Raw genomic sequence first — 113,910 nt, forward strand, 5'->3', positions numbered from 1 at the left:
GGTACGTACGGTGGTGTGGGAGGTCGGCTACTCAACTAATGGGTAGCCTCCTACCCGATTACAGAACTTTAAGGCGTTAGGGGTACCCTTTCTAAGAAATTGTGGGCATGTTAAAAAAATGGAGAGAGACGTACTGAAACGCTTATTCATGGATCATGGGTTTGCTATTTTGAACAATATAAAGAGCGAGTTAGAGCAAAGCGTATAACAACAAGCAGCAAGTGCGCAGCTGGAAAGGTGTTTTTCATCGTTGCAGTGGGCGAGGGGAAAGGAAGTCGTGTCTCTAACGATGTTTTGAATGCTTACAGACGAGAAAAAAGCAGTCTTGTACGCGAGCGAGGCTCTGGAAAGATGTTTCTCATCGTTACAGAGATGTGGGGACGTTGCCATCGTGTCTCGAACGATATTTTTCATCTTTACAGAAGAGAAAATGGCGGATTGACAAAGAAAAGTTCATTCCCAAACGTACGGCTTTGAACAAGGATCTAGCCAATGATCGCATATCGGCGGTCAAACCACGCGATGGTTTTCTAGATCTAACATGAAACTATTTCGTCAAACCCATTTACAGACCGTCCGTCGGTATGCTATATTAATTTTATAAAACAAACCGTCGGTCGGTTTCTAACGTCAATGAGTTGAAACGGAGTGATATTACAATGAATTCAAGGAATCGCAAATGGATCATTTACACGCTCATTTACCTGTTTGTCGCTATACTTAGCGTTTATGTGGCGATGATGTACCTGTTCCAAGATTTGCAGCATGCACCTATGGTTAAAGCAAAGCTGAAAGAGGCAACATTTCCTTTCATGATGTGGAAAATATGTTTCTATCCGCATCTTACTCTCGGACTAGTAGCTTATATAACAGGCGCTGTCCAGCTGACCACAAGGTTAGGAGTTTGGCATATTGTGAAGCGGAACATTCCCATGCACCGTGCATGGATTCTCCGAAGCTACGCGATTACTTGGGTGTTCGTATCGTTTCGGCTTGTTGTCGCCATCATATCCATGATCTGGCATGCTCCCAACGGGGTTACGTTTCCTATAGCGGTATATCTCTCAATTGTGGGAAACCTGCTGCTTACGGAGCTTTACCTCCAGGTTAGTAGGAGAAAGGCTAGCCCAAGCAGCTTTCAAACAACGGTTCATTGACATTATGGAAGAAAATAACCCGGGAGGCAGGCACTTTTTCTAAAGTGTCCATCTTCCGGGTTACATTCGATTTTCGAATATCAATGATGATTAGACGCGGCGACCGGTGATGTAATGGCTTGTCCAGTAGGAGCTGTTGAAGTTTGAGATGACAACGCCTTGATGCGGCAGGTTGTTAATGAACTGGCCATTGCCCATGTAAATTCCGACGTGATTAATTTGCCCTGGAGTACCTACGCTGAACATAACTAAGTCACCAGGCTGCAGTTGGTCTCTAGGTACGAATGAGCCAACATTCGCTTGTGCCTTCGATCCCCAAGGAATATGCTTTCCGTTTAGCTGAAAAACATATTGGGTGAATGAAGAGCAGTCAAAGATCAAGTGGGCTTGATCGCGTTGTCCAAAGCGGTACGTAACCCGGCCTTGAAACGACTTTGCTGTATTAATGATATTATTGCTGCTTACACTTCCTTGTGCCTGTACAGGTGTAGGACTAGGATTACTACGGTTCGGGGCCGGAGTGTAATTTGAAACGACTTTTGCCGGTGCTCTGTATCCGTTGTTGTTCTCATCGCCCTGGCTTCCATTGTCGGAAGAGGCGAAAGCAGCACTAGACATTCCTGCAAAGAGCGCGAAAGCTAAACCCATAGATAATGTTGATTTTCCAAGGCGGTTCATTCTCAGTAATTTCATGATGACTTCCTCCTTATGAATCATGGTGTTTTAGGTTCTTAACCTGAGAACAGCGTAGCACAGATTAAAACACCTAGAACTTACCAAGGGCTGCTCAAAGCCTTGAGATCCCTCCCGAAATTACCCTTTCTTAGAATTTCATGAAAATTTAATGAGGAAATATCCTTGAACAAGGTAACCAGTATCTCTCGTCCAACACTTTATTTTCCATGACTACCTGTGAAATAATAGGCAGCAAGAGGTGAAGGGCATGAATCTGGATTACTTTATAAGTTTTATAGAAACGGCGCGGCTCAAAAGTATGGCCAAAGCGAGTGAGAAACTGAACATGACGCATCCAGCTTTGAGCAAACAAATGCGCAAACTCGAAGCGTATTACGATACAGAACTACTACGGAGGTCGTCTTCAGGCGTGGAGCTTACGGAGGCGGGATCCTTATTATACGAAGGCTTGCAGAAAGTGATAGCCGATTTAGATCAAATACAGGCCGATATTCAAATATTGAACGAATCCAAGACCTATGCAATCGGAACACTCCCCAGTATAGCCGCCCATTATTTGCCAGAGAAGGTGTATACCTTGAATCAGCAGGGCATACGCACGAACATTATCGTGCAGCATACTTCCGATCAACTTCTTGCTCTCTTGAAATCCGGTGAAATCGACGTTGCCGTCATGGAATATGAGCAGGACTCGAATTTGATGTGGAGTGCGCCGCTTTTTACGGAACCGTTCTACTTCATTGTTCGCAAAGACAGCGGCATGGCTCATTTGGAGCAAATTAGCATGAAAGAACTGGCGCTGCATCCGCTCATCATGTACCCGTCAAGCTGCAGCATACGAGCGTGCGTGACGGAAATATTTGAACAGGACGATTTAGCGCCCCAGATTGAGATGGAAGTGCCTTTCGGCGATTTTCTTGTTGGTTATGTGGCGGCCGGTGCCGGAACGACGATCGTACCCGAACTCATCGCAAAGCATATCAGCAACCCGGCGCTGCAGGCCATCCCGATAACGGAAAAAGCAGCGTCCAGATCGATTGCCATCGTCTCTGCGAACGCCGCTGCAGGTAAATTATTGAGTCGCGCTTTGAAGCCCGGTCTCGTTCAGACCGAACATGCGAAATGATACGTACGGATAATTGCCATAACGAATCGCGACTTCTCTTTCGAACAAGGTCATCCGCTCAATCGTTCGATTGTTGGCCAGGCGCCCGCCGTCTAGGACCCGGAACGGAATGCCTTTGAGCAGCTCCATCACGGCTTGCCTTGCGTTATCGTCGTCTCCTGTCACATAGACATCGCTTTTCAGTTCTTGATGCAGGGGACGATCGAATACCTGAAAAAATGTGTTCTTAAATGCCCCAACGACGAACGTTTCCGGCAAAACCTTCTGAAGCTCTTCAGCGGCCGATGAACCCCACTCCGTTGTAAAATCATTAAAATCCTCCGTAAACGGATTTGTAACATCGACAAGAATTTTCCCGCGCAGCTTTTCCCTATGTGACTGTGCCCATGGCATGACATCCCGAAACCACAAAGTATGAAAAAGGACATCGGACTCCAAAGCTTCCTCATAGCCAGCAGCTTGAACGGTGGGCGGCAACGAATAGCGCTTAATAAGCTCCTGAGCTTTGTCCGGTGTTCGGGAAGCCCATTGCAAAGTTGTAACTTGGTGGGCAAGCACACTAACCAGCCCTTTTCCCATTCTTCCTGTCCCTATAACGCTTATTTTCATTCTCCATTCAACCTCCTATTCGTGTTAACGCTATCGTAACAGGATAGGAATCAAGCGGGAATTTCAATTTTCTTTCAGCGATCTAACTTTTGGTTAGGGGATCGGTTAATCTATAAACGTTCGATTAAAACGACCGAGCAGCTCCACAAGCTTTTGACGATCTTCAGTCGACCAATCCTGCAAAAGCAAATTGATTCTGTTCAGTCGGATCGCTTTGGTATCTTGCAATTCTTTTGCTCCTAGTGCAGTCAGTCGGAAAAAGCTCGCCCGTCCATCCTCCGGATCGGGTAACCTTTCTACATACCCTTTAGCTTCTAATGCTGCAGCTTGCCGGCTGGCTGTAGAAATATCCAAATGAAAGGCATCTGCCAGCGCTTTCACACCCATCGCGCCATTCTCCGCAAGTTGGTAGAGCAGCAGATAATGGGAACGTTCGAGATTGCCCAATTTTTTATCGATTGCTGCCGAGGTCGCTCTCCTTATAAGCATGGCCATTTCATAATCAATTGCTTTCAAATCTTTATCCATCGTCATCCATCCTATTCATCCTTAAGGCATTTCTTACCTATTGTAGCGCAATTAATATCGATTTGGTGAAGAAATTATGATTAAACCGTACATAAAACAGCGGATTCCAAGAGATAGTAGATGGTGTGAGACTATTCTTTAAACAGAAAGAGAGGGAATCGGCATGAATCAACAAACACAACAGGCACAGGCGCAGACAACTACGGATCGCAATGTACTAACGGATAAAGAGCTTCATTATTTGAAAGATTTTTTATCGTGGGAACTGATGGCGATGAAAAAATGCAATGACACAGCTAATCGTTGCACCGATCCGCAAATTCAAGCGCTCATCAAGCAAACCGGACAAAAGCACCTGGATCACTATAACTCGCTGCTAACGCATCTTCACTAATTTAATCAATAGGAGGTAAACTCTATGACAGTTGAATTAGCCATGCCTCAATCGGGACAGCTGCCGCAGGTCAAAGGTCCGGAAATGAATGACCGCGATTTTATTAACGAAATTCTGACGCATGAGAAATATTTGTCTGCCAGCTATAACACTGGACTCCTGGAAATGCAAAATCCAAAGCTTCATACAACGGTTCAAAGCATACTTAGCGATACGCACAACAGCCAATTTCAAATCTTCGACCAGATGTTCCAGAAGGGCTGGTACAAAATGAAAGTGGCGGATCAACAAGAAATTCAGCAAGTAAAAACGCAATTCACTAACTATCAAACACAATTTCCAAAGTTTCAATAACGATTCAACAGCTAAAATAAGCGAGATCAATGAGCATTCTGTGCTCTTGGTTTCGCTTTTTTTATTGAATAAAACAAAGTATCTATATCCGGGAGTGAAGTTTGCACGGGAGGTGGCTGCATCTTGGCAATTCGCATGTAAAACCATATAATTACACTTAAATGCTGCACATTGGGGGCTTGGGAGTCCATGTCATTGATCGGTGAAGAGCGGAAAGACTTTATCCTAAATCTGTTGAACCTGGAAGGTAAGGTGAAGACAAATGAGCTGGTGGATAAGCTGGGCGTGTCATCCGAGTCCATCCGCAGATATTTGGAGGATTTAGAGGCGGAGAACAAGCTGAAGCGCGTCTATGGCGGCGCCGTTAAAATCAATCTTTCGCGAGAAGAACCTTCTCATTTGAAAAGGGAAGTACTGTACGCGGAAGAAAAGCGTAAAATCGGCAGAGCGGCAGCTACGCTGGTTGAGGATGGCGAGGTCATTTTCATCGATGACGGTACGACGACGCTTCATATGATCGATTACTTATTGAACAAAAAGAATATTACCGTGCTTACGATTTCCGTACCTGCGCTGTATCTATTGATTGATTATAAAAATAAAGATCTGTTTTCGGGCGATATTTTCTTTATCGGCGGCAAAGTAAGCTCCTTGCACTCCCGGGTCGCAGGCTCCCTGGCCGAAAAAATGGTGGAAAATTTTTATGCGGATAAAGCGTTCATATCCATAGACGGCATCATGATGGACAAGGGCATTACGGGCTTTGACGAGGAGCGCGGTCAACTTGCCAAAAAGATGATGGAGCAATCTAAGCACAGGATTGTCGTCACCGACCACTCGAAATTCGGCCTCGTGCAATTTTATAAAATTGCCGATCTGAAAGAAATCGATATTATCGTCAGCGATGTCCAGGCGCCTAAAGAATGGGATGAGTATTTAGTGAAGAAAGACGTGACCTGGGTCGCGGCGACTTGATGTTCGCAGCCTGGGTAAGGGCCCCCTTTGCCTTGGGCGTCCATACACTTGACGAAAGCCCCAACTTTGAATATTATTTATTTATCGATAAATAAAAAGAGGTGAAGGCTATGGTCGTCCGCGAAGATCGCAAAGAACAGATCATGGATAAAGCCGTCGGGATATTCGCGGAGTTGGGGTATTACAAGGCAACTACGGCACTTGTGGCCAAAGCAGCGGGAGTCACGCAGCCTTATGTGTTTCACTTTTTTAAAAACAAGGAAGAGCTCTTCAACGCAGTCATCGACCGGTCCGTCAGCCGGCTCTATGAAACCTTTTCCCAAGTCGAAGCTCCTGCCGATCAATTGATGGATACGATGGGGCACGCGTTCATGGAGATCATGCACGTTCATCGGGATGAGATTATGATGGTCATGCAATCTTACACGATATCAGAGCCAGTGATTCGGGACCACGTCAGAGAAAAATTCCGGATCATTCACAAAACCATCGTAGCCAAATTTGAAAAGGCGGGGATTCCGGATGCTGAAGCGGCTGCAAGCCAATTTTTTAGCATGGGTTTCTTGATTACCGTGTCAGAAGTATTGAATTTACCTGATTTACTTTGTTTTAAAGACTGAAGGCAGCGGATACTGCCTTTTTCATTCTCTTAATATTTATTTATTAATAAATAAAATTCCTTACAGGGAGAATAATTTGGAAGGGATGATCATATGACAAAGGAATCTAATAACCAGACAGCCGAGGCACCGAATATGAAGTTGTTTGCGGGAGAAAAACTGCTGGTTTATGTCGGTTTGGCGGGTTTTGTACTTGCAGGCGTCATCGCGATTTATATCGGTTTGAGCGGATCCGTCATTTTGCCGGAAGGCAGTGCAGAGCGGGCATTTTCGTTCAATGCAGCCATCGCGATGTTTATTTTGTCCATTGCTGCCATTTTACCGCTTTCGGGTCTAAGTCATCGCAAGCGAAGCGGGGTTCGCCGGTTTTTCATACCGGCCATCTTGTTTGCTTACGGGGTCGAAACCGTACAGCAATTTCGCGGCATTAACCCGCGATTTTCACGTATTGGCTCCGTAATCGATTCCGTCGTCGGCGCGTTGTTCGGGCTTGATTCGCTGCTCATCATCGTCGTGACCGTACTGCTCGCAATCCCGTTCTTTCGCCGGAGGAAGGCGAATGGGCGCCCGCTTGTTGTACTCGGAATCCGCTATGCGTTTCTTTCGACCATGGCTGCTTTCGCCGCAGGCCTTTGGATGATTGCGATCAGCAGCCGCTATACGGGAGCGGCCGGCAATTTGATCGTCCTTCATGGGCTGGGCTTTCATGCGCTGCAGGCACTTCCGCTTCTTGGGTGGCTGCTGGAGAAGGCTCGTAGCGGCGAGCTGATTGCCCGGCGTCTCATCCACACGGGAAGCACGGCTTGGTTGATTTCCGTTCTTCTGGTTGGCTTGCAAACCGCGTTCGGGCGTACAGTATTTGAATTAACGGCACTACCGCTTCTTGCCGGAATCATGTTGCTCGTGTGGCTGGGGACCTTCATCTTCGCCACAATAGATCTGTTGAAGGCTTCCCCTGCTCCTGAAATTCAGACTTCGCAACGCCATTAGATTGGAATTACCTAGAGAGGAGATATGGACGATGTATGAAAAGTTGTTTGCACTTGCTGGCGTAGCTACACCATTCTGGTTGCTGATGATGCTTCTGCCAACATGGCGGGTCACACGGTTTCTGGCGAAATCGGCCGTTTTTCCTATATTTCTTGCGGCCCTGTACGCGATAGGGATCATCGCGGCTATCGGGGGCTCGGGCTTTGGTTTTATGCAAGATTTCGGGTCGGCGGCGGGAGTCGTTCGGCTGTTGTCGGGCCCGGACTTCGCCTTGCTCGTTTGGCTCCACATCCTTTGCTTCGACCAAGCGGTCGGCCATTACGTCTATCGGGATAACATGGAACACCGGTATGTGCCGGTTCCTGTGCAGTCCGCACTCTTATTTCTCATTCTGATGTTCGGTCCATTCGGTTTTTTGTGTTATCTGACACTGAGAGCGATACGGAAACGGGCCAAAGCCTCATTATGAGATAAACCTCTATCGAGGTCTTTCGAAGATGAGCGACCGCTCTTCCACCCCCACAAAGTGAAGTAATGCTTTGAGGCACCTTCCGAATACTTTGCGGGGACCCCAATGAGGAGGTAGCTTTATTCGCCAATCAGAATGCTGTTCTACGCGCTTTAGCACTGTAAAGAACTTAAACATTCTGATGTGGTAAAAAACGACAAACAGGCTGCCTCGGCAGCCTGTTGCTTTTACCTTTTGTTTAGCGGTTATCGATTTTCTCCGGATACAAGTCATGGTTCAATAAGCGATGCTCCGCCATGGCTTCGAACTTCGTGCCTGGTTGACCGTAATTGCAGTATGGATCAATGGAAATGCCGCCACGTGGCGTAAATTTCCCCCAAACCTCGATGTAGCGCGGGTCCATCAGATCGATCAAATCGTTCATGATGATATTCATGCAATCCTCGTGAAAATCCCCATGATTCCGGAAGCTGAACAAGTACAGCTTGAGCGATTTGCTCTCGACCATCTTGATGTTCGGAATGTAGGAAATATAGAGCGTTGCAAAATCCGGCTGCCCGGTGATCGGGCAAAGGCTTGTGAACTCGGGGAAGTTGAATTTGACAAAATAATCGCGATTCGGGTGCTTGTTGTCAAATGCCTCCAGAAGTTTTGGGTCGTAGCTGAAAATGTACTGGGTTCCTTGGTTGCCAAGCAACGTAATGTCTTTCAAATCTTCACGGCTTCTGCCTGCTGACATGGGTAAATATCCCCTTTCTTTTCTGAACGAAAAGAAGACATCAAACTAAAAAACACGAAAAAAACGACACCTAGGGTACGTTTTTCTTAGTTTTTTATCGAGGGAGTTTGCGAACCTCTCCTAGCAAGCGATAACGCTTCTAGATTTGTCTTCTTTAGTTTTCTATAGCACTTTATCATACTCTTTCGAAAAATGCACGTGAATGCGTGCTGGAAGTCACTGGCTGCGACATTGGAGCCTCCTATTCGTGAGTTTGTTTGGCTGCTGTTAAACTCTTTGTATTCCGTCCCCTTAGTCTGCTGACTTCGCCAGATTCGATTGCACATCATGCAACCATTGGCCCTTTCAAAGAAATGAGGGGTAACCTTCGGGTCACTCGCTTGACAAAGAACAAAGGTCGTTAATAGTGAGTGAGTTTGACGCTAAATTTCTGAGAAATAGCCATTTCGGGGCTCGAAAGAACAAAAGTCCATAAACAACGAACAAACTTCGCTAATTATGGAATTTTATTCGTTCGAAGCCTGTTTGGAGCATTTCTTCAATAAAATTGCGTCCAACAGGTACTTTAATAGCGACCATATTCTCTGATATGACTGACTATACCTACTTTCAATCACCCGCATGATGATTTCTGATTTCGTTCCTCATAGTTAACTAAAGTTAATATTCTTACTAAATCCAACTTGCTAGAATGTAACTATCGAAGCGACTCTTAAATAAGAGTGGAATTGAACGATTTGTCTCAAGACCTGTCTGGGCCATTTGCTTAAAAAATGGGGATGAAATGAAACGTAAATTAATTAAAGTTTCAATTGAACAAACAAGGGGCTGCCGCAGCGAAATAGACCCCTTGTTTTTTAATTACAAAGCGAGGCTGTTCCGTATGGGATTGGAAGAAATAGAAGCTCTTCATTTAAAAGGATCGAAGATCAGTATGGCGGAAGTCATCAAACTTGCGAAGATTGAGGATAGCTTTCCTGCGCTCAAGGATAAACTCCGATTAGCACTGGTGGAACAATTTGCCGAAGAGGCGGGGCTTCATGTTAGCAAGGATGAATTGCAACTGGCGATCAATGATCGCCGAAAACGGCTAGGGTTATTTACGTCTGCAGAAACCACAGATTGGCTGAAAGATAGGCAACTGAAATTGAGCGATTTGGTCGCGGTGGTCCGTTCCAGGTACTTGGAATCCAAGGTGAAGGCATCGTTCTCGTGTGAACAGATTGAAGCTTACTTCGCTGAGCAACGGTTGAATTTTGACCGTGCCCATCTTTCCCAAATTGTATTGAAAGACGCGGGAGAGGCGCTGGAACTCTGGTTTCAACTTGAAGAAGGGGCTGATTTTCACCAGCTTGCGCGTACCTATACGTTAGATGAAGAAAGCCGGTTCGCCGGCGGGTATATAGGTCTCGTCGCACGGAGAGAGATGCTTCCCTCGGTTGCCGCAGTTGTTTTCGGCGCTAAAGATGGTGAAATCGTGGGCCCGATTGAGACGAAGAAGGGCCATTTGTTGATAAAGGTTGAACAAATCATGAGAGCGGGCTTAAATGAACGGTTAGAAACCGAGATTCGCGATCTTCTATTCGAGGAGTGGATCGAAGAACGGGAGAAAGCGGCTGAAGTGCGAGTGACCATCTAGAATGGCTGAATAAGGATCAAAGCAGGTGAATAGGCAGCATGCAGGAAAAGATGCGGCAGCGATTAGACCGGATTTCGCTCTTTGATTTACTGAGCGGGGAAGAAAAAGAACAAATAGCCTGGAAATTTGAGCGTGTTACCATTGCTATGGGGCAGACGGTAATCGCGAAAGATGAGCTTCCCGATGCTCTATATATTATTCTCAGCGGGCAAGCCAGAATCATCGGCACGAAAGAGGGTACGAAGCTCGTTAGCTTAGGCAAGTTAGGTCCTGGAGAGCACTTTGGCGAGCAATCGCTGTTTGGTACGGAGCGGGCAGAGGTGAGCATAGCGGCCGCCAACTCTTTGCATGTATTGAAATTGGAGCGGCAAGCTTTTGCTGAACTTACCCGGAATAAGCCGGAGCTGGAGCATTATTTTAGGGCATATATGTCACATGACGGCATGCGGTTGTTTTTGAAAAATTCCACGGTGCTCTCGCACCTGGATTTTCAGGCGATCCGATCCTTGCTGGATAGTTTTGAGATACGCGAATACGAACGCGGGCAGGATTTGGTTCGGGAAGGCGAACAGGGGGACGCCTTTTATATTATTCGGACAGGACGGGCCAGCGTTGAGCAGGGAGCGGAGCGTCACGTTTTGAATAAGCTGCTGCCTGGCGATTTTTTCGGCGAGCTTTCGCTATTGACCGGAGCACCTCGTAAAGCGAGCGTGCGTGCGGAAGAGCCGATTACTGCGTTTCGATTGGGGAAATCCGAATTCGAAGCTTTGATTGTGCGCTTCCCGAAGATCAGACAGGCGATCGAGGAGATTACGGCTCATTATTCGCAAACGCCCATCGCGTGGAACGAAGATGATGAGGAGGCGGAAAAAGCTTACGAGACGGCTTCGCTGTTTGCGAAAGCGGCGGGAGAGACTTCAGAACGAAACATCGCTGGGCGCCGATTTAATATGATAATGCAAATGAAACGGCTGTTCGGAAAAAAATATCCCGCCATGATGCAGCAGAATGAAATGGACTGCGGGCCGACCTGCTTGTCCATGATCGTGCAGTACTACGGCGGATTTGTTTCCTTGAACAAGATACGGCAAAAAGCGAATGTAACGACGGAAGGCACATCCCTGCAAGGGCTTTTGGAAACTGCGGAAAAGCTTGGCTTTGAAGCGCAAGGCTTGAAAGTAGGTCTTGCGGATTTAAAAGGCATGGAGAAGCCGTGCATTCTTCACTGGGAAGGCCGCCATTACGTTGTTTTATATGAACTTGATGAGGAAGAAGCGCTAATCGCGGATCCTGCCGTTGGGCTGACGGAGAGGGTTTCACTGAAATTCCTGACAAGCAAATGGAACGGTATCGTGCTGTCGCTGACCCCTACAGAGGCGGTCAGCCGGCTTAGGGAGCGCGATGCGCTCTACGCCCGGTTCGTACCCTTTTTTGCTCCACATAAAAAGTCCTTATTTACGATTCTTCTTTTATCCATCGTCATCCAATTGGTTCTGCTGACGCTGCCGATTTTCACACAGCTCATTGTTGACAAAGTGCTGGTGCAGCGCAATACGTCCTTGCTGCAAATCCTGCTCGCCGGCATGCTGTCGCTCGCCTTATTCCAGTTCGGCTTCCTGTTCGTCAGGCAGTACGGCGTGGCGCGAACGGCACTCAAGCTGGACATCGCCATGGTAGGCGCTTTTTATAAGAAGTTGTTCGACCTTCCCTATGATTATTTCATGCGAAGAACGGTCGGCGATGTGATTACACGGGTATCGGAGAACGAAAATATACGCCGCATGCTGACCGACCATGCGGTCTACTTTTTGCTGGACGTACTGGCTGTCATCATCTACGGATCACTCATGTTCTATTATCATATGGAGCTGGCCCTGATATCGTTAGCGTTCCTTCCTGTCTTCGGGTTTGTGATTGCCTGGCTCATTCCCCGTATGCGCAAAAACAGCCGTAAGCAGTTCATCGCGGAAGGCGAGTCCCATTCCCAAGTGGTGGAATCGGTTCATGCCATTGCCACAGTCAAAGCGTTGGCGGCCGAGAAGGTTGTTCGCGGAAAGCTGGAGAACAAGCTTAAAGCTTCGTTGCAGCTGCGGATGCAGGGTTATCTGCTTACGGCGGGGGCCGATGCGAGCAGCAGCTTGCTGCAAATCGCTGCCCAAGTGCTGCTGCTCTATTGCGGCTCGCGTTACGTGCTTGCAGGTGAGCTTTCCGTCGGGGAACTAGTCGCCTTTTCCGGTCTATTTCTGACCATGGTCCACTCTGTGGATTCGATCACCCGGATGCTGAACGATATCTCGGAAGCGCGCATCTCGATGGAACGGTTGAACGACGTGTTCGAAGCCGTTTCCGAGCAGCCTGACCCGCAGAAGCTCCGCATTCTTCCGCCGATTCGCGGGAACATTCAATTCGAGAATGTATCCTTTCGCTATGAAGCGGGGAGCCGGAACATTTTGCAGAACCTTACCTTTGAAATCAAACCTGGTCAAACCATAGCGATTGTAGGACGCAGCGGCTCCGGTAAAACAACATTTATCAATCTGCTGCTCAAATTGTACGATCCTACGGACGGCAGCTTACGCATCGATGGCGTAAACATCCGTGAGATCCATGCACGCTCATTTCGGCAGCAGATCGGGGTCGTGCAGCAGGAAAATACGATTTTTCGCGGGACGATTGCTGAAAATATCGCTTATCACCTGAAAGGAGCGACGCCAGAGGAGATCGAGAGCGCCGCTCAACTGGCCGGCGCACATGAATTTATTGCTTCCTTTCCGCTCGGATATGAGACGGTGATCGGCGAGGGGGGCATGAAGCTGTCAGGCGGCCAGCGCCAACGAGTCGCCATTGCCCGTGCTTTGATCGGTGATCCGCGTCTGCTCATTTTCGATGAGGCGACGAGTGCCTTGGACACCGAATCCGAGCGCTTGATTCAGCGCAATATGGATCTGATCCTCAAGGATCGAACGACGATCCTCATCGCTCACCGCTTAAGTACGGTGCGTAAAGCGGACAGGATTGTCGTATTGGATCAAGGGACGATTGTTGAGAGCGGCACGCATGAGGAATTGCTCGAGCTGCGAGGGCTGTACCATCATTTGATTCATCAACAGTTGGAGTAACAGTGGCAATGGAGTGGATTTTAAATGACAAGCATTCGAGGCTGCCCTTCGGGGTAAGCCTCTTTATTTTTACAGCACCTCGTTCCGCTTCCTCAACCAACGATAAAGCATGATACTCACAACCGAACACAGAAGCGCACAACCCCCGATGAACACATAACCTGCTTGCAGCCCCTTGATCAAACCCTCATTCGGATGAGCGGCATCCGAAAAAATCAGCTTGAAACCATCCGTAATCGCCCCGACCAGGAAGTTTCCGATAACACTGGCAATTCCCATCATGGTGACTGTGAACGTAATCGCCGTATCGCTTCCATTCGGGTAGCGTTTAGCCAGAAAAGCCATAACGGTCGGATAAATCGGTGCGATCCCAACTCCGGCAAGTGCAAATAGAAACGAGCCGGATGGACCGGCAGCGATAGCGGCAAGCGAACAGATGCCGGAAAATGCGGACAGGATGATGAGAGACATCACGAAGCCGATTTTGTCCGTAAACGGGCCCAGCACAAGCCTTGCCAGCGTAAAGCACAGAAAGAAGGCAGAAAGCATCCCGGATGCTGAGGTCATTTCCCATTGATAGGCTTTTTCCAGAAAATTGACGAGCCAGCTCCCGATGGAAAGTTCGGATACCACGCCGAAGGAAAGAATAACAACCATGAACCAGGCTACGGGGTCGCGGGCATAAGCTTTTAACGTAATTTGATGCTCTTCCGCAACCGCATTGCCGGGAAACCGGGTGACGAGTGCTGGAATCATAGGAAGAATAGCTAACGACAGCATAAGCAGATACATGCCGCGCCAGCCTAATTCCGTTCCCAAGATGGTCACTCCCATGAGGCCGGATGCTAGAACAGGTGCGACAATCGAGCTTAAACCATAAAAGAAGTGTGCCAAATTCATCATCATGCCCGTATTTTTAACGAAAATACGAGCCCCCAGAACCGCTAACGCAATCTCAAGCATGCCGTTGCCGATATACATGAAGAAGTAAGAAGAAGCAAAAGGGATAAAGTGCCGGGACAATGCGATGAGAACACCCGAAACGACCATAGAGCCAAACGCGACTAAACTCGTCAGCTTCAGACCATATTTACGGGCCATTAATCCGGTGAAACTGCATGCGAGCAAATAGCCTAATGAGTTCAGGGAAAGGAGTGCGCCAATTTGCCATTCATCCAAGGAAAAATCGGTCTGTATGCGCGGAATGGCCGGCCCTTTAATATTTTCAGAAAACCCGAATATCAGAAATCCGACAAAAACGACGAGCAAGAGCAAATAGTAGTTTTTGCCCGTGGTCATCGATGAAACTTGCTGCTTAACGTTCACTTGTTATCCTCCAAACCAAGATGCGCCATTCCCCTTATTCGGTCAATCCGCTTACAAATGATTTAAACTCCCGTATCGCAAAGGATTGATATTTATCTTTGTTGCTTATGACAACCAGCTCCCAGGGGATAAAGGGATCGGTCAATTTTACCGTTTTGCAGTCCGCGTTCACGATCTTCCTGCATATGGCTTCCGGCATGATGGTGATGCCCAAATTCGCCGCTACCATTTCTGCGAGCAGGTCCCACTGTGAACTTTCGTAGACGACATCCGGCTCGAAGCCGATGCTTCGGCAAGCGCGAATGACGTGGTTCCTAACCGCATAGCCGTTGGGGAACAGGATAAAAGGCTCGTTTCTAAGCTTTTGCAAAGGGACCGAGGACTGCTGAGCCAGCGGATGTTCACGGTGCAGAACGAGCGCCAGCTTCTGATTCAGAAACGGTAATATTTCAAAAGAGGCGGGATCCACGGGAGAGATGACAACGCCCATTTCGAGACTGCCGTCCAGGACAAGGCCCTCCACCTTTTTGGCGCCTTCCTCGACGATATGAAAGTAGATGTTCGGGTACAATCTTTGAAACTTTGCGATGACACGCGGGAAAAAAACAGAGCTGATGACGGGCGGCAGCCCGATTTTGATCGTGCCCGTTTTCAGGTTGGAAGCATCTTCGATCGCTGTATATAAGTTTTGAACAGACTGCATAATGACTTGAATTTGATCAACAGCAACGATACCGGCATCGGTCAGCTTCACATATTTGCCAGTCCGATCGAATAAGGTGACACCCAACTCCTCCTCGAGGCTTTTAACCATTTTACTTAGCGTAGGCTGGGAAAGATGCAGGTTTTCTGCGGCTTTCGTAAAATTTTGCTGCTTGGCTATTTCCAGCAGATACGTTAATTGTCTTAAATCCATCAGGGATCAACTCCGACCCATAGATAATTTGCATAGGAATCATTCTATCTATGAATTTTACCTGTGGTCAGCTCCGATGTAAACTGAATAGTAAGCATGATTGTAAGCGTTTTATATTTCTCGACAAAGAGGAGAAGTGAACAGATGTTCATTCAAGTTGTGGCGATTCTTTTGGCTTTAGGATTGCTCATGTTTTTTGCTTACAGGGGTTACCCGGTCATTGTGTTTGCCCCAATTTTCACCTTGCTTGCCGTATTGATTTCGGGCTTGGCGTTAATGCCGAGCTACACGGAAACGTACATGGTGAATGCAGCTAACTATGTAAAAACCTATTTCCCCATTTTCCTGCTAGGGGCCATATTCGGTAAAGTGATGGAGCTCAACGGCGCAGCGTCTTCGATTGCACAGACGATTGTCAGAGGCCTGGGTTCGAAACGCGCTATCCTGTCTGTTATTTTGGCGTGCGGCGTGCTCACTTATGGCGGTGTATCGCTGTTTGTGGTAGCGTTTGCCGTTTATCCATTCGCCAGCGCCATTTTCCGTGAAGCGAACGTGCCGAAACGATTAATCCCCGGAACGATTGCACTCGGCGCTTTTACGTTTACAATGGATGCGCTTCCAGGAACGCCGCAGGTGCAAAATATCATTCCAACAACGTATTTCGGGACGGATGCGTACGCAGCGCCGGTAGTTGGAATCATTGGTGGCGTGCTCGTGTTCGCCGCAGGCTTATATTGGCTGGAACGCAGACGCAAGCAAGCTGAGTTAGCCGGCGAAGGCTATGGCACAGGGCACAAGAACGAGCCGGAAGTGCTTACGGATCAAAAGTATCCGAACATCTGGCTGGCCATCGTTCCGTTAGTGCTTGTGCTGGTGTTCAACTACCTGCTGAGCCGCGGGTTCCTGACCGTGAACAACTGGTACAGCGCAGAGCTGCTGAAAACTTTTAACATCGCTAGTGTCAAAACGGTTTCGTCTTCTTGGGCGCTGATCGTTGCGCTATGTATCGGGATTGTGGCCGCTATTTGCATCAATATGCGCAGGGTTCACAATAAATTGGCAGCTGGCTTGACTGCTGCGGCAATGGGCGCTTTGCTGGCCATCTTCAATACGGCATCCGAGGTTGGTTTCGGGAATGTCGTGAAAACGCTGCCAGGCTTCAAGCTGATTCAGAATTGGATTCTCGGTTTAAGTTCGCATCCGCTTATTTCAGAAGCGGTGTCCGTTAATATATTAGCAGGCGTTACGGGTTCGGCTTCCGGCGGATTGTCCATTGCGCTTGAAGTGATGGGCAAACAGTATATGGCAGCTGCGCAAACGGCTGGCATCAGCCCCGAGTTGCTGCATCGGATTGCTTCGATGGCATCCGGTGGCATGGACACATTGCCTCATAACGGAGCGGTCATTACGCTCCTCGCGATCACTGGATTGACGCACAGACAGTCTTACAAAGATATTTTTGCGATTACGGTCATTAAAACGTTGACGGTGTTTTTGCTTGCTGTAGTCATTTCGTTATTTTCATGAAAAGTTTGAAGGAGGGCTCAAGCGATGACATTGTTTTTGGATAAAAAAGTCGCCCTGGTTACGGGCGCAGCCAGCGGCATCGGTCTTGAAATCGCCCGTACATTTGCACGGGAAGGCGCTGCGGTCGTGATTTCCGATGTTCGCGGCGAACTGGCGGAGCAGGCAGCGGTGCTTTTGAAACAGGAAGGCTTTCAAGCAATGGGCATTCGTTGTGATGTTACGCAAGAGGAGCAAGTGGCCGGAGCGATTGCAACCGTCGAAGAAACGTTCGGGAGACTGGATATTTTGGTCAATAATGCGGGCTTGCAGCATGTAGCTCCGATTGAGGATTTCCCCGTTGAGAAGTTTGAATTCATGCTCAAAGTGATGGTCACCGGCGCTTTTATCGGCATCAAGCATGCCTTTCCGATCATGAAGCGCCAAGGCTTTGGCCGCATTATTAACATGGCTTCGATCAATGGAGTGATTGGTTTTGCGGGCAAAGCGGCATATAACAGCGCCAAGCATGGCTTGATAGGGCTGACCAAGGTTGCCGCACTGGAAGGGGCTGCTCACGGCATCACCGTGAACGCACTTTGCCCGGGGTATGTGGATACCCCGCTTGTCAGAGGTCAATTGGAAGATTTGGCGAAAACGCGGAACGTCCCGCTTGAAAGTGTACTTGAAGAAGTCATCTATCCGCTCGTGCCGCAAAAACGGCTATTGTCGGTAGATGAAATTGCGGACTTTGCGATGTTGATCGCAAGCGATAAGTTGCGGGGCGTAACGGGAGCATCACTTTTAATTGATGGCGGCTATACAGCGCAGTGAATAAATTAGAGAAAAGCAAATTATTGCGAGTTTAAAAAGTCCGCTTTCAGAACCGAGAAGGTTGAACGCAATACGGAGAAGGAGGAACGGAGCGTAGAGGTTTGCTACGAGAGTACCGGACTTCCCGGATTCGTTCAAGATTCGATGCCGAGTCACATCATGAATATGCTTCGTTATCAAAGTGGACTTTTTAAACAACCTTTTTAGAGGAGAGGAGAATGGAGCATGAATAAATTGGTCCCATCGATGGAGGAAGCCATACGGGAAATTCACGACGGCGCGACGATTATTGTGGGAGGCTTCGGGCTCTGTGGGATTCCGGAGCATTTGATTGCGGTATTGAAAGATAAGGGAACCAAAGAATTAACGGTGGTCAGCAACAACTGCGGTGTCGATGATTGGGGACTGGGGCTGCTGCTGGCCAACCGACAAATCAAGAAAATGATCTCGTCCTATGTCGGAGAAAACAAAACGTTCGAAAGGCAGTTCCTGAGCGGCGAGCTTGAAGTCGAACTCGTTCCGCAAGGAACGCTGGCAGAGCGTATTCGTGCCGGCGGGGCTGGCATTCCGGGCTTCTATACGGCCACCGGTGTTGGCACGCTTGTCGCCGAGGGCAAGGAGCATCAGACGTTCGATGGACGAACTTATATATTGGAGCGGGGCATTGTCGGCGATTTTGCCTTGGTGAAAGCTTGGAAAGCGGATACGTTCGGTAATCTTGTCTTCCGCAAAACGTCGCGGAACTTTAATCCGCTGGCAGCAACCGCCGGAAAAGTAACGATCGTCGAAGCGGAGGAAATTGTCCAAGCCGGGTCGCTGGATCCGGACGAGATTCATCTTCCGGGCATTTACGTACAGCGCGTCGTGCAAGGCGGAGCTTACGAGAAGCGGATTGAGCGTCGAACTGTGATGGCGAAGGAGGCAGCATCCAGATGAGTGAAGATCGCAACAAAATTGTCCGACGGGCTGTGCAGGAAATTAAGGATGGAATGTACGTTAACCTGGGGATCGGCATGCCAACGCTGGTCGCCAATGAAATCCCCGAAGAGATGACGGTTATGCTTCAGTCCGAGAATGGACTTCTGGGCATCGGACCGTATCCGCTCGCAGGCGAGGAAGACCCGGATCTGATTAATGCAGGCAAAGAAACGGTTACCGCGGTTCATGGCGCGTCGTTTTTTGACAGCGCTGAATCATTTGCCATGATTCGGGGCGGTCACATTGACCTGGCCATTCTTGGCGGGATGGAGGTGGCCGAGAACGGCGATCTCGCGAACTGGATGATTCCCGGCAAAATGGTGAAAGGCATGGGTGGCGCCATGGATCTGGTCAGCGGAGCCAAAAGGATCGTCGTCATTATGGAGCATGTCAATAAACAAGGTGAATCCAAGGTAAAGAAAAGCTGCACGCTGCCGCTTACGGGCAAAGGCGTCGTAAATAGGCTGATCACGGATTTGGCTGTATTTGATTATACGGATCGCGGCATGGTGCTTGTCGAGCTGCAACCTGGCATTACGTTAGATGAGGTTCGAGCGAAAACTGAGGCTGAGTTTTCATGGCATGCAAGCGACGATACATCATTGGCCTCATCCCCCTTGGTAGCGAGTGACTAACTGCATCTGGTACATTAGATTCGCATTTAACGGCGAATTTGATGATCCCATTACCTGCATATTGTGCAGTAATTCGGCTCATTTAGGGGCTAGGCGCGATTGATGAGCCGAGCGATTTTCCTGCACTTTTTGCAGTTTGAGCATCGCAGGAGGGGCATTTTCAATCAATTTACATGTACGTTTTGCAGCTCACTGGATTGTGGGAGGACAGGTTGTTTTTTGCATTGGATTTTATCCAGGGGAATCCCAAATTCGCTGCTGAAAAATGCCTGTCATTGGATATCTTCCAATACATTTGGCCTGAAAACGGGCTTATCCTGAAAATAGGTCGATTCCACTGTATGATTTCCAATCATAGCCCATTCATCTCGTGAACTCGTATCGTTCCATTGGAAATTTTCCAGGTAAATATATAGATGCAGGGGATGGATGCGTGATTAGCAAGCAAGGGGATTGTTCCTCTAAATGGAGACGGAATTTAGAACATGGGAGCCACTGTAATGAGAGAGAGGCGTAAGTTATGGATCAGGAAATTGTAATTGTAAGTGCCGTTCGGACGGCGATTGGGAATTTCCAAGGTGCTTTATCGGATATATCAGCGCCGGAATTGGGGAGTATCGTGATCAAAGAAGCTCTGCGCAGAGCCGGAGGACTCGATGACACTCAAGTGGATGAAGTGATTATGGGCAACGTCCTCCAAGCCGGACTCGGGCAAAATCCGGCCCGTCAAGCTTGGTTGAAGGCCGGATTCTCACATGCCGTTCCCGCGATGACGGTCAATAAAGTGTGCGGCTCCGGTCTCAAATCCGTGATGCTCGCCGCTCAAGCCGTACGGCTCGGCGATGCAGAGATTGTTGTCGCCGGCGGCATGGAGAACATGAGCCAGGCGCCTTACCTGCTGCCCGGCGCGCGCAGCGGGCTGCGCATGGGCGACGCGACCATGGTCGACTCCATGGTCCTCGACGGCTTATGGTGCGCCATGTGCGACATCCACATGGGCATCACCGCCGAAAACATCGCGGAGCGCTACGCGCTCTCCCGCGAAGAGCAGGACGCTTTCGCTGCCTGGAGCCAGCAGAAAGCGGAGCAAGCCCTTGCCACGGGACGCTTCGCGGACGAAATCGTCCCGGTTTTGATCCCGCAGCGCAAGGGGGAACCGGTCCGCTTCGCGACCGATGAGTTCCCGCGCGCGGGCACAACCGCGGACACGCTGGCGAAGCTGCGCCCAGCGTTCAAAAAAGACGGCACCGTGACGGCGGGCAACGCCTCGGGCATTAATGACGGCGCCGCTGCGCTCGTCGTCATGTCTGCGGCGAAGGCGAGCACGCTGGGGTTGAAGCCGCTCGCCCGCATCAAGGGCTACGCGCATTCTGCGCTCGACCCATCTGTGATGGGTCTGGGACCCGTCGAATCGACGCTGCGAATACTCCGGAAAACGGGAGTATCCGTCCACGATATCGACTTTTTCGAGCTGAACGAAGCCTTCGCAGCGCAGTCGCTTGCCGTTAGCCGCGATCTCGGCGCTGTCCGGGACCGCATAAATGTCAATGGAGGCGCCATCGCGCTCGGACATCCGATCGGCGCCAGCGGCGCTCGCGTGCTCGTCACGCTGCTCCATGAGCTGGAGAAGCGCGAAGGCAAGCTGGGCCTTGCCGCGCTGTGCATTGGCGGCGGCCAGGGCGTTGCCATGCTCGTCGAAAGAACGTAACGCACAGCAGGTGAAGATCGACGTGCGCTACCAATATGAAGAAAGGGCAGGCCCACGGCCTGCCCTTTTAATAATCAGTTAAGCAAGAATCGTTCGACAACAACAAGCAGCAAGTGCGCAGCTGTAGAGATGTTTTTCATCGTTGCAGCGGGCGCGACGAAACGAAGTCGTCTCTCTAACGATGTTTTGAGTGCTTACAGACGAGAAAAAAAGCAGGGTTGTACGCTGAGTGAAGCTGGATAGATGTTTCTCATCGTAACAGATATATAGGGATGTTGCCATCGTGTCTCGAACGATATTTTTCATCTTTACAGGCAAGAAGCTAGACGATTGGCAAAGACAAGTCCATTCGCAAACGTACAGGGTTTTAGATAAGGACCCGGCCATCGGCCGTTTTTCTCATCCATATATTCTCAAGCAATTGTAAGGAAGTCCAAGCCAAATTCCTGCTCAAGAATAAAATAGTTGAGAAGAATTGCTTGAGGGAGGCGGCTTAGCCGTGAAAAATGTACAAGTCTCTAGACTGGAGAATCAGGTCTATTCTAACCGGGTCCTGCGCTCTGAGTTTGACCGAAATTGGAGAACGTTCCAATCCAAAAGTGGAAATGTCGTCTATGTAGCAACGGCAAACGATGCAAAAGTAGAGGTGTTACTAGCAGGAGGGTTAAGAAAATTACTTATTTTCAACAGAGGCGGAAGAATAATAGTAGGTGGCGGGGGAGTTAGTCATTATAGTAAACCGCATCGCGCAAGAAATCTTTAAGTTAAAAAGATAGAGAGTCAGGATTCATGCTGATCGCTCTATCTTTTTATTTCATTTTCTCCGCGATGATTCGCGAATCGTCAGCTGCGGCTGCAACCGTTTTGTCTCCCATGAGCGTTCCATGCCGTGGATGCGCTGCATCAGCATCGTCGCAGCAGTCACGCCGAGCTCGAACGTATCTATATTAAGTGAGGTTAGCGGTGGTGCGGTGTAGGCAGCAAGCGGGAACTGATCAAAGGTCACGATGCCAATTTCGTCTGGCACCTTGAGTTTATGCTCATGAATCGCTTTCATAGCCCCAAATGCGGTGTAATTATTTATACAGACAACCGCGTTGGGCGGCGTTTCGAGTGAAAGCAATTCACGCATCAGTTTATAGCCGTTCGTTTCATTCGCATAGCCCGGTTTAATATAATCGTTGACGATAGGCTTGCCATGTTTCTCAAGAGCATCGGTAAAGCCGGAAAGTCGTTTGGTGCAAATAGGCTCATTAGCCTCTCCGCCAACGAAAGCGAAGCGTTCGTAGCCTTGGAAGATCAGATGCTCTGTAATTAACTGACCGCCTCTCTGGTTATCGATATCGACCCAGCTCATTTCGGTAAACCCAGGTAATTCGCCAAGGGAAATAAAAGGGAAACCTGTATCATTAAAGGTTTGCGCCATCTGCGCGGTTAACAAGGAATTGTCCAGAACAAAGCCGTCTACTCGTTTATTGAAAACAAACCGATTCATCAGTTGATGGCAATCATACGAATGGTAGTTGCAAATCGTCAATTCGTAGCCAAGCGGACCAATCACACTCTCTAAGCCACCGATAATATTATAAAAAAAGTGATTGAGAAAATCGTCGCGTCTGGACATGTCGACAAGCAGGCCAACATTAAAGCTGCTCTTAAGCGAAAGCTGCGTCGCCATGCTGCTGGGGGAATAGTTCAATTCACTCATAACCTGACGTACTCGGCGCTTCGTTTCATCCGATATGGTCGGAGCGTCATTCAGCACCTTCGATACGGTTGATTTCGCAACGTTCGCAGCTTTGGCTATGTCGTTAATGGTTACCTTCATGACGCCAATCTCCACCCCTTTTAGCACATATTGTTCAATGCCTGTTTGAATCATTTTATCACAGAAAAATACAAATGTTTTGGATATTTCTAAACGATTTTATTGGTTATTTCCATTTACTTTCGTAGAAGGCTTGCATCGTTTTAGTTGTTATAGCCAAGTTATCGGCTTACATTGTATACTGACAATGTATTTAAGCGCTTCAATCAAAACAAATATGGAAAACGCTTCCAATTGAGATGAATTATTTAGAATATCTTGGTAGGGTAGGGTGAGATGAACTGATATGACGACTATAGTAAACCCTGTAAATGATCCGCTGATGCCCCTATTTGAAAATGCGCCAATCGGAGTTGTGATGATTGGCCGGGATGGTCTAATAATGAGAGTGAATCCTATTTTTTGTGAATTTATTGGGTATACGGAAGAAGAACTGTTGCGGATGAACGCTCACGATATAACGCATCCGGATGACAGGGAGTTAAGCCGGAGCCGAGTTTCCGCTATTGAACATTCTTCCAGTACGTTTAGAATGGAAAAACGTTATGTGCACAAAGAAGGTTACGTTAAATGGGGACTTGTTCAGGGATTAAACAAAAGAAGCAGTATCGGGGCCGCGTACTTGCCTTATTACATAGGATTTATTCAGGATATTACACGATTAAAGCGACAAGAGGAAGAATTGCGGGCAACTAAAGAAAAATATGAATCACTGATCCATAATTCCTCGGACGCCATTGTGATTTATGATTTAGAAGGTCATGTGCTCGAAATCAATAAAGCTTTTACATCTATGTTTGGCTGGGAAAATGACGAAGTATTGGGTGTCAAACTGCCCACCGCGCTTCCTGAAAGAATGTCAATCGTGCAAGAGATCATTCATAAAGTGATTAATGGTGAAACCATTCATAATTGGGAGACGCTTAAAAAGCGAAAGGATGGAGCGCTGGTAGAGGCTAGTATGTCGGTTTCACCCATTCACAGCGCACAAGGTGATATTGTCATGCTTGCTGCCAGCTTTCGTGATATAACAGTTCAGAAGGCGTTATGGCATCAAGCCAAACAGCAGGAAGAATCGTATAAGCAGCTGATGGCTAACTGGCCGGATGCATTCATGATAGTTCAAAAAAACGTAGTGGTATACAGCAACCCGGCTGGTTTGCTGCTTCTTGGTGCAGAGCGGGAAGAGCAGGTAATCGGCCGGTCCGTCTTTGATTTTCATCAGGAAGAAGATCATGCCTATATCCGTATGAAAATTAGTCAGGTTCAGGAAGGTCAGGTCCATCGAAGCAATCTACAGAAGTTTACCCGTCTGGATGGCACCATCATCGACGTGGAGGTGACAAGTATACCAGCTGTTTATGAAAATGAGCCGGCCATCCATGTGCTTTTACGCGATGTAACCGAGCGCGTCAAGACGGAGGAGCTTATGCGCGTATCGGATAAGTTGAAAGCCGTCGGACAGCTGGCTGCCGGCATCGCTCATGAAATCCGTAACCCGTTGACTGCGATTAAAGGATTCGTCCAACTGACGCAAACCAGGTATCCTGAAGCGCGTCATTATTTCGACATTATCAAATCGGAAGTGGAGCGCATCGACTCGATAACCAGTGAGCTTTTGCTCTTGGCGAAACCGAGCCTCAAGTCATCAGTGACGGAAGATGTATGCGAACTTCTTAATCAGGTATGTCCGCTTCTTGAAACGCAAGGCATCATGAGTAACGTGCAAATCGTACGTGACTACAGGGTAACCCCTTTACGCGTTATGTGTGACGCCAATCAATTGAAACAAGTATTCATCAATCTGCTCAAAAATGCTATAGAAGCCATGCCTGCAGGCGGACAAATCAAGATCATTACAGATCTTGAAGGGGACGCTATTCAAATTACGATTATCGATCAGGGCCCTGGCATTCCAACAGAACTGATGAGCAGTATCGGCCAGCCCTTTTATACAACGAAGCCAAACGGAACAGGTCTGGGCCTTGTGGTTAGTTACAACATCGTTCAAAATCATGGCGGCAGCATCTCGATTGCAAACATGCCAATTAAAGGAGCCGCTTTCACCATAAAACTGCCATTTGTCCCTCACAAGCAGTAATTCCGAATTGGTGTTTACTCTGTTATAATAATTGAGATGTTTTAAACTTGTGGCGGGTGAAAGAAGATTCATAAATTACGAGGTGACGAATGAAAGCGTATTTGGAATTGCTTCAAGATATTTTAGACCATGGGATAAAAAAAGAAGACCGCACGGGGACCGGCACCATATCCGTATTCGGGAGACAGCTGCGCTTCGATTTAAGCAAAGGATTTCCCTTGTTGACAACGAAAAAATTGCATATGAGATCCATTGTTCATGAGCTTCTTTGGTTTTTGAGCGGGATTACGAATGTAACCTATTTGCGCGAAAATGGCGTAACGATTTGGGACGAATGGGCTGACGAGGAAGGGAATCTGGGGCGCGTATACGGCGCGCAGTGGCGAACTTGGCAGGCGCCGAACGGACAAGCTATCGATCAGATTTCCGGGCTGATTCATCAGATCCGGACAAATCCCGATTCGCGCAGGCATCTGGTCAGCGCATGGAATGTGGCGGAAATTGAAACGATGGCCTTGCCGCCATGTCATTATGCTTTTCAATTTTATGTCGCAGAGGGACGCTTGTCTTGTATGTTCCAGATGCGCTCCGTGGATACGTTCCTGGGGTTGCCTTTCAACATCGCTTCTTATGCTTTATTGACACATATGATTGCTCAGCAGTGTGATCTCGAAGTGGGGGATCTCATTTGGACGGGCGGAGATGTGCACATCTATTTGAACCATTTGGAACAAGCTAAACTCCAATTGACTCGCGAGCCATATCCTAGCCCGACATTAAAAATTCACAGAAAACCGGAGTCGATTTTCGATTACAAGTTTGAAGACTTTGAATTCGCAGGTTATCAATCCCATCCTGGGATTAAAGCTCCGATCGCGATTTAACTTATCTTTAGAAGCAAGCAAGGAGGGATTCGATGAGCATTTCATTCATATTTGCCATGGATCGGAATCGGGCTATTGGCGTCAACAATAAGCTTCCGTGGCATCTTCCCGCCGATTTGAAATTTTTCAAATCGGTGACGATGGGACATCCGATCCTGATGGGGCGGAAAACGTACGATTCTATCGGCAAGCCGCTGCCAGGCAGACGGAATGTGATTCTGACGCAGAACTCTCAGTTTCAAGCTGAAGGTTGCGAGGTCGTTCATTCCGTGGAGGAAGCGGTGCAAGCGTTCCGCGATGAAGAACTGTTCGTGATCGGCGGCGCTGAGATTTTCCGCTTAATGGCGGAAGTCGTTGATCGGATGTACATTACCTACATTGATCATGAGTTTGAGGCGGACACTTATTTTGGGGAAATGGACATGTCGGAGTGGACGCTCGTTTCCAGCGAGCAGGGCGAACGCAACGAGAAAAATCCGTATGCGTACTATTTCCGAATCTATGACAGAAAGAAGGCCTAGTTGATGAAATATTTTGTAGTACTGCTGCCGATGAAGGATGAAGAGCTAAGTAAAGAGCACAGACCCGCTCACTTGGCCTATCTCGATGAACGAAGAAGCGAAGGGAAGATTTTCGCGAACGGACGATTCGTGGACGGCTGGGGCGGCCTTGTGATCTACAAGGCGGAAACGATGGAAGAAGCGAAGCTGCTTGCTGAAGCGGACCCCTTCGTTAAATTAGGAGCCAGACATTGCGATATTCATGAATGGGACATTGTCATTAGTTAGGCGCTTAACGCGGTCGCAGGTTTACATAGTCAGTGGCTTGGACAGCCGCCGCCGCTGCATAGGAAAAGGCACTCTCGTTATGGATGAAGCATTATCAATAACGAAAGTGCCTGCTTGTTTTTAATTGGGTCAGTCTAATTTATACATCAGCCAAAATTGTGCTACTCCACCGGGGAGATCCTGCCAAGTCCCCACGCCTGCACCGCTGTTTATACTTGCTCCGCCTACATCTAACGCTTTACCTGTTTTTACGTTGATCAATTTACAGTATCCGTTGCCGGTATCGACAATTTTCCACTTTTGCGTATCTAAACCTTGATCCTCCTCGATATCCACTCTTCCCCATGCTGCTGCGGGATCTGATACCGTCAGCGCTTTTCCGCTATTCGGATTGATCAATTTATAGGTTCCGTCCCCATTGTCGACAATTTTCCAACGTTGGGCGATACCACCATCCGAATCGTCCCACATTTGAGTGAAAGTTCCGTTCGTTGTTCCTGCTCCAATCACATCCAGCACTTTGCCGCCGTTTGGATTGATCAGTTTATACTCGGATCCCGATTTTATCGAAAATTCGTTGTTGCCGGAAAGCTCGATATAGTCGATATCGACGGCATGTTTACCCCTTGTGAATTGGATCGTATTTCTATAACCTTTCTTTAGTTCTATTTGCATGGATACAGAATCGTAATGGTTGCTTCCCGAATGAGGATAAGTTAAAGGCATCCCAGGCTTTCCGTTTACGGATATTTGCTGTACGGCATCAGGTCCGGCAGTATTCGAATATTTGACTGTGAGTGTGTAAGTCCCTTCCTCCGGAACATTCACGTCTTTGATCAATAAGGTGCTGTTTTCATTATTGAGCCGTACGACCTTGCCGCCCGATGCATCTTTTTCGTCCTTGATTTCCGCTTTGTACGGAGTACCGTGCTCCGCTTCGATCCGATAATCCCCTGATGGAACAGCAAGCGGTCCGTTGGTCGGAACGCCGAAATTCGGGGATCCGTCAGCGTTCCAAGTGAACTGCTGTACCCTTGTTGGCCGTGGGCCGCAACCTTGGCCGGGGCCGTTATTTCCATGATAGACGATCAAATCCTGCGTACCGTCTTTCGATTGTACGAACGAATTGTGTCCCGGAGCATAAACGCCATTGGCCGGCGATTTGCTGAATACTGGCTGCGTGGATTTCATCCAGGAAGCCGGATCGAGCAAATTACTCGTATCCGCAGCAGTCAATATGCCGAGCGAGTAATCGTCTTCCCAGCAAGCGCTTGCAGAAAATACAAGAAATATTTTTCCGTTTCTTTTAAGTATGACTGCACCTTCGTTTACGGGCATCCCTTTCTTTTCCCAACTATATTCGGGCTTAGTCAGAATCACATTTTCCCCGTTTAACGTCCAAGGATTGGACATTGGAGCGAGGGCGATTGCACTGCCGTGGGCTCCAGACCAATTTCCATATGCCGCATATAAGAAATACCATTGGCCGTTATGGTCGAAAACCGTTCCGTCAAGCCCCGAATATTGGGTGTTAATCCTTCCTTTATCCACCCACTCACCCTGTAAAGGATCAGCAGAAGCATTCTCCAGTACGTAAACGCCACGGCAATCGTCCCCGCATCCCGTATTTGCCGTATAATAGATGTACCATTTTCCGTCGATATAATGGATTTCAGGAGCCCAAATATCTCTCATATTAGCAGGAGTAGTCCAGACCGTTTTTCGTTCCCCAAGGTCAATCCCTACGAGAGATCTCGATTTCCAGATATCCAGTCTATTACCTAATGTCCGAGTAAAATAGTAATAACCGTCCGAATGCAGCATTACATATGGATCTGCACCCGCTGTATTAATAGGGTTTTTGAATGAAGACGTAGAAGCTGCCGTCGAATACTGGTTAGTAGAAAATGTGAAACAAAATAATAATAAAAATAAAAGCGTTACTCGAAAAGTCATTTCTTTTCTCATTTTCATTTTTTTGTAACCTCCAAATAATTAAGGAATAATTATTGCAATCGCTAAGGTGATTGTAATCTGACTGCTAGAGGGAATGACTTCTCATAATGCTCATTCCTTTCCCCTTTTTATTTTTCTTACTCTTCTATTATAATTAGGCTCTTATCTCTGCTGCTCATGAAAACGCTTAACAATACATCTAAAAATAATCAATATTTGTTCGTTTTTGACGGTCGAAAAAAATACCTCCTTTATGGAGGCATAAAAACCAATGAAAAAGCGCAAAACCCGACCGCAAAAGGTCGGGTTTTCTACTTTTTATTTACGTTTTCTCACAAGTGAAACGACTAAAGACAGAGCGCCGAGTACAACAGCTGCAATGGACAAGTACAAGGAAGTGTTTCCGGCTGTAGTGTTGCCGCCAGCAGCGGCTTGATCTGCTGCAGTATGGCCGTGGCTGTCTGTAGCTGCGCCGGCAGCTTTCGGTTTTACTGTTGTAATAGAAGCGGGCTTGTCAGAACCCTCTGCGCCAACCCATTCAACAACGCTGCCGTCTTTGTACGTTTGATAAGCTTTCCAAACGATTTGCGTAGCGGCATCCGCTACTTTACCTTGCATATTGAATTCACCGAATTCCGTTTTGGACAATCCGTCTCCGGTTGCGGTCCAAGTGACCCCGGTAATTTTACCGGAAGTATCTTTCGCCAGCTCATAGGTCCAGCCCGGTTTCGGTTCAAAACGGGAGATGGATACCGAGTCAACCGGGAACTTCACTTCAATCTTCACGGTCGGCACATCTTTTTCGGTTGGTACGCGAACCGTAAATTTCTCGTAGCTTCCTTGCGTCGAGCTATTGGGCGATACCGTTACATGGGCGCTGGCTACCCCGGCAAGCAGCATCGTGCCAGCTAATACAATTCCTACATTCAACAACCATTTCTTAAACACTTGATTTTGTTCCCCTTTCGAATCATCTCTTATCATGTTCTCCATCTTACTTGTTTCCCAAGCAAAATAGTATGACTCGACTGGGCTATTTTTATTGTTTTGGGGCCCCCCGCAAAGTCTTCGTAGGCTACGCCTCACTTTGTGGGGTGATATTAGTTTTGTCCTTTTCGTGTCAATCCGAATTTAACGGCAAAGGCGGTGAGCTGTACGCGATTTTCAAGCTGAAGCTTTTCCAAAATATTCTTCATATGATTCTTGACTGTGTGCTCGGAAATCAGCAGTTTCTCGGCGATCTGCCGATTATTATCCCCGCCGGCGACGTATGCGGTAATTTCCTGCTCGCGTGAAGTGAGCATGTTGGGATTAGGGCCATCGGTCTGTGTTTGGATCGGGGCTCGAAACCGCTGGAAGAGCTTGTCCGCCATTTGCCGCGCGACCTCTGAATTATCGTCCAGCAGTGCATGCAGGTAAGTGAGCCATTCGTCGGGATCCATATTTTTGAGCAGATAGCCTTGAGCACCAAATTGCAATGCCGTGAATAGATCGGCCACGTCATCTGAAACCGTGAGCATAACGATCCGGATGGATGCGTTCAATTGCTTGATGCGGCGGGTTGCTTCCAGACCATTGACCGGTGCCATATGAATATCCATGAGCACGACTTCAGGCACAATCTCAGCGCATAGCTGAACGGCTTCTTCGCCATTGCAAGCCTCTCCGACCACATGAAAATCGGCATCGGATTCCAACATGCTGCGTATGGCCTTTCTGGCTAGAGGGTGATCATCTGCAATTAGTACACGATAGGGCTGTTTTGTAGCCATTAAGATTTCCTCCTTAATGAATGAACGCGAAGTTCAGTTCCGGCGGCTTCTTCATCTGTTCCGGAAGAGCGAAGATCGATGGTTGCAGCCAGATCCGCAGCTCGCTTATGCATCAGCTCAATGCCGTATTTCTTATTCCTGCTGGTGCTCTCCTGCAAGCCACGGCCGTTATCCGTAATTTCCAAGCGCCATTCCTCGGGGCATGCATCAAGAAGGATGGACGCGCGCGTAGCCTTGGAATGTTTGCGTATATTGGTAAAAGCCTCTTGAATGATGCCGAAAAGCTGCACTTCTTCGGAGGAACTGAAGCTATCCTCGGCAATCGTAATCTGTGTTTGCAGCTCGATTCCCGTCACCAATTGCCAATCCTGCAGCCATTTGAGCATGCGCTGTTTGAAGCCGGAGCCTTCTTCCGGCGGTGTCCGCAAATTAAATATAGCTTGGCGCAGCGAGTTATCAATTTCCGACACCGCAGCTTTCGCTTCCTCCAAATGCCCCTGCTTCAGCTTTACATTAAGGAAGAAAAGCGTTTGTGCCAAATCGTCATGAAGCTCCCTGGCCAGTCGTTCGCGTTCCTCATAGACCGCTCTGCGGGACTCGCCTGCAGTGAGCTTCTCATTATTCCGTTCAATGTTCTGAAACATCCACGAAGCGAAAAGATAAGAGAGCAAGAACGTAATAACCGTAATGGTGAAATTCCCGGCTTCCATTGTTAAATAATTAAGTAAAAATTCATGTCGTATATACTCAAAGCCGCCAATGATCAGAACGGGCAGCAAGATCGTAAATAGTTTGAGCGTACGCAGTGACACTGGATCCCAGCTCCTTTTTCATCCCTATATTGGGCATGGCTTCTATTATAGCAGGTAAAATGTTAGAATTCTTCACAAAAACCTGGGCAAAGCCTTTTCAATGATGCACACGTGTGCTACATTATTTATAAATCGTAGCACGATCGGAAAGGCAAGGTGAGAAAAGAAATGTGGAAATCAATGATGCAGCAGAAAAAAAGCTGGAGCGGATATGTTGGTTTCATTATACTCCTGCACGTTTTAGGAATCATCGGCCTCTATAGCGTAGCTAAAACATCGCCTGCCTTTTGGGGGATCGGCTTATTGGCTTATACCCTCGGGATGCGTCACGCTTTCGACGTCGATCACATAGCCGCTATTGATAATACAGTGCGCAAGCTTGTTCAGCAGAAAAAGAATCCGCTTGGCGTCGGGTTTTACTTCTCGCTCGGTCACTCATCCGTCGTTTTCCTGATGGCCATCGTGACCGCTTTTTCCGTCCAATGGGCTGAGAGGGAACTGCCTTGGATGCAGCGTTTCGGCGGCGTTATCGGGGCATCCGTATCCGGCACTTTTCTCGTTATCATCGGTGTATTGAATTTGCTCATCCTTATTAATCTGTTTCGTCTGTTCCGCAAATTTCGGGCCGGCGAACATAATGATAACGAGTTTGAGGAACTGCTTCAATCCAGAGGCCTTATTGCAAGAATGATCAAACCGCTATTCGGTTTTATCGGCAAAAGCTGGCATGTTTACCCGCTCGGTTTTTTATTCGGTCTCGGTTTTGACACCGCCAGTGAAATCGCGCTGTTAGCCATCTCGGCAAATGCGGCCAAAGAGGCGATTCCGTTCATCGGCGTGATCTCGCTGCCGCTGCTTTTCGCTGCCGGCATGAGCTTATTCGATACGGCGGATGGCATGTTCATGACCAAAGCTTACCGCTGGGCCTTCCATACACCTGTTCGCAAACTGTACTATAACTTGACGGTAACAACACTCGCCGTTATTGCTGCCCTCATTATCGGTGCTGTCGAGCTTGGGCAAGTGCTATCCGAGGAAATTGGCATGGAAGGCAGTTTCTGGACCTGGCTGCAGGACCTGGATTTCGGGACACTGGGTTATATACTTGTTGGCTTGTTTATCTTGGCCTGGGCGGTTTCCATAAGTATTTGGAAATGGTTTAGAATCGAAGAGCGCTGGAGTGCAAAAATATGAGAAAGCCAGATAGTCCATCAGTCATGTTGGGCTATCTTTTTTTTGTGATTACTAACAATCTTATGTAAATATTTAATAAAGATGAAATTTCAAAAAAGGATTTTGCCGAAACACGTTGAAAGTAGTCATCTGATATTTTTGAGACCATTAGAGAAAGTAGGATTCATATGATTCAGTTTCAGCATATTTCTAAAGTGTATCCTAACGGAACCGTAGGACTGAACGATATTAACCTGACGATCCATCCCGGAGAATTCGTAGTTATCGTAGGACTCTCGGGGGCTGGTAAATCCACCTTGCTTCGTTCCATCAATCGTTTGCATGAGATTACAGATGGTCAGATATTGATCGACGGGAAATCCATCACGCAGGCGAAAGGTGCCGAATTGCGTCGGATGCGCCGGGATATCGGGATGATTTTTCAAACTTTTAATCTGGTTAAAAGGTCATCTGTATTGCGGAATGTGCTATCAGGTCGCGTAGGCTATCATTCGACTTTGAGAACCTTATTGGGTCTATTCCCTAAAGAAGACATTGAGTTGTCCTTGAAAGCGTTGGAGCGGGTCAACATTAGGGAAAAGGCTTATTCGCGCGCCGATGAATTATCCGGTGGTCAACAACAGCGTGTGTCCATCGCGAGAGCGCTTGCACAGGAAGCTAAAATCATCTTGGCGGATGAGCCTGTAGCTTCCCTCGACCCGCTGACAACCAGACAAGTCATGGACGATTTGAAAAGAATTAATACAGAGCTCGGCATTACCACAGTTGTTAACCTTCACTTTATCGACCTGGCAAGGGAGTATGCGACGCGTATTATCGGGTTAAGAGCCGGTAAAGTCGTGTTTGACGGTCCTGTTGCAGAGGCAACGGATGCAGCGTTCTCAGAAATTTATGGACGCGCAATTAAAAAGGATGAGCTTCTGGGGGTGCAGGAAGGATGAGTTCCACGACCTTCAAGAAGCCCCCACGTACGAAGCTTTACGTTACGATCATCCTCATGCTTTTATTCCTTATTGGAAGTATCTATCAAACTGAAGCTACGCTGACAAGTCTAATTTCCGGGACACCAGAAATTATCAAATTCATTGGTGAAATGTTCCCGCCGGATTGGCAATTCTTCGCAGATATTTGGAAACCAATGGCCCAGACGCTTCAGATGTCCATCCTGGGTACAATTGTCGGTGCGCTGTTTGCGTATCCGATGGCCTTAATAGCGGCGCGTAACGTCACGACTTCGCCATGGTTGTTTTACCCGGCCAGATTCATCATGAATCTGATGCGTACCATTCCAGATTTACTTTACGCAGCTCTGTTCGCAGTACTTGTAGGATTTGGTCCAACAGCAGGTACGCTCGCTCTAATCTTCTTCACTTTCGGAATTTTGTCTAAGCTCGCTTATGAATCAACCGAAGCTATTGATCCAGGACCGCTTGAAGCGATGACAGCTGTTGGCGCGAACAAGCTCAAATGGATTCGCTTTGGTGTTATACCGCAAGTTGCGCCTACCTACTTGGCCCATTTGCTTTACACATTTGAAGTGAGCATTCGCGCTTCGGCAATCCTCGGCTTGGTTGGCGCCGGAGGTATCGGCTTACTGCTCAAAAATACGCTCGATCTGTTCCGGTATGATCAAGCATGTGCGATTGTCATCTACACCTTATTGGTTGTCGTAATCATTGATTTGGTCAGTACACGATTGCGCAGTTATTTATTGAAGGGCAGCAGCAAGCCTATATCGCAATCCCAGGCTCGTGTTTACATGGCAATAGGTTGGGCTATCGTTATTGCCCTGTTGATCTGGGCGTTGACAGGTCTGGAGCTGACAGGCTTTCAGCCGACAACATGGATTCTTACAAAAGCAATGATACGCGGATTGTTCCATCCGGATTGGGCTTATGTGTATATACCGGACGGCGAAGATCTCTTGCGGAGCCTACTGGAAACTTTATCGATTTCATATTTAGGGAACTTCGTATCGGCCATCGTCTGTCTTCCGTTTGCTTTCTGGGCTGCTGCTAACATGAGCCGTTATCGGGCAGTTTCCGGTTCTGGTAAGCTGTTCCTCAGCATAGTTCGTACGATTCCTGAAGTGATTATGGCGTTAATCTTTATTAAGGCAGTTGGTCCGGGGGCGTTTGCCGGGGTGATGGCGCTAGGGCTCCATTCTGTTGGTATGCTGGGTAAGCTTTACGCCGAAGCCATCGAGAATATGGATATGGGGCCTACAGAAGCGATGACAGCTGTGGGTGCTAACTTCTGGCAGAAGATGGCATTTGCCGTTGTGCCTCAGGTCATTCCCGACTTCATCTCCTATACGTTGTTCCGCTTTGAAATCAACGTACGCTCGGCAACTCTGTTAGGGGTTATCGGTGCCGGCGGTATCGGTACGCCGCTGATCTTTGCGATTAATGCGCGGGTGTGGCCGCGGGTCGGAATCATCATCATCGGTATCATTATTACCGTATCGGTCATCGACTATATTTCTGCAACACTTCGTAAACGAATCGTGTAAAAGGAAGGACGCCGCGAAAGCGGCGTCCTTTAGCATAATTGGACCCAAAGATAAAACACGAAAGCTTAACTTGTGCGTCCCCCTTGTACAACGTAAAGTGATCGCCCTTCTCGTAGGACTCGGGGAATAAAGGCACTGTCAGCATTGCCGTCTAACACTTCAATTTGTTCGATTAGTTCAATTGGGATCAAGATGTTGTTGATTTTCAAAAGCCGAAAAGCTTGATAATAGCTGGAAATAACCCCTCTGATGTCGTCTTTGCCGCAACGGATGGAAACCATTTTTTTACAACCAATGAGCATGTTAAACATCCAATTTCACCTCTCTATGATATATGACAAGTCCAAGTAAACATTTGTCATGCGAAAGTAAAAAATATTTTAACGAATCGCGGACGTGCCACATCCATACTATGCGGTGGAGGAACCTAAAAGACGCAAAAAAATGCCCCCACATCAACCATCATGAAGGAGCATTTATTATTGGAAGAACGATTTATTATTTCAAGCCCATCTCTTTATTCACACTGCGAACGATATCGAATTTGGAATCATCCGATGCAACATAGCCTTTGTGGGAGTATACATCGAAAATGATTTTTTGGCCTTCAGGATCATTGCCGATTGCAATGAATGCATCTTGAATTTTCTTTTTCCAGGCAGCATCCATATCGGAACGAACAGCGATTGTATCATTAGGAATTTTATCAGAGAAAGTAAGTACTCTCGTTTGTTTGAATACATCCGGGTAGTCTTTCACCATGTTGGCACGAATATCTTGGAATACGCCTACAGCATCAACTTGACCATTCAGCAGTGCGATAATCGCTTTGTCATGGCCTTGGAATTGAACGCCAGTAACGTCTTTAACTGGATCTACACCGGCTTTTTTCAATACGAATCCTGGATATACATAACCTGCTGCGGATGTAACGCCTTGCCAGCCCATTTTCTTACCTTTCAAATCGGCTACAGATTTAATAGGGGAATCAGCTTTTACAACGATCATAGATTTGTAGAAGTCCACTAGATCTTTAGTAGGTTGGCCCGTAGCATCATCTACACCAAGACGCGTAGCCTGCACGAGCAGGTCTGCCGCTTTACGTGTATCATGAGCGACTACGTAGTTGCTCGGAGGCAAGAAGCCGATATCAACTTGCTTTGAAGCCATTGCTTCAATTACAGTATTGTAATCCGTTGAGACAGAAACTTTAACAGGAATACCGAGTTTGTCTCCAAGCAATTTTTCGAGAGGTTTTGCTTTTGCTTCAAGTGTTTCTGCGTTTTGGGAAGGTACGAATTGTACTTTTAATTCTTTAGGTACGAAGCCTGCTGCTGTTGATGCTGCCGGTGTTGCTGAAGCTTTTGCAGGGGATGTGGCGCTAGGCTCTTCTTTTTTTGCACACCCTGCCGCAATACCCGTCACTACAACTAAAGACATACTGATTGCTGCAAACTTTTTCAACATGTTTTGACCTCCGTTTAATTATTTACAATAGTACAAGAAGTAATATAACATTAACACAGAATATATGGAAGATGGTGTAAAGTATTTGTTAATATGACAATTTGCATGTCAATTGTTACAAGATCTTGTCAATGAGGAGCGGGATTATGGAAAGGAAAGAAAACTCAAAGAAATGTGTGATTTCCGTACTGGAAACGAGCGATCTGCATGGCAGCATGCTGCCCATTCACTATGCAAATAACAAGCCTAACGACGTAGGATTGTCGAAAATTGCCACGCTAATTGACAAAGAACGGAGCAAAGATCAACACGTCATTGTCATTGATAACGGAGACCTGATTCAAGGAACTCCGCTCGCTTACCATCATGCAAGATTGGATAATACACCGGTTGATCCGATGGTTCTGGGGCTTAATTATTTGAACTATGATGCTGCAGTACTAGGCAATCATGAGTTTAATTATGGGCTGGATGTCCTTTTGAAAGCGGTACGTGAGTCACAGTTCCCATGGCTGTGCGCTACCATTGTGGATGCTGCTACGGGCGAGCCTTTTTTGGGTAAGCCTTATGTCATCAAAGAGCTTCCGAATGGTGTTCGAGTTGGAATTCTAGGACTAACAACCCCCTATATTCCGAACTGGGAAAATCCGAACCATATTCAAGGGCTCCGGTTCGAAGATGCCGTGCAAACTGCGTCCAAGTGGGTTCCCGTGCTGAAAAATCAGGAGAAAGCGGATCTTGTTATTGTTTCCTACCATGGCGGATTCGAAAGAGACTTGATGACGGGCGTGCCGACGGAGCCTTTGACTGGGGAGAACCAGGGGTATCAATTGTGCATGGAAGTGGAAGGGATCGATGTACTGCTTACCGGGCATCAGCACCGCAGCATTGCCGGAATGGAAATCAATGGCGTGGTCATTGTGCAGCCCGGGACAGCGGGAGCAACGCTTGGCAAGGTACAAGTAGAAATGGTGCAAAACGATGGGAAATGGATCGTTGCCTCAAAGCAATCCGAACTGCTGACGGTTGCAGGCACTGACGCGGATCCGACGTTGATCGAGCTTGTTAGCAGCTATGAAGCGAAGACGCAGGAATGGTTGGATCAGCCGATCGGCAAGTTGACGGGGGATATGCGGGTTCAGGACCCGATGCAAATTCGCCTGAAGGACAGCGCACTGATCGAATTTATTAATCGGGTACAGATGGAGCTCTCGGGTGCCCGCATCTCGAATACGGCATTGTTCGATAATATTTCGCCGGGTTTTCCTGCCAACATTACGATGAGAGACATCGTTTCAAACTATATATATCCGAATACCCTCAAGGTTATTCGAATCTCCGGTCAAGACATCAAGGATGCGATTGAACAATCTGCGGAATATTTTGAACTGGCGATGGATGGAGCGGTTCAGGTCAGTGCCAAATTCCGCGATCCCAAGCCGCAGCATTATAACTACGATATGTGGGAAGGGATCACTTACAAAATCAACATTTCCCGACCTATTGGCGAACGTGTCATCCAACTGGATTACGAAGGAAAACCGATGGATTTGACCGCATCTTTCGATGTCGTGATGAACAACTACCGGGCCGGAGGCGGAGGCAATTACTTGATGTTTCAGGACAAGCCGGTTATCAAAGATATTCCGACGGATGTGGCAGAGCTTCTGGCGAATTACATTATGGAACGAGGTACGATTGAGGCAACCGTGAATCATAATTGGGAAGTTATTTGGGATTAAAAACAGAAAGCCTCACACAAGGAGATCAAAAGACTCTCGCTTGTTGGCGGCTTTTGTTTGTGATTCATTCACATTTAGCGTTCGCGAATGTACTCCCGATCACCCGATCGAGGGTTATAATACACTCTGTAGGTGTGGCCGTCTTTAGGATCGATAAACACTTCCGGGGTCCAAACAAAGCCGTTTGACGGTTTATAGGGTTCGGTTCCTGCTTTACTTTTGTACCGTTTATCGTAAACCAACCAGCCAAGCAGAAAGAGAAGTAAAAATCCGATGAACCATAATCCATATACAAGAAAAAGGGGAATCAGACCGCTCATAGCCTTCGGGTCCTAACGGCAGTGCCGTAGGCGACAATCTCACTCATATTCTGGCCGATATCGCCGCTATCAAAGCGCATCATGACGATGGCGTCAGCGCCCATGGCTGCGGCATTTTTCACCATGCGGTCCATGGCTTGCCGACGTCCGTCTTCGACCATTTGGGTGTATTGAGTGACTTCTCCGCCAACAAGCCCTTTAAGCGAAGCAAGGATATCGCCGCCGATGCCTCTGGCGCGTACGACAACACCGAATGTACTACCTAATACTTCCGTTACTTCATACCCTGCAATACCTTCAGTTGTGGCTACAATCATGAGTAGATCGCTCCTTTTTGGATAACCTTTTAAATTTGTCTTTGCCGCTTGAACTGGATTCGATATTATAAACTTAGTACGTAGAAACGAATTGGAGGTTTCAGTATGAGTCAGTTGACAATCGAGTTATGGCCCGGAGCATCCAAGGATAGCATCGGGGACGAGAACCAGGGATGTCCGAGTTTGACCTTATATCCGGTTAGCGGCGAAGGCTTGAGCTCTGCAGTCATAGTATGTCCCGGCGGGGGATATCATAGGCGTGCAGACCACGAAGGCGAACCGATAGCCCGATGGCTAAACGGGCTAGGCATATCTGCATATGTGCTCAACTACAGGGTGGCGCCGCATCGGCACCCGGCTCCGCTGCAGGATGCTCAGCGGGCTATCCGGACTGTTCGACATCATGCCGCGGAATGGAATATAGATCCGAACCGTGTAGGTATTATGGGTTTTTCAGCGGGCGGTCATCTGGCATCTACAGCCGGCACGTTGTTCGAAGCTGGCGACTTGCAGTCAAAAGACCCCATAGAGCGACAAAGCAGCCGACCCGATTTGCTGATTTTATGCTATCCGGTTATTACTTTCGGCGAGTATGCGCACGAAGGGTCCAAGCTGCTGTTGCTAGGGGAGACGCCTGGGGATGAGCTGGTTAACCTGCTGTCAACCGAGAAGCAGGTGACCTCGGATACCCCGGCGACTTTTCTTTGGCATACGGCTGACGATGATGTTGTTACGGTTGAGAATTGCTTCCTTTTTGCTGGAGCGCTTAGTCGCCATAAAGTGGCTTTCGAGCTTCATGTGTTTGAAAGCGGCAGACATGGACTAGGCCTGGCTGAAGATCATCCTGAAGCGAAGGCATGGCCGGCTCTTTGCGAAGTGTGGCTCAAAAAGATGAGCTTTGTATGACAAAGCTTTCCTATGAATGTTACGCGTTGGGTGATTCGGCTATTGTCATTCAATTCGGTGAGGCGATTGATCCCATCGTTCATAAGCAGATTCTCCAGCTTGCGGCTTATATTGAGGAGACCAGCTTTCCCGGATATCGGGAAACGGTAACAGCTTATACAACCATTACGATTTTTTATGATAGTTATGCTGTGTTTGCAAATCAGGCTGATCCAAGCAGAGCAGCTTTGCAATTGCCTTTTGAACGGGTGCTAGCTTATATAGAGAAGATGATCAGTGAGTATGAGCAGAAGAGTACGGCGATTTCGCACCATTCTTATGATATCGTGGAAATCCCGGTTTGCTACGGAGGCTTGTTTGGGCCTGATTTGGAGGAAGTTGCCGTCTATCACGGTATTGCTGCCGAAGAAGTGATTCGCCACCATACATCGCCGATCTATCCGGTTTATATGATAGGCTTTGCTCCGGGATTCCCCTACTTAGGCGGTATGGACGATAGGATCGCAACGCCGCGAAGGACAATTCCGAGGGTCCGGATTCCAGCGGGCTCAGTAGGGATCGGGGGCAGCCAGACAGGCATATATCCGCTGGAGACGCCAGGAGGGTGGAATCTGATTGGGCGGACGCCGCTGGCTTTATTTCAACCGAGAGCGAGCAATCCTCCTTCTCTGCTGAAAGTCGGAGATCAGGTCCGTTTTGTACCGATTACGCCGGAGCAATTTGATCTATTGGCGGAAGGGGAGCGTTGAATGAGCTTTGAAGTTAAGAAGCCAGGGCTGTTTACTACCGTACAGGATGCAGGTCGCTACGGATATCGTAAATACGGTGTCATTACGTCCGGCCCCATGGATGGGTTTGCGCATCGGGTTGCCAATTTGCTTGTTGGCAACGTTACCAATCTAGCTGCTTTAGAGATGACACTGCAGGGAGCGATCTTGTATGCCAGCAAGGATATGCTGCTTGCTTTATGCGGCGCCGAAATGGAAGCTGACATCGACGGGGAAAAGGTGCCGCTGTGGCGCCCTTTCATGATCCGAGGCGGATCTCAGCTCCAAATTCATCATGCATCCAAGGGATGCAGAGCTTATCTTGCTGTGGCGGGAGGCTTTGACGTAGAACCGGTGATGGGAAGTCGGAGCACCTATATACGAGCCGGATTAGGCGGGTATGAGGGAAGGGCGATTAGGGCCGGAGACATATTGAAGGTAGCTGCAGCTCAGTCTGATTCTATCGATCTACAGAGAGCAATGCTTAACCTAAGTACATCGGCTAAAAACGAAGGGCTGTGGACAGTGCCGTGGTCGGTGAGCGCTTCAATCTACCCCGATTATCAGGAAACTCCGGTCGTTCGGATGATTAAAGGCAGAGAAGCGGCAACATTTTCAGACGATAGTGTCCAAAAGTTTTTTCAAGAGAGCTATTCGGTAACTCCGCAATCTGATCGCATGGGGTATCGTCTTGATGGAGCGATGTTGGAACACAAGCTGGGGGAAACCGGTGAGATCATTTCTGAAGCCGTTGCTCCTGGAACTATACAAGTGCCGCCAAGCGGGCAGCCCATTATTCTTATGACCGATTGCCAAACAACAGGGGGCTATCCCCGCATCGGGCACGTTATTAGCACTGATCTTCCGTTAATTGCTCAAGCGAGACCGGGCGACAAGCTGCGCTTTCAGGAAATCAGCTTGCAAGAAGCGCAGGAGCTCCAACTTCTTCAAGAGATGGACTTGCGCTGGCTGCATGCAGGTTTGAAGGCGTGGGCAAGGGATCGTGGATAGGTTAGGCGTGGAATAGGGAAACGCCGCTTTGAACCGGAAATTCTTCAAGTAAAGGGAAAAGCTCCAGTTAATTAGATTGCAGAAATCTTAACGAGGCAAATAACTGGAATTTCTCCTTCTAAATTACGGCCGTTTTTTTGTATTTCTCCAAAAGCAGTTGATTTAGCGGGAGATTTTCCATGCAAATATACACATTTGCTGAATTGTGGCTCGATTAGCGGGAGATTTTCCATGTAGATTAAAATAGAAACTTAGCGTTATAGGAATCTAGCAGAGATTCGGACGGTTCGTGTTAACGGAAGATAAGCAAAGAAAAAAAGGAGGCCGATCGTGTTGCACATCGATATCAATTGCGATATGGGCGAGGGCTTCGGCGCCTATCGCCTAGGCCGCGACGCGGAGCTGCTCGACTACGTCAGCTCCGCCAACATCGCCTGCGGATTCCACGCAGGCGATCCCGCAACCATGCGCAGCACCGTGCAGTTGTGCCTGCGCAAAGGCGTCGCGATCGGGGCCCATCCGGGCCTCCCCGATCTGCAAGGCTTCGGCCGCCGCGAGATGGCGATCTCGCCGGCCGAGGCTTACGAGCTTACGTTGTATCAGCTCGGGGCGCTGCAGGCGTTCGTCCACGCCGAAGGCGGACGCCTGCAGCACGTCAAGCCGCATGGCGCGCTCTATCACATGGCGGCGAAGCGCCATGATCTCGCCGCGGCCATTGCGGCTGCGACAGCGAGCGTCAGCGCGGAGCTGACGCTCTTCGGCCCGCCCGGCAGCGAGCTGCTGCGGGCGGGTGCCGCCGCCGGGCTGCGGATCGCGAGCGAAGCGTTCGCGGACCGCACCTACCGGCGGGACGGCACGCTCACGCCCCGCGAGCAGCCGGGCGCGCTGGTGGCCGGCGCCGCGGAGGCTGCGGCGCAGGTCGTGCGCCTCGTCCGCGAGGGGAAGGTCCTCTCCGTGGAAGGAGAGGACCTGAGTATGCGTGCGGACACGATTTGTATTCACGGCGATGGGGAGCATGCCGTGGAGTTTGCGCGTGACATCCGCGCGCTGCTAGGCAGCAGCGGCGTGGCGGTAAAGCCGTTGAGCGATCCGCAGCAGCAATAGGTGAAGCGCCGGACTATGTGCCCGGCGCTTTTTAAATAGCCCCTCTCTATCCGCCTCATAAATATCAGGTTCCCAGGGAATAATCTGAGAAGAATCTAATAGATGAGGGAGTAATAAGTATGAATGCCAAACATGCTGTTGGGTTATCGTCAACGGAGATTGCCGCTCTTTGGACTACCTATATTACTGAAACCATGTCCATTTGTTTAACTAAACATTTCATAAAGTATATGGAAGATAACGAAGTGAAGCCAATCTTAACAATGGCATTGGAATTGGCTGAGACCCATATCGCTGAAATTCGAAATATTTTTGAAAAAGAAAAATTCCCAATCCCGCAAGGATTTACGGACGCAGATGTAGATCTTTCGGCGCCATCTTTATTTTTTGATTTATTTCCGCTTAGTTACGCGTATACATTGGGTCGTATGGGGTTATTGACCTATGGCATGTTCGTAACTAAAGTCGCACGCGAAGATATTCGTCTGTTTTTCACAAATAACTTGCATGCTTCAACGGATTTATATAATAAATCGGTTCAGCTCATGCTTGAAAAAGGCATTTATGACCGCCCTCCGTTCATCCCGTACCCCGAACATGCCGAATTTTTGAAAGAGAAAGAAACTTTTTTATCTAAATGGTTGGAACCGCATAGACCCTTGAATGTCCTAGAGCTTTCGGAAATGTTTTTCATCGTCGAACGTAATTATTTTGGGCTCATTGTGTTGACCGCGTTTATTCAAGTAACCAAGGATGAAAAAATCAAAAGCCATCTTATTCGGGGGAAGGAATTAGCTCTAAAACAGATTAATTTCATTAATGAGACTCTGATCAAAGACGATCTTTTGGGAAATACCATGGTCAACACGGAGGTCACAACGTCAAATGTCTCCCCGTTTTCTGACCGATTGATTTTAAATCTGGTTAATATGTTGAATTCTACAGCGGTTACTCATTTGGGACAAGCTTTATCGGTGGCAACGAGATTCGATTTGGCAGCTGAATTCGTTAAATTGATGAATGACGTATTGCAATACGGCAAAGACGGAATGGATATTTTGATTGAACGAAATTGGTTTGAAGAACCTCCGCATGCGCCAGACAGAAAAGCGTTGGCGGGCGTATGATTTACCCAAACAATCGGAGAGAATCAATATAACCATTCTTTCGCTTGAGAAACAACTGGAAATATGAGTAAATATAGAAGTAGCCGGCCGGCTGATTCCTTAGGAAAGGAGTGATCAAGGTGATTACAACAAAAGAGGTGGTCTCTGCGTAAGCAGAGGCAATCGTGCTACGGAGGCCGCAAGGCCTCCGAAATAAAATTTCACATAACGAGTAGACAACGAGAAGTTTTTTACATATAATGAGAATTGTACCAACCACAAAAACAAGGTGAAAGGAGTGTTGACAATGAACACAATGAACACAATGACAGTAGCGATGATTGCGGCGGCCGCAGAGGTACTCGTCTCCTAACTGAATATCATTCGTGGAATAACCGTTCACCTGAATTTGTATAATTGCATATACAACCGACAGGCACGATTATGGTCGTGTTTTTTTTATTCCATTTTTCATGAATGGTATGAGGTTTAGGGGTCATGAAGATACTCTCTGCAAATTAGAACAAAGTTTACTTTGATCGAACAATTTGAGGAGGTTCTCATCCATGAGTTACAAGAACGGGAAGGACGTTCTTCCCCCTAACCTATTAAAACAATTACAAGAATATATCCAAGGTGAAATCGTATATATCCCCAAAAAAGAGCAGAAACGCGCCGGCTGGGGAGAAAATAATGGAACGCGTATTATTATTGAACGCAGAAATCGAGAAATTTTCCGTATGTATCAGAACGGTTCCACCGTTATGGAACTGATCAAGGTCTTCCATCTCTCGGAAGACAGCATTCGCAAAATTATCGTAAAAACACGTGAATTAACGGCTAACCAAGCGTAGAAGCAGCGACCACTGAGTTGCTGCTTTTTTCTTTTTCTAATGTTTCATATGCTATATTTAGCTTTATCGGAGGTAGGGGGAGAAGTCATGATTTCAGTTTTCGTATACGGGACTCTTTTAGTTGGTGAGAGCAATCATCAGGTTGCGGCTCCATTTGTCCTTTCCGTACAACCTGGGTTGGTCCGCGGCCGTTTGTATAATGTAGGTTCCTATCCGGCCCTTGTCCTGATCGAAGACGGTCAGAAGGATGCAAAAGATCATTTTGTTGTCGGCGAATGGTTGGAAGTCACGGACGAAGGACTAAAAGCCATGGATATACTCGAAGATTATTATGGACCGGGGGCAACTAACGAATATGAACGGGTGTGGGTCAGGGATGTAAACGGCTCACGCGAAGGCTGGGTTTATATTTGGGAAGATACAACTGGGCTTAAGGAAATAGAGAGCGGTTCTTGGAAATTACATCGTGAACAGCAGGGGCGAGTCAGCGCATCGGACACAATCCGCAATTCGTTCGATGAAAAGTGAGAAAAAGAGCCGGTAAGGGGGCCATTGATTTATTAACCCTCATTTTACCGGCTCTTATATATAATTCAACCTTTGGCAATAACGGCAAGACGATCTTTGATGTTATCTGTACATACGCCGCCATGATAGGTAATGACCGTCTCGATGTCAAACTCGAGCAGCTTGGCGACAGATTTCAGTGCAGTAGGCATGTCGAGGGTATAGCTCGGATCAGGAGAATTCAACACCCCGCCACTTGACGTTAGCGCATCTCCGCTAATTAACGTTTTGCTTGGCACATGGTATAAGCTGATATGATCCGGCGTATGCCCTGGTGTGTAGATGACTTGAATACCGCCGCAATCAGGGAGCATGTCGCCATCTTGAATGGTTACATCCACTTTCGTTGGCGGGACGATTTTTTTGCTTTTAAGCGTAGGCACTTCTCCCAAAATGTACGGCTTGGCCAATTCGTGCGCGAGAACCTTGATGCGTCCTTCAGAAGCATGGACCAGGTCAGGCAAACTTCCAATATGGTCCATATCATGATGCGTGATAATAATTTTAGTTAGTTTTTCAAAAGGAAAGCCGGCTTCGGCAAGCGCTTTGCGAATAACGTCAAGCTGCCCGGGGATGCCCGTATCCACCAGGATGACTTCATTCTCATCCCACAGTAGTGCCGCATGAACGATAAAAGGACTGCCGTTAGCGTCCATTTCCAAAATCAATGGTTTAATTCCTGTAGTAGTTGCCATTTTTTCCGCCTCCAATATGGATTCAATTCGACCTATACTCATTGTAAAGGTTGAATATAGGAAGATCAATTTTTCATAAAATGAGTTTCGTGCTTCGACGCAAAATGCTATACTAAGTCATAATTCTACAGGTCGAGGGGAACGCCATGTCAGTTCATAAAATATTGCTCGCTGATGACGAAATCGCGCTTCGCTTCTTGCTTACGGAAACGCTCTCCGATGAAGGGTATGAGATCACGGAAGTTGAAGACGGTTTGCAAGCGATAGAGCAATTGCAAAAGCAATCTTACGATTTAATTATTCTCGATTATATGATGCCGGAACGGACAGGCGTTGAAGTCTGTGAATGGCTCCGTCAGAGCGGTCATGCGAACCAGGATTTGCCTGTCATTTTATTGACGGCCAAAGCTCTTGAGAAAGACAAGGAAAAGGCGAAAGCGGCAGGGGTTACGACCTATATTGTAAAGCCTTTCAGTCCTCTTCAGCTGCTGGATACGGTTCAACAATTGCTGGAAGGGTGAGCGTCTACCATGTTGGATTCAGATAAAGATGCGAGAATTATGAGACAAGGAAAAAAGCTGTTCATACGCGAGTTTAACAAGCAATTGGAGCAGCTGCAGTCTTTGCTTATGCAAACTCAAGACTCCCCTGAGGCCCGCGATATGCAGCAGTTTTATCGGATCGTTCATACGATAAAGGGGAGTGCGCCCATTTTCGGGTATCAGCGCGTCGGCAAACTGGCTGAAGACCTTGTTCGTGTTTGGGAATGGACGCAGGCTCTCCCAGTAGATGGCAATGATGAAGGCGCTCATTACGCCTTGATGCCAATCGCCGAAAGTACAGCTTCAAGTCAGGTGGCTCTAAGACAATTGAAGATGGAATATGACATCTGCATGACGGAGCTTCAAATGGACGAGCAGCAATTTCCCGGTGGAGGCTCCATGCTCGGAACCCTCAAAAGCCGGCTATTGCTCGTTGACGATGATGATGTGCTGCGCACTTATTTGACCCGTCGGCTTCAATTGGACGACTGTATCGTAGACGAAGCTTCTGACGTGGAAACAGCGAAGAAATTGTTACGTGAGCACACGTATGACCTGGTTACGCTGGATTTAATGATGCATCCGCAGCCCGGCTATGAACTGTTTGAGTTTCTGAAGGAAGACCCGACTTTAAAGTGGCTTCCGCTTATCGTGCTTTCAGGGCGCAATGACTTGAATGATAAAGTTCGTTGTTTCCATCTTGGCGCCGATGATTATGTAACGAAACCGTTTCAATATGAAGAGCTGGCGGCAAGAATCTACGGTCTATTAAAAAGAACTAAAAATTTTGAGCAGCTCGCTTTTCGCGATCCGCTTACAGGCGTGTTCAATCGGCGGTATTTTGATCTTCAAATCGGGTTGGAGCTGCAGCGCATAGAGCGTTATCCGGCACCGATTTCTTTGATCTTTATTGACATAGATCGGTTTAAAAGCATTAACGATGGCTACGGCCATCATGTTGGCGATTTGGTGCTTCAAGGCTTGGCACATTTGCTTCAGGTCAACTTGCGATCGACGGATTTGCTGGCGCGATTCGGAGGAGAGGAGTTCGTAATTGCCCTTCCGAATACATCTGTTGAACATGCGATCCGTTTAATGCAAGGCATCCTTGATCAAGTACGGCAAAAGCCTGTTGCTCAGAATGAAGGACACATGTTCTCCGTCACGTTCTCCGCGGGCGTTGCAGAGTGGCAGCCGGGCACTTCTGTCGCCGAATGGATTAGCAAAGCTGACGATGCGATGTATCAAGCCAAGCAGCAAGGGAGAAATCGGGTAGTTGGCGCGCAGGAAGGCGTTACTTCACCTGTATCTTCTCACCTTGCCGCAGGCTCGACGATGAAAAAACGTTTGCTTATCGTCGATGATGATCCGATTCTGCGGTCGATCTTAACTTCGCATCTGGAGCATTTGCCGATTGAAATCACGCTGGCTCCGGACGGGGAAGAAGCACACCGTTTGCTCCAGGAACGCCCCTTTGATGCTTGCATCTTGGACGGGATGATGCCTAAACTGGATGGCTTCCATTTGCTGGAGCTGCTGAAGAAGAATTCGAACTCGGTACAGCGTGATTTGAAGATACTGATGCTTTCGGGTAAAAAGAAAGAAGACGATCTCGTTAAAGGGTTTCAGTTGGGGGCGGATGATTATATGACGAAGCCGTTCTCGCTGGTTGAGCTTGAAATGAGGGTCAAACGCTTAATGCAATTAGCGTGAAAAAGCCCCGCAAATTGGAGGGGTGCCTACGAGGCGAATTCTTGTTACTTTGCAGGTACCCCAATATTCTATATAGCAAAAGGGGAGCGGGGTTTAAGCCCACTCCCCTGTTTTCGTAAACGCTACTTTCTGCTAGAGTAGAGAGTATACATGGATCCGCAAACCAACCACAAACCCAATATACACGTAATAGGGGAGGGGCTGTTACCGATGTCTGATAAAGAAGCACTCGTGCGTTTCGGTATCTCGATGCCGCAATCCTTGATTGAACAATATGACCGACTTATCGCCTTGCAGGGCTATGATAACCGCTCCGAAGCCATACGCGACTTGGCCCGCAAAGCACTGCTCGCCTCAAGCGCGCTGCAGCCGAACGAGACGGTAGCCGGAACGATTGTGATGGTCTACGATCATCATGTGAGTGACTTGCCGATCACGCTGATGGAGCTTCAACATGATTACCATCATGAAATCATTTCAACGATGCACATCCATTTGAACCACCAGCAGTGCTTGGAAATTCTGGTCGTCCGCGGGAAGGTTCATCAGCTTAGAGAGCTGCAGCAGCGCATACAAGTGCTAAAGGGCGTCGGGTATGCAGAGCTGTCCGTCACACATGTGGACGAGCAGCATGAGCATCATCACGAACATCATTAATCCGAACGAGCCCGGACTCCTTCTACATCCCTAGCTTATTGCTTACAATGGAGTTGATAACTTGAAGGTACGTACAATTCCTATACTTTTACTCCTCGTATGCGTACTGTTTTGCAGTCTTCTCGGGTCTCCATGGGCGAGTGCCAGCGGTATGCTGGAACTCAACGATTCCAAAAATGAGTACGATTTGACTCCATATACAAGTGTATTAGAAGACAAAGATCATTCTCTGGTCTTTTATGATCTTCTGCAACCCGAGGTAGCTAACCGATTCGTAGCATCGGTTGGCAACAATCTTAATTATGGCTATACCTCATCCAATTACTGGGTGAAATTAAAGCTCCGCAATTTATCCAGCAAAGAAGAATGGCTGTTGGAAGTCGCTTTTCCTTCGCTTGATTCTATAGATATGTATGTGATGGATGGCAGCAATACCATTGTTCAGAAGCATGCGGGTGACGATAACCCGTTTCCCAATAGGGAAGTGAAGAGTCGAAACCATACGTTTAAGGTACCCATTAATCAAGGGGAGACGCTTGAGCTGTATCTGCGCTTTAAAACGCAAGGTTCGATGGCGATGCCATTGAAACTCATCCACCCTGTCTTTTATACGGAAAATGAGCAAATGTCATATTTGCTTCTGGGCGGATATTACGGAATTATCATTATTATGATGATATATAACAGCTTCCTGGCCTTTTCCTTCCGCTCCAAAGTCTATCTTTATTTCGCCATGCACTGCGCATCTGCGTTACTGTTTTTCTCGACAATGAACGGCATTACTTTTCAATTTATATGGCCGGAAGCGGTTTGGTGGAATAATAGGGCGACGATTTTTTTTCTTTGCTTGAGCCATATTGCTGCCATTCGGTTTTCCAGGAAGTTTTTGCCTATTCAATCTATCTCACATAAATGGAATTCGCTTTACAATTTATTTATTGGCTTTGAAATCATAAACATATTTTTACTGGCGATCAATTACCCGCTTGGGTTGCAAGTATCGATGTGCAAAATATTGTTCTTCCACTTGCTTATGATCATTCCAGGTTTCAAAAGCTTACAGTCCGGCTTTAAACCGGCTCGTTATTATTTGTTCGGCTGGGGTATTTTTATGGGAGGCGCGTTACTGACAGCGCTTGCGGACGCAGGCTTCATTCCGATGACTCGCTGGACCATGTATGGTGCGCAGATCGGCTCCACGCTGGAAACATTAATCTTATCATGGGGACTCGCGAACCAAATTCAACGGATGCGTAAAGAAAAGGACTTGGCCGTGGAGCAAATGCAAGAAAGCCGCAAATTGGCGGAATCCGATTTTCTTACCGGCTTGTATAACCGGCGATACATCATGAACATGTTTGCTTCTAATTCCAGAACATACGACCATAAATCGATGGCTTTTTTAATCATGGATGTGGACCATTTTAAACAGATCAACGATACGTACGGACATGATGCCGGGGATTTGGTTCTGCAACAAATGGCTTCTGTTTTGCAGCAATGCTTCCGACAAAGCGATGTGATCGGCAGGTTCGGCGGTGAAGAATTTATCGTACTTATGGCGGATACCCAGCTGGAACAAGCCAAGCATAAAGCGGAATACGTTTTGAATTCCATCCGCAGCTCCTCATTCGATATTGGGTGTGCAAGCGTAAGTTGTACGATTAGCATCGGCATAACCGAATGGAAAAAAGGCGGAGATGATTTTCATCAGGTGCTGCGCAGAGCCGATGCAGCGCTATATGAAGCGAAGCGATTGGGGAGAAACCGGGTATGTGCCCACGATTCGTAGTTCCTCATGTTTTTTGCTAGAATGAAATGAGTTCAGCTTGCGAAGGCTAGTTTTCTTAAGAAAACTATAGGAGGTGTGCCGGTGTCCGGTAAATTCTTTACTGTTGAAGAAGCAAACAAAATGCTTCCCATCATCGATCAGGAGCTAAGAAAGATTCAATCATTGAAACGCGAATTCGAGGACAAATATATGGAGCTTCGCAGAAGAAAAAATGAGGACGCCGAGGAAATCGGCGGAGAAAAAGATCCTTTCTTTTTGATGGAAGCAGAGCTGGAGTTCTTACAGATTGAAGCGCGCAGCCTTATCCAGGGTTTTCAGCTGAAGGGCGTAGAGCTTAAGGATATCGACACTGGTCTCGTAGATTTCCCCGCGTGGATCGATGGCGAAGAGGTATTGCTTTGTTGGAGGCAAGGAGAAGAAGCTATCCAATATTATCATAGCAGGCACGAAGGGTTTGCCGGGCGTAAGCCTATATCGGAATAGAGGAGTATATCATGCGATTGTATCATGGTTTGAAACATCGGCTGGTCGTTCTTATGTTTATGATTGTTGCGGTTGTGATGTGTACAATTGCCCCGCAGCAGGCATCGGCGCACGCATCCTTGGTTCAAGCATCGCCTGAGGCGGACAGCAAACTGCAGGCGTCCCCTGCAAAAGTAGCTATCACCTTCAATGAGCGATTGGACGAGGGACTTTTTTACATTAAAGTATTCGATCACAAGGGCGATGAGGTTACGCGTAATGTAGCGCAGATGACCGCCGATCATACAGGCATTGAGCTTGCGCTGCCAAAGCTGAATGAGGGCGTTTATTTGATCAGCTATCATGTGATATCGGCGGATGGACATCCGGTTGGCGGAAGTTATCCGATTACGATCGGCAATCCGCCACAAGAAGACTTGCTGGATTTGCCAAGAACTTCAACAGGCCATCAGCATGGCGGCTCTGGTCCTGTGAGTACGAAGGAAATGCTTCAATATACGTTTCGCGGTCTGTGGTATTTGGTGGTGTTGACATTAGCCGGTTGGGTTTGCTGGCTGAGGTTCCCCGGCCATAACGGAGTCGAAATCAGAAAATCTTTGGCCTCATGGACGTTAAATTTACAACGCGCTCAATTACTTGCGCTGCTGCTTCTCATTTTTACACATATCGAGGATTTGTTAGGCGTCGGGGGCGTCGGAGACTTATGGAAGCTGTTCAGCGCCACGAGTATCGGTATTTCCTGGATGCTATTATTAGTCCTATCTTTTATAGGTTTTGTACTTGTAGGCAGGTTTGTTTGGATAGATATTTTATGGGCACTGTGCTTATTGGCTGCGAAAAGTTTCAGCGGTCATGCGGCGTCCTTTTCTCCAGTAGGGGTTACGATAACGCTTGATTTCATCCATCTGGCTGCTGCTGCTCTGTGGGTTGGAGGCTTGGTGCTGCTGATGGTGAAGTGGCGTCAGAACAAGCAGGAGATCGGCTCCTATATGCGGGCTTTTTCGAATATGGCCCTAATATCTATTCTTGTGTTGACGATAACCGGATCCGTATCCGTGCTGCTTTTCCTGCCGAACTTAAATTATTTATTTTACAGTTCCTGGGGTACTCTGCTGCTCTTGAAAATCGGAGCGATGCTGCTCGTTGTTGTCACTGGGCTCGTGCTGCGTGTCTTTATGCGCAAGAAGAAGGAACAGCAAGCATACCTTTGGGTAAAGATTGATCTAACCATTATGGTCGTCATAATGCTTCTGGTCGGCATTCTCACATATGTCGCGCCGATACCGGCGAATACGCCTTTGACATGGCATCAGATGGGCGAGAAAGTGCACGTATCGGCGGATATTACGCCTAAAGTACAGGGGACGAATACGTTCGTAGCCAAAGTATGGCTTCCTGAACAAGCGGGAAAACCGAAGCAAGTGCAGATGATTCTCCACTATCAAGACGATAAGGAGATTGCTCCGATTTCAGTGCCAATTGTAGCGTTTGACGACAAGACACAAGAGGAATCATACGGTTTCCAGAAGTTTAGCTACAAAGCAATAGGCGCTTACCTTCCTTTCCGCGGAAACTGGGACTTGGAGATGCGCGTCATGGATAACGATGATAATGAAACGGTGTATCACAAAACATTTATCGTCTATTAGCAGAAAAATGTGAGAAAGTCCGCCCGCTAAATCGCAGAAGCAAGAAGGTGTCGTTAAATGACTTGGCACAATGTGCTGGATACAGAGCAGTTGACTATGAAGCTGGACGATCAGGATGCTTCGGCTCTGCTGGAAATCAATGATGGCGGCATCGCGCCGAATTATGTAACGATTCGTTTGAGGGAACCCGAAATTGATGAGTTGATAGCCGCTTTGCAGCAAATTAAGCAAATGATTCAGAAGCTGTGAGGCATTACGAAGGAGTCGTTCGCGGCTCCTTTTGATTTTATTACGGTTTAGGCGGGAAGTATCGATGACGGTGCCGAGAAAGGGCTGGACTAAATGTAGAAGTATCTACCTTTGGTCCAGCCCACTTTAGAATTATTTTATTGTCTGCACCGTTTCATTCAACGCTTTAATTAGATCTTCGTTTAATTGTGTTAATACAGCTTTATCAATTGGGCTCTTTTGTGAGCCGGCTACTTCTGGGTTAAGACTTTTTTCGATTTTCTCATAAAGATCAGCATTACGAGGTCGAACACCGTCTTCAAAAGTGCTCCAAACTTCCTCAAGATTAGGACCAAGCTCTTTAACTTTAGCCTCATTACCCGCCTCGATTTCTTTTTTCAGATCACTTGTTGTTCCTAACATTTTTGTTGCCCCAGCTTTTATTTGGTCAGCAGGTATTAATTTTTGTGAAAAATCGTACAACACTTGAATTAACTGGTTATCAATTTTTAAAACAGCATCTTTATCTAGAGGTGAGGCTTTAGCGGCAGCAATAGCTGGATTTAGATTTTTCTCAATTTGTTCATAGATGTCGGGATATTTGGGTTTTACTCCATCCTCGAAAGATGACCAAACTTCTTCTAATTTTGGGCCTGTCTCTTTAATCTTTGCTTCATCGCCAGCAGTTGCCACTTTTCTTAGTTGTTTTGCTGTTTTAAGCAGTTTAGCAGCCCCTTCTTTGATAGCTGAGTCAGACACGGTCTTCTCTTCCGTTTTTCCGGCAGCAGATGTTGCTTCTGTTTTGTTCGATTGTGCGGACTGAGTCGCTTTTGAGCCGCAAGCTGAAAGTGTTAAAGCTGAAATGAGAAGGATAGACGTTGCCAAGAAGATTTTCTGTTTCATAATAATACCTCCGATTAAGATAGTTAGGATAGGACAGTTGACTGCTTGCTCAAACGTTTTTTAATTTTACTTCCGATGAGAAAAGAGATAGCTCCTAGAGCGATAATAATTTGCGGCAGTGCACCTTCCCAGGAAGGGAAAAATCCTAAGAAGTCAATGCTTGGCAATACCGAGCTGTTGGATGTTGGAATAGTTCCAGCAAGCTGTAGACTGCGTACGCCGAGACCAGTGAATTTAATGCATAAGTAAAATACGATAATGCTTGAGACTAAAAAGAAGGGCCGAATCGGCAATTTCATGCCTACATATAACATGAGAAACGCAACGATTGCTAAAATACCAAAACCGACAAAGATCCCTAGCAAAAGTTGCTGAACGCTTATTTGATTGACCATGCCGATAATGAACAGAACTGTTTCTGTTCCTTCACGAAATACGGCCAGGAATGACAGAATACCGAGAGAGAGAATGCGACCCGTAGTTAAAGCTGTTTGCGTTTTGGTTTGTATGTAAGCATTCCACTTTTGAATATTCGAATTACTATGCAGCCAGTAGCTCATGTAAAGCAACATGATAGCGGCAAAAACGCCAGTCCAACCGCCAATGAGGTAGTTATTCGTACCAAAAGCTCCAGAAGAGAATGCGAACTTAACAATAACCGCTAGGACAGCGCTGACGAGGAGCCCTATAAGAACCCCAGACCAGATCCAAAGTCCTCCTTTTCCATTGTTGGATTTTTTGACGAATGCAAGCAAGGCGCCGACTACCAGCAATGCCTCAAGCCCTTCCCGTATTGGAATCATAGCTGCATCCCAGTAGGTATAAGACGTTTTTTGTGCAAGAGGGGTGAGATAAGCGATCATGGCATCGAGGGTTTTAGCCGCGCTGTTATAGTCTTGATTTGTAATCATCGCGTTTGCAACCACCATATCACGTTCAGAATTACTGTAGACCGAAGCGGACTGCGCAACAACATGACCTTCAACACTTAACCAACTGTCCCGTACTTTGCTAATCGCATTCAAAGAGGCTGTTTGATCGTGTTTTACTACTTGTTCTTTCGTCTGCTCCAAAAGAGTAACAAAGCCGGAAAGTGTTATATTTTCCTCTTGGACATCGGCAACTTGACTGTACTGACCTTGTATATAACGATCGAGTACTTGTTGTAACTTCTGTAGGGCAGTGATGACTTCTTCCTGCTTATTGATTGTATACGCATAGTCGACTTGCCCCATCTCAGCTTCAATCTCTTTGTATGCTGCTTTGGAATCAACTTTAACCGAATCCTCAACATCCATCCACAAATCATGGTATTGATCATAAAATTGCTTCGATTTAGCCATATCGTCTTTTGCCGAATTTAGGGCATTTGAGATCATAGGCTTTGCTTTACCCATATTTTCAATCCCATCACTTGCAGCGTTCACAAGCTGAGGCAAAAGCATTATGAGAATGATTGGAAGGAAGAGTAGAGCCAATAGCGATTTTTTCATCATATATCTCCTATTTACAAGTTATAATAATGAGAATCATTATCACTTTTAAGTACGAGCTTTATTCTACTTGATAATAGTTCTCAAGTCAATGGAAAATGCAGTCGCGCGTGAAATAAGGTAATTGATGCAGAAAAATAGATTATTCAACTTTTTTAAGGAAGAAAACAAACCTAATATTTCCGGTCGCCCATATATAATAAGCTCATACAAAGAAATGACCTGGGGGGAGAAACGATGCAAAATCAAGATGCTCTAGTCCAGATGGAAGGAATTGAGAAACGATTCCCGGGCGTGCATGCTTTGAATCAATGCCGTTTCGAGTTGTTGCCGGGCGAGGTGCATGCCCTTGTAGGCGAAAACGGAGCCGGTAAGTCAACAATGATGAAAATTCTGACCGGCGTCTATCAAAAGGATGAGGGCACGATCCGCTACAAGGGAAAAGAAGTCGATATTCCCCATACGAAAGCAGCGCAAAACTTGGGAATCAGCATCATCCATCAAGAGCTCCATTTGATGCCGGATCTGACGGTAGCCCAGAACATCTTTATCGGACGGGAGCCGCGGAAGAAAGTCAAGCTGTTCTTGGATGAAGATGCGCTAAACAATCAGACGCAGCAATTGTTCGAACGAATGAATCTTCAGCTGGATCCAAGAACCAAAGTGGCGGACCTAACCGTAGCCAAGCAGCAGATGGTTGAAATTGCCAAGGCGCTATCGTTTCATTCTGAAGTGTTGATCATGGATGAGCCGACGGCCGCTTTGACGGATGCCGAGATCGATGACCTCTTTCGCATGATTAGGCAGCTTCGTGCGAATGGTGTTGGAATCGTTTACATCTCCCACAGAATGGATGAATTGCGGAGGATTACAGATCGAATCACCGTGATGCGGGACGGTTGTTATATTGATACCGTTTCGACCAAGGAAATCACGATCGATCAAATCATTGCCATGATGGTCGGACGTGAAATTCAGAATGCGACCAAACCTTCCATTGAGAAGGTTAGCGAATTGAACGTGCTTGAGGTCAGGAACCTGAACCGCGGTTCGATGGTGAAAAATGTAAGCTTTTATTTGAAAAAAGGTGAGATTCTTGGCTTCGCCGGACTGATGGGTGCGGGACGAACGGAAGTCGCACGTGCAATCTTCGGCGCGGATCCGAGCGAATCCGGCGAGATTTGGATCCAGGGTGAGCAAGTCTCAATACGGAATACCAATGATGCCGTGAATTATGGAATCGGTTATTTGTCCGAAGACAGGAAACGTTATGGACTTCTGGTCGATATGGATGTGAAAAAGAATATAGCTCTAGCGACATATCGGCACTTCAGAAGCAATCTGGGTTTCATGAATGACGCCAAGATCCGCCAAAACGCGGAGCATTACACGGAAACCTTGAGAATAAAAACACCAACGGTGGATCAAACGGTCAAAAATTTATCAGGCGGCAACCAACAAAAAGTCGTCATCGGCAAATGGTTGACCCGGGACTGCCAAATTCTCATCTTCGATGAACCGACTAGGGGGATAGACGTTGGAGCGAAGGCGGAAATTTATCGCTTGCTGGAAGATCTGGCAGCCCAGGGAAAGTCCATCATTATGATTTCTTCCGAATTGCCGGAAGTGCTTCGTATGAGTCATCGGATTATGGTCATGTGCGAGGGCAGGATTACAGGGGAACTAAGCAGCGCGGAAGCGACCCAAGAAAATATTATGAAATTTGCGACAGCACGTTAATAGGGGGCTGAACCAGAATGAAAGCCATGGTAGCAAGACAAGCGTCAACGGGAAGCGCTACACAGAAAGTACTCGCATTTGCAAGCTTGATCGCGCTTGTAATTATTTTTTCAGTAGCTTCGGGAAACTTTTTGCAGTTCGATAATGTCATCGGGATTATGCTGTCGACAGCTGTTATCGGCATTTTAGCTTTAGGCTCTACGTTCGTCATTATCACCTCGGGTATCGATCTTGCCGTAGGAACGGTCATGACTTTTGCTTCTGTGATGGCGGGTGTCATGATCACAGTATGGGGGTTGCCGATGCCATTGGGCGTTATTGGCGGCATTGCGGCCGGGGCTGTCTGTGGTCTTATCAGCGGATTAGCGGTTGCAAAAATGCAAATCCCGCCATTCATCGCCACTTTGGCCATGATGATGATTACGAAAGGACTATCCCTCGTCATTTCGGGAACGAAGCCGATCTATTTTAACGATAGTCCGGAATTTTCGAAAATTGCGATGGGCTCGATCATTCCCGGCATCGAAATACCGAATGCGATTTTGATCTTTTTTGGGATTGCGATTCTGGCTAGCATCTTATTAACGAAAACGATTGTCGGACGATTCACATTTGCACTAGGCAGCAACGAGGAGGCGACCCGCCTGTCCGGCGTGAATGTAACCGCCTGGAAAATAACCATCTATACAATCACCGGCGTATTTAGCGGGATTGCGGGGATTGTTATGGCGTCGAGGCTGAATTCGGCACAGCCCGCTTTAGGATCGGGATACGAGCTGGAAGCGATTGCGGCGGTTGTCATCGGGGGAACCTCACTCAGCGGAGGCAAAGGCTCCATCCTCGGCACGGTGATCGGCGCATTAATCATGAGCGTGCTGACCAATGGCCTTCGCATTTTATCTGTCAAACAGGAGTGGCAAACCGTCATTGTCGGTCTTGTGGTCATTCTGGCCGTGTATGCCGACATTATGCGCAGACGTAAGAAGTAAACGGGCACCGGTATTACTTCCTTTCAGGAATCCAATACAACCAACCAAAACGATAGGGGAGAACAAGGATGAAAATGTTATCAGCTAAAAAGAAAATGATTTCTGCTGCAGCTTTCATGTTACTCGCTACGACTGTATTGGCAGCTTGCGGCACGACGAAGCCCGCACAAGCTCCCGCGGAGACAGGAGCGGCGGCAACAACGGCAGCAAAAGCAAACACGGATAAAATGTACATTCCTGTGATTTCCAAAGGTTTTCAGCATCAGTTCTGGCAAGCCGTGAAATTAGGCGCTGAAAAAGCATCGAAAGAGTTTAATGTGGACATTACCTTCGAAGGACCTGAAACCGAGCAGCAAGTGGACAAACAGATCGAAATGCTGCAAGCAGCGCTTGGTAAAAAGCCTGCGGCTATCGCCTTCGCGGCGCTGGACAGCAAAGCGGCATCTCCGCTTCTGGAGAAGGCGAAATCGTCTAAAATTCCGGTGGTCGGGTTCGACTCCGGCGTAGACAGCGATATCCCGGTAACAACAGCAGCTACGGATAATAAAGCTGCTGCAGCGCTCGCCGCTGACAAGATGGCGGAGTTTATCGGCAAAGAAGGCGAAATCGCACTTGTCGTGCACGACCAAACGAGCCGCACTGGCGTCGACCGACGAGACGGTTTCACCAACCGGATCAAAGAGAAATATCCGAATATCAAAATCGTCGATACGCAATACAGCGGCGACCAGCTGAAGGCGACGGATTTAACGAAAGCGATCATCCAGGCGCATCCGAACGTCAAAGGTATTTTCGGGTCCAATGAAGGCGCGGCAATTGGTGTTATTAACGGCGTAACGGAGTTGAAGAAGGACGGTAAAATCGTAATTGTCGGTTATGACTCCGGCAAGCTGCAAAAGGACGCGATCCGCAGCGGTAAAATGGCCGGCGCTGTAACCCAAGATCCGATCGGCATCGGGTACTGGGCGGTAAAAGCTGCCGTTCAAGCCGTTAAGGGTGAATCGGTGCCGAAAAGCATCGATACCGGCTTTCACTGGTATGATAAAACGAATATGGATTCGGCGGAAATTAAGCCGCTTCTCTACGATTAAAAGAAAAACCTTCCAGAGCGGATGAACGTACCGCTCAGGAAGGTTTTTTTCTCAAGCTAGAACAAACTCCAATCAAACTCCTGCGACAGCTTGCCCAGCAAGTGAACGCCTGCGGTGCTGTTGCCCTTTGTGTTCAGCGCAGGTCCAACTACGCCGATGCCGTAACGCCCCGGCACCATCGTCAGAATGCCGCCGGACACGCCGCTTTTGGCGGGCAGCCCGACGTTCATGGCGAATTCGCCGGAAGCGTTGTACATACCGCAGGTAAACATGAACGTCTTGGCGATTTGCACGAAACGGCGCGGAATTATGCGCTGATTCCGGATTGGATCAACGCCGTTGTGAGCCAGAACGAGCGCCATTCTTGCCAGGTCCGCGCAGTTGACTTCAACCGAGCAATGGCTGAAATAGACTTCAAGGACATCTTCCACATCATGGTGCAGGACGCCATTGTCCTTGAGAAAATAGGCCAGCGAACGGTTGCGGTGAGCGGTGTCGGCTTCCGACTTGTGGACGTCTTGATTAATGTCCAGCGTCTCGTTATCTGCTATCTCCCGGAAAAACTTGAGAATGCGGCTCGTTTGCTCAGCTGGACTGCCGCCGGCAATGAGCGAGGAAATGGCGATGGCGCCCGCATTTATCAGCGGATTGAACGGAATGCCCGGCTCGACCAGCTCCAGCTTTAGCATGGAGTTGAAATCGTCTCCTGTAGGCTCCATGCCTACCTTGGAGAATACGACTTCCTCACCGCGATCCATCAGTGCCAAAATCAATGTAAATACTTTTGAGATGCTTTGCAGCGTAAAACGGTATTCATGGTCACCGCTGACGGCGGCGTTGCCCGCGGCATCCATAATACAGATGCCAAGAACATCCTTCGGCGCGCGCGCTAACTCCGGGATATAAGACGCTACATTACCGTCTTCCGTGTGTTTCTTGCTATCCTCGATCCACTCGGGCAGATGGCTGTTCAGATGTCCCCATGTTTCTTCATGTTGGATCTCGTTGCTCATACTTAGTCGTTCCTTCCCTGTCCGGTCTATGCCTTCCACGCTTGAGGATGGTTGTCGCTGATGAGTTCAGTCGCGCTTGCATTAGCGATGACTTGCTCCGGATTCTTACATCCCGGAATAACCGAAGTGACAGCATCATGCTTCAAGCACCAGGCAAGCGCCCATTTGGCCATATCCATGCCTTCGGGGACTTCTTCCTTCTGAATGCGCTGTACTTCTTCCAATTTTTGGCGCGTAGCCTCCTGATCGTGACGATGACGTACATCGGTCGTATCAAATACAGCGCCCGGTTTGTATTTTCCGCTTAAATAACCGCTTGCCAGCGGGACGCGAGCGAGAACACCCAGATCCTGTCGCTGACAGGACGGGAATACGAGATCTTCTGGAGCCCGATCCAGTCGGTTGTAAACAACCTGAATAGCTTGCGAGTTCACTTTGCTGGAGGCATCCGTTTGATGGATATTGGCGTTACTGCCAATAGATGTGCCAAGATGGCGGATTTTCCCTGCCTGAATTTGTTTGTCTAAAGTCGTCCAGAGTTCGTCATTATCAAATACGGCATCCGGTCCGGAATGAAATTGATATAAATCTATATAGTCCGTTTGCAAAGCCTTAAGCGACGCATCTAGCTGTTTAACGACATCCTCGGCACTAAAGCTATCCGTACGTGTGAAACGCTCATGGAAGTGGTGCCCGAATTTTGTAGCGACTACCCAATCTTCGCGCTTGCGCCGCGATAAATAGCTGCCGATGAAAGATTCGGACAAATGGTCCCCATAGCATTCAGCGGTATCAATGAGGTTGATGCCGAGCTCTGCGGCCTGATCCAAAATCGCATCTGCCTCAGCCTGCGTGTAATCCAAGCCCCATTCTCCGCCGAACTGCCAAGTTCCGACGCCTACGATGGAAACCTTTAATTCCGTTTTTCCGAGTCTGCGGTATTTCATAGCGATCACTCCTTTTCGGTTATCTAAAACCATTAAACGCTATAGCTTGATCGATGTCAAAAGAAACCATAAGACAACATTTTTTATTTTATATTAATGTTCGAACTTGTGAAATCATCTACTGTTAAATAGAACTTTCATAGAAAGAGAAAGGGAGGACAACCTGATGAAATCCATCCTGAAAATCGCGAAAGAATGGGTGCCCAGCATTGCATTTGCTGTTATTCTGGCACTTGTCATTAACACTTATGTAGCGCAAGCGATGACTGTACCCACAGGTTCTATGCTGCCGACGATTCAATTGAAGGACGAGCTGATCGTTGAGAAAATGAAGCCGCTCACTGATTTTAAATTTGGTGATATCGTCGTTTTTTGGCCGCCTCTCCAGGGCAATAAGGACCGTTATGTGAAACGGCTGATCGGTTTGCCGGGCGATACGATCGAGGTCAAGGACGGAGCCTTATACCGCAATGGCGAAAAGGTTGACGAACCCTATGTGAAGTCGCCAATGACTTATACATTCAATAAAGTGACCGTACCCGCGGGTAACTATTTTTTCCTCGGGGATAATCGAAATGACAGCTATGACTCACATTTATGGCCAACACCTTTTGTACCCGAAAAAGATTTGATCGGAAAAGCCGTCTTCCGGTTATTCCCTCTTAATCATATCGGAACTATTGAATGAAAAAACGCTCCTACCCTCTATACAAGAGGATGGGAGCATTTTTTGTTATTTACGCAAGCCCCGTGGAAACTTCTGTTTCGGATTCGGGCTTTTTGGATTTACGGTCGGATATTTTGATCTGCCCGATGAAGAATGTGAGCACCGCTCCGAGCAGAACGAAGACTAAACCGATGATGAATACTTGGTGAAGTGAAGTAACAAGCGCATCTTTTAAAATCGGAAGCATATGATCCACAAATTCCTTCGGCATTTTTGCCAGTGTTTCAGGGCTAAGAAGCGAAGAATACAAGCCCTGGGGGTTCGTATGGATCATATTTGTCATCTGATTCGCCATCTCGCTTGCTTGCGCCGGCAATTGTTTGACGACGGGTGTTAGATTTTGCTCCAACAAAACGGTAGATTTATGATTCATTACGGCGCCGAGAATCGTCATGCCGAAGGTACCCCCGATTTGGCGGAAAAATTGGCTGGATGACGTAACCACGCCAAGCTCGGATTTCGGGAAGCTTTCCTGTAAGGCGAGAGTCAAGATCGGCATAACCAGACCCATTCCCAAACCAAGGATCAGCATATAGCTCGATGCGAGAAGCTTAGTTGTATCAATGCTCATCGTACTTAGCAAATAGAAGCCAGCAGCCATGATCAGCATGCCGAGCAGCATTTGCTTGCGTACGCCGATTTTTTGAATGAATTGGCCGGAGATGATGCTGGCTACAATCATGGTTAACATCATTGGCGTCATCACGGTGCCGGAAGCGGAGGCGCTAATGCCCACGATGCCTTGCATAAACAGGGGCACGAACATGATCGCGCCGAACATGCCGACAGACATCAGGAAGCCGATACCGTTGATCGTTGTAAATATGCGGTTTTTGAACAGACGTACGGGAAGAATCGGTTCCTTGGCTCTGCTTTCGATGATGGCGAAGGAAACTAAAGAAATTACGGCCAGTACGAAAAGGCAAACGATTTGCCAAGAGCCCCATGCGTAATCTTTACCGCCAAAGGTTAAGGCGAGCAATAAGCTCACGACCCCGACAATCATGGTCACAATGCCAGGAATGTCAATTTTCACGCCGCCGGTTGCTTTATGCTTAGGTAAGGCAATTGCAATTAAAATAACGGCCAGAATACCAACAGGCAGATTGATATAAAACACCCAACGCCAGTTCAAAGAGTCAACGATCCAGCCGCCGACCTGCGGACCAATTACGGTTGATAATCCGAAAATAGCCCCGAAAACGCCCTGCCATTTGGCACGCTGTTTCCCAGTGAACAAATCCCCGATAATAATCATGGCCATCGGCATCATAATACCGCCGCCAATCCCTTGCAAGCCGCGGAACCAAATGAGTTCAGTCATATTTTGAGCGAGACCGCAGAGCGCAGACGCTCCGATAAAGATCAATAGACCTGTCACATAAACGACGCGGCGGCCGATCAAATCCGCCAACTTACCGGCGATCGGTACGACTACCGTTGAAGTCAGCATATAAGCAGTCGTCAACCAGGCCATGAGGCCGAGTCCGCCGAATTCACCGACGATGCGCGGCATCGCAGTTCCTACAATGGTTCCGTCTAATGCGCCGAACAGCATAGCGATAATAAGCCCCGTTAACAACAGCCCTCGGTTCTTAAGTGCTGGAGCGGCTTTCGCTTCTAATGAGCTAGCCGCATTTTCTTGTATGTTCTCCATATAAGCTCACACTCCTTTTAAAATCTCTGTTTTAGAATAGAATGCCGCCAACTTTTCAAAAGCTCCCACAAGAACGGCCAGTTCTTCCGGCGGAAGCTGAGATAAGCCGCGGGCCATAACCTCTTTATGAACATCCTCAGCCTTCTTTAAGACTTCTTCGCCAAGCGGGGTCAGCTCGACTAAAACGATTCTTCGATCCGTTTCATGATGCTTGCGAATCACATGACCGCTTTGCACAAGACGGTCAATCATGACTGTAATCGCGCTTGGTTTAACGCCCATTTTCTCAGCAAGATGTGTTTGTTTAGGCGTTTTTTCTTGACGTATCATGTAAAGCATAAAAAATTGAGGCATTGTCAAATCCGATTCAAGCTTAGCGAACACCGCCTGGCCTATTTTACGGTGCGTCATTTCAAACGCGGTTCGGAAACGATCTGTATACGAGATCAGCATCTCTTCCATAGCATCACTCCTGGTCGTATTTATTAGTACTTAAATAGCAAAACAATTAAATTGGATAAATTTTAAATTAAATAATATTTAAATTATTTAAATAAATAATACGATGTCGTGGGCAAAGAAGTCAACTGGTATTTTACCCAAGCTCAGTTTCTGACTTGCATATCGAACGTATCTTGCATATAATAACTGGTACATATACGCGTAAATGCATTGACGGAGAAGAGTAAGCAGTGCTTCTTGACAGGGAGGGAGAGCCGGAGATTGAGAGCTGTCCCCGAGAATCAGGCTGCTGAAGTTCGCTCCCGAGCAGTCCTTTGAACGGAAGGCATTGCCCTTCTTAAGTAGAAGGAACCGGACGCATAATCGTCCGTTATCCAAAATGAAGTGAGATTCACCCCCTAGGTGAATCTAATTAGGGTGGTACCACGGCTTTTTCGTCCCTTATCCGGGATGGAAAAGTCTTTTTTGCGTTTATTTAGTGATTTAAAATTTTTCGGGTATTTTAGGAGGGATTTCGATGAAAGAGCGTTTAGAAGCTTTAAAGCAAGAAGCGCTGCAGGAGCTGAGCGGTGTGCAAAGCCAGCAGGAGCTGAACGACCTGCGCATTAAGTATTTGGGCAAAAAGGGTCCATTGACCGAAATTTTGCGCGGCATGGGCGCATTGAGCGCGGAAGAAAGACCGGTAATCGGCCAAGTCGCTAACGATGTTCGTGCAGCGATCGAGACGGTCATTGAAGAAAAACAGGCTGCCTATCAGCAGCAGGAGACTGAAAATCGCCTTCGCGCTGAGATGATCGACGTCACGCTGCCAGGTCGTCCGTCGCAGCAAGGTGCGGTTCATCCTTTGAGCAAAGTCATTCAAGAGATTGAGGACATTTTCATCGGTATGGGCTATACCGTAGCGGAAGGACCGGAAGTTGAACAGGACTATTATAATTTCGAAGCGCTGAACTTGCCCAAAGATCACCCTGCACGGGACATGCAGGATTCCTTCTATATTACCGAAGAGATTCTGATGCGTACGCAAACTTCTCCCGTTCAAGTAAGAACGATGGAAAAACGCAAAGGCGATGTGCCGATCAAAATCATTTGCCCGGGCAAAGTGTACCGCCGCGACGACGACGATGCGACACATTCCCATATGTTTACCCAAATTGAGGGACTTGTCATCGACCGCAACATTCGTATGAGCGATCTCAAAGGCACACTGCTTCAATTCGTGCAGGAAATGTACGGCAAGCAGACTAGAATCCGTCTGCGTCCAAGCTTTTTCCCGTTCACGGAGCCAAGCGTCGAAGTCGATGTAAGCTGCGCAATGTGCGGAGGCACAGGCTGCCGGACTTGTAAGCAAACCGGCTGGCTCGAAATTCTAGGAGCAGGAATGGTACATCCTCGCGTTCTTGAAATGGGCGGCTATGATCCTAAGGAATATACCGGTTTTGCTTTTGGTATGGGCGTTGAGCGAATCGCGATGCTGAAATACGGCATCGAGGATATTCGCCATTTTTACACGAATGATCTGCGGTTCTTAAAGCAGTTCTTGCATATTTAGGGAAGAGGAGTTGAGTTGAAATCATGAAGGTCTCTTATCAATGGTTATCGGAATATGTGGACGTATCCGGGTATACGGCGGAGGAATTGGCGGAGAAGCTGACTCGAAGCGGAATTGAAGTGGATATTGTTGAAGATCGGAATAAGGGTGTGACGGATGTCCTGGTCGGGTTTGTTAAATCCCGTGAAAAACACCCTGATGCTGATAAACTTAGCGTTTGTATTGTAGACGTAGGTCAAGGTGAAGACTTGCAAATCGTCTGCGGTGCTAAAAATGTGGATGCCGGACAAAAGGTGCCTGTGGCAATCGTCGGCGCAGTACTTCCTGGCGGATTGCAAATCAAGCGCGCCAAGCTGCGCGGCGTCGAATCCCAAGGGATGATCTGCTCCGCCAAGGAACTTGGGCTAAATGACAAATTGCTGCCAAAGGAAATTCAAGAAGGCATTCTCGTCCTGCCTGAAGATACGGCTGTCAGCAGTTCTATTCTTGATGTGCTTGCCATCAATGACAAAGTGTTGGAGCTCGACTTAACACCGAACCGCTCCGACTGCTTAAGCATGCTGGGAGCAGCTTACGAGATCGCCGCGATCCTGGGCCGCGAAGTCAAGCTGCCGGATGCGGAAACAACGCTGCAAGCCGCCGGATCCGCAGCGGGCAAAGCTGCTGACCGCATTAGCGTGAAAATTACAGCGACCGAGCAATGTACCCACTATGCGGCTCGCCTCATCGAAGGTGTACGTATCGGCACATCGCCGCTGTGGATGCAAAACCGTTTGATGGCGGCAGGCATTCGCCCAATCAATAACATTGTCGACATCACGAACTTCGTGATGCTGGAATACGGACAGCCGCTCCATGCTTTTGACGCGGATCAATTGAACAACGGCCACATTGATGTGCGTCTTGCCCAGCCGGGGGAGAAGCTGGTTACGCTGGACGATGTGGAGCGGACGCTCGAGCCGCACATGCTGTTGATCACCGACGGCACGAAGCCGGTCGCAATCGCCGGCGTTATGGGCGGCGCGAACTCCGAAGTGACCGAGAGCACGACACGGATTCTGCTCGAGTCCGCGAAGTTCGCAGGCAGCTCGGTGCGCCGCACCTCGCGCCAGCTGGGCCTTCGCTCCGAAGCTAGCCTTCGCTTCGAGAAAGAAGTAAATCCGGAAGCCGTGCTCCCGGCATTGAACCGCGCTGCTGCTCTGATGGCTCAATACGCAGCGGGGCAAGTCGCAGACGGCATCGTTGAAGCCGTCAGCGGCACGCACAAACCGGTCCGCATCGAGCTGGATACGGACCGCGTCAACAACTATCTCGGCACCGCCTTATCGCTGCCCGAGATCGCACAAATCCTTGACCGTCTGAATTTCACTCACGTGCAGACGGGCGAAAAACAGCTGCTCGTGCACGTGCCGAGCCGCCGCGGAGACATCACCCGGGATGTCGATTTGATCGAAGAGGTGGCACGCCTCTACGGCTACGATAACATCCCGACAACTCTTATGAGCGGCGTAACGACGCCCGGCTCATTGACCAAGGAGCAGTCGATTCGCCGCATCGCGCGGAATCTCCTGACCCAAAGCGGGCTGCATGAAGTCATCACATATTCCTTCACGCATCCCGACCAAACAACGCTGCTGGCAGGTTTATATCCAGCCGCCAAACCGATCTCGCTCGCGATGCCGATGAGCGAGGACCGCAGCCAACTGCGCACGAGCCTGCTTCCGCACCTGCTGGAGGTTGTCAGTTACAACCGGAACCGCAGTATGGATGACGTGGCGATTTTCGAAATCGCCAAAATATATGCGACTGAAGAATCGACGCTATCAGGTTTACCGGAAGAAAAGCTACTCTTGTCCATCGCGATGACGGGCAAACGCCGCCAATCCCATTGGGCGCAAAAATCGGAGACAGTGGATTTCTATGATATCAAAGGGATCTTCGACCGTCTCGTAAGTTACCTGGGTGTCGAAGGGCTAGAATATGTATCTGCGGCACCGGCCGGTTTCCACCCGGGAAGAACTGCTGAGCTATACTTGAATAACGCGGATGGCAAGCAGCTTATAGGTCGAATTGGGCAACTGCACCCGGCGCTGCAGCAGCAGCGTGATCTCGATGATACGTATGTATTAGAGATCGAATTACCGCCTCTTGTGGCTGCGGCAAGTGACACGATCGTCTACAAGCTGCTTCCGCGATATCCGGCGATTGGACGTGACTTGGCTGTAGTGGTGAATGCCACTGTGCCAGTAGGGCATATGGAAAATACAATCCGCCGCGTAGCTGGTGAATTGCTCGAATCCATTCAAGTCTTTGATATATACACTGGTGAACGTCTTGGTGCAGGTCGCAAAAGCGTAGCGATCGCACTGGTATACCGTCACGGTGAGCGGACGCTGCTCGATGAGGAAGTAACTGAGCTTCACGCTAAAGTCGTTGCGGCGCTTGAACAGGAATTTGAGGCTGAGTTAAGAAAATAGTGTGACTTTCAGCATATTGGCAGGAAAACAGGCTGGTCTTATCGAATTGATGTCGATAGGATCAGCCTTTCATCTTAAGGGAGGAAATAAAAGAGTGAGTTCTGAAGAAAAAGCGAGAATTACTGTTGATATATATGGCAACCAATACAAATTAATGGCCAGTACCAGCACGAATTATATGAAGCGTGTAGCTGAATACGTGAACGATCAAATGTTTCGTATCGCGAAAGGATATCCTCGTCTGGATTCCCAGCGAATCGCCGTGCTTGCCGCCGTCAATATGGCGGATGAATGTTTCCGGATGAACGAAATGATCGAGCAGCTTAACAAAGCTCAAAAAGAACAAGAAGCTTCTCAAGCGGGCTACGAGAAATTGCTGCAAGCGTATAATGAGCTGAAGCAGGAGCATGAGAAACAAAGCTTGCAGATCAGTGAACAGGCTGCGTTGCTTAAGGAGAGTCAACAGGAGCAAGAGCAACGTGATCAACAACAAAATCAAGTTCAACAACTACTGATTCAGGAGCACCAAACTGAGCTTGAGTCAATCCTACAGCGGTACCAATCAGAAAAAGATGCTCTGGCTCTGCAATATCAAGAGGAGAATAAATCACTCCTTCAACAGCATCTTGCTGACAAAGAAGCTCTTAAACAAAAGCATTCACAAGAAAAGCAAAGCATCCTGGAGCAGTACCAGGCAGACAAAGAAACGGCCACGACTCAGTATCAAGAAGAGAAAACCAGCTTAATCCAGCAATTTCAGGAGCAACAGACCGATCTCGTGCAACAGCTCACTGAACAAAGAAGCACGATCATTGAGCAATATCAAGCGCAGATCAATACTTTGGTTGAACAGCATCAAAGAGATCGAGATTCGTTAGTACAACGGTATATGGAAGAAAAAGAGCAGCTCCTCGCACAAGTCCAGAGAGAAAAAGCAGAGCTAATGCAGCAAAGTATTCATGATGAAGCGTTACTGAAGGAGCTTCAACGAGTACAAGAAGAGTACAAAGAGCTGCGTGAAGAGTATGCAAAACTTCAGACAGAATACAACGAGTGGATCCAGCTAGTTGAAACCGATACACCTGGAAGGTAACGGCCTGTGACGATGAATACCTTAGATTACGTCATATTGGCCATTGTAGCCTTAGGTCTGCTCCTTGGTTATCTCCGAGGATTTATTGCCCAGATCGTTTCCATCTCGGGGTTTGTGCTTGCTTACTTAGTTGCGTTCTACTTTTATCGGGACTTTGCTCCGCTGCTCCGAAACGCGGTATCGCTTCCCACATACCAGAACTATCAAAAGTATGAGTTCATAGTAAAAGGACTTAACCTGGACACCTACATTTTGAATGCGATCGCGTTTGCCATTTTGTTTTTTGGCGTTAAATTCGCACTCGTCATCATCGGCAGAACATTGAATGTCATTGCAAAAGTTCCGGGTCTCAACTTCATCAATCGCTGGAGCGGCGCATTGCTTGGACTTGCTGAAGCTTTGCTTATTATCATCATCGCCATTAACGTCATGACCATTATCCCATCAGACGGTACGCAGAAACTTCTTGCAGGTTCATCCATCGCCCCGTACCTAATTAACGAATTGCCAAACGTTGCCGGCAAGCTCCAGGAACTTTGGAAGCAAGGCATCCCCACTTAAAAGCCGCCCGCTCTTTGATTTAAAAGATTGGGTGGCTTTCCGTTAAATTATTTAGCTTACTAAAAGTAATTAAGATACAAAATTGAAGGGAATGTGGTGTGGAAGGTGATTCTGCTTCAAAAAATACAGTTTCTGTAACATCTACAAATACCAAATCGCCGATAATCTATGGGATAGGCTTTATGAATTTTGCAAAATATACTAACCAACGCCTACCGTAAAGCTTATCGTAACGCCTGCCGAAACGCCTGTCGTAACGCATGCCGTAAAGCTTATCGTAACGCCTGCCGGAACGCCTGTCGTAACGTCTACCGAAACGCCTACAGTAACGCTCATCGAAACGCCTGCCGAAACGCATACCGAAAAGCTTATCGTAACACCTACCGAAACGCTCATCGAAACGCCTACCGAAACGCCTGCAGTAACGCCTTTCGAAACGCCTAGCGAAACGCCTGGAGTAACACCTATCGTAACGCCTACCGAAACGCCTGCCGAAACGCCTACCGAAACGCCTACCGAAACGCCTATCGAAACGCCTATCGAAACGCCTATCGAAACGCCTGCAGTAACACCTATCGTAACGCCTAGCGAAACGCCTGGAGTAACACCTTCAGTAACGCCTACTGAAACACCTACTGAAACACCTACTATCGCTTCTTCCGTATCTCTACCGTAACTACTCCGCTCACTTACCTCAATTCGAATACTTTCGAGATCTTTCGAGATCTTAACCGTACCAAAACTTTTCCGGCTGCTTAAAACTAAGCACAATATTGTTTAGATAGCCTATAGCCTCATTTGTAGATATTACAGAACTGAGTGTTTCGAAAAATCTACTCGACTCAAACTTACTCGACTCTACCAACTCTACCTACTCAACTCTACCTACTCAACTCTACCTACTCAACTCTACCTACTCAACTCAAACTTTCTCAAGCCATATCAGAACCTAATCTCCTTATTAAGCGCATCTCAGCATTTACTTATTGATTCCAGGAACCGAATACTCTAAAAGATTCTAACTTAATTAAAATTCTTTGAGTTACTCGACGCTATTCTGGTTTGTAGATTTTACAGAAATTCTTATTATTTAAAACTCAAGACATTACTGAAAGAGCCTTAACGTCTAGCGTAACTCCTACATCAATTTCGCACATTAGTCTGGGTAACGGGGTGGTGTAGATTTCTAAATTTCATAAAGCAATATAGACTACTAACAATTTAATTTTTGCAGATATTACAAAAAAATAACTATTTTTAGTTTAAATGCATAATTAGAAAAATATTCAAATTAATCATTTACATAAGAACTAGTGTTTGGTATTATTGAGTCAATAAGAAAGAACGAACGTTCCCGTAGTCGTGGAGGCGAAATCATGGATGGTCTCTTTTTTAATGGATATGAACAGGATTTCCGGACGGAGTCGGACTGCGAGGACTATTTGATGAAGAAGCGGTGGTCTAACGGATTTTGCTGCCCGAACTGCGATAATCATACATTCTACAAAATTCAAACACGCAACTTATTGGAATGCAAGGAGTGCAGGGTTCAGATTTCACTAACAGCAGGTACTGTTATGCATAAATCTAAGTTACCTTTGTTGCTCTGGTTTAGGGCTATTCAAGCACTTATTGGTAATGCACAAAATTACACAATATCCTCGTTAGCCAAGATGCTAGGTGTGAATTATCGTACAGCCAAATTATTAATCGATAAGATTCAATTAGCCTTATATAAAGATCAAACCCAGTTTGATTCAAACTTTCAGAATTCAGGCGCAGAGGGCATTCAACATGAAAATAAGCATTCAACAACGAAGAAAAGAGTCATAAATCTCCATAAGTACTTCTTTCAAACTTCCAGAAGCGGGACGATCCTTAAGGAGATTTTGTTCACTAAGTGGATGAATGCTTTTTTATCCGTTCGTCTATTCCCCATATTTTTGAAATGGTATAAGGTGTTATGAAGGCAAAAAAACACCCTTCGCGGGTGCTTATTTGCTCTGTTTCTTGCTTCTTATTCAACGACCAGAGTTGTTTTCATGTTGGCATGGCCTTGTCCGCACATAACGGAGCAAATAATAGGGAAGGAACCGGTCTTATCTGGTGTAAATGTGATGGTTTTTTTGCTGTTATCCAGATTCACATTGAAGTCTTTGATTTGAGCACCGTGTGCGCCTTGTGAATTGTCGAGTGTTATCGTCACCGGCTCTCCCTTTTTTACACGATATTCAGTTTGATCAAACTGCCAGTTGGTTGCTTTAATTGTAACTTTCTGTCCGGTTGCCGCGGCAGTATCAGTTGATTTGGGTTCGGTGGAAGTCTTGCTTCCGCACGCAGCTAATGCAATAACCAAACTAATGCCCATCATAAGAACGATTAGCTTTTTCATAATAACCCTCCATTACATATGATTCCATATACGATCATTGTACACGACCGATTCTAAAAAAGCAGTGACAAAGTGGTGAAATAGGAAATGATTGCATAAGAAAAGATCGGCCCGGCGATTGGTTTCGCTGCAGACCGATCTTTTGCTGGTTTTAGGTTATCGGTGATTTTTTCCTGTTGTGCCCTGTTCAAAAGGTGTCTTCACAGGGATAAACAGGTCGATGATCCCGATAACTAAAGCGGCCAAAATCGCACCTATCATACTCGCGGATACATTGGTTACGACAAATTGCGCGGCCCAAATGACCAGCGCGCTCACCAGAAAACCAACAATTCCTCTGCCAAAAGGAGTAATTTTTTTGCCGAAGATCCCTTCAATGATCCATGCGGCAACTGCAATCACCAGTGCTAAGAAAAAAGCGCTCCAGAATCCGCCGACGCGAAAGCCTGGCACCAGCCAACTGACAAACATCAAAACCAAAGCAGATACAATAAACCTGACAAGATGTCCAAGAAGATGCATCCAGGATACCTCCTTTAATGGGTTTCTCGCTGCACGGTGCTTGGTGTGATTTGAAGGCTTGTGATCCCTTTTGGCAGTACAAATAGATGCATAGCTTAGTGTATCCGATTTTTTCTAGATCTATCGGAGGTAGCATCTTCCATATAACGATTGTCTCCGTAGCTAATCGAGTTCGCTTTGGTTTATAATATAGCGTAGAGAAAAGAGGTTGGAGACAGTTGAACACAAAAATATTAAAAACATTAGAATTCCAGAAGATTTTACATAAACTAGCCCATCATGCTTCTACATCCCTTGGTAAGGACGCCGTAGAACAGTTGGAGCCAGTTGGAGACTTTGAATTGGTGAAGCTTCGTTTGCAGGCGACTGATGAGGCTGTGAATGTGGAGAGATTGAAGGGAAATGCTCCTTTTGGCGGGATTCGAGATATTCGTGCGGCACTACATCGTGCGCGAATTGGAGGCATGTTGAATCCGACGGAGTTGCTTGATATTTCAACAACGATGTTTGGCTCACGCAGATTGACAAGATTCGTTCTTGCTGTGCACGAAGAATATGCCATACCTATGCTTAAAGAAAAGGTGGAGCTTCTTAGCGAGAATAAAGCATTAGAAGATAAGATTAACAGTTGCATCGATGAAAATGCAGTTGTTGTCGATAGCGCCGGTCCTGAATTAGGACGCGTGCGCAGTGAGCTCAGAACGGGTGAAGCAAGAGTTCGTGAGCGTTTGGAACAAATGATCCGAAACTCTTCTGTGCAAAAAATGCTTCAAGATGTGCTTATTACAATCCGTAACGATCGTTATGTGATTCCCGTCAAGGCTGAATATCGCTCCAGTTTCGGAGGGATGATCCATGATCAATCCGCATCGGGTGCTACGTTATTTATCGAACCGGAATCGATCGTTCAATTGAATAATAAAATTCGAGAACTCAAATTGAAGGAAGAAGTTGAGATTGAGAAAATTTTGCGCGCACTTACCGAGCTAGTTGCCGAACAGGTGGATTTACTTGTTTCGGATGTAGAACTGCTTGCCCAGTTGGATTTTATTTTTGCGAAAGCTGGCTTAGCGAGAGAGCTGAAGGCGACGCAACCGAGATTAAATGATCGAGGCTTTATTAAGATCAAAAGAGGCCGGCACCCGCTAATCGCGGCGGATGTGGTTGTGCCATTGGATTTGGAATTGGGGAATAACTACACCCAAATTATCGTTACGGGTCCTAATACCGGCGGTAAGACGGTGTCACTTAAAACAGTTGGCCTTTTAAGCTTGATGGCGATGTCCGGACTTTTCGTACCCGCCGAGGAAGGCAGCCAGCTGTGCGTATTTGATGCGATTTATGCCGATATTGGCGACGAACAAAGCATTGAACAAAATTTAAGTACGTTCTCCAGTCATATGACGAACATTATTAGCATATTGCGGGATATGACGCCAAAAAGCTTGGTGCTGCTCGATGAGCTCGGGGCAGGAACGGATCCTGCCGAGGGCTCGGCTTTGGCCATTTCGATTCTGGATTATATTCATCAAATCGGCTGTCGAATTATTGCTACTACGCATTATTCGGAGCTGAAAGCTTATGCATACCAAAAGCCGGGAACTATTAATGCCAGTATGGAATTTGACGTGCAAACATTAAGTCCGACTTACCGTCTACTTGTGGGCGTACCGGGTAGGAGTAACGCATTTGCAATTGCCGAGCGGCTGGGACTTTCACGCCGCATTATCGAGCATGCTCGCGCTCAGGTGGGCGAGGAGGATCTGCGCGTCGAATCGATGATCGCGTCGCTCGAGGAGAATCGCCTGATCGCCGAAAACGAGCGCCAAAGCGCCGAGCAGCTGCGGCGAGAAGCTGACGAGATGCGCCGCAACCTGGAGGCGCAGCAAGCGAAGTTCGACGAGCAGCGCGACAAGCTGCTCGAAAAGGCCGAGCGCGAAGCGCGCGAGGCTGTCGCCAAGGCGCGCCGCGAGGCGGACGAAGTCATCGCCGAGCTGCGGCGCATGGCGCAGGAAGAAGCCGGCGGGGTCAAGGACCACCGGCTGATCGAGGCACGCCGCCGGCTTGACCAGGCGGCGCCGGAGCTGCGCGAGAAGCGCGAAGTTCGCGCGGTGAAAAAGCGGCCTGAGCAAATCGAGGCCGGCGACGAAGTGCGGGTCGTGAACCTTGGTCAGAAGGGTCACGTGGTTGAGATCGTCAGCAGCACGGAAGCGACCGTGCAGCTTGGCATCATGAAGATGAAGGTCAACTTGTCTGACCTGGAGAAGATCGGTTCGCCGGCACAGAAGAAGCCGGGGCAGCAGACCGCGACGACCGTGAAACGGTCACGTGACGAGAACATACGGACCGAGCTGGATATGCGCGGTCTCAATTTAGAAGAAGCGCTCATCGAAGCGGACCGCTTCCTGGATGAGTCGTTCCTTGGCAATCTCGGCCAAGTGTATTTGATCCACGGCAAAGGAACAGGCGTGCTCCGCACGGGGATGCAGGATTATTTGCGCCGCCATAAGCACGTGAAAAGTTATCGCATGGGCAACTATAACGAAGGCGGTGCGGGTGTTACGGTCGTCGAATTGAAATAATCGAAAAAATTTCTAATCATTTTTGAAACCACGTCTAAGCAGTCACGTATGTAATGTGTGTAAACACCGGTGAACAAAAAAAGAATTTGCATCAGACGATTTTCAAAAATGAGAGACTTTGAGCTTCGCTTAAAGATCCCTAATATTAGGAGGAATTTACAAATGGGAATTTTCAAAAGACTTCGTGACATGACAATGGCTTCGATCAACGACTTGCTGGACAAAGCGGAAGATCCGGTGAAAATGCTGAATCAATTTCTGCGCGACATGGAAGAAGACATTCTTGAAGCAGAATCTGCAGTAGCGAAGCAAATCGCCATCGAGAAAAAATTTAAACAGCAATACGAAGAGTCTGAGGAAATGGTTGCCAAACGTACAGAGCAAGCCATGAAAGCTCTGGAACAAGGCAACGAAGACTTGGCCCGCCGTGCGCTGCAAGATAAAAAAGAGCATCAAGAGCGTTTCGATGAGCTTAAGCATCAATATGATGTAGCCAAAACCAATGCTGACCAACTTCGCAACCAACTGAGCGAAATGAAAGACGAGTTCAGCAAAATGAAAAACAAAAAAGATTTGTTGGTTGCTCGCGCCGAAGCGGCGAAAGCGCAAAAACAAATCAACCAAGCCATGACCGGCTTCGGTACGGACAATGCGGCTAAAGGCTTCGACCGCATGAGCGAAAAAGTGCTTCAAATGGAAGCTGAAGCACAAGCGAGCGGTGAAATCCGTGCAAAAAGCCGCAGCCTCGACGACGAGCTGGATCAGCTCGGCAAGTCTGACGGTGTAGATGACGAATTAGCCGCACTCAAAGCAAAGCTTGCTGAAAAAAAACAATCCTAATGATATACTAGTGAATGTACCTGCGAGAGACTGAGACCTACTCAGTCTCTTCTACCATATATAGGGATTTTTAAACGAAGTTTAAAGTCTCATCTTGCGTAGAAGGAAGGCAGGAGTCGATATGAACGAAGAGGTGGATGTGTTGCTCAGTAACCCGTATTTAGCTACGCTTGCGTTTTTTGCGGTAGCCGTTATCGCGCTTGTGGTATTCCTGACGATTTTCGAGTTAGTCACCAAATATGACGATTGGGCCGAAATCAAAAAAGGGAACCTATCCGTAGCGATGGCTACGGGGGGCAAAATTTTCGGAATTTGCAACCTGTTCCGGTTTGCCATTTTGAACAACGACACAATGATTCATTCGCTCATTTGGGCAGGATATGGCTTTCTGTTACTGCTTGTCGCTTATTTCATCTTTGAATTTTTAACGCCTTATTTTAAAATTGATGAGGAAATAAAAAATGACAATAAAGCCGTAGGTCTCCTTTCGATGATGATCTCGATCTCACTGTCCTATGTGGTTGGAGCCTGCGTAACCTAACATTGTCGCTGCAATGACACCACATCTATATTAATCGTGGGGGCTTGAACAAAATGAAATACCTGTGGGGAACCTTGTTTGCTATCGCATTTGTATTTATGGCTGCAGGGGTTTATTATTTATTGAAGTATGCATGAATCATGTGGAGGATTAGGAAATGAGTGCCAATGAAGAAGTTGTGTGTCCCTGGTGCCAGACGGAGATTGTTTGGGATCCGGAGATCGGACCGGAAGATGAGTGTCCGCACTGCTTTAACGAACTGAATGATTATCGTAGTATTCAACTGACGGTCAAACAAACGGGTCAACCGCTCCGATTTGAGGAAGATCTGGAGCAAGGAGAGGATTTATCGCTTGCTTGGGATGGTACAGATGAGCCTTTGGATAGCTACGGGGAAGCGGTACAGCGCATTACTGATGAACAAGAGGAAGCTCCTGAGTGTTCAAACTGTCATGAGTTCATGCTCTTGGCTGGCAATGAAGTTATTAGTGAGAATGCTTTTACCGCGCACATCCCGAAATCGCTCGGCAGTGCATTTTTAACCGCTCCGATAACTTTAAATGTTTACGTGTGCCCGTCCTGTTTTAAAGTGGAAAAAATTCTGTCCGATACCGATCGCTTGCTGATGGTAGAACGAATTAAAGAGAAGTAATTAGAAGCCGAATCCGCCATGGATTCGGTTTTTCATTTATGCACGTCATATTTTCACCTGATTGGGGAAGCTTAACAAGAGCTATTTCAATCCAAGGGGAAAGGTGAGGAGCAGCATGCTGCACGATCAGAGCGGACAGCGGATTCATCCAGGGACGTGGAAGGATTCGACCAAAGTCAACTACTTTGAGGGCCGAGGGAATGAATCGGCCAAGGAACAACGTTTACATAAAGGGAGCCTAGGTTCTCAAGCCGTTCTGCTGTTGGTTGTTCAAATGTTATTTAATATTGCCAATGCACTATCAGGCACCTTTGTAGGTGTGTATTTGTGGAAGGCAAAAAATGACTATGCTTTAATCGGCTGGTTCACCCTTGCGACGCATTTAACGATGGCCGTTACGTTCTGGTTAGCGGGCAAATGGGTGAAGGAGCACAATAAGATGAACTGTTTGCGCGCAGGCGTAGCGGTTTCGGCATGCTTTTATATGCTCGTCTTATGGCTTGGAAGCAATAGTTATCATTATTTTGTTGGGTTAGGCATGGTTCAAGGCATATCGTCCGGCTTCTTTTGGATCGCTTTTAACGTTGTTTATTTTGAAGTAACCGATCCGGACAACCGGGATCGATTTAATGGCTGGGCGGGCCTTTTGGGATCAGGAGCGGGTATTTTGGCGCCATGGATTTCGGGGTTGCTCATCGTGGGTCTCGGAGATGTTGCAGGTTACCGGCTTATTTTCTCGATATCTTTAGGTATTTTTGTTCTGGGTGTTATTGTGAGTTTCTTTTTGAAAAAGAGGAAAATACAAGGGACCTATGAATGGCTGCTCATCATTCGCTGTCTGAAACAAGCGCAAACACCTTGGAAACGGGTCTTTCTAGCTTTAGTAGCACAGGGATTTCGTGAAGGTGTATTTGGCTTCATGATCGGTCTTCTCGTCTATATTGCAACATCCAGTGAAGCTAGTTTGGGAAGGTTTGTACTCATCACTTCAACGGTTTCCTTGATCAGCTTTTGGCTGGTTGGCAAGTTTATCAAACCTCGCTATCGCAAAGGGACGATGCTTGTAGGCGCACTTATGATGGTTGCCGTTATTTTACCGTTTTTTTGGAAAATGAATTTTACCACTCTGCTCCTATTCGGTGTAGGTGCTTCGTTATTTCTCCCTTTGTATTCGGTGCCTATGGTTTCAGCCGTATTTGACCTTATCGGTGCGGACGAGGCTAGTGCAAAACAGCGGGAAGAATATGTCGTTCTTCGAGAACTTGGGCTGAATACGGGTCGCGTGCTTGGCGTTCTCTTATTCATTTGCGTAGTATCTTGGAGTACTGCGCCTCTCGTGCTGAACGTGCTGCTTCTGCTCATCGGCAGTTCCTCTCTAGTCAGCTGGTACTTCATGAGAAAGCAATTGACCCTGGCCAGCTCTTGACATTCCAAACCGTTACCGATAAAAATGTGGGTAGAGCATTGGGAAAAGGATGGGGAAACCTTTGACACGTAAAAAGATGGTGAACAGCATCACAGAGCTGATCGGAGACACGCCAGCCGTACGGATTAACCGTCTGGTGCAGGAAGGCGATGCCGAGCTCTATGTGAAGCTCGAGTATTTCAACCCGAGCGGCAGCGTCAAAGATCGCGCCGCCTATAACTTGATCGCGCAGGCGGAGAAGGATGGACGGCTCCGGCCCGGCGCGACCATCATTGAGCCGACCAGCGGCAATACGGGCATCGGACTTGCGATGAACGCCGCTGCCAAAGGCTACAAAGCGATTTTGGTCATGCCGGACAACATGACCAAGGAGCGGATCAATCTGCTCAAAGCCTACGGAGCAGAGGTGGTGCTCACGCCCGCGGCGCAGCGCATGCCCGGTGCGATCGCCAAAGCGGTAGAGCTGCGGGATCAGATTCCGGGCAGCTACATCCCGCAGCAGTTTGAAAATCCGGCGAACCCGGACATTCACCGGACGACGACGGCACTCGAGATCCTCGAGCAAATGGACGGGAGGCTCGATGCCTTTGTTGCTACCTCTGGCACCGGGGGAACGATCACGGGGACTGGCGAGGTGCTAAGGGAGAGGCTGCCGGGGATTCAGATTTACGTCGTGGAGCCCAAAGGCTCCCCTGTATTATCAGGCGGCAGCCCAGGCCCGCATAAGCTCGTGGGGACGAGTCCGGGCTTTATCCCGGCCAACTTAAACACGAGCGTGTATGACCAGATCGTTCAAGTCGCTGATGAAGATGCGATACAAACAACGAAAGATCTGGCAAGCAAGGAAGGTATATTAGTCGGACCGTCGGCAGGGGCCTCGGTATGGACTGGTCTGCAGATTGCCCGCAAGCTTGGAGCGGGGAAACGAGTGCTTTGTATCGCGCCGGATACGGGCGAGCGATATCTAAGCATGGATATCTTTTGAAAGAATTTGATGAAGCACCGTCCTCGCAGGAGGAGGGTGCTTTTTTGCAATAATTTAATTTGAATAAATATACGGTAACGAGTATAATTATAGATGTAAATGGTTTGAAGTTGAAAGGTGGTTATATTGTGAAATTAGCCTACGTGAATGAGATTCCGCAGAAAGATCAACTCGATGAGTTTATACGAGCATATACAAACGAATGCATAAATTCCGGGATCCCTTACTCCTCCGGTTTGAGCATTCAAAGCCCGCAATGCGTCATCTCGGTGTACGACGAAAACGTGTTGGTCGGCATCGGTTGCATGGAGGATTCCATGCATATCCATGTGCGTCCAACGTACCGGTATCGTGAAGTTGAGAATACGGTTCACAAACTGCTGCAAGCCGAATCGAAATTTTGCCCGGTAAAGTGAAGTAAATACCTCTAGTGCATGACGGCCATAAGGACGATCCTTATGGTCTTTTTGGATTTATTTGGGTGGATATTTTTGCTATATATAAATATTCTCCCTCTTAGTTACGCACACACATTGAATTCGGACAGCAGTTCATTGTAAGATTGTAAGATGACAGATTAACCATCAATGAAAGGTAGGTTTACCCATGGATACTTTGAAGCTTAAAATTCTCGAACTACTAAAAGAAGATGCCAGACGCAGCGCGGCACTGATCGCCACCATGTTAGGAACGGCGGAGGCCGAAGTGGCGCGAGCGATAAGCGAGATGGAAGCGGATAAGGTCATCGTCAAATACGCGACAGTGGTGAACTGGAGCAAAGTAGATGACGAAAAGGTTACCGCCCTGATTGAAGTGCAAATTACACCGGAACGCGGACGCGGGTTCGATGCGATTGCGGAACGGATTTATTTATATCCGGAAGTAAAATCGGTATATCTCATGTCCGGTGCATATGACTTGCTAGTGGAAGTTGAGGGCAGCTCGCTCAAAGAGGTTGCTTCTTTCGTCTCCAATAAGCTGTCGCCGGTTGATCGCGTGCTTTCTACGAAAACGAATTTTATTTTGAAAAAATATAAACAAGACGGCATTATTTTCGAGGATCAGGAAGATGATCATCGCATGCTCGTCTCGCCATAAGGAGGCGCCAGGCCATGATCAAAGACGAAACGACGATCCCGCAAGCAAAGAACAAGTCGATGTCGGACTACCTCGCCCCTTCGGTGCGCGAGATCAAGCCATCGGGCATTCGCAAATTTTTTGATTTGGTTAGCAATAGCAAGGAAGATATCATCTCTCTTGGCGTAGGGGAACCTGACTTTTCAACACCGTGGCATGTCCGGGAAGCAGCGGTATTTTCATTGGAGCGCGGTCGCACAAAGTACACGCCGAACTCAGGGATTCCTGAACTTCGCGAAGCAATCGCCGAATATTTACACACGTCCTTTAATGTGAAGTATGAGCCGTCGAACGAAGTGCTAGTCACTGTTGGTTCCAGTGAAGCGATTGATTTGGCATTGCGCGCTCTAATTTCTCCTGGAGATGAGATTTTGATTCCAGAGCCTTGTTATATTTCCTACTCGCCTATTACAAGCATTAGCGGAGGGAAAGCCGTCGGTATTGAAACATTTGCAAAGGATCAATTCAAAATTACTGCAGAGTCGTTACGTGCAGCGATAACGCCCCGCTCTAAGATTTTAATCCTATGCTATCCAAGTAACCCTACTGGCGGCATTATGACTTATGAGGACTGGCTTCCGATCGCCAGAGTGGTTGAAGAGAATGATTTGATCGTCATTTCTGATGAGATTTATGCAGAATTGACTTACGGACAAAAACATGTTAGCTTCGCGGCGATGCCAGGTATGAAAGACCGGACAATTCTTGTGAGCGGCTTCGCCAAGGCTTTTGCTATGACAGGTTGGCGTATCGGTTATGCATGCGGTCATCAGGAGCTGATCTCGGCCATGACTAAAATCCATCAATATACCGTAATGTGCGCACCTGTTATGGGTCAGGTTGCGGCTCACGAAGCGCTGAAGAACGGTCTGGAAGAAAAGGACCGAATGATAGAGTCCTACAATCAAAGACGTCGTCTGGTCGTCAAAGGATTTCGTGAAGCCGGACTCGAATGTCATGAGCCGCAAGGCGCTTTCTATGCGTTCCCAAGTATTGTCGCTACGGGCATGACATCCGAAGAATTTGCTCAGCGACTGCTATATGAAGCGAAGGTCGCGGCCGTACCTGGGGATGTGTTCGGATTAGGCGGAGAAGGTTTCTTACGCTGTTCCTATGCCTATAGTGTCTCGCAATTGAATGAAGCACTAGAACGAATCGGAAATTTTCTCAAAAAATTGTAAAAAAGAAGTAAAAATATATTTTCATTGGGCTCAAAAACTGGTATTCTGGAAGTAAGGAGGGATAAGCATGGCTTTTATGGAATATCAACTATCTACGTACCGCAAGCATTTGCATATTCGCGAAAATGATTCCGAACAGCGCTGGTTATTCAAGCATGCTAAGAAATCCAACTCCCTTACTTCCTTGGAAGAAGAAATTCATTCGCTAAGACGAATGCTGGAACAGATGGTTGTAGACGGAAGAGCAATGACCTCTGATTCTGTTGTTGAGCTTAGCACAGTACTTGATCATAAAATAAATGAATATATGAATAAAGGGAAGAAAAGTCGGTGAAAGCCGACTTTTCTCATGTCATACGGAGGGACAAAATCCAACATGAAAGCCTTGAAAGTTAAACTGTTGCTTATGACAATGATCGCGCTTATGGTTATGCTGGTCGGCTGTGGCGGTCTGAAGCCTGACGTTTCTATCTTTGTTATGGGGCCGAATGGATTTCCTTCCGAAATGGGGGCCAAGCTGGAAGCCGCACTTAAATCCAAAGTTGGAGAAACGCCGACGGTGAAGCTCGTTACTTCCCCTATTTTTTCGATGGAGAAAATGATTGTTGAGCTAGCTGCAGGAGAAAATGGAATTTTTGTCTTGCCGGAAGAACAATTTAACGCTTTAACGAAGCAGGCCGGTTTTGTATCATTAGATGATGCGATCAAACCCGAAGATTACCCGAATGGTGTTATCGCCATCGGAGAAGAAGGCAAGCCTGCAGAAAAGCATCTTTACGGAATTCCGCTGGCAGACAACAAATGGATGAAAGCGCAAGGATTTGACGGCAAAGGGCTCGTCGCGTTCATCCCGCAAAATGCCGAAAAAATTAACGAAGCGAAACAAGTGCTCAAAATCATCGCTGAAAAGTAGCAGCTTCTTACCTTGTACTATAGATGAATCTCATCTATAATCGACAAAGAGATTACTAGTTAGCCATAACATGCAGCCATAGGTGCTGGCAAGCTCATAATTAATAAATTAATGAGAGTTTAAAAAAGTCCGCTTTCAGAACCGAGAAGGTTGGACGAAATCCGGAGAAGGAGGAACGGAGCGTAGAGATTTTCTACGTGAGTACCGGACTTCCCGGTTTCGTTCAAGATTCGATGTCGAATAACCTTCGTGAAAAGCTTCGTTATCAAAGTGGACTTTTTAAACAACCGTTATAATGAGAGTTTGCAGCTTAATAGGGAAGCCGGTGTAAATCCGGCACGGTCCCGCCACTGTAATTCGGGAAATGTCCTCGACATGCCACTGTCCTGCTTTGTGCAGAATGGGAAGGCGAGGAAGATGATGCCCGTAAGTCAGGAGACCTGCCCATGGTGCCGCTCACGACATCCTTCGAGGAAAAGGATCGCGTTAAATCAGGAGGCGACTGTTTGTCGCCGCATACCGCGATTTATCGTCCCCTTTGTTCCTTAGGAATGAAGGGGATTTTTTGTTGGCGGATAGATTTAAACAAAGAGAGGGATCAACAGGATGATGACTAATAAAAGATGGAAACAAGCGCTTTTGCTAAGCACAGCGTTGGCAACAGCGGTAAGCCTTGCGGCTTGCGGAAAAAAAGAGGCACAGCCGGAGATTTCCGAACCGGCGAAGATAGGATCAGGAGGCACGAAAGCTCCTGCGGCGACATCTTCGCCTGCAGCAGCCGCCAAAAAGACGCAGTATCCGTTGAAACTTAAGGATGCGACAGGCAAAGAATTCACGTTTGAAAAAGCACCTGAACGTATCGTATCGGTCTCGCCTGCTGAAACAGAGGGGTTATTTGCACTAGGGTTGGATGATAAAATCGTGGGTGTTTCCGACTTCGACGATTATCCCGATGCGGCAAAATCCAAGCCGAAGATGGGCGGGATTACGAAGCCGAACCAAGAAGCGCTTATTGCTGCCAATGCTGGTGTGGTGTTTACGGGTGTTTCGATGAAAGCAGATACGGTGGAAAAGCTTCGTGCGATGAACCTTAATGTGTTCAAAGTGGAACCCAAGACACTGGATGATGCCATAGCGGATATCCAAACGTTTGGCCTGATCACCGATCATCAAGAACAAGCGGATAAGGTTATAGCCAAAATGAAAGCGGATCGTCAGAAGGTCGTTGATGCGGTGAAAGACGTGAAGCCTGAGCAGAAGAAAAAGGTGTACATCGAGTTCAGCCCCGGTTGGACCGTCGGCAGCGGCGAGTTTATGGATGAGCTGATCGGGCTTGCTGGAGGCGTTAATGTTGCCGGTGACACGAAAGGCTGGCAACAAATCAGCGAAGAGAAAATTATTGGGCAGAACCCAAACGTGATTCTTTATGCCCAAGGGTTTGTTGATGACAAGACGAAGAAACCATTGGATGAAATTATCCGCGGACGCAGCGGGTGGGATCAAATCGATGCTGTTAAAAACAAAAAAGTGATTGGTGTCGACCAAAACCTGCTCAGCCGCCCGGGTCCAAGAATGACCGATGGACTGCTGGAAATGGCGAAAGGCATTTATCCCGAACTGGTGAAATAAATGAAAAGAAAATTAATGCTGTGGGGAGGAGTAGGGGTCATACTCCTTCTTCTTTCTATTCTGATCAGCTTATCGCTTGGAACGGCGCGACTTCCGCTACTCCAGATCGCCGGCATTCTCGGTAAGCACCTCCCTGGGCTCAGAGGGTATGTCGATGCGAACTGGCCGCAATCTTCGGAGCAGATTATTTTGAAAGTACGACTTCCTCGCGTCTTACTGGGGGTTCTGGTAGGAGCTGCGCTCTCCGTTGCAGGAGCGGCGTTTCAAGGAGTACTACGCAACCCGCTTGCTGATCCATATACGCTGGGCGTATCATCGGGAGCTTCCGTGGGGGCCGCTTTCCTTATTTACTTTGGCCTGCAATATGCTTGGTTCGGCGGTTGGTCTATTCCCATTGTAGCGTTCGGAACCGGGCTGATCTCCTTATTGCTGGTTCTCAGACTGGCGCAGATCGATGGGAAACTGAAGATGGAGACGCTGATTTTATCCGGCGTGGTTATGCAGGCGTTCTTAGGAGCGATCGTCTCATTCATGGTGTCTATTTCCAATCAAGTTATCAATGAAATTGTATTTTGGTTAATGGGCAGTTTAGCCATGCGAGGCTGGTCCTATGCACTGACAATGTCTCCCTATTTGCTAGTCGGGTTTGCGGTGCTCATCAGCTATGCCAGACCGTTAAATTTATTAGCTCTTGGCGAGCGTCAGGCCGCTCATCTCGGCGTCCATGTGGAAAGAACGAAGCTCGTCGTGCTTATCGTAGCTACTTTTATTACGGCAGCGGCCGTGTCTGTAGCGGGAGTCATCGGCTTTGTGGGATTGATCGTACCGCATCTGGTAAGACTGCTGGTTGGTCCGGATTATCGTTTAATTTTGCCGCTTTCCGCGATCGGCGGAGGCATATATGTGCTTTGGGCCGATACGCTGGCCAGAACGCTGCTCAGTCCGACGGAAATTCCGCTTGGGGTGATCACCGCTTTCCTGGGTGCTCCATTTTTTGCTTACTTACTTCATAAGGATAAGAAAACGTTAAGAGGTTGATCAGAATGATTGAAGTTAAGCAGCTTTCCCGTAGTTTCAGAGGACAGCAGGTGCTGGAGAATATCAGCTTTGAGGTGGGACACGGGGAGTTCTTTGGGATAATTGGGCCTAACGGAAGCGGGAAGTCAACGCTGCTTCGTTTACTATCGGGTATCGATGCTGTTACTGAAGGGGAAGTTCGACTTGAGGGGCAGCTAGTCTCGTCGTACTCTCGCAAAGAGTTGGCGCGATGGTTGGCCGTCCTTCAGCAGGATGCGCTGCCGCCCGTCGGGTTTACGGTCAAAGAGGTTGTGGAGATGGGACGGTATCCGTTTCAAAACTGGCTTGGCGAAGATTCGGAAAATGCCGAATCACTGATCGCAAGCATCATCGATAAACTGGATTTGGAGCCTATGGTTAATCGAACCATCGAGCTGTTAAGCGGCGGTGAACGACAGAGAGTTGCTCTAGGCAAGGTCATGGCTCAACAGCCGCGTCTGCTAATGCTGGATGAGCCGACAACATTTCTCGATATCGGCTATCAGGTTCAGATGATGGATTACATTAAGGAGTGGCAGCGCGCGTCTCAATTGACCGTAGTCGCTGTCCTTCATGATTTAAATTTGGCAGCTCAGTATTGCAGCCGGCTGATGGTTGTTCATCAGGGCAAGCTTGCAGCGATGGGGACGCCTAAGGAAATCATTACCAGCGAGTTGATCGCAGAGGTGTACGGAACGGAACCGATTGTTTTGCAGCATCCGGTGGGTCATGCACCTCAGATTTTATTACAGCCGGGAAAATAGTCAATTGACGGGGGACAAGATCATGAGTCATTTGGAACAGATTGTTGAAAGCATTAAACCTATTCATCAAGAGTTCGCCGATCTGGCGAGTAAGCATTTGGATCAACTGACCAAACCTCCGGGAAGCTTGGGGAAATTGGAAGATATCGCACGCCAGGTTGCAGGGATTACGGGTGAAGTGATGCCGGAATTTGAGAAAAAGGCGGTCATCGTTATGGCTGGCGATCATGGCGTTTGCGAGGAGGGCGTCAGTGCATTTCCGGCAGAAGTTACACCGCAAATGGTGATGAATTTCTTGAACGGCGGTGCTGCCGTCAATGTTTTAGCAAGGCATGCCGGAGCGGACGTCGTCTGCGTGGACATCGGAGTGAACGCGGATCTGGAGCATCCGGCTCTCGTTGCCCGCAAGGTGAGGAAAGGCACACGCAACATGGCGCGCGAAGCGGCAATGACTCGTGAAGAGGCCCTGCAGGCCATTCTTGAGGGTGTAGAAGTGGTCGATGACTACGTAAGTAAAGGCTACAGCCTTTTCGCCACGGGGGATATGGGCATCGGCAATACAACGGCGAGCGCAGCTATTTTGTGCGCGCTGACCGGGATAGACGCCGGTATTGCCGTAGGCCGGGGAACGGGCATCGACGATGCGCGCTGGCTGCATAAGCAAGCGGTTGTCAAAAAAGCGTTGGAGGTCAATCAACCGAACGCGGAAGACGCTCTTGATGTGTTAGCGAAGGTCGGCGGACTTGAGATCGCCGGACTCGTCGGGGTGATTCTCGGCGCAGCGAAGAACCGCTGCCCTGTCGTCGTCGACGGCTTCATCTCGTCGGCGGCTGCGCTAGTGGCGAGCCGGTTAGCCCCGCTAAGCGCGTCCTACATGCTCGCCTCGCACTTGTCGCACGAGCAGGGGCACGGCAAACTGCTCGAAGCGGTCGGCCTCGGCGCGATGCTGCAAATGGATATGCGTCTGGGGGAAGGCACAGGCGCGGTGCTTTGCTTTAACCTGATCGATGCCGCAGGCAAGATCATGAAGGAAATGGCGACATTCGACAGCGCAGGCGTGTCGCGTGGGTAACGCAGCAAGCGAAGGAGGCTGGATGAGCTATGGCGGTCTTGGTAACGGGCGGCGCGCGAAGCGGCAAGAGCTCTTGGGCTGAGAAGCTCGCGATGCGCAGCAGCGAGAGCGGCATTTATATCGCGACCTCCCACATCTATGATGAGGAAATGAGGGAGCGGGTCGGGTTGCATCAGCAGCAGCGGCTCGCCTCGGGGTATCCCTGGGATACCTGGGAGGAGCCTTATGCGCTGAGGGAGCTTCTGCTCCAGCTGCAGAAGACAGGCGGCAGCGCGCAAGCTGCGGTTCTGGTCGACTGTTTGACGCTTTGGCTCTCTAACTGGCTGCTCCGCTATGAAGGAGATCCGGATGCCGCCGCTCTCGTGACGAAGCAGGTGGACGGGCTCGCAGAAGCGGTGTCCGCCTACAGTGGACGTTTGGTGCTCGTCACCAACGAGGTCGGGAGCGGTATCGTTCCCGAGTATCCGCTGGGACGGAGCTTTCGGGATTTGGCCGGACGGATGAATCAGCGGTTGGCCGAGATCTGTGATCAAGTATTCCTCGTAACTGCGGGGATTCCGATAGAGTTAAAAAGCAGGGCCTATCGCTTGGAGTAGTCTTTTGAACTCTAGCGGTAAGCACGGAACGGTGATACGTAATGTGGTTGTATACTTGGCAGGAAATCGTCGCCATGACGGCGGCGGCTATATTCATAGATTGGATCGTGGGCGATCCAAAATGGCCGACGCACCCAGTCATTTTCATCGGTCGATGGATTCGCTGGGTGGAGCGAAAACTGCGCAATGATGACGGCAAGCAGGGAGAGCAGGCTCGCAAGGAAAGCGCTGTTAAGCTGAAGGCGAAAGGCGCCCTACTCATGCTCTCTACAGTGTTGCTTAGTTTTGGCGTCGTACTGGTGCTTGTTCTCGTTGCGCGCTCGATTCACGAGTGGCTGGGATACATCGTCTCCACGTGGTTGATTTCCACAACGATCGCGGTCAAAGGACTAAAAGATGCCGCTTATCTCGTCTATACCCCGCTGCGCAGCGGCAATCTAGTTGATGCCCGCAAATATACGGGCTATATCGTAGGCAGAGACACGGATCATCTCGGCGAGGAGGAACTAACGCGAGCTGTGGTGGAAACCGTGGCGGAGAACATCGTGGACGCGGTCATCTCGCCGCTGTTTTATGCGCTGCTGGGCGGCGCCCCGCTCGCGATGTTCTATCGGGCATCGAATACGCTGGATTCGATGGTCGGCTACCGAAATGACCGGTACCGTCATTTCGGCTGGGCGTCGGCCCGCTGGGACGACGCCATGAACTGGATCCCGGCCCGGCTGACCGGCCTCCTGCTTGTCTTCGTCGCCCTGCTGCAGCCGGGGCTCTCGGCAAAGCGGTCAGCGGCAGCGATCCGCCGCTTCGCGCACCTGCACCCCAGCCCGAACAGCGGAATTCCCGAATCGGCGGTAGCCGGAGCGCTCGGGATTGAGCTTGGCGGGCTGAACGTCTACGGGGGCGCGGCTAGCGAGCGCTCCCGCCTGGGGTGGCCGCTGCGGGAGCGGACGCAGCGGGATATTGTTCTCGCCGTACGGATGCTGTACGGCGTAAGCTTCGTAGTAATGGGAGGACTGCTATGCGTACTGCTCGTATGGTTCTAGTAGAATGGCTGCATGGATGCATAGCAGCCTTTCAATTTTTAACGAGATTACCGATTTCCGTGCAAATTGAATATACGGATCAAGTGTTCCGCAGGAGCGTCGTTTTTTACCCTTTTGTAGGACTGGTCATTGGCTGTTTACTTCTTTTGGCAGGCGAAGGGCTGCGATTCCTTTTCCCTCCGCTGCCGGCAGCTGTTCTGCTGCTTGGCTGCTGGGTCGTTCTTACAGGAGGTCTGCATTTGGACGGATTGATGGATACCGCAGACGGCATTTTGAGCCACCGATCACGCGAACAAATGCTTGAGATTATGAAGGACAGCCGGGTAGGCGCGATGGGCGTAATCGTATGTGTGCTGCATTTGATGCTTAAATTTGCTCTGCTTTATAGCATTTTGGGCAGTGATCGGTCTGGGGGCTGGGAAGCAGCAAGTGTGCTGCTAGTAATCGTTCCGATTTGGAGCCGTTGGTTTATGGTTGTCGCCATTCATGGCTGGCCTTACGCTAGAGGGGAATCCGGGCTTGGGAGTTTGTTTCGGGGTGTAAACAAAAGGGTTGTAACATTGTCTACAATCGCAGCACTTTTGTTCACGACACTGGTTAGCGTGCTTGGAAATGGGAGATTATCTGCAACAATTCAGAATGTGCCTTTATGGGCAATAATCGGGGGATTTGCAGTTGTAACTTGGTTAGCAGGTTACGTAATTGCTACGTACATAAGCCGCAAACTTGGCGGATTGACTGGGGATACATATGGAGCTTTGAATGAGCTGCTTGAAGTTTGGCTGCTGCTCGGAGTCACGGCTTTATTTTATTGGTGAGAAGGAGTGAAAAATGATGCTGGAACGATTTGGACACGGGGGGGACCTTTGGACGGCAGAAGAGGCATTCGGACGCCCGAAGGAGCAATTTTTAGATTTCAGCTCCAATATGAATCCGCTTGGGCCTCCTTCTGTGGTTGAACATATTATAAATCACCAATGGCGGGACATGGTCAAATATCCGGACCCCGCTGTTCGTGAGCTGCGCAGCCAAATAGCCTGCAAATATGATATTCCTATCGAAAGCATTCTCGTGGGGAATGGCGCTGCAGAGCTGATCGATTTGACAGCTAGGGTACTGAAACCTGCAGTCACAGGTTTGGCGAGACCCTCTTTTAGCGAGTATGAGGAAGCCATTCTCAAATCGGGCGGAGCGATTCACTCCATTCCTCTTCATGCGGAGCATGGATTCGTTCTCCAAGAACGGGATGTGGAGGAGGCCTATCCTTCATGTGACCTGCTCTTTCTTGGACATCCGAACAACCCGACTGGCAGGCTAATCCCGCTAAACATTTTGAGTCAGCTCGCACAGAGCGGCCGCAATCTGGTCATTGACGAGGCGTTCATGGATTTCGTACAGGATGAGCAAACTCATTCCATGTTGAAATATGCGGCATCAAGCAAAAACGTATTTGTCATTCGCTCCATGACGAAATTTTACTCGATACCTGGCATTCGTTTGGGCTTCATGGTCGCACATCCGGAGTGGATTCAGAAGCTGAAGGAGCTGCAGGTTCAGTGGAGTGTCAATTTCTTGGCTCAGCACATCGGTACGGCGGTTCTGGACGACGGAGAATTCGAGCAAGAGAGCAGGAACTGGCTGCTAACTGAGAAGCCCTGGCTGGTTGGGGAACTCCGACAACTTGGTCTTGAGGTTGTCCCCAGCGAGGTGAATTTCCTGCTATTTTCTTTCCCTGTCGAGTCCGGCATCGATGTTAAGCAGGCTCAACAGTTGATGGGACGCCAAGGTATTTTGATCCGTGATGCATCCTTGTTCGAAGGACTGGGCCGGCGTTATTGCCGAGTTGCGATTCGGCTGCGCAAGGATAATGAACGACTCGTTCAGGGATTGCGGTCGATGATGCAAGAGCTCGGCAACCCTGCGGAATCGAGGATAAAAAGATGAACAAGAAAGCTTCGCAAGCCGCCACTTTAATGATACAGGGAACAGCCTCCGACGTGGGCAAAAGCATTCTGACAGCTGCTATTTGCCGCATTCTTGTTCAGGACGGCTGGTCGACCGCACCGTTCAAATCGCAAAACATGTCGCTCAATTCCTATGTGACCTTCGACGGCAAAGAAATCGGACGCGCTCAGGGCGTTCAAGCAGATGCTTGCAATATATTGGCAACAACGGACATGAACCCGATCTTGCTGAAACCGAAACAAGACATGGTCGCGCAGGTTGTTGTGCACGGAAAGCCATTCTCCGATCTGGACGCCCGCACCTATCGGGAAACCTATCTGCCGCAGGCGGAACAGATCGTGAAGGATGCCCTCGCTCGACTGCGAAGTTCATATGATGTAGTTGTGCTCGAAGGAGCGGGAAGTCCGGCGGAGGTCAATCTCAAAGACCGGGATATCGTGAACATGCGGCTGGCCGGTTGGGCCGATGCCCCTGTGCTGCTCGTCGCGGATATCGATCGGGGCGGCGTTTTCGCATCGATTGTCGGCACGCTGGAGATATTGACGCCAGAGGAAAGAGATCGGGTCAAAGGGTTTATCATTAATAAATTTCGCGGTGACGTCAGCCTGTTGAAGCCGGGTCTGGATTGGCTGGAAGCGCGGACCGGCAAGCCGGTGCTTGGCGTCATCCCTTATTTGCCTCAACTTGGCATTGAGGATGAAGATTCCGCTTCGTTGGATTCCAAAAGGGCACAGCGACAGCGGCCGGATAGCAAGCATGCGAAAACGGAGGATCAACTGGACATCGCCGTGATCCGATTGCCTCGACTTTCTAACTTTACGGATTTCGATCCGCTTCAAGAGGAGGAAGATGTGAATTTCCGGTATATTTCCAACTTGTCCGAATGGGGGCAGCCGGACGTTATTTTGCTTCCCGGGAGCAAGAATACCATGGACGATTTGCGTTACCTGAAGGAGTCGGGTCTTGCTGATCGCATTACCGGCTTTGCCCGAATCGAGAACGGTTGGGTAACTGGGATTTGCGCAGGCTATCAAATGTTAGGCATGAAGCTGCTGGATCCGCACGGATACGAATCGGATCATCCGGAACTCGAAGGGTTAAGGCTACTGCCAACGGAAACCGTTTTTACTTCGGAGAAGCGAACCGTTCAGGTTCAAGGAAGCAGCACACTTTTTGCCGATCCAGGTATGGACATGGCTATCGACGGTTATGAAATTCATATGGGGCGGACGCGTTATGTGGAGGAAGCCCGGACTCCTTTTCAAATACAGGCTCGAACGGAAGCTGATCTAGGGTCGTTGGGCTCTGGTTTACATGATGATGGCGCTGTCGTTGACGATGGGCGAATTTGGGGAACCTATCTGCATGGTATTTTGCATAATGATGATTTTCGGCGGGCCTGGTTGAATGCAATTCGCAAGCAAAAAGGATTAGCGCCAATTGATGGCGGACTTCGCTATAAAGAACGGAGAGAGGCCGCTTTCGACAGGCTTGCCGAACATGTCCGCAGTCACTTGGATATGGAGCGAATTTATGAGATTATTGGAGGAGCAAGAAGCCACAAGGAGGGTACACGATGAAAATTTATACGCGTACAGGTGATGCAGGTCAAACAGGAGTCATCGGTGGCCGTGTTGATAAAGATGATGTTCGTGTGGAAGCTTACGGTACCGTAGATGAGCTTAATTGTTATCTAGGTCAAGCGATGAGCTTTATGGATCCGGACAAATATGCCGATTTGTTAGCAGATATGCTGCAGGTGCAGCACGAGCTGTTTGATTGCGGTTCTGATTTGGCTTTATTGAAAAAAGAACTCCGTCCTTACAAAGTGACCGCCGAGATGGTCGATGCACTGGAAGGATGGATCGATAAATACGATGCTGAAACGCCGGACATTACCCGTTTTATTTTGCCGGGTGGGAGTACGGTTTCGTCAACGATTCATATTTGCCGCACCGTATGCCGCCGAGCAGAGCGCAGAGTGGTCACACTCGCACGTACCCAAGAAATTAACCCGGAAGTGCGCCGTTATTTGAACCGGCTATCCGATCTGTTCTTTACCATCGCCCGGACGGCTAACCATCGCGAAGGTGTTCCCGACGTAGAGTACGTGCGCAGCGCCGAGGTGTTTAGAAGGAAATCATGAGTTACTACGAACCTCTCGTTTATATCGTACCTTCTGAGGAAGATGGCTTTTTACTGAAAACGATCTTGCAAAAAAGGCTCATGGTTTCCCGCAAACTGCTGTCCCGGCTAAAATTGACAGAGCAAGGCATCACCGTCAATGGCGTGAGACAATACATTAGCGTAAAAGTGGGCGCTGGAGACCGTGTCGAAGTCCGCATGGAGGAGGAGCAATCCGAGGATATTCTGCCTCAGGATCTTCCGCTTCACATTCTGCACGAAGATGAGCATCTGCTTATTGTAGCTAAAGAGGCAGGGATCATCGTTCATCCGACGCACGGTCACTATGTGAATACGATTGCCAATGCGGTGGTCTATCACTGGCAGCAAGCGGGCATCAACTGCCGTTTTCGTCCGGTGCACCGGCTCGACCAGGAAACATCCGGCGTGCTGGCCATTGCTAAAACGCCTTATGTGCATCAGCAAATTTCGGAGCAGATGATTCAGCACAAGGTGAAAAAGGAATATCTCGCCTTCGTATGGGGCGTTCTTGCTGAGCAAAGCGGCACGATCAACGAACCGATTGACCGTGACCCTGAGAGGCCGCATGTGAGGATCGTCACGCCAAGCGGCTATTCCGCCGTGACTCATTACGAAGTCGTGGAACAATTCAAGTATGCGGCATTAGTCCGCATCTGGCTGGAAACAGGCAGAACGCATCAAATACGGGTGCATATGAGACATCTCGGCCACCCGCTGATAGGGGATAAAATGTACACGCTGCCTGCTTTCGAAGGAAGCAAAGCTGCTGCCGAAGCTGCAGAACGGCTTGACCGGCAAGCGCTGCATGCTTTCAGACTCGGCTTTGTGCATCCCGGCACCCGAGAATGGGTGGAGTATAACGCTCCACTGCCTGCTGATTTAGCTTCTTTGGAAGCATGGCTGCAGAGGAGCAATTAGGATTTCCCAACAACCATCAGGGTCTTCGACGTCTGGCTCACCTTTCCTAGCAAGTTTGATCCTATGGGACGCTGATCGATGCCATACCTAATTTCCTCCTAATTCGCAAACGTATGGATTACACGCAAAAGGACCGTCAGGGGAGACTGACGGTTTTTCTTATTATACAGGACGTTCGCTATTCACCCTGGTGGAACGGGCAATATTTGCGCATTAGCTCAGCCGTCTCATGATCGTCAGGAAGTCCGCGCTCGGATAGACTGTGAATCATGCTTTCACGGCGGTCTTCGTTCAAATTCTGACCGAATTTAAACTTCGCAGTTAGCTCGTTAATGGTAAGGCGTACGACGGACACGGCTTTCAACTCTGCACGGTATGCCGGGTCATCCGGCGTGATCGGCTCGTAGCCTCCCTCCGGCTGAAGCTTTTTCATAAGGGCGCCAAGCACTTCGGCTTTTTCTGCCAAGTCTTCAGTCGGCGCCGCTTCACCACGGATATGAACCGATTTGAAATAGGATGTAGCCGGACAAGCTTGACGCGGATCGGTGAAGTAAGAAGGGATAATGGCGTACTCTTTGGCGATGGCGAAGCTGACTTTACCCGAGGCGGCTATTTCTGTCATTTTGCTTCCTCTTCTGGAACCGTGAAAATAGATATGGCCATTCAAATACACAAAATTAATTGGCGTCAAATGCGGCCAACCATCTTCTCCGCTAGTGGCTAAATATCCAAATGACATCTCCTGCAAAAATTGCTCGACATCTTGCTGATCCTGAACTGCAAATTCTTTTCTTCTCATACCGGAATCTCTCCTTGTTTTTTCAAAATCATACAAAAATAGTGGTCAATACAAAAGATCCAATTTTAATCGTTTTGTATGGACCATTGAAGGCGCAATAAGCTCGCACGACTTGACTTTCAGCACTGATTAGCCCAAAATTTTATACAACTCGAATTCATCCACTTCAACTAATAAAGGAGTCTCACATCATGGGAGTAAAAGTGTTTTGTTACGATAAATGCGGTACGTGCCGCAGTATGTTGAAATGGTTGAAAACACACAATGTAGAAGTCACAGAAAATGTGCCATTATTTGAAACGCCACCTTCGGCAAAAGAACTGGCAAATTTGCTTGCTATCAGCGGTTTGGAGATTAAGAAGTTTTTCAACACCTCCGGTGAGGTTTACAAGGAAATGGGGCTGAAGGACAAGCTTCCTGGAATGTCGCAAGAGCAAATGCTGGAGCTGCTTGCTTCAAACGGCAGGCTAATTAAGCGCCCGATTGTGACTGACGGAACAAAGGTTACGGTGGGCTTTAAAGAACCGGAGTTCGAGGCCGTATGGGCGAAAGGGTGAGTAGGATTGGAACAGAAGCAGAAACCTGAGGGCAAGAAGTCGCCATGGGCGCTCGGAGGGGTAGTTGCCGTGCTGCTATCCCAAGCCAAGCTGCTGTTTGCAGCATTAAAGTTCGGCAAAGTGGGCGGGGCTGTCATCAGTATGTTTATAACGGTTTGGGCGTATGCCTATCTCGCTCCATTGCCGTTTGCAATAGGGATTGTTCTTATGATTCTGATTCATGAACTTGGCCATGTATTAGCCGCGAAAATGAAAGGACTGCCAGTCTCAGCGCCTGTATTCATTCCGTTCCTTGGCGCGCTGATCACGATGAAAAAGCATCCGACTGATGCGGCAACGGAAGCTTTTATCGGCATTGGCGGACCCCTCTTGGGGACAGTTGGAGCGACGGCGGCTTTTGCGCTTGGAGTATATGCAAATTCCCCGGTCATCGTTTCAGTCGCCTATGCGGCCTTTTACCTCAACTTGATTAACTTATTGCCTATTCATCCGCTTGACGGCGGACGCATTTCCACGGCTGTAACCCGATGGTTGTGGGTGCTTGGCTTGATCGGCGGTTTGGTGTTTATTTTCTATATGACCAGCAATGTAAGCCGATTAATTTTCTTTATCATCTGGGCCATGTTCGCTTGGGATTTGTATAAAAAATATGTCAAGTTCAGAAATCGGGAGGAAATCGTCTCGGTATCGACACGTTTTGAGTTTTATGCGGAGCATTTGCTCCAGCAAGGGTATATGATCCCTGGTGAAAATCACAGTCGCGAGTTGGAATTTACGACTTTTTCCGATTTGCAAGGGGCGATGGACGGACGTCAAACGATCGTCATGCATTGGCAGGGAATCGGTTTTGAAGGTCATGCCTATTTGCCTCAGCAAGCAATCATCAAAAAAGTGCAGGTCGTCAAAGTTGAACGCATCCAAAAAGAGAATGGTTTTTATTTAGGCTTGCAAGTGCAAGTTGATTTTACGCCGATTGGTCAACATGATCGCTATTATGAAGTGTCAACCGGAACACGTTGGAAATTTGGCGCCGCTTATTTGGGTCTTGTCTTGTATTTGTTGTATATGATTAGATTTGTTCATCAGGTCGGCATCATAGATTAAAATTATTCATGCTATTAATTCATCAAAATGAGGTTATGAACAATGACATTTACAGGCTCTAAAAGGCTGAGTCAATTAGGCTCGGCTATTTTTTCAGAGGTAGCGGAATGGAAGAGAGAGGTTATGAACCAAGGGGTAGACGTCATAGATTTAGGAATAGGAAGTCCTGATCTCCCCCCTTCGGACCGAATTATTGAGGCTATTTCTCAGGCTGTCCGCAATCCTTCGTTGTATGGATATCCAACTTCGGAGGGGAGTCTGGCATTTCGTGAAACTGTTGCTAGATGGTATCAGTTTCGTTTTGGCGTGGGACTGGATCCGGCTACTGAAATTTTAACTTTGATGGGTTCGCAGGATGGGCTGGCTCATTTGGCGCTATCTTTATGTGATCCTGGGGATTTGGCGATTGTACCGGATCCCGGATATCCGATTTATTCCGCCAGTCTGGTCTTAGCTGGGGTAGAACCTTACTTGCTTCCGCTGCGGGCTGAAAACGATTTTTTACCGAAATTGGAAGACATTCCGGCAGATGTGGCGGCAAAATCCAAGTTTATTCTGCTTAACTACCCTAGCAATCCGCTTTCTGCTGTTGCAGATCGGGCATTCTTTGAGCATTTGGTAGCTTATGCCAAGAAGCACGAGTTGCTTGTCGTACATGACCTCGCTTACTCCGAAATGGCGTTTGACGGTTACAGGCCAATGAGTATTTTGGAGGTAGAGGGTGCGAAGGAGGTTGCCGTCGAATTTCATTCGCTTTCGAAGAGCTTTAACATGGCCGGGTGCAGAATTGCTTTTTTGACAGGAAATGGGGATGCTGTGAAGGCATTGAAAGCGTTGAAGTCGAATATTGATTATGGCGTCTTTCAAGCTGTTCAAGCCGCTGGAATTGCAGCGCTCGAAGAAGACATGGAAAACGACCAAACTGTGGCCGGTGTCTACGAAAGAAGACGAAATGTATTTCTGGAAGCGCTGGCAGAGGTGGGGTGGACAATTGCACCCCCGAAAGCGACAATGTTCATCTGGGCGCCGGTTCCAAAAGGCTGGACATCTCGACAAATTTCCCGGGAAATGCTGTATCAGGCAGGGGTTGTCGTGATCCCTGGCGATGCATTCGGAGCAGAAGGGGAAGGCTTTGTAAGAATTGCTTTGGTGCAAGAAGAAGCCAGATTACTGGAGGCTGCCGGGCGAATTGGACAATGGCTTCGTACTATAGAATGAAATATAGAGTTTTTGGTAAAAATAGGAGAATGAGAGACATCGACTGATATGCATAAGAATCACAATTCTTTCATTTGAAAGGGGTACGCATATGGATGCAATTTCTTCTTTATCCGAGCTCTTAGCGGAGCAAAAGCCTTCTTCGTTCGTCGAAATTCCAGGAGTTTTGGGCCAGACGTTTGGTCAGGCTACGATTGCCGCCACATTGCCAATGAGCCGGCTATTCTCCATCTATGAAGTCGATTTGGAAGTGCAGCGCGCGATTATTCCGCGCAATCTTTCGAAATTAATCGATTATGTCAACTTGTACTTGGAAGATCGTCAACCGATCTACTTCCCGGGCATTATTTTCTCAGCAAGGGGTGCAGGCCACTATGATGAAGAACATCAAGCTCTGCGTCTGCAGCCTATTGAGAAGCTGTATGTGGTTGACGGACAACACCGTTTGGCCGCCTTCCAACGTATTATGGAAACTTTGCAGAGCCAGATGGCTCGCGCCAAGGATCGCCGTGAATACGATAAAATGGAGGAGATAACAGAGAAGCTGCGCCGTTTGTACGCATTTCCGATCTCGACCATGACGTATTTGGACATCAATGCTCGTCAAGAGCGCCAGTTATTTTCTGACATTAACAAGCTTCCTCGCAAACTTGGCGGAAACCTGGCTGTACTGCGCGACCAACGCAGATTCTATCATGTTGCGGCGACTGAGCTTGCTTCCAAAGCTCCAGCCATGCAAACATTAACTGTCGATATGTTCTCAGAGCGCGGAAAATCGCCTGAATATTTATTTTCGTACCATTTGCTAATTGAAATATTGATCGCCTTGTTTGAAGGCCGCATGAAGTCGGGCGCGCGTAATAACGGGTACCAATATGACGATAAAGATCTGCAGGAACACGTTTCTTTGGCCGGAACGTATTTCAACGGCTTGCTCCATTATCTGCCGACGCCTGCCAAAGGAGAGCTTGTCTGGTCTGAAAATATTCAAATTGCCTTAGCGCTGTTCATTCACGAAGAGTCAACCAAAACCGGCAAATTTAATCGTTACGCACTGGAGCATGCGCTTAAAATTCTTCCGCATATGAGTTGGGACAGCATTTATGCCGGTGATGAGAAGGATCGCTTGCCAAGACGGACGCGCATCATGAAAGCGTACCAACACATCAAAAACTTTTATCAAGAGAAGAACGTATTTCTCATTAGTGATAAGGAGGATGTGGGCTAATGGAAGGATTGCGCCTGAAGATGACAATACACCCGTTTTGCGAGAAATTCGGACTCTCAACGGTCGCTTTGCGGGTACAGGATTTGCTTAACTATACGATGATTGACCCAATGGTTCAGCGTAAACTGAGCAACATGCAAAGACGGAAAATCTCTACCTATCTGCAAGAGCGTGAGCTGGATCATGTGTTTTTCGGCCCGGTGACGCTTTCATTAAGAGAAGTGAATCAACTGGCGAAGGGCGAGAAAGAATTTCTGCTCAAACATGGCTCCAAGTTAAGCATCCTGGATGGTCAGCATCGGATCTTGGCCCTGGGCTATGTGAACGAACAAATGCAGAGAGAAGTCAGACGGTATGAGAAGAAATTAGCCTTATTAAAAATCAAGCAGCGGAAGTTTCCTGAAGATGCCGAGTTGAGACAAGAGGTTGAGGAAACCGAGGGGACCGTCAATCAGTTGGAAAGCCGACGTTTGGATTTAATGGAAACGCAGCTTGCTGTGCAAATTTATATCGGCTTATCGGAAGAAGAAGAGCAGCAGTTGTTCGGAGATATTAACTCCAAAGTGCAGCTGGTCAGCAAAGAACTGGGACACTCTTTCGACTCGATTGATCCACTAAATCTGGTCATTCAGCAGGTTGTTGACCATAATGTGTACTTGAAAGCCGCTGGTGTAGAGCGCCGCAGCAATTTGACTTCGTTTAACCGTAACTTTACATGCTTCAGTTGGTTGTATGCGATGGCTACGATGCTGTTCTCGGGCAGAATGCAGCCTTCCTACGAGCTTCAGCGTAAAATTCGCCACGATCCGTCTACGTACGTAGAAATCTTGCACCAATTTTTCAATACGGTGCTGCCGATGATGCCGGAACAACCGGGACTCGCGCAATATACGTCTGCGAATCGCGTCGTTCAAGAAAGCATCGCTCTTTACGCGAATCGATTCTTGTTCCCAAATGGGCAGTATAACGAGGAATGGACGCAGTCGCTACACATTCTTGAAGGATTCGATTGGTCGCATGATAATGAAGAGCTGATCTACGTATTCGGATCCTTGGATAACGGTAAGATTAATCTGATTCATGAGAAGTCGCTTAAAAAGCACGTCAAGCTCGTTCAATTCTTCTTAGAAGGCACAGATGCAGACAGCACGGGTGAGGAAGAAGTAGCATCGCCGGCGTAATGCGTTGAACCTGTAAGAAGAGAAAAAACCTTTTTCTCTCAACGAATAGTTGAGTGGAGAAAGGTTTTTTTCGTTTCTCTGGACAGCCTAGTTGCTAGTAGGTGCCGTTGGTATCACCACAGTAGGAGCCACCGGTCCGGGCTTGTCATCCGAAGCTGTTGGCAGCACTCTTGTGGAAGGGGCCGGTTTGGGCTTGTCATCCGAAGCTGTTGGCAGCACTCTTGTGGAAGGGGCCGGTTTGGGCTTGTCATCCGACACTGCGGGTAGCTCCCTTGTAGAAGCTACCGGTCTTGGCTTGTCATCCGGCGCCGTTGGTTGCCGAACTCCTGCTGAAGCTGCCGGTTTCGACTTATCATCGGCTGCAGATGGTTGCGACTCTACGGGGGCAGTCTGTTTCGGCTTGTCATTGGATGCTGATGCTTGTGAATCTATGGAAGCCGCCAGGTCGGTCTTGTTATCTGAGGTCGTTGGCACAGGCGCTATAGAAGCGGACGCGATCGGTTTTTCTTCGGAGACTAACGCATTCGGCGATTGAGTAGCAGTCTGACTGACCTTGGGACTCGTTAGCGTGCACCCGCTTATGAAAATTATTGTTGCCATTCCCAGGAATGACCAACGATATGAATTAGATTTAAACTGTTTGATCATTTTAATTCTCCTTTGCAATTGGGTTTTGCTGCCTGTAAGATTTACGTTTCCGGCAACTTGAACAGGCCGCGAGAAATTTTCCAACAACTTGATGAGGGTATACCCATAGTCCTGTCTTTTGTCAGGAGTGAGGCAACTGAGCGCAAGAGCGTCGCTTGCAATTTCCTGATCTTCCCGCATTCGACGATAAGCATACCAAAGCACCGGATTGAACCAATGAATAATCAGCAAAACATGCATGAACCAATTGACCCCAATGTCATTTCGTTTGCTGTGAGCCAGTTCATGCAGGAACACATGCTGCAGTTGATCGTCATTCAAGCTGTATAAAAGGGGTTGGGGCATGATCAATTGGGGCTTCACCAAACCGAAAAGGGTCGGAGTTGCCAAATGGCGAGATTGGGCAAGAGCAATGGGTCTATGGATCGACATCCTTTTAATGCATTGATTGAAAAGCCTCACTACTCTTGGATCGGTAATCGGAACTGTCTCATTTTTCATCGTTTGGGCAAATTTCCGATTGATACGAATGGTGTATGTACCTAATAAACTCACGCCAACCAACCAGACAACAAATAAATATCGGTAAACGGAGTGGAGAGCGGTTTCCTGCATAACAGCTGGTGCAAGCATTTCTTCCTGATTAACTTGTACAGTTGAGTGAATGGAATCTGTAAAACCGATCCAATTATAAATACTGAATTCGCTCTCCGTGCTCCATGGCAGAATTAATCGTACGATGACCAACAGCCACATTAAGTAATGCCATCTTGGCTTTAAACGACGCTTTAGCACGTACTGCAGCGCGATAATCAGCACAACCAATATGCTTGCCATGGTCGAGACGGACCAGACCCAATCAAAGAGATTCATAAATTGTTCTGTTAATGCTTTCACATTCACCCTTACCTTTCCTTAATCGATTCAATGAGATAACGGCGGCGGTCATGATGCAACAGGCTAATCTTTCATTTTGCTTTGTCATCAAGAATATTTTTTAATTCTTTTATCTCTTCCGGAGATAGCTGCTCTTCTTTCAAAAAGTTAACAAGCAGCGGCTTAAAGGCGCCGCCGTAAATTCTTTTCAGGAATGACTCGGTTTCGGACTTTACACATTCGTCTTCGGATACTAAGGGGAAATAAGCATATATTCTATTTTCTTGTGAATACGAAATGGCTTGTTTTTGGGCTAATCGGTTTAAAAGCGTTCGCACAGTTTTCGGTTTCCAATCTGTTTGAGCTTCTAAAGCCTCAATGACTTCATTAGCCGTGCGTGGCGACTTGGCCCATAGAACTTTCATGACTTCCCATTCCGCATCGGATATATGGGGAACGTTTTTCACAGGTTCACCTCCTGATAATGGATTTGTTTTGGATTACAAACGTAATACAATAGTTATATTACATTTGTAATCCGTCGGTTGTCAAATCCATGTTTAATGAGGATGCCAAAAAAGCTGCTCTCCACATAAAAAACAGCGTGAGGTAAGGGAGGGATCACACTGTACGTATGGACCCATAAAAAAGAGGCTGTCCCACTGGGGTAGCCTCGTCTCGAATGCTAATCATTGGATTTCATACAGTAGAAAAGAAACATTGGAGTAAATTTCATGGTATGGGTTGGAAAATATCCAATGGTTTCAGGCAAAAATAAGATCATTGCCTTTCAGAGCAGTAATTGACTGTATGAAATCCAATGGATGTTCGCCAAATGTTCCAAGGAATGATTTTCGTTGGAGAAAATCCAATCCAATCCAATTCTAATCCAGATTGAGGGATATGAAAGGGGCTATCCCTCGGGTCAATTCAGACCTTCAGGGATAGCCCCTCTTTGTTAATTACATTGCAGTTGGTTGGCCTCAGCAAGCATGGAAACTGCCAAGATGAACATGGCGTGCGACCAAGTTAACGGCACAACCCATGCGGTTTCGCCCGTTGCTTTGTCGATTTGCTCCGGCAGCAGACCCATTTCGGTGCGATGATCAACCGCCCACTGAAGCAGAGTTCTTGCTTCCTCGTATTGGCCGCGGGCTATCCGGTAATGGCTTAACCAGAGTGTCGTCAAGATCCACGGATTTCCTCCGATATAGTGATCATCCTCGTACCGTTTGATTCCGCTGACGCCAGGAACAGTCAAGGCTTGCTCGATTGCCTCTGCGGTCTGCACCATCATCGGATCATCGGCCGGGAAGGCGCCGAACGGTACGGAGACGCCGAGTAGGGAGATGTCGATGATCGGATCGTGCTCGAGCAAGAAGGTCGAGTACCCTTTCGCATTCGTCGCGATCGACGTCGCAGCGCCGGTCGCTTCCGCCTCGCGGTACACCGATTCGGTGACCGCCAGCTTCAACCCGCGGTAGAACGACCCGCGGTCCTCGTTCCAGCAGCGCTCACGGATGCGCTGTTGAATGCCCTCGGCGGCGAGCGCCCATGCGGTCGCCTCGGTCGCAAGCCCGCGCAGCCGCGCAAACGCGGCGGCTGCGGTCAAACCCCCGTACACGGCTGCGGCCGAGTACGTGTGCTCCGCCAAGCGCTCCTCCCAGAGGTCGCGGCTTGGCGCCGGCAAACCGGTTTCCTCGTCCAGGAAGCGGACGAGGAAATCGGCTCCCTTCGCCACGGCGGGCCATACCCGCTCGGCGAAGGCCGTGTCCTGGATGTGGCTGTAGTGCTGCCACATCCCCCACAGGATCGACGCGCCCTCGTCGATCTGCAGCCCCCATGACGGCGCGAGGCGCCCGTCATGGTAGTGCCTTTGCTGCCAGGACCCGTCGGGGTCCTGGGCGGTCAGCGTCCACTCGTAGAACCGAGTGGACAGGGAGGACAGCCCGACGCGATCGAAGGCTGTCGTAATAAAGGCGGCGTCGCGGCCCCAGCAGTACGCATAGCCGCCGCAGCGGGTGAAGCCTTCGTCGAACTCAGGCGCAGCAACGACGCTGCCGCTTTGTTCGTCGGACATCAGCTTCATCGTTAGCAGTGAACGCTCGTAGAGCTCGCGAATGTCATCGTTAGAAGTATCCGGAGCGGGAACCGCATCGGCAAGAAACTGCTGCCAGTATGCGTTCGTCAGATTGTACCAATGCGATATAGGCTGGCTCTTCGCTCTCAATAACGTATCTGCCGCTTCCTGACGGGTGGAGCCAGCCGCAATATAGACTGGAACTTCAACCGTCTGTCCCGGTTCTAGATCAGCAAAACGCCAGCTTAGCGCGCCATCCGGCGTCATATCAATTTCATTTCCGTTTAATCGGCCCGTTTGAGCCGCTTCCCAAGCATGACCTGCTTGATATTTAGTGCAAACGTTTGAACTGGAAAGCGAAAAAATATAAGCATGGCGCATGTGCGTCAAAGCATCCAAAGGTTCATCAAATTGGGTCGTGTGGTAATAATCGGTCTCCATTGAACGGAACGAAGAGAAATAAATGAACTGGAAAGAGACAGGCACCGCGCCGCGATTGGTGAAACGGTATTGGCGCACGTAGATATCCTCTTGCGGGACTGCGTAATCGAAAGATTCTACAGCAACCGGGAGCTCGGCGGACTCAGCTTGAACGCGGAAAATATTCGTTCTTGCCACATATCCGGCTTCATGCTTCCAACCATCCTCAGCACTGTCGAACCAGCTTGTTTTTTCCGTCATACCGTCGATAAATAACCCGGTTCGGATTTCATCGACATGCTGCGGGTAGTCAATATGGGGCCACCATAAACGGAATAAGCGTCCAGTCCGGCCCAAAGAGGCAAGAAATCTGGAGTTTCCGGCAATTGCGTCAATCAGGTAAGGCTTTTTGTCTGAATGCATAAAGCACGCTCCTTAGCTTTGTATAGTATGAAGGGATGATTCACGGGCAACCAATCGATGAGGAATGATGATGTGGTGATGATGAATCGATTCTCCCTTAACGGCTCTGATTAATGTTTGTGAAGCTGTATAGCCCAACTGATAAATCCCGATATCGACGGAACTGATCGGCGGAGAAGCCAGCTCAGACATCGATATGTTGTTAAATCCGACTAGGCTGAGATCGCTCGGCACTTTGTAGCCGAGTTCTGTCAGTCCGCGAAGGACGCCAAACGCGACGACATCGTCGATCGCGACGAGCGCAGTCGGACGTTCCGGCAAGTTCATAAAAAACGACATGGCCCGGTACCCGCTTTCCTGTAAAAACTCACCTTCCACAATCCATTCGGATTGAATCTCCAGCCCTGCTTCTCTCATCGCTTGGACATAGCCATCCATCCTGTCCTTGGAAACGATCAGATTCGGAGGTCCGCTCACAAAACCAACGCGTTTATGGCCCTGGGCAATGAGATGGCGGGTGGCGTCATAAGCGGCTTGTACATTGTTATTATCTACAGAAAGTACCTCCGGAAAGTCCTCGCTCCGTCCTACAAGCACAAAAGGAAACTGTTGTTCTTTGAGAAAGGCAATGACAGGATCGGATTTTCGCGAATACAACAAAATGACGCCGTCGACTCTCCGGCCCTTGACGAGTCGGGTCACGGCATCGACTTCTTCGCTCTCTGTCGTTCCTGTGGTCATCATAAGGTCGTATCCGCTGCGGGTTGATTGCGTAACGACACCGCGAATAATCTCCGAGAAAAAGAGGTTAAGAAAGAGCTCTTCCGCGGAGCGCGGCAGGAGAATCCCTATCGTCTGCGTGGTTTTGGACACAAGACTTTTGGCCATCACATTCGGATGGTAGCCCATCTCCTGCATAATGTCCTTAACCTTACGAATCGTGGCCGGACTAATACGAGGGTGCCCGGAAATAACGCGGGAAACGGTAGATGGCGAAACGCCTGCTTTTTTTGCAACGTCGATGATCGTTACGGACATAGGTGTAATCCTCCAGTGCAAACGATTGAACCAATTCATTTCAAGGCTGAATTCATCATTTTCTATGTTAGCCTATTTGTATAGAAAAAGTAAATATGACATGCCAGAAGGATTTGAATTTGTACGATCGCAGTACTCAAGGAAACTTTGTGCAAAATTTGCACAGATTTCTTTGGCACATTACAAGAAACTTAGATATTTGAGGAAAGATTAAGAGATTGCCTAGCAAGCTAAGGAAACTCACCTTATTCGGTTTATGCAAACGTTTTTATAAAAGCTGGGGTCTAGTGTATGATGATGGCATGAATGAAGCGTTTGCAAAAGAAGTGCGGAATCGGCACCATATTCTTATAAATTGCTGTTCGATTGCAAGTTTGAACAAATTAGTACAAACGTTTGCACAGACTTTTCTTTTGTAATCGTTATCCTAAAATGATCATCCTTATTTTCACATTGAGAGGGGTATAACCAAATGAATTTGAGTAAATCAATGTCTATGTTTGCAGCTGTAACCGTTGTAACTTTGTCCGTAACGGCTTGTTCTTCTGGTTCGAAACCTGCGGAAACATCGAAACCTGCTGAAACGGCAGCAGCTACGGCAGCGGCAGCCGTCACAACTCCGGCAAGCGGCGGAACAGAGGAATTGAAGCCGGAAGCCGGCGCTAAACTAAAAATTTGGGACAGCAAAGATGAGAGAGCGTTTACCGACGAAATGATTAAAGAATTCACGGCAAAATACAATGTGCCGGTTGAACTTGAAGAACTTGCACCTCCTAACGTTGTCACTCGCCTTCAAACGGATGGTCCTACAGGTCTTGCAGCAGACGTTATGATTTTCCCGCATGACCATGTCGGTCGCGCCGTAGCCGGTGAATTGCTATTGCCTAACGATGTGTTTGGCGATGTAACAAAGAAAGAAAACACAGAAAGCGCGATTCAAGGTGTTTCTTATAACAACTTATTGTTCGGATACCCGCGCGCGGCAGAAACTTACGCCCTTTACTACAACAAAGATTTAGTAAAAGAAGCGCCTAAATCCTTTGATGATGTCATTGCCTTCAGCAAGACATTCAATAAAGACAACAAGTACAGCATCATGTGGGAAACTGGCAACTTCTACTTCAACTATCCGTTCATCGCTTCCAGCGGCGGCTATCTGTTCGGCAAAAATGGGACGGACAAAAATGATCTCGGCATTAACAATGACGGCGCTGTAACTTCGATGAAAGTGTACGCTGGCCTGAAGCAAATTCTGCCGGTTAAATCGGCTGATATTACGGCTGATATCAAGCGCGGTAAATTTACCGCTCAAGAAATTGCGATGGATATCAATGGTCCTTGGGAGCTTGCCGGATACAAAAAAGCACTCGGCGACAAACTTGGTGTAGCGGATATCCCGACCATTGCAGGCAAACCTGCCGTTTCTTTTTCCGGCATTAAAGCTTGGTACGTAAGTTCCTTCACGAAATATCCGAATGCTTCCAAGCTGTTCGCCCGTTTTGCTTCTACCAAAGATGCGCAGCTGAAACTTAACAAATTAGTTGGATCCGTTCCGACCAATAAAGAGGCTCAAAACGATCCGCAAATTAAAAATGATCCTTACGTATCCGGTTTCGTAAGTCAATTCAATCATTCCGTTCCGATGCCGTCCATTCCTGAAATGAACAACGTATGGGCACCTGCAGGCGCAGCATTGACGGAAGTATGGGATAACGGCAAAGACCCTAAAGCTGCTCTCGACAATGCGGTCACACAAATCAAAGATTTGAACAACGGTGCAAAAAAATAAGCGAAGTCTTCGCAATCAGGCATCACGTTCACCCGCTGGCCCGCTGGTAGTGCCGGCAGCCGGCGGGTGAACCTTCATTTTTTGCGGAAAGGGGATGGAATCGGCCAAATGTCAAACCATAAAAGCACTGTTGCGGCATTCAATAGTCAGGCGCAAGCGGCTTCCTTCCAGGGGAGAGCAGCAGCGATACTATCTGTTTTAAGCTTGGGTTTGGGTCAACTTTATAATCGTCAATGGATTAAAGGTTTGATTTTGCTTTGCATAGAAGCGGTCGCTGTCATCTATTTCAAGAATAATTTGGTTAGAGGAATTTGGGGAATCGTTACTTTAGGAGAACTGCCCCGACATTTAGACAAAACAACAGGGAAATTTGTAGACGGAGATCATTCGATTTTCTTAATGATTCAAGGTTTGATTACGATACTTGTGTTAGTTGTAATTATCGTTATTTACGTATTAAACATTCGGGATGCCTATCGGATTGGCAAGCAGCGAGAAGCGGGAATTGTCCCTAATAACATCGTAGGCTCTTTCAAATATATATTGGATAAAAAGTTCGCGGAAGTTTTCCTCACGCTTCCCGGGTTAGGCATCTTGTTTTTTACCATTATGCCGATCATATTCGGAATGATGATTGCCTTCACGAACTACTCATCGCCTGATCATATTCCGCCTGCGAAGCTGGTCGATTGGGTTGGATTTGATACATTTAAAGATCTCGTCACGTTAAAAACCTGGAGTCATACCTTTTATGGCGTATTGACATGGACGATCGTTTGGGCCGTATTTTCAACGGTAACGACCTTTTTTGGCGGCTTTTTGGTTGCGCTCATTATCCAGCAAAAAGAAATTCGTTTCAAAGCGATGTGGCGCACGATACTCATTATTCCTTACGCCATTCCTCAGCTCATCTCCTTGCTCGTCATGCGCAACCTGTTTAACGGGCAATTCGGACCGATCAATCAATACCTGGCCTACTTCGGACTGGGCAAAATTCCTTGGCTGTCTGACCCTTTCTGGGCGAAAGTGACGGTTATCGTCGTGAATATGTGGGTCGGTATCCCTGTATCCATGCTGCTCATTATGGGGGTATTGGTGACGATCCCGCGTGACTTTTACGAAGCGGCGGAAGTGGATGGAGCCTCGGTATTTCAGAAGTTTCGGATTATTACGTTTCCGATGGTGATGTTTACTTGCGCGCCGATTTTAATCACGCAATTCGCAGGAAATATCAATAACTTTAATGCGATCTTCCTGCTTACCGGGGGGGCTCCGGTCAAAGGGGATTACCAATATGCGGGCGCAACGGACTTGCTCGTGACCTGGCTTTACAACCTGACCCTTAGCCAGTCCAGATACAATATGGCTTCGGCGCTCGGCATTATCATTTTCGTCATGATTGCCGTATTCTCGATATACAATTACCGCCGAACCCGTTCGTTTAAAGAGGAGGACATGATCCAATGACAGGGAGAAAACTAGCTACTTGGCTGCGGGTCGGATTCAGCTATGCCTTCCTGGTCGTGGCTTCGATATTTGCTCTTTATCCGGCAGTCTGGGTATTGTTCGGATCGCTTCGTCCAGGGAAATCGCTCTACAGCAAAACGTTTATACCGGAAAGCTTTACGTTTGAACACTATAAAGAGCTCTTTACCTCGAGCAGCTTCATATTCGGTCAATGGTACATGAATACGCTGAAAATCGCGCTGTTATCGATGATTTTCGGAACGATTCTGGTTTTGCTAACGGGCTATGCGCTATCCAGATTCCGATTTAAGGGACGTAAAAATATCATGTCCTTATTGCTCATTTTGAGCTTATTTCCAGGATTTTTGAGCATCATCGCTCTGTTTATTTTGTTGAAGCAATTGAACTTGCTTGATACGCAGCCTGCGCTTATTCTCGTATATGCTTGCGGGGCTCCGCTGCTTGGCACTTTTATTGCGAAAGGTTTTTTCGATACGATTCCACGCAGCTTGGACGATGCCGCAAGAATCGATGGCGCGAACAATATTTCCATTTTCACACGCATCATGCTTCCTTTATCCAGACCGATGCTGACGTACGTAGCTTTGACGCAGTTTGTCGGTCCTTGGGTCGATTATATTTTTGCCAGTTTCGTCCTGCGCAGCAGAGACAAATGGACGGTAGCGGTCGGTTTATACGACCAGGTATCCAGTAATCAGAATCAAAACTTTACGATATTTGCAGCAGCGTCCGTATTGATTGCGATACCGATAGGTCTGTTATTCATGTATTTGCAGCGCTTTTTAGTGGAAGGCCTGACTTCCGGGGCAAGTAAAGGGTGAGGCGGCAATTATAGCACAGTTTTAATGAAATAATATGGAATGGCCAAGGAGATCATACAATGTTATCTGTCTTTCCGGCAAAAGGTACACATGGCGTAAGATTTGTTTATTACACAGATCAACAGGTTGATAGTGTCGCGGTCGCAGGTACTTTCAATAATTGGAATGGCGATAGAAACTACATGAACAAAATGGAAGATGCCAAAGGCTGGGAGATTGAATTAACCATCCCAAAGGGAAGGCATCTATATAAATTTGTAGTGAACGGGGAAGCGTGGATCCTAGATCCACTGAATCCAAACGTGTCGGAAGACGGGCAAAACAATTCGGCCATTACAGTCACTGAGCTTGGAGAAGTACTGATCAGAACTACGGAGATTTCAAAAGCACGACCGGGATATATGTATGAGAATTTTACGGCTATCCAAAGCCCCGAATGGCTTAAAAAATCAGTGATTTATGAACTTCATCTCAGGGCGTTTACCGAAAACGGTTTTCGTGGACTAACGGAAAAGATCAACTATTTTAAAAAAATGGGAATAAACACCCTATGGCTGATGCCGTTTAACGAAGTCGGACGAGAGGGGAGAATTGGGAAATATGGCGATCCTTACGCGGTTAAAGATTTTTATTCGACAGATCCTACTTTCGGAACAAAAGAGGACTTATTAACCTTTATTCGCAGCGCTCATGAGAACGGGATCCAAGTCATTATGGATTGGGTTTTGAACCGCACAAGCGCGGATCACGTTTTGACAAGCAGCCATCCGGCATATTTTTCACGAAATGAACGGGGCGAGATCTATTATGATGTGCCCAATCGAGCGTATTTCGCCGGGTTACAATTTAATAACCGCGAAATGAGGAAATATGTCATTGAGGCCATGAAATATTGGATACTTGAGTTTGATTTTGACGGTATTCGATTAGACGATTCGGATCTTGCTCCCTATGAGTTCCTAACTGAGATCAAGCAATCACTGCAAGAAGTAAAAGCCGATCTCATCCTGATCTCACAGTCCTACGATGAATATCATCATATTGAATCTTGCGACTTGACCTACGATGGCAGTCCCCGGTTATTGATTCGTGATATGGTTGACAGAACCATCACACAGGCTGATTTTATCGCGATTTATAATTCTTTTAAGTACAGCTTTCCTAAAAATGCGCTAAGAATGAGTTGGCTGGAGGAAAAGGAACGGTCAAGAGTATGTAACTACTTTGGAGAAAAGCTTGCGTGGCCTGCCGCTTCTATACTGCTAACCCTTGAAGGTGTTCCGTGCATAATGATGGGGCAGGAATTTAATGAGAATACGATGGAGACATGGACATCTTTATTTAATGCTTTTCAGCTGAACTGGAATCAATTTGATTCGGAAATTTTTGAGCACTATCGATTCTTGATCCATCTGCGGACCAACAATCCCGCATTTTGGAGGGGAGAATTAGTGTTCATTCACAATTCTGAAGAGAGGGTGTTATCGTATATAAGACAATACGAAGACAACAAGTATTTGATCGTTGTTAATTTATCAGAGGATGTTTTGTTTGTCGGTTTTGATAATAACAGCCTGGTTGGCGAATTTATCGGAAATAGGGGAAATGTGATTTATCGTACCGGCAGAGACGGTCATCATGCTGAGGGAGATTCATCTGAACTATGGCTAGATGGCTATGAAACAATGATTCTCCTTTCGAGCGGAACGCCTGACAAGCAAGAAGTGCCGATATATAAAGAATAAGGAAGGGGCTTTCCCAGGTAGATTCATCTACTTATGGGAAAGCCCCGTTTGTTTTGCTAGCCGCTACGCAGGCTAGCTACTCCGCGCGCAGCACGGCGAAGCCGTACGGCGGAAGCTTCACTTGAAGCTTCCCGCCTTCCGGCGCCGCCGTGGCTGCGCCTTCGAGCGCATCGCGCCAGCTGCGCTCGCCGCTCAGTTGTTTGACGCTCAGCTTCGCCGAGCGTCTGTCCGCGTTCACAAGAATGAGCAGATGCTCATTCCCGTGAACGCGTTCCAGCACAAGCCGCGCATCGCCCGGCTTGGCGTGCAGGAAGCGCATGCTGCCGCTGCGCAGCGCTTCGCTGCCTTTCCGCAGGGCGATGAGCCTGCGGTAGAACTCGAACAGGTCGCGGTCCTGGCGGGACGCGTCCCATTCCATGCAGCGGCGGCAATCCGGGTCCCCGCCGCCGCTCATGCCAACCTCATCGCCGTAGTAGATGCACGGCGTGCCGGGAAAGGCGAATTGAAGCAGCGCAGCCAGCTTCATTCGCCGTTTGTCCTCGCCGCACTGCGTGAGCAGGCGAGGGGTGTCGTGGCTGTCGAGCAAGTTGAACGCAGCCTCGTTCGCTTGCTGTGGGTAGCTCGCCAGCAGCGAGCCTACCGCATTGGCAAAGCCGGCGCCGTCCAGCTTGCCGGTCGTCACGAAGTCCAATACCGCGTTCGTGAATGGGTAGTTCATGACGGCGTCGAACTGGTCACCTTGCAGCCACATCATCGAATCGTGCCAAATTTCGCCGAGGATGTACGCTTCCGGATTGGAATGTTTCACTTTATCGCGAAACATTCGCCAGAAGCGGTGATCGACTTCATTAGCTACATCCAGACGCCAGCCATCGATGCCAATTTCCTTGATCCAGAATTCGGCGACTTCGAGAAGATAAGCTTTAACTTCGGGATTTTCCGTATTCAGCTTCGGCATGATCGGTTCAAAAGCAAACGTTTCATAAGTCGGAATGCCGTTTTCTTCGACGCGCAGCGGCCATTCCTTGACATGGAACCAGTCAGCGTAGGGGGAATCGGCTCCTTTTTCCAGCACATCAACGAAAGGAGGAAACGTCTTGCCGCAATGATTGAACACCGCATCCAGCAGAACGCGAATGCCCCGTCTATGGCACTCCTCGACTAGCTGCTTAAGCGTTTCGTTCGTACCGAATTGCGGATCGACCTTAAGATAATCCCGCGTATCATACTTATGATTTGTCGTCGCTTCAAACAGCGGTGTGAAATAAATCGCATTCACACCTAGTTCCGTGAGATGGTCAAGATGCGAGATGACGCCCGCCAGATCCCCGCCGAAGAAGTTCGTCGGCGTCGGCTTCCCGCCCCAAGGCTGTACGCCTTCCGGATCCAGTGACGGATCCCCATTCGCGAATCGTTCCGGAAAGATTTGATAGAAAACCGCATCCTTGACCCAAGCCGGCGGCGTGAAAATATCAGCCGGATTCAAGAACGGATACTCGAACATGCCGGTGGAGTCTTTAGGCTCCTTGTTATGAAATCCTTGCTCCGTGAGCCAAAGCTGCTCTTTGCCGGATTGCAGCAGAAAGGCATAGCGCAGTCTGCGGAAAGGCGGCTCGATGGCGGCTTCCCAGTAATCGAACAAGGCGTCGCTGGTCAAAATACGCATCTCGCTATACACAGAGGTTTTCTCCCAAGCGTATTTATCTCCGGCTAAGACGGACACCTTTTTGACGTCATCGCGTTTGGTACGGATTCTTAGGTGTACGGTTTTCCCGTCATAGGCATAGGCCCAATTTAATTTCGGGCGGTGGTAGACGGCTTCAATAACTATAGACATCTTGTTAATCCCCTCTCAGCTCCGGCAAAAACCAACGCAAAAAAGGCACAACCTGCGAATCGGGTTTCGATTCCGAGGTTGTACCTGTCGGTAGCATTGCCTTTAAATTATTTTAATTATACTAAACTTTGGGAAGTTAGTAAACGGATCTTTTCCTTTTAGGAGTTAACCATAAATTGGATAACCGGGTAGGAAATCATATGGCGGTCACGATAGGTTTGGTGAATTACATCCTCTTTTGAACTTACGATCCCATGCTGCAAAATGGCTGTTTTGAATCCTCGCTCTATTGCACCATTATAGGTGGACAGTACGCAGTACTCGGCCGCATTGCCTGCGACAACGACGAACCCGATTTCACGATCGGCAAGAATCTGCTCAAGTTCGGTTTTCCAGAAAGCATTGGAATAGGTTTTTGTCACAACAAGCTCTTCTTGTTCTCTGTTAATTTCAGGGATAAAATCAAGCAGCTCCGGAATGATCGTGCCGGC

At 48.0% G+C, this 113,910-nt stretch carries 111 protein-coding genes, 2 riboswitches and 1 other annotated feature (1 of these 114 only partly in view); of the genes, 79 read left to right on the forward strand and 32 right to left on the reverse strand.

Annotated features, from left to right (window positions below; translation table 11 throughout):
* The first annotated feature begins 659 nt into the window (after positions 1–659).
* Positions 660–1,157, forward strand: a complete 498-nt coding sequence (locus ACFQZT_RS24785) for a DUF2306 domain-containing protein (RefSeq protein WP_379304218.1) — start codon at positions 660–662, stop codon at positions 1,155–1,157.
* A 90-nt stretch (positions 1,158–1,247) separates the two neighbouring features.
* Here the strand turns inward: ACFQZT_RS24785 and ACFQZT_RS24790 are convergent, their stop codons facing one another.
* On the reverse strand, positions 1,248–1,850 hold the full coding sequence (locus ACFQZT_RS24790; protein WP_379304220.1) for a C40 family peptidase: 603 nt from the start codon (positions 1,848–1,850) through the stop codon (positions 1,248–1,250).
* A 250-nt stretch (positions 1,851–2,100) separates the two neighbouring features.
* On the opposite strand from ACFQZT_RS24790, the gene ACFQZT_RS24795 reads away from it, so the two are divergent.
* Positions 2,101–2,979 (forward strand): LysR family transcriptional regulator, encoded by an 879-nt coding sequence (locus ACFQZT_RS24795; protein WP_379304222.1) that lies wholly within the window; start codon positions 2,101–2,103, stop codon positions 2,977–2,979.
* Here ACFQZT_RS24795 and ACFQZT_RS24800 read toward each other — a convergent pair.
* Positions 2,926–3,588 carry an NADPH-dependent F420 reductase gene (locus ACFQZT_RS24800; RefSeq protein WP_379304224.1) on the reverse strand — a complete coding sequence of 221 codons (663 nt, stop codon included), beginning with the start codon at positions 3,586–3,588 and terminating at the stop codon, positions 2,926–2,928. The two genes, ACFQZT_RS24795 and ACFQZT_RS24800, sit on opposite strands and share 54 nt — an antisense overlap.
* A 105-nt stretch (positions 3,589–3,693) precedes the next feature.
* Positions 3,694–4,116: a MarR family winged helix-turn-helix transcriptional regulator gene (locus ACFQZT_RS24805; protein ID WP_379304226.1), complete on the reverse strand. Its 423-nt coding sequence runs from the start codon at positions 4,114–4,116 to the stop codon at positions 3,694–3,696.
* A gap of 163 nt (positions 4,117–4,279) precedes the next feature.
* Between ACFQZT_RS24805 and ACFQZT_RS24810 the strand changes: the two genes are divergently transcribed.
* From ACFQZT_RS24810 to ACFQZT_RS24835, 6 genes are all read left to right on the forward strand, one after another.
* Positions 4,280–4,510 carry a hypothetical protein gene (locus tag ACFQZT_RS24810; protein ID WP_379304228.1) on the forward strand — a complete coding sequence of 77 codons (231 nt, stop codon included), beginning with the start codon at positions 4,280–4,282 and terminating at the stop codon, positions 4,508–4,510.
* A 24-nt stretch (positions 4,511–4,534) separates the two neighbouring features.
* Complete coding sequence (locus ACFQZT_RS24815) at positions 4,535–4,864, forward strand: spore coat protein (RefSeq protein ID WP_379304230.1); 330 nt, start codon at positions 4,535–4,537, stop codon at positions 4,862–4,864.
* Positions 4,865–5,053: 189 nt separating this feature from the next.
* Entirely contained in the window at positions 5,054–5,839 is a 786-nt protein-coding gene (locus tag ACFQZT_RS24820; protein ID WP_379304231.1) for a DeoR/GlpR family DNA-binding transcription regulator, read from the forward strand.
* A gap of 110 nt (positions 5,840–5,949) precedes the next feature.
* Positions 5,950–6,459 carry a TetR/AcrR family transcriptional regulator gene (locus ACFQZT_RS24825; protein ID WP_379304233.1) on the forward strand — a complete coding sequence of 170 codons (510 nt, stop codon included), beginning with the start codon at positions 5,950–5,952 and terminating at the stop codon, positions 6,457–6,459.
* Between the two features lie 93 nt (positions 6,460–6,552).
* On the forward strand, positions 6,553–7,449 hold the full coding sequence (locus ACFQZT_RS24830; protein WP_379304235.1) for a hypothetical protein: 897 nt from the start codon (positions 6,553–6,555) through the stop codon (positions 7,447–7,449).
* Between the two features lie 31 nt (positions 7,450–7,480).
* Positions 7,481–7,918 carry an ABA4-like family protein gene (locus tag ACFQZT_RS24835; protein WP_379304237.1) on the forward strand — a complete coding sequence of 146 codons (438 nt, stop codon included), beginning with the start codon at positions 7,481–7,483 and terminating at the stop codon, positions 7,916–7,918.
* A 238-nt stretch (positions 7,919–8,156) separates the two neighbouring features.
* Here ACFQZT_RS24835 and queF read toward each other — a convergent pair whose 3' ends face one another.
* Positions 8,157–8,657, reverse strand: coding sequence for a preQ(1) synthase (queF, locus tag ACFQZT_RS24840; RefSeq protein ID WP_379304239.1), 501 nt, complete (start codon positions 8,655–8,657; stop codon positions 8,157–8,159).
* Between the two features lie 80 nt (positions 8,658–8,737).
* A riboswitch (PreQ1 riboswitch) is annotated at positions 8,738–8,781 on the reverse strand.
* A gap of 660 nt (positions 8,782–9,441) precedes the next feature.
* On the opposite strand from queF, the gene ACFQZT_RS24845 reads away from it, so the two are divergent.
* Both ACFQZT_RS24845 and ACFQZT_RS24850 read left to right on the forward strand, forming a co-directional pair.
* Positions 9,442–10,296, forward strand: coding sequence for a peptidylprolyl isomerase (locus ACFQZT_RS24845; RefSeq protein ID WP_379304241.1), 855 nt, complete (start codon positions 9,442–9,444; stop codon positions 10,294–10,296).
* Between the two features lie 38 nt (positions 10,297–10,334).
* On the forward strand, positions 10,335–13,415 hold the full coding sequence (locus ACFQZT_RS24850; RefSeq protein WP_379304243.1) for a peptidase domain-containing ABC transporter: 3,081 nt from the start codon (positions 10,335–10,337) through the stop codon (positions 13,413–13,415).
* A gap of 69 nt (positions 13,416–13,484) precedes the next feature.
* On the opposite strand, the gene ACFQZT_RS24855 is transcribed toward ACFQZT_RS24850, so the two are convergent.
* Positions 13,485–14,714 (reverse strand): MFS transporter, encoded by a 1,230-nt coding sequence (locus ACFQZT_RS24855; RefSeq protein WP_379304634.1) that lies wholly within the window; start codon positions 14,712–14,714, stop codon positions 13,485–13,487.
* 61 nt (positions 14,715–14,775) lie between these two features.
* A complete protein-coding gene (locus ACFQZT_RS24860; RefSeq protein WP_379304245.1) occupies positions 14,776–15,657 on the reverse strand; it encodes a LysR family transcriptional regulator in 882 nt (293 codons plus the stop codon).
* Between the two features lie 144 nt (positions 15,658–15,801).
* Between ACFQZT_RS24860 and ACFQZT_RS24865 the strand changes: the two genes are divergently transcribed.
* The 7 genes from ACFQZT_RS24865 to ACFQZT_RS24895 all read left to right on the forward strand — a co-directional run bounded on the left by ACFQZT_RS24865 (position 15,802) and on the right by ACFQZT_RS24895 (position 22,078).
* Positions 15,802–17,184: a GntP family permease gene (locus tag ACFQZT_RS24865; RefSeq protein ID WP_379304247.1), complete on the forward strand. Its 1,383-nt coding sequence runs from the start codon at positions 15,802–15,804 to the stop codon at positions 17,182–17,184.
* A 24-nt stretch (positions 17,185–17,208) separates the two neighbouring features.
* On the forward strand, positions 17,209–17,994 hold the full coding sequence (locus ACFQZT_RS24870; RefSeq protein ID WP_379304249.1) for a 3-hydroxybutyrate dehydrogenase: 786 nt from the start codon (positions 17,209–17,211) through the stop codon (positions 17,992–17,994).
* A 225-nt stretch (positions 17,995–18,219) separates the two neighbouring features.
* Positions 18,220–18,930 carry a CoA transferase subunit A gene (locus tag ACFQZT_RS24875; RefSeq protein WP_379304251.1) on the forward strand — a complete coding sequence of 237 codons (711 nt, stop codon included), beginning with the start codon at positions 18,220–18,222 and terminating at the stop codon, positions 18,928–18,930.
* Positions 18,927–19,607, forward strand: coding sequence for a CoA transferase subunit B (locus tag ACFQZT_RS24880; protein WP_379304253.1), 681 nt, complete (start codon positions 18,927–18,929; stop codon positions 19,605–19,607). Before ACFQZT_RS24875 ends, ACFQZT_RS24880 begins: the two co-directional genes overlap by 4 nt.
* A 520-nt stretch (positions 19,608–20,127) precedes the next feature.
* The gene (locus tag ACFQZT_RS24885) at positions 20,128–21,315 is read left to right on the forward strand and encodes an acetyl-CoA C-acetyltransferase (RefSeq protein WP_379304255.1); all 1,188 of its coding nucleotides are present in this window, start codon (positions 20,128–20,130) and stop codon (positions 21,313–21,315) included.
* 283 nt (positions 21,316–21,598) lie between these two features.
* Positions 21,599–21,742, forward strand: a complete 144-nt coding sequence (locus tag ACFQZT_RS24890; protein ID WP_379304257.1) for a hypothetical protein — start codon at positions 21,599–21,601, stop codon at positions 21,740–21,742.
* Positions 21,743–21,814: 72 nt separating this feature from the next.
* Positions 21,815–22,078: a hypothetical protein gene (locus ACFQZT_RS24895; RefSeq protein ID WP_379304259.1), complete on the forward strand. Its 264-nt coding sequence runs from the start codon at positions 21,815–21,817 to the stop codon at positions 22,076–22,078.
* Between the two features lie 51 nt (positions 22,079–22,129).
* On the opposite strand, the gene ACFQZT_RS24900 is transcribed toward ACFQZT_RS24895, so the two are convergent.
* Positions 22,130–23,143 (reverse strand): LacI family DNA-binding transcriptional regulator, encoded by a 1,014-nt coding sequence (locus ACFQZT_RS24900; protein ID WP_379304261.1) that lies wholly within the window; start codon positions 23,141–23,143, stop codon positions 22,130–22,132.
* Between the two features lie 286 nt (positions 23,144–23,429).
* Between ACFQZT_RS24900 and ACFQZT_RS24905 the strand changes: the two genes are divergently transcribed.
* The 4 genes from ACFQZT_RS24905 to ACFQZT_RS24920 all read left to right on the forward strand — a co-directional run bounded on the left by ACFQZT_RS24905 (position 23,430) and on the right by ACFQZT_RS24920 (position 26,916).
* Positions 23,430–25,244: a PAS domain S-box protein gene (locus tag ACFQZT_RS24905; protein WP_379304263.1), complete on the forward strand. Its 1,815-nt coding sequence runs from the start codon at positions 23,430–23,432 to the stop codon at positions 25,242–25,244.
* An 89-nt stretch (positions 25,245–25,333) separates the two neighbouring features.
* On the forward strand, positions 25,334–26,128 hold the full coding sequence (gene thyA, locus ACFQZT_RS24910) for a thymidylate synthase (protein ID WP_379304265.1): 795 nt from the start codon (positions 25,334–25,336) through the stop codon (positions 26,126–26,128).
* Between the two features lie 32 nt (positions 26,129–26,160).
* On the forward strand, positions 26,161–26,649 hold the full coding sequence (locus tag ACFQZT_RS24915) for a dihydrofolate reductase (protein WP_379304267.1): 489 nt from the start codon (positions 26,161–26,163) through the stop codon (positions 26,647–26,649).
* A gap of 3 nt (positions 26,650–26,652) precedes the next feature.
* Positions 26,653–26,916, forward strand: a complete 264-nt coding sequence (locus tag ACFQZT_RS24920) for a YciI family protein (protein ID WP_379304269.1) — start codon at positions 26,653–26,655, stop codon at positions 26,914–26,916.
* Between the two features lie 129 nt (positions 26,917–27,045).
* Here ACFQZT_RS24920 and ACFQZT_RS24925 read toward each other — a convergent pair whose 3' ends face one another.
* The 4 genes from ACFQZT_RS24925 to ACFQZT_RS24940 form a co-directional block, all read right to left on the reverse strand.
* Positions 27,046–28,890, reverse strand: coding sequence for a family 43 glycosylhydrolase (locus ACFQZT_RS24925; protein ID WP_379304271.1), 1,845 nt, complete (start codon positions 28,888–28,890; stop codon positions 27,046–27,048).
* Between the two features lie 300 nt (positions 28,891–29,190).
* A complete protein-coding gene (locus ACFQZT_RS24930) occupies positions 29,191–29,772 on the reverse strand; it encodes a YcnI family copper-binding membrane protein (RefSeq protein WP_379304636.1) in 582 nt (193 codons plus the stop codon).
* A 200-nt stretch (positions 29,773–29,972) separates the two neighbouring features.
* Positions 29,973–30,644, reverse strand: a complete 672-nt coding sequence (locus ACFQZT_RS24935; RefSeq protein ID WP_379304273.1) for a response regulator — start codon at positions 30,642–30,644, stop codon at positions 29,973–29,975.
* Positions 30,644–31,456 (reverse strand): sensor histidine kinase, encoded by an 813-nt coding sequence (locus tag ACFQZT_RS24940; RefSeq protein ID WP_379304275.1) that lies wholly within the window; start codon positions 31,454–31,456, stop codon positions 30,644–30,646. The genes ACFQZT_RS24935 and ACFQZT_RS24940 overlap by 1 nt, the downstream gene beginning before the upstream one ends.
* Before the next feature lie 168 nt (positions 31,457–31,624).
* Between ACFQZT_RS24940 and ACFQZT_RS24945 the strand changes: the two genes are divergently transcribed.
* The 3 genes from ACFQZT_RS24945 to phnE all read left to right on the forward strand — a co-directional run bounded on the left by ACFQZT_RS24945 (position 31,625) and on the right by phnE (position 35,162).
* Complete coding sequence (locus tag ACFQZT_RS24945; RefSeq protein WP_379304277.1) at positions 31,625–32,650, forward strand: HoxN/HupN/NixA family nickel/cobalt transporter; 1,026 nt, start codon at positions 31,625–31,627, stop codon at positions 32,648–32,650.
* Between the two features lie 167 nt (positions 32,651–32,817).
* Positions 32,818–33,591: a phosphonate ABC transporter ATP-binding protein gene (gene phnC, locus ACFQZT_RS24950; protein ID WP_379304279.1), complete on the forward strand. Its 774-nt coding sequence runs from the start codon at positions 32,818–32,820 to the stop codon at positions 33,589–33,591.
* Positions 33,588–35,162, forward strand: coding sequence for a phosphonate ABC transporter, permease protein PhnE (phnE, locus tag ACFQZT_RS24955; protein WP_379304281.1), 1,575 nt, complete (start codon positions 33,588–33,590; stop codon positions 35,160–35,162). Before phnC ends, phnE begins: the two co-directional genes overlap by 4 nt.
* A 65-nt stretch (positions 35,163–35,227) precedes the next feature.
* Here the strand turns inward: phnE and ACFQZT_RS24960 are convergent, their stop codons facing one another.
* Both ACFQZT_RS24960 and ACFQZT_RS24965 read right to left on the reverse strand, forming a co-directional pair.
* On the reverse strand, positions 35,228–35,473 hold the full coding sequence (locus tag ACFQZT_RS24960) for a hypothetical protein (protein WP_379304283.1): 246 nt from the start codon (positions 35,471–35,473) through the stop codon (positions 35,228–35,230).
* Positions 35,474–35,660: 187 nt separating this feature from the next.
* Positions 35,661–36,629: a phosphate/phosphite/phosphonate ABC transporter substrate-binding protein gene (locus ACFQZT_RS24965; protein ID WP_379304285.1), complete on the reverse strand. Its 969-nt coding sequence runs from the start codon at positions 36,627–36,629 to the stop codon at positions 35,661–35,663.
* A gap of 146 nt (positions 36,630–36,775) precedes the next feature.
* On the opposite strand from ACFQZT_RS24965, the gene ACFQZT_RS24970 reads away from it, so the two are divergent.
* On the forward strand, positions 36,776–38,371 hold the full coding sequence (locus tag ACFQZT_RS24970) for a bifunctional metallophosphatase/5'-nucleotidase (RefSeq protein WP_379304287.1): 1,596 nt from the start codon (positions 36,776–36,778) through the stop codon (positions 38,369–38,371).
* A gap of 74 nt (positions 38,372–38,445) precedes the next feature.
* Here ACFQZT_RS24970 and ACFQZT_RS24975 read toward each other — a convergent pair whose 3' ends face one another.
* A complete protein-coding gene (locus ACFQZT_RS24975; RefSeq protein ID WP_379304289.1) occupies positions 38,446–38,691 on the reverse strand; it encodes an HD family phosphohydrolase in 246 nt (81 codons plus the stop codon).
* Positions 38,688–39,008: a YbjQ family protein gene (locus ACFQZT_RS24980; protein ID WP_379304291.1), complete on the reverse strand. Its 321-nt coding sequence runs from the start codon at positions 39,006–39,008 to the stop codon at positions 38,688–38,690. The genes ACFQZT_RS24975 and ACFQZT_RS24980 overlap by 4 nt, the downstream gene beginning before the upstream one ends.
* 105 nt (positions 39,009–39,113) lie before the next feature.
* Between ACFQZT_RS24980 and ACFQZT_RS24985 the strand changes: the two genes are divergently transcribed.
* The 7 genes from ACFQZT_RS24985 to ACFQZT_RS25015 all read left to right on the forward strand — a co-directional run bounded on the left by ACFQZT_RS24985 (position 39,114) and on the right by ACFQZT_RS25015 (position 45,284).
* Positions 39,114–39,914 (forward strand): alpha/beta hydrolase, encoded by an 801-nt coding sequence (locus tag ACFQZT_RS24985; RefSeq protein WP_379304293.1) that lies wholly within the window; start codon positions 39,114–39,116, stop codon positions 39,912–39,914.
* Positions 39,911–40,663 carry a 5-oxoprolinase subunit PxpB gene (gene pxpB, locus ACFQZT_RS24990; RefSeq protein ID WP_379304295.1) on the forward strand — a complete coding sequence of 251 codons (753 nt, stop codon included), beginning with the start codon at positions 39,911–39,913 and terminating at the stop codon, positions 40,661–40,663. The genes ACFQZT_RS24985 and pxpB overlap by 4 nt, the downstream gene beginning before the upstream one ends.
* Complete coding sequence (locus ACFQZT_RS24995; protein ID WP_379304297.1) at positions 40,664–41,692, forward strand: 5-oxoprolinase subunit C family protein; 1,029 nt, start codon at positions 40,664–40,666, stop codon at positions 41,690–41,692.
* 330 nt (positions 41,693–42,022) lie between these two features.
* Positions 42,023–42,796: a LamB/YcsF family protein gene (locus ACFQZT_RS25000; protein ID WP_379304299.1), complete on the forward strand. Its 774-nt coding sequence runs from the start codon at positions 42,023–42,025 to the stop codon at positions 42,794–42,796.
* A 119-nt stretch (positions 42,797–42,915) separates the two neighbouring features.
* Positions 42,916–43,923, forward strand: coding sequence for a DUF3231 family protein (locus ACFQZT_RS25005; protein ID WP_379304301.1), 1,008 nt, complete (start codon positions 42,916–42,918; stop codon positions 43,921–43,923).
* Between the two features lie 545 nt (positions 43,924–44,468).
* Positions 44,469–44,756 carry a CD3324 family protein gene (locus ACFQZT_RS25010; protein WP_188173799.1) on the forward strand — a complete coding sequence of 96 codons (288 nt, stop codon included), beginning with the start codon at positions 44,469–44,471 and terminating at the stop codon, positions 44,754–44,756.
* 87 nt (positions 44,757–44,843) lie between these two features.
* Positions 44,844–45,284: a gamma-glutamylcyclotransferase family protein gene (locus tag ACFQZT_RS25015; protein WP_379304303.1), complete on the forward strand. Its 441-nt coding sequence runs from the start codon at positions 44,844–44,846 to the stop codon at positions 45,282–45,284.
* Positions 45,285–45,349: 65 nt separating this feature from the next.
* On the opposite strand, the gene ACFQZT_RS25020 is transcribed toward ACFQZT_RS25015, so the two are convergent.
* The gene (locus ACFQZT_RS25020) at positions 45,350–46,018 is read right to left on the reverse strand and encodes an MBL fold metallo-hydrolase (protein WP_379304305.1); all 669 of its coding nucleotides are present in this window, start codon (positions 46,016–46,018) and stop codon (positions 45,350–45,352) included.
* A 146-nt stretch (positions 46,019–46,164) separates the two neighbouring features.
* Between ACFQZT_RS25020 and ACFQZT_RS25025 the strand changes: the two genes are divergently transcribed.
* From ACFQZT_RS25025 to ACFQZT_RS25055, 7 genes are all read left to right on the forward strand, one after another.
* On the forward strand, positions 46,165–46,539 hold the full coding sequence (locus ACFQZT_RS25025; RefSeq protein WP_379304307.1) for a response regulator: 375 nt from the start codon (positions 46,165–46,167) through the stop codon (positions 46,537–46,539).
* 9 nt (positions 46,540–46,548) lie between these two features.
* Complete coding sequence (locus tag ACFQZT_RS25030) at positions 46,549–48,273, forward strand: diguanylate cyclase (RefSeq protein WP_379304309.1); 1,725 nt, start codon at positions 46,549–46,551, stop codon at positions 48,271–48,273.
* Positions 48,274–48,483: 210 nt separating this feature from the next.
* Positions 48,484–48,930 (forward strand): nickel-responsive transcriptional regulator NikR, encoded by a 447-nt coding sequence (gene nikR / locus ACFQZT_RS25035; RefSeq protein WP_379304311.1) that lies wholly within the window; start codon positions 48,484–48,486, stop codon positions 48,928–48,930.
* A 61-nt stretch (positions 48,931–48,991) separates the two neighbouring features.
* Complete coding sequence (locus tag ACFQZT_RS25040) at positions 48,992–50,722, forward strand: diguanylate cyclase (protein ID WP_379304313.1); 1,731 nt, start codon at positions 48,992–48,994, stop codon at positions 50,720–50,722.
* Positions 50,723–50,803: 81 nt separating this feature from the next.
* On the forward strand, positions 50,804–51,205 hold the full coding sequence (locus ACFQZT_RS25045; RefSeq protein WP_379304315.1) for a DUF2203 domain-containing protein: 402 nt from the start codon (positions 50,804–50,806) through the stop codon (positions 51,203–51,205).
* 11 nt (positions 51,206–51,216) lie between these two features.
* Positions 51,217–52,854, forward strand: a complete 1,638-nt coding sequence (locus ACFQZT_RS25050; RefSeq protein WP_379304317.1) for a copper resistance CopC/CopD family protein — start codon at positions 51,217–51,219, stop codon at positions 52,852–52,854.
* Positions 52,855–52,911: 57 nt separating this feature from the next.
* A complete protein-coding gene (locus ACFQZT_RS25055) occupies positions 52,912–53,103 on the forward strand; it encodes a hypothetical protein (RefSeq protein ID WP_379304319.1) in 192 nt (63 codons plus the stop codon).
* Positions 53,104–53,235: 132 nt separating this feature from the next.
* Here ACFQZT_RS25055 and ACFQZT_RS25060 read toward each other — a convergent pair whose 3' ends face one another.
* Positions 53,236–53,985, reverse strand: a complete 750-nt coding sequence (locus tag ACFQZT_RS25060; protein WP_379304321.1) for a hypothetical protein — start codon at positions 53,983–53,985, stop codon at positions 53,236–53,238.
* A gap of 23 nt (positions 53,986–54,008) precedes the next feature.
* On the reverse strand, positions 54,009–55,481 hold the full coding sequence (locus ACFQZT_RS25065; protein WP_379304323.1) for an FTR1 family iron permease: 1,473 nt from the start codon (positions 55,479–55,481) through the stop codon (positions 54,009–54,011).
* A 234-nt stretch (positions 55,482–55,715) separates the two neighbouring features.
* Here ACFQZT_RS25065 and ACFQZT_RS25070 point away from each other — a divergent pair, with 234 nt between their 5' ends.
* The 3 genes from ACFQZT_RS25070 (at position 55,716) to ACFQZT_RS25080 (ending at position 59,298) form a co-directional block, all read left to right on the forward strand.
* Complete coding sequence (locus ACFQZT_RS25070) at positions 55,716–57,218, forward strand: sugar ABC transporter ATP-binding protein (protein WP_379304325.1); 1,503 nt, start codon at positions 55,716–55,718, stop codon at positions 57,216–57,218.
* 17 nt (positions 57,219–57,235) lie between these two features.
* Positions 57,236–58,207 (forward strand): ABC transporter permease, encoded by a 972-nt coding sequence (locus tag ACFQZT_RS25075; RefSeq protein ID WP_379304327.1) that lies wholly within the window; start codon positions 57,236–57,238, stop codon positions 58,205–58,207.
* 74 nt (positions 58,208–58,281) lie between these two features.
* Positions 58,282–59,298 (forward strand): ABC transporter substrate-binding protein, encoded by a 1,017-nt coding sequence (locus tag ACFQZT_RS25080; protein WP_379304638.1) that lies wholly within the window; start codon positions 58,282–58,284, stop codon positions 59,296–59,298.
* 56 nt (positions 59,299–59,354) lie between these two features.
* Here the strand turns inward: ACFQZT_RS25080 and glsA are convergent, their stop codons facing one another.
* A complete protein-coding gene (gene glsA, locus ACFQZT_RS25085) occupies positions 59,355–60,311 on the reverse strand; it encodes a glutaminase A (RefSeq protein ID WP_379304329.1) in 957 nt (318 codons plus the stop codon).
* A 26-nt stretch (positions 60,312–60,337) separates the two neighbouring features.
* Positions 60,338–61,258 (reverse strand): aldo/keto reductase, encoded by a 921-nt coding sequence (locus ACFQZT_RS25090; RefSeq protein WP_379304331.1) that lies wholly within the window; start codon positions 61,256–61,258, stop codon positions 60,338–60,340.
* Positions 61,259–61,424: 166 nt separating this feature from the next.
* Between ACFQZT_RS25090 and lepB the strand changes: the two genes are divergently transcribed.
* The gene (lepB, locus tag ACFQZT_RS25095; protein ID WP_379304333.1) at positions 61,425–61,946 is read left to right on the forward strand and encodes a signal peptidase I; all 522 of its coding nucleotides are present in this window, start codon (positions 61,425–61,427) and stop codon (positions 61,944–61,946) included.
* Positions 61,947–61,995: 49 nt separating this feature from the next.
* Here the strand turns inward: lepB and ACFQZT_RS25100 are convergent, their stop codons facing one another.
* Positions 61,996–63,642, reverse strand: coding sequence for an MDR family MFS transporter (locus ACFQZT_RS25100; protein WP_379304335.1), 1,647 nt, complete (start codon positions 63,640–63,642; stop codon positions 61,996–61,998).
* 6 nt (positions 63,643–63,648) lie between these two features.
* Entirely contained in the window at positions 63,649–64,104 is a 456-nt protein-coding gene (locus ACFQZT_RS25105) for a MarR family winged helix-turn-helix transcriptional regulator (protein ID WP_379304337.1), read from the reverse strand.
* A 201-nt stretch (positions 64,105–64,305) separates the two neighbouring features.
* Positions 64,306–64,549, forward strand: a binding site (T-box leader).
* Positions 64,550–64,621: 72 nt separating this feature from the next.
* On the opposite strand from ACFQZT_RS25105, the gene pheS reads away from it, so the two are divergent.
* The 4 genes from pheS to ACFQZT_RS25125 are packed head-to-tail and all read left to right on the forward strand — an operon-like array spanning position 64,622 to position 69,787.
* Complete coding sequence (pheS, locus tag ACFQZT_RS25110; RefSeq protein ID WP_379304339.1) at positions 64,622–65,656, forward strand: phenylalanine--tRNA ligase subunit alpha; 1,035 nt, start codon at positions 64,622–64,624, stop codon at positions 65,654–65,656.
* A 23-nt stretch (positions 65,657–65,679) separates the two neighbouring features.
* Positions 65,680–68,133 carry a phenylalanine--tRNA ligase subunit beta gene (gene pheT, locus ACFQZT_RS25115; protein WP_379304341.1) on the forward strand — a complete coding sequence of 818 codons (2,454 nt, stop codon included), beginning with the start codon at positions 65,680–65,682 and terminating at the stop codon, positions 68,131–68,133.
* Positions 68,134–68,149: 16 nt separating this feature from the next.
* Positions 68,150–69,226, forward strand: coding sequence for a cell division protein ZapA (locus ACFQZT_RS25120; RefSeq protein WP_379304343.1), 1,077 nt, complete (start codon positions 68,150–68,152; stop codon positions 69,224–69,226).
* A 12-nt stretch (positions 69,227–69,238) separates the two neighbouring features.
* On the forward strand, positions 69,239–69,787 hold the full coding sequence (locus tag ACFQZT_RS25125; RefSeq protein ID WP_379304640.1) for a CvpA family protein: 549 nt from the start codon (positions 69,239–69,241) through the stop codon (positions 69,785–69,787).
* A 201-nt stretch (positions 69,788–69,988) separates the two neighbouring features.
* On the opposite strand, the gene ACFQZT_RS25130 is transcribed toward ACFQZT_RS25125, so the two are convergent.
* Positions 69,989–70,558, reverse strand: a complete 570-nt coding sequence (locus ACFQZT_RS25130; protein ID WP_379304345.1) for a hypothetical protein — start codon at positions 70,556–70,558, stop codon at positions 69,989–69,991.
* A 605-nt stretch (positions 70,559–71,163) separates the two neighbouring features.
* Between ACFQZT_RS25130 and ACFQZT_RS25135 the strand changes: the two genes are divergently transcribed.
* A complete protein-coding gene (locus ACFQZT_RS25135) occupies positions 71,164–71,754 on the forward strand; it encodes a transposase (protein ID WP_379304347.1) in 591 nt (196 codons plus the stop codon).
* A gap of 50 nt (positions 71,755–71,804) precedes the next feature.
* Here ACFQZT_RS25135 and ACFQZT_RS25140 read toward each other — a convergent pair whose 3' ends face one another.
* On the reverse strand, positions 71,805–72,179 hold the full coding sequence (locus ACFQZT_RS25140) for a cupredoxin domain-containing protein (protein WP_379304349.1): 375 nt from the start codon (positions 72,177–72,179) through the stop codon (positions 71,805–71,807).
* Positions 72,180–72,335: 156 nt separating this feature from the next.
* Positions 72,336–72,701: a phage holin family protein gene (locus ACFQZT_RS25145; protein WP_379304351.1), complete on the reverse strand. Its 366-nt coding sequence runs from the start codon at positions 72,699–72,701 to the stop codon at positions 72,336–72,338.
* A gap of 218 nt (positions 72,702–72,919) precedes the next feature.
* Here ACFQZT_RS25145 and ACFQZT_RS25150 point away from each other — a divergent pair, with 218 nt between their 5' ends.
* From ACFQZT_RS25150 to ACFQZT_RS25255, 22 genes are all read left to right on the forward strand, one after another.
* Positions 72,920–75,283, forward strand: coding sequence for an endonuclease MutS2 (locus tag ACFQZT_RS25150; protein ID WP_379304353.1), 2,364 nt, complete (start codon positions 72,920–72,922; stop codon positions 75,281–75,283).
* Between the two features lie 162 nt (positions 75,284–75,445).
* The gene (locus ACFQZT_RS25155) at positions 75,446–76,123 is read left to right on the forward strand and encodes a PspA/IM30 family protein (RefSeq protein ID WP_379304355.1); all 678 of its coding nucleotides are present in this window, start codon (positions 75,446–75,448) and stop codon (positions 76,121–76,123) included.
* Positions 76,124–76,244: 121 nt separating this feature from the next.
* Complete coding sequence (locus ACFQZT_RS25160; protein ID WP_379304357.1) at positions 76,245–76,664, forward strand: DUF350 domain-containing protein; 420 nt, start codon at positions 76,245–76,247, stop codon at positions 76,662–76,664.
* 157 nt (positions 76,665–76,821) lie between these two features.
* On the forward strand, positions 76,822–77,316 hold the full coding sequence (locus tag ACFQZT_RS25165; RefSeq protein WP_379304359.1) for a hypothetical protein: 495 nt from the start codon (positions 76,822–76,824) through the stop codon (positions 77,314–77,316).
* Between the two features lie 115 nt (positions 77,317–77,431).
* Positions 77,432–78,742 carry an MFS transporter gene (locus ACFQZT_RS25170; protein ID WP_379304361.1) on the forward strand — a complete coding sequence of 437 codons (1,311 nt, stop codon included), beginning with the start codon at positions 77,432–77,434 and terminating at the stop codon, positions 78,740–78,742.
* Positions 78,743–78,818: 76 nt separating this feature from the next.
* Positions 78,819–79,727: a cysteine synthase A gene (gene cysK, locus ACFQZT_RS25175; RefSeq protein ID WP_379304642.1), complete on the forward strand. Its 909-nt coding sequence runs from the start codon at positions 78,819–78,821 to the stop codon at positions 79,725–79,727.
* Positions 79,728–79,855: 128 nt separating this feature from the next.
* Complete coding sequence (locus ACFQZT_RS25180) at positions 79,856–80,143, forward strand: hypothetical protein (RefSeq protein WP_379304363.1); 288 nt, start codon at positions 79,856–79,858, stop codon at positions 80,141–80,143.
* Between the two features lie 190 nt (positions 80,144–80,333).
* The gene (locus ACFQZT_RS25185) at positions 80,334–80,825 is read left to right on the forward strand and encodes an Lrp/AsnC family transcriptional regulator (RefSeq protein ID WP_379304365.1); all 492 of its coding nucleotides are present in this window, start codon (positions 80,334–80,336) and stop codon (positions 80,823–80,825) included.
* Positions 80,826–80,839: 14 nt separating this feature from the next.
* On the forward strand, positions 80,840–82,045 hold the full coding sequence (locus tag ACFQZT_RS25190) for an aminotransferase class I/II-fold pyridoxal phosphate-dependent enzyme (protein WP_379304367.1): 1,206 nt from the start codon (positions 80,840–80,842) through the stop codon (positions 82,043–82,045).
* 67 nt (positions 82,046–82,112) lie between these two features.
* Positions 82,113–82,379 carry an aspartyl-phosphate phosphatase Spo0E family protein gene (locus ACFQZT_RS25195; protein ID WP_379304369.1) on the forward strand — a complete coding sequence of 89 codons (267 nt, stop codon included), beginning with the start codon at positions 82,113–82,115 and terminating at the stop codon, positions 82,377–82,379.
* Between the two features lie 42 nt (positions 82,380–82,421).
* The gene (locus ACFQZT_RS25200; protein ID WP_379304371.1) at positions 82,422–82,958 is read left to right on the forward strand and encodes a hypothetical protein; all 537 of its coding nucleotides are present in this window, start codon (positions 82,422–82,424) and stop codon (positions 82,956–82,958) included.
* A 280-nt stretch (positions 82,959–83,238) separates the two neighbouring features.
* Positions 83,239–83,420: riboswitch (cobalamin riboswitch) on the forward strand.
* Positions 83,421–83,567: 147 nt separating this feature from the next.
* Positions 83,568–84,587, forward strand: coding sequence for an ABC transporter substrate-binding protein (locus tag ACFQZT_RS25205; protein ID WP_379304644.1), 1,020 nt, complete (start codon positions 83,568–83,570; stop codon positions 84,585–84,587).
* Positions 84,588–85,625, forward strand: a complete 1,038-nt coding sequence (locus tag ACFQZT_RS25210) for a FecCD family ABC transporter permease (protein WP_379304373.1) — start codon at positions 84,588–84,590, stop codon at positions 85,623–85,625.
* Between the two features lie 5 nt (positions 85,626–85,630).
* Positions 85,631–86,407 (forward strand): ABC transporter ATP-binding protein, encoded by a 777-nt coding sequence (locus tag ACFQZT_RS25215; protein ID WP_379304375.1) that lies wholly within the window; start codon positions 85,631–85,633, stop codon positions 86,405–86,407.
* A 22-nt stretch (positions 86,408–86,429) separates the two neighbouring features.
* A complete protein-coding gene (gene cobT, locus ACFQZT_RS25220) occupies positions 86,430–87,479 on the forward strand; it encodes a nicotinate-nucleotide--dimethylbenzimidazole phosphoribosyltransferase (RefSeq protein ID WP_379304377.1) in 1,050 nt (349 codons plus the stop codon).
* A 29-nt stretch (positions 87,480–87,508) separates the two neighbouring features.
* On the forward strand, positions 87,509–88,075 hold the full coding sequence (gene cobU / locus ACFQZT_RS25225; protein ID WP_379304379.1) for a bifunctional adenosylcobinamide kinase/adenosylcobinamide-phosphate guanylyltransferase: 567 nt from the start codon (positions 87,509–87,511) through the stop codon (positions 88,073–88,075).
* 41 nt (positions 88,076–88,116) lie between these two features.
* Complete coding sequence (gene cbiB, locus ACFQZT_RS25230; protein WP_379304381.1) at positions 88,117–89,118, forward strand: adenosylcobinamide-phosphate synthase CbiB; 1,002 nt, start codon at positions 88,117–88,119, stop codon at positions 89,116–89,118.
* Positions 89,094–89,936 carry an adenosylcobinamide-GDP ribazoletransferase gene (gene cobS / locus ACFQZT_RS25235; protein ID WP_379304382.1) on the forward strand — a complete coding sequence of 281 codons (843 nt, stop codon included), beginning with the start codon at positions 89,094–89,096 and terminating at the stop codon, positions 89,934–89,936. The genes cbiB and cobS overlap by 25 nt, the downstream gene beginning before the upstream one ends.
* A gap of 13 nt (positions 89,937–89,949) precedes the next feature.
* The gene (gene cobD, locus ACFQZT_RS25240) at positions 89,950–91,062 is read left to right on the forward strand and encodes a threonine-phosphate decarboxylase CobD (protein WP_379304384.1); all 1,113 of its coding nucleotides are present in this window, start codon (positions 89,950–89,952) and stop codon (positions 91,060–91,062) included.
* Complete coding sequence (locus ACFQZT_RS25245) at positions 91,059–92,663, forward strand: cobyric acid synthase (protein WP_379304386.1); 1,605 nt, start codon at positions 91,059–91,061, stop codon at positions 92,661–92,663. The genes cobD and ACFQZT_RS25245 overlap by 4 nt, the downstream gene beginning before the upstream one ends.
* Positions 92,660–93,229 carry a cob(I)yrinic acid a,c-diamide adenosyltransferase gene (locus tag ACFQZT_RS25250; protein WP_379304388.1) on the forward strand — a complete coding sequence of 190 codons (570 nt, stop codon included), beginning with the start codon at positions 92,660–92,662 and terminating at the stop codon, positions 93,227–93,229. Before ACFQZT_RS25245 ends, ACFQZT_RS25250 begins: the two co-directional genes overlap by 4 nt.
* A complete protein-coding gene (locus ACFQZT_RS25255; protein WP_379304390.1) occupies positions 93,226–94,167 on the forward strand; it encodes an RluA family pseudouridine synthase in 942 nt (313 codons plus the stop codon). The genes ACFQZT_RS25250 and ACFQZT_RS25255 overlap by 4 nt, the downstream gene beginning before the upstream one ends.
* A gap of 178 nt (positions 94,168–94,345) precedes the next feature.
* Here the strand turns inward: ACFQZT_RS25255 and ACFQZT_RS25260 are convergent, their stop codons facing one another.
* On the reverse strand, positions 94,346–94,966 hold the full coding sequence (locus tag ACFQZT_RS25260) for a pyridoxamine 5'-phosphate oxidase family protein (RefSeq protein WP_379304392.1): 621 nt from the start codon (positions 94,964–94,966) through the stop codon (positions 94,346–94,348).
* Between the two features lie 191 nt (positions 94,967–95,157).
* Here ACFQZT_RS25260 and ACFQZT_RS25265 point away from each other — a divergent pair, with 191 nt between their 5' ends.
* The 5 genes from ACFQZT_RS25265 to ACFQZT_RS25285 all read left to right on the forward strand — a co-directional run bounded on the left by ACFQZT_RS25265 (position 95,158) and on the right by ACFQZT_RS25285 (position 100,254).
* Positions 95,158–95,523, forward strand: coding sequence for an arsenate reductase family protein (locus tag ACFQZT_RS25265; RefSeq protein ID WP_379304394.1), 366 nt, complete (start codon positions 95,158–95,160; stop codon positions 95,521–95,523).
* A 6-nt stretch (positions 95,524–95,529) separates the two neighbouring features.
* Positions 95,530–96,627: a site-2 protease family protein gene (locus ACFQZT_RS25270; protein ID WP_379304396.1), complete on the forward strand. Its 1,098-nt coding sequence runs from the start codon at positions 95,530–95,532 to the stop codon at positions 96,625–96,627.
* 42 nt (positions 96,628–96,669) lie between these two features.
* Positions 96,670–97,845, forward strand: a complete 1,176-nt coding sequence (locus ACFQZT_RS25275) for an aminotransferase class I/II-fold pyridoxal phosphate-dependent enzyme (protein ID WP_379304398.1) — start codon at positions 96,670–96,672, stop codon at positions 97,843–97,845.
* Between the two features lie 91 nt (positions 97,846–97,936).
* Entirely contained in the window at positions 97,937–99,073 is a 1,137-nt protein-coding gene (locus ACFQZT_RS25280; protein WP_379304400.1) for a DNA sulfur modification protein DndB, read from the forward strand.
* Entirely contained in the window at positions 99,073–100,254 is a 1,182-nt protein-coding gene (locus ACFQZT_RS25285) for a DNA sulfur modification protein DndB (RefSeq protein WP_379304402.1), read from the forward strand. Before ACFQZT_RS25280 ends, ACFQZT_RS25285 begins: the two co-directional genes overlap by 1 nt.
* Before the next feature lie 87 nt (positions 100,255–100,341).
* Here ACFQZT_RS25285 and ACFQZT_RS25290 read toward each other — a convergent pair whose 3' ends face one another.
* The 4 genes from ACFQZT_RS25290 to ACFQZT_RS25305 form a co-directional block, all read right to left on the reverse strand.
* A complete protein-coding gene (locus ACFQZT_RS25290; protein ID WP_379304404.1) occupies positions 100,342–101,805 on the reverse strand; it encodes a M56 family metallopeptidase in 1,464 nt (487 codons plus the stop codon).
* 65 nt (positions 101,806–101,870) lie between these two features.
* On the reverse strand, positions 101,871–102,245 hold the full coding sequence (gene blaI / locus ACFQZT_RS25295; RefSeq protein ID WP_379304406.1) for a penicillinase repressor BlaI: 375 nt from the start codon (positions 102,243–102,245) through the stop codon (positions 101,871–101,873).
* 491 nt (positions 102,246–102,736) lie between these two features.
* Positions 102,737–104,701, reverse strand: a complete 1,965-nt coding sequence (locus tag ACFQZT_RS25300) for a glycoside hydrolase family 15 protein (RefSeq protein ID WP_379304408.1) — start codon at positions 104,699–104,701, stop codon at positions 102,737–102,739.
* 12 nt (positions 104,702–104,713) lie between these two features.
* Positions 104,714–105,739: a LacI family DNA-binding transcriptional regulator gene (locus ACFQZT_RS25305; RefSeq protein WP_379304410.1), complete on the reverse strand. Its 1,026-nt coding sequence runs from the start codon at positions 105,737–105,739 to the stop codon at positions 104,714–104,716.
* Positions 105,740–106,211: 472 nt separating this feature from the next.
* Between ACFQZT_RS25305 and ACFQZT_RS25310 the strand changes: the two genes are divergently transcribed.
* The 4 genes from ACFQZT_RS25310 (at position 106,212) to ACFQZT_RS25325 (ending at position 111,582) form a co-directional block, all read left to right on the forward strand.
* Positions 106,212–107,528, forward strand: a complete 1,317-nt coding sequence (locus tag ACFQZT_RS25310) for a sugar ABC transporter substrate-binding protein (protein WP_379304412.1) — start codon at positions 106,212–106,214, stop codon at positions 107,526–107,528.
* A gap of 108 nt (positions 107,529–107,636) precedes the next feature.
* The gene (locus ACFQZT_RS25315) at positions 107,637–108,995 is read left to right on the forward strand and encodes a carbohydrate ABC transporter permease (RefSeq protein ID WP_379304414.1); all 1,359 of its coding nucleotides are present in this window, start codon (positions 107,637–107,639) and stop codon (positions 108,993–108,995) included.
* Positions 108,992–109,837, forward strand: coding sequence for a sugar ABC transporter permease (locus ACFQZT_RS25320; RefSeq protein WP_379304416.1), 846 nt, complete (start codon positions 108,992–108,994; stop codon positions 109,835–109,837). The genes ACFQZT_RS25315 and ACFQZT_RS25320 overlap by 4 nt, the downstream gene beginning before the upstream one ends.
* Before the next feature lie 59 nt (positions 109,838–109,896).
* Positions 109,897–111,582, forward strand: coding sequence for an alpha-amylase family glycosyl hydrolase (locus tag ACFQZT_RS25325; RefSeq protein WP_379304418.1), 1,686 nt, complete (start codon positions 109,897–109,899; stop codon positions 111,580–111,582).
* 76 nt (positions 111,583–111,658) lie between these two features.
* Here the strand turns inward: ACFQZT_RS25325 and ACFQZT_RS25330 are convergent, their stop codons facing one another.
* Positions 111,659–113,413, reverse strand: coding sequence for an alpha-glycosidase (locus tag ACFQZT_RS25330; RefSeq protein ID WP_379304646.1), 1,755 nt, complete (start codon positions 113,411–113,413; stop codon positions 111,659–111,661).
* 164 nt (positions 113,414–113,577) lie between these two features.
* Positions 113,578–113,910, reverse strand: partial view of a cysteine hydrolase family protein gene (locus ACFQZT_RS25335; protein ID WP_379304420.1) — the 3' portion only. It continues 156 nt past the right edge of the window; 333 of the gene's 489 nt are visible here — the last part of the coding sequence; its start codon lies beyond the right edge, outside the window — the gene reads right to left on this strand; it ends in the stop codon at positions 113,578–113,580.

Source organism: Paenibacillus sp. GCM10027628, from assembly GCF_042676385.1.
Lineage (GTDB): Bacteria > Bacillota > Bacilli > Paenibacillales > NBRC-103111 > Paenibacillus_E.

What these genes read in the sequence shown, in the direction of transcription:
- ACFQZT_RS24860 (WP_379304245.1), bottom strand. Translation starts at nt 15,657, where the DNA reads ATGGATTTAAGACAATTAACGTATCTGCTGGAAATAGCCAAGCAGCAA.
- lepB (WP_379304333.1), top strand. Translation starts at nt 61,425, where the DNA reads ATGAAATCCATCCTGAAAATCGCGAAAGAATGGGTGCCCAGCATTGCA.
- pheS (WP_379304339.1), top strand. Translation starts at nt 64,622, where the DNA reads ATGAAAGAGCGTTTAGAAGCTTTAAAGCAAGAAGCGCTGCAGGAGCTG.
- ACFQZT_RS24835 (WP_379304237.1), top strand. Translation starts at nt 7,481, where the DNA reads ATGTATGAAAAGTTGTTTGCACTTGCTGGCGTAGCTACACCATTCTGG.
- ACFQZT_RS24965 (WP_379304285.1), bottom strand. Translation starts at nt 36,629, where the DNA reads ATGTTGAAAAAGTTTGCAGCAATCAGTATGTCTTTAGTTGTAGTGACG.
- ACFQZT_RS25140 (WP_379304349.1), bottom strand. Translation starts at nt 72,179, where the DNA reads ATGAAAAAGCTAATCGTTCTTATGATGGGCATTAGTTTGGTTATTGCA.
- ACFQZT_RS25065 (WP_379304323.1), bottom strand. Translation starts at nt 55,481, where the DNA reads ATGATGAAAAAATCGCTATTGGCTCTACTCTTCCTTCCAATCATTCTC.
- ACFQZT_RS25015 (WP_379304303.1), top strand. Translation starts at nt 44,844, where the DNA reads ATGATTTCAGTTTTCGTATACGGGACTCTTTTAGTTGGTGAGAGCAAT.
- ACFQZT_RS25160 (WP_379304357.1), top strand. Translation starts at nt 76,245, where the DNA reads ATGAACGAAGAGGTGGATGTGTTGCTCAGTAACCCGTATTTAGCTACG.
- pheT (WP_379304341.1), top strand. Translation starts at nt 65,680, where the DNA reads ATGAAGGTCTCTTATCAATGGTTATCGGAATATGTGGACGTATCCGGG.
- phnE (WP_379304281.1), top strand. Translation starts at nt 33,588, where the DNA reads ATGAGTTCCACGACCTTCAAGAAGCCCCCACGTACGAAGCTTTACGTT.
- cobS (WP_379304382.1), top strand. Translation starts at nt 89,094, where the DNA reads ATGCGTACTGCTCGTATGGTTCTAGTAGAATGGCTGCATGGATGCATA.
- ACFQZT_RS25170 (WP_379304361.1), top strand. Translation starts at nt 77,432, where the DNA reads ATGCTGCACGATCAGAGCGGACAGCGGATTCATCCAGGGACGTGGAAG.
- ACFQZT_RS25090 (WP_379304331.1), bottom strand. Translation starts at nt 61,258, where the DNA reads ATGAAATACCGCAGACTCGGAAAAACGGAATTAAAGGTTTCCATCGTA.
- ACFQZT_RS25310 (WP_379304412.1), top strand. Translation starts at nt 106,212, where the DNA reads ATGAATTTGAGTAAATCAATGTCTATGTTTGCAGCTGTAACCGTTGTA.
- ACFQZT_RS25070 (WP_379304325.1), top strand. Translation starts at nt 55,716, where the DNA reads ATGCAAAATCAAGATGCTCTAGTCCAGATGGAAGGAATTGAGAAACGA.
- ACFQZT_RS25185 (WP_379304365.1), top strand. Translation starts at nt 80,334, where the DNA reads ATGGATACTTTGAAGCTTAAAATTCTCGAACTACTAAAAGAAGATGCC.
- ACFQZT_RS25315 (WP_379304414.1), top strand. Translation starts at nt 107,637, where the DNA reads ATGTCAAACCATAAAAGCACTGTTGCGGCATTCAATAGTCAGGCGCAA.
- ACFQZT_RS25280 (WP_379304400.1), top strand. Translation starts at nt 97,937, where the DNA reads ATGGATGCAATTTCTTCTTTATCCGAGCTCTTAGCGGAGCAAAAGCCT.
- cobT (WP_379304377.1), top strand. Translation starts at nt 86,430, where the DNA reads ATGAGTCATTTGGAACAGATTGTTGAAAGCATTAAACCTATTCATCAA.
- cobD (WP_379304384.1), top strand. Translation starts at nt 89,950, where the DNA reads ATGATGCTGGAACGATTTGGACACGGGGGGGACCTTTGGACGGCAGAA.
- ACFQZT_RS24810 (WP_379304228.1), top strand. Translation starts at nt 4,280, where the DNA reads ATGAATCAACAAACACAACAGGCACAGGCGCAGACAACTACGGATCGC.
- ACFQZT_RS25250 (WP_379304388.1), top strand. Translation starts at nt 92,660, where the DNA reads ATGAAAATTTATACGCGTACAGGTGATGCAGGTCAAACAGGAGTCATC.
- ACFQZT_RS24820 (WP_379304231.1), top strand. Translation starts at nt 5,054, where the DNA reads ATGTCATTGATCGGTGAAGAGCGGAAAGACTTTATCCTAAATCTGTTG.
- ACFQZT_RS24865 (WP_379304247.1), top strand. Translation starts at nt 15,802, where the DNA reads ATGTTCATTCAAGTTGTGGCGATTCTTTTGGCTTTAGGATTGCTCATG.
- ACFQZT_RS24995 (WP_379304297.1), top strand. Translation starts at nt 40,664, where the DNA reads ATGAGCTTTGAAGTTAAGAAGCCAGGGCTGTTTACTACCGTACAGGAT.
- ACFQZT_RS24900 (WP_379304261.1), bottom strand. Translation starts at nt 23,143, where the DNA reads ATGAAGGTAACCATTAACGACATAGCCAAAGCTGCGAACGTTGCGAAA.
- ACFQZT_RS24875 (WP_379304251.1), top strand. Translation starts at nt 18,220, where the DNA reads ATGAATAAATTGGTCCCATCGATGGAGGAAGCCATACGGGAAATTCAC.
- ACFQZT_RS25010 (WP_188173799.1), top strand. Translation starts at nt 44,469, where the DNA reads ATGAGTTACAAGAACGGGAAGGACGTTCTTCCCCCTAACCTATTAAAA.
- cysK (WP_379304642.1), top strand. Translation starts at nt 78,819, where the DNA reads ATGGTGAACAGCATCACAGAGCTGATCGGAGACACGCCAGCCGTACGG.
- ACFQZT_RS24805 (WP_379304226.1), bottom strand. Translation starts at nt 4,116, where the DNA reads ATGGATAAAGATTTGAAAGCAATTGATTATGAAATGGCCATGCTTATA.
- ACFQZT_RS25050 (WP_379304317.1), top strand. Translation starts at nt 51,217, where the DNA reads ATGCGATTGTATCATGGTTTGAAACATCGGCTGGTCGTTCTTATGTTT.
- ACFQZT_RS24815 (WP_379304230.1), top strand. Translation starts at nt 4,535, where the DNA reads ATGACAGTTGAATTAGCCATGCCTCAATCGGGACAGCTGCCGCAGGTC.
- cbiB (WP_379304381.1), top strand. Translation starts at nt 88,117, where the DNA reads ATGTGGTTGTATACTTGGCAGGAAATCGTCGCCATGACGGCGGCGGCT.
- ACFQZT_RS24790 (WP_379304220.1), bottom strand. Translation starts at nt 1,850, where the DNA reads ATGAAATTACTGAGAATGAACCGCCTTGGAAAATCAACATTATCTATG.
- glsA (WP_379304329.1), bottom strand. Translation starts at nt 60,311, where the DNA reads ATGAGCAACGAGATCCAACATGAAGAAACATGGGGACATCTGAACAGC.
- ACFQZT_RS24970 (WP_379304287.1), top strand. Translation starts at nt 36,776, where the DNA reads ATGGAAAGGAAAGAAAACTCAAAGAAATGTGTGATTTCCGTACTGGAA.
- ACFQZT_RS24985 (WP_379304293.1), top strand. Translation starts at nt 39,114, where the DNA reads ATGAGTCAGTTGACAATCGAGTTATGGCCCGGAGCATCCAAGGATAGC.
- nikR (WP_379304311.1), top strand. Translation starts at nt 48,484, where the DNA reads ATGTCTGATAAAGAAGCACTCGTGCGTTTCGGTATCTCGATGCCGCAA.
- ACFQZT_RS25055 (WP_379304319.1), top strand. Translation starts at nt 52,912, where the DNA reads ATGACTTGGCACAATGTGCTGGATACAGAGCAGTTGACTATGAAGCTG.
- ACFQZT_RS25060 (WP_379304321.1), bottom strand. Translation starts at nt 53,985, where the DNA reads ATGAAACAGAAAATCTTCTTGGCAACGTCTATCCTTCTCATTTCAGCT.
- ACFQZT_RS25020 (WP_379304305.1), bottom strand. Translation starts at nt 46,018, where the DNA reads ATGGCAACTACTACAGGAATTAAACCATTGATTTTGGAAATGGACGCT.
- ACFQZT_RS24870 (WP_379304249.1), top strand. Translation starts at nt 17,209, where the DNA reads ATGACATTGTTTTTGGATAAAAAAGTCGCCCTGGTTACGGGCGCAGCC.
- ACFQZT_RS25300 (WP_379304408.1), bottom strand. Translation starts at nt 104,701, where the DNA reads ATGCATTCAGACAAAAAGCCTTACCTGATTGACGCAATTGCCGGAAAC.
- ACFQZT_RS24825 (WP_379304233.1), top strand. Translation starts at nt 5,950, where the DNA reads ATGGTCGTCCGCGAAGATCGCAAAGAACAGATCATGGATAAAGCCGTC.
- ACFQZT_RS24980 (WP_379304291.1), bottom strand. Translation starts at nt 39,008, where the DNA reads ATGATTGTAGCCACAACTGAAGGTATTGCAGGGTATGAAGTAACGGAA.
- ACFQZT_RS25165 (WP_379304359.1), top strand. Translation starts at nt 76,822, where the DNA reads ATGAGTGCCAATGAAGAAGTTGTGTGTCCCTGGTGCCAGACGGAGATT.
- ACFQZT_RS24800 (WP_379304224.1), bottom strand. Translation starts at nt 3,588, where the DNA reads ATGAAAATAAGCGTTATAGGGACAGGAAGAATGGGAAAAGGGCTGGTT.
- ACFQZT_RS24845 (WP_379304241.1), top strand. Translation starts at nt 9,442, where the DNA reads ATGAAACGTAAATTAATTAAAGTTTCAATTGAACAAACAAGGGGCTGC.
- ACFQZT_RS25155 (WP_379304355.1), top strand. Translation starts at nt 75,446, where the DNA reads ATGGGAATTTTCAAAAGACTTCGTGACATGACAATGGCTTCGATCAAC.
- ACFQZT_RS24915 (WP_379304267.1), top strand. Translation starts at nt 26,161, where the DNA reads ATGAGCATTTCATTCATATTTGCCATGGATCGGAATCGGGCTATTGGC.
- ACFQZT_RS25100 (WP_379304335.1), bottom strand. Translation starts at nt 63,642, where the DNA reads ATGGAGAACATACAAGAAAATGCGGCTAGCTCATTAGAAGCGAAAGCC.
- ACFQZT_RS24850 (WP_379304243.1), top strand. Translation starts at nt 10,335, where the DNA reads ATGCAGGAAAAGATGCGGCAGCGATTAGACCGGATTTCGCTCTTTGAT.
- ACFQZT_RS24935 (WP_379304273.1), bottom strand. Translation starts at nt 30,644, where the DNA reads ATGGCTACAAAACAGCCCTATCGTGTACTAATTGCAGATGATCACCCT.
- thyA (WP_379304265.1), top strand. Translation starts at nt 25,334, where the DNA reads ATGAAAGCGTATTTGGAATTGCTTCAAGATATTTTAGACCATGGGATA.
- ACFQZT_RS25030 (WP_379304309.1), top strand. Translation starts at nt 46,549, where the DNA reads ATGTTGGATTCAGATAAAGATGCGAGAATTATGAGACAAGGAAAAAAG.
- ACFQZT_RS24885 (WP_379304255.1), top strand. Translation starts at nt 20,128, where the DNA reads ATGGATCAGGAAATTGTAATTGTAAGTGCCGTTCGGACGGCGATTGGG.
- ACFQZT_RS25145 (WP_379304351.1), bottom strand. Translation starts at nt 72,701, where the DNA reads ATGCATCTTCTTGGACATCTTGTCAGGTTTATTGTATCTGCTTTGGTT.
- ACFQZT_RS24785 (WP_379304218.1), top strand. Translation starts at nt 660, where the DNA reads ATGAATTCAAGGAATCGCAAATGGATCATTTACACGCTCATTTACCTG.
- ACFQZT_RS24925 (WP_379304271.1), bottom strand. Translation starts at nt 28,890, where the DNA reads ATGAAAATGAGAAAAGAAATGACTTTTCGAGTAACGCTTTTATTTTTA.
- pxpB (WP_379304295.1), top strand. Translation starts at nt 39,911, where the DNA reads ATGACAAAGCTTTCCTATGAATGTTACGCGTTGGGTGATTCGGCTATT.
- ACFQZT_RS25125 (WP_379304640.1), top strand. Translation starts at nt 69,239, where the DNA reads ATGAATACCTTAGATTACGTCATATTGGCCATTGTAGCCTTAGGTCTG.
- ACFQZT_RS25075 (WP_379304327.1), top strand. Translation starts at nt 57,236, where the DNA reads ATGAAAGCCATGGTAGCAAGACAAGCGTCAACGGGAAGCGCTACACAG.
- ACFQZT_RS25195 (WP_379304369.1), top strand. Translation starts at nt 82,113, where the DNA reads ATGGCTTTTATGGAATATCAACTATCTACGTACCGCAAGCATTTGCAT.
- queF (WP_379304239.1), bottom strand. Translation starts at nt 8,657, where the DNA reads ATGTCAGCAGGCAGAAGCCGTGAAGATTTGAAAGACATTACGTTGCTT.
- ACFQZT_RS25275 (WP_379304398.1), top strand. Translation starts at nt 96,670, where the DNA reads ATGACATTTACAGGCTCTAAAAGGCTGAGTCAATTAGGCTCGGCTATT.
- ACFQZT_RS25080 (WP_379304638.1), top strand. Translation starts at nt 58,282, where the DNA reads ATGTTATCAGCTAAAAAGAAAATGATTTCTGCTGCAGCTTTCATGTTA.
- ACFQZT_RS25200 (WP_379304371.1), top strand. Translation starts at nt 82,422, where the DNA reads ATGAAAGCCTTGAAAGTTAAACTGTTGCTTATGACAATGATCGCGCTT.
- ACFQZT_RS25210 (WP_379304373.1), top strand. Translation starts at nt 84,588, where the DNA reads ATGAAAAGAAAATTAATGCTGTGGGGAGGAGTAGGGGTCATACTCCTT.
- ACFQZT_RS24960 (WP_379304283.1), bottom strand. Translation starts at nt 35,473, where the DNA reads ATGTTTAACATGCTCATTGGTTGTAAAAAAATGGTTTCCATCCGTTGC.
- ACFQZT_RS24905 (WP_379304263.1), top strand. Translation starts at nt 23,430, where the DNA reads ATGACGACTATAGTAAACCCTGTAAATGATCCGCTGATGCCCCTATTT.
- ACFQZT_RS25265 (WP_379304394.1), top strand. Translation starts at nt 95,158, where the DNA reads ATGGGAGTAAAAGTGTTTTGTTACGATAAATGCGGTACGTGCCGCAGT.
- ACFQZT_RS24920 (WP_379304269.1), top strand. Translation starts at nt 26,653, where the DNA reads ATGAAATATTTTGTAGTACTGCTGCCGATGAAGGATGAAGAGCTAAGT.
- ACFQZT_RS25245 (WP_379304386.1), top strand. Translation starts at nt 91,059, where the DNA reads ATGAACAAGAAAGCTTCGCAAGCCGCCACTTTAATGATACAGGGAACA.
- ACFQZT_RS25320 (WP_379304416.1), top strand. Translation starts at nt 108,992, where the DNA reads ATGACAGGGAGAAAACTAGCTACTTGGCTGCGGGTCGGATTCAGCTAT.
- ACFQZT_RS25025 (WP_379304307.1), top strand. Translation starts at nt 46,165, where the DNA reads ATGTCAGTTCATAAAATATTGCTCGCTGATGACGAAATCGCGCTTCGC.
- ACFQZT_RS25325 (WP_379304418.1), top strand. Translation starts at nt 109,897, where the DNA reads ATGTTATCTGTCTTTCCGGCAAAAGGTACACATGGCGTAAGATTTGTT.
- ACFQZT_RS24975 (WP_379304289.1), bottom strand. Translation starts at nt 38,691, where the DNA reads ATGAGCGGTCTGATTCCCCTTTTTCTTGTATATGGATTATGGTTCATC.
- ACFQZT_RS24930 (WP_379304636.1), bottom strand. Translation starts at nt 29,772, where the DNA reads ATGCTGCTTGCCGGGGTAGCCAGCGCCCATGTAACGGTATCGCCCAAT.
- ACFQZT_RS25205 (WP_379304644.1), top strand. Translation starts at nt 83,568, where the DNA reads ATGACTAATAAAAGATGGAAACAAGCGCTTTTGCTAAGCACAGCGTTG.
- ACFQZT_RS25105 (WP_379304337.1), bottom strand. Translation starts at nt 64,104, where the DNA reads ATGGAAGAGATGCTGATCTCGTATACAGATCGTTTCCGAACCGCGTTT.
- ACFQZT_RS25215 (WP_379304375.1), top strand. Translation starts at nt 85,631, where the DNA reads ATGATTGAAGTTAAGCAGCTTTCCCGTAGTTTCAGAGGACAGCAGGTG.
- ACFQZT_RS24855 (WP_379304634.1), bottom strand. Translation starts at nt 14,714, where the DNA reads ATGACCACGGGCAAAAACTACTATTTGCTCTTGCTCGTCGTTTTTGTC.
- ACFQZT_RS25255 (WP_379304390.1), top strand. Translation starts at nt 93,226, where the DNA reads ATGAGTTACTACGAACCTCTCGTTTATATCGTACCTTCTGAGGAAGAT.
- ACFQZT_RS25190 (WP_379304367.1), top strand. Translation starts at nt 80,840, where the DNA reads ATGATCAAAGACGAAACGACGATCCCGCAAGCAAAGAACAAGTCGATG.
- ACFQZT_RS25135 (WP_379304347.1), top strand. Translation starts at nt 71,164, where the DNA reads ATGGATGGTCTCTTTTTTAATGGATATGAACAGGATTTCCGGACGGAG.
- ACFQZT_RS24880 (WP_379304253.1), top strand. Translation starts at nt 18,927, where the DNA reads ATGAGTGAAGATCGCAACAAAATTGTCCGACGGGCTGTGCAGGAAATT.
- phnC (WP_379304279.1), top strand. Translation starts at nt 32,818, where the DNA reads ATGATTCAGTTTCAGCATATTTCTAAAGTGTATCCTAACGGAACCGTA.
- ACFQZT_RS25305 (WP_379304410.1), bottom strand. Translation starts at nt 105,739, where the DNA reads ATGTCCGTAACGATCATCGACGTTGCAAAAAAAGCAGGCGTTTCGCCA.
- ACFQZT_RS25285 (WP_379304402.1), top strand. Translation starts at nt 99,073, where the DNA reads ATGGAAGGATTGCGCCTGAAGATGACAATACACCCGTTTTGCGAGAAA.
- ACFQZT_RS24830 (WP_379304235.1), top strand. Translation starts at nt 6,553, where the DNA reads ATGACAAAGGAATCTAATAACCAGACAGCCGAGGCACCGAATATGAAG.
- ACFQZT_RS24945 (WP_379304277.1), top strand. Translation starts at nt 31,625, where the DNA reads ATGTGGAAATCAATGATGCAGCAGAAAAAAAGCTGGAGCGGATATGTT.
- ACFQZT_RS24795 (WP_379304222.1), top strand. Translation starts at nt 2,101, where the DNA reads ATGAATCTGGATTACTTTATAAGTTTTATAGAAACGGCGCGGCTCAAA.
- ACFQZT_RS25005 (WP_379304301.1), top strand. Translation starts at nt 42,916, where the DNA reads ATGAATGCCAAACATGCTGTTGGGTTATCGTCAACGGAGATTGCCGCT.
- cobU (WP_379304379.1), top strand. Translation starts at nt 87,509, where the DNA reads ATGGCGGTCTTGGTAACGGGCGGCGCGCGAAGCGGCAAGAGCTCTTGG.
- ACFQZT_RS25260 (WP_379304392.1), bottom strand. Translation starts at nt 94,966, where the DNA reads ATGAGAAGAAAAGAATTTGCAGTTCAGGATCAGCAAGATGTCGAGCAA.